Genomic DNA, 115,343 nt, shown 5'->3' on the forward strand with positions numbered 1-115,343 from the left:
TTTCGATACAGGCTAGCTTAGTTTCTACTGAATATGCTTTTTTGACCATAATAAAACACTCCTGTTTCTAGTTTACCAGATTTCAACAGGAGTGTTTTCTTGTGTCTCATTTTATGGGTGCAGTGCCCAAGAAAGAGATGAGTTTTTAAGTTGCACTTTTAGTCAGTCGGACAATTTATTCTTCAATTGCTGGTTGCCAGACCCATTCCGCATTGTAATCCTTCAAGAGGTCAAAGGAAGCTTGAGGTCCCATGGTTCCAGATTTATATTCATGAAGAGGCACTTGATTTTCTGCCCATAATTTCTCAATCCGGTCAATCAAGTTCCAAGATGCTTTTACTTCGTTCCAGTGGCTAAAGTTGGTTGAGTCATTGTTCAAGACATCATAGATCAACTTTTCGTAAGGCTCTGGAGATGCACCGGTTGCGGTAGCTTCTGTTACATAGTCGAAGGAAATGGGAGCAATCTGGAACTGCTCGCCAACTTCTTTTCCGTTGACACTGAGAGAGAAACCTTCATTTGGTTGAATGTAGATGGTGAGCACATTTGGTGCAATTTCCTGACCAAAAATAGAGTCCATTTGTTTGAAGACGACATTGACATGGGTACCCTTCTTGGTCAGACGTTTTCCTGTACGGAAGAAGAAAGGTACTCCACGGAAGCGATTGCTATCCACAAAGAAGGCTCCAGAGGCAAAGGTCTCGGTCATGGATTCAGGGTTGACATTTGGTTCACTACGGTAAGAGATATCCTTTTTCCCTTGAATTTTTCCAGAACGGTATTGACCTCGGATAAATAGTTTCTTTAATTCTTCATCAGATGGGTTGACCAATTGTTCAAAGACTTTCACCTTCTCTTTACGGATGTCTTCCTTGGTGAAGGAAGCTGGTTTGTCCATAGCTAAGAGAGAAAGCAGTTGAAGGGTATGGTTTTGGACCATGTCGCGGAGTGCACCAGATTCATCATAGTAGCCACCACGTTCTTCGACTCCTAGTCGTTCTGCAAAAGTGATTTGAACATTGTCGATATAGTCACGGTTCCAGATGTTTTCAAAGATTAGGTTGGCAAAGCGGAGGGCAAAGATGGACTGGATCATTTCTTTACCAAGATAATGGTCGATCCGGAAAATTTGCTCTTCCTCAAAGGTTTCTTCCAATTCTTTGTTGAGCTGACTAGCTGTTTCCAAATCCGTTCCAAATGGTTTTTCAACGATCAAACGCTCAAAGCCTTTTCCATCCACAATGCCTTCAGATTTCAAATGTTTGGCAATCGTACCAAAGAATTGAGGTGCCATGGATAGGAAAAAGAGTTTATTATGTTCAGCTTGGTAAGTGTCATTGAGTTGATTTTGGAGTTCACGAAGCTTGATGTAGTGCTCCGTGTCATTGACATCGTGACTTTGATAGTAAAAATGGCTGGCAAATTCTTGCGCCTGTTCAGGACTGTCTGCTAAATCTGAAATGGATTCAACGACAACGGATTCAAAGTATTCTTTGCTCCAAGGTCGACGAGCAGTTCCTATCACTGCAAAATGCTCGGAAAGATTTCCGGCTTTATAGAGTCTAAAAAGGGAAGGGTAGAGTTTGCGTTGAGCTAAATCTCCACTGGCCCCGAAAATGGTTACAATTACTTTTGAGGACATGTTCATACCTATTTTCTAACTTGATAAACCATATTCTACCATAAAATTCAGAAAATTTCTCTTTGAAAGTAAAAGGATTCTGAGTTTCATAGAGAAGGATGAGGGAAGAAACCACGAAAAAAGGTTGGACCGAAAGGTCACAACCGAGTAATGTTTAGTAGCCTTTAGAAGACTCGATAGACATAGGGATTAGTAGGTTTTTCTACTGAGTGAGCTTCCTCTATGTCTAAGACAGGAAGGCTTTGGCCAAGTTGTTTATGGTATTGGATCTTGAGAGTTCCAGTCGCCTGGACCCAGGTGTTATCGTCATAGGTTTGGGAGGCTCCTTTGGTTAACAAACCATAGACTCCTGAATCAGCGATACAGTGGATAATTCCAAAACGGAAGAGGAACTGACTGCCCGGATCCTGGGGATCCTTATAAATGAAGCCGGTTAGGGTAAAGGTTTTTCCAGCAAATTCATCTGGATAGTCGTAGATCACTTCCATGACTTCCATATAGTTTTCTGTCGTGATCTGGATATGATCTTGCTTGAGGTACTTCTTGGCTGCAGCCCTCATCTCAGATTCATAAGCAGACTTGGTAAAATAACTGCTAGTATCTGGCTTGAGGTATTGGTTGGTTGTGCCCTCATCATTTTGAATATCTTTGGAAGAGCCAACCGCGATGGGAAAATGATAGCCCTTGGCTGAAACCGTTTGGGAATCCAAGGTCACTGTCGGGAATCCAATCCCTACAATCAAGGGAATCAGGAGCAGAAGAATACTCATGACTTTGGCTTTTTTACTGGTGAGGTGACTATGAACGGGCAGATTCTTCATCCAAATATAGAGCTGGACGACAGCCAAGAGGAAGGAAAGAATCATAGAGATATAGGCTAAATAGGAATAATGCATATTAATGTATTGGTTGAGCTTACCAGAAAGCTGCAAATACATAGTAATTTCGAAATAGCCTGCTAAAATGAGAAATCGAATCATAGGACCACCCCCACAAACCAAGCATAAACCAAGACAACGAGACTGACGATGCTAATGAATTGGACAATAAAGCGATTGGTCAGATAATTCTTCATCATCAAGAGGTTCTTGACGTCTAACATAGGTCCGATAACCAGAAAGGCTAAAACGGGAGCTAAGCCAAAACTCGAGAGAAGGGAAGAGCCGATAAAAGCGTCCGCCTCACTACACAAGGAGAGGAGGAAGGAGAGAAGCATAAGGAGGAGTATGGCTAGGAGTGGCGTCGCTGAAATAGAAGTTAGCACGCGAGTTGGCACATAAACCTGAACCACACTGGCAAATAAACAACCGAAGACCAGATAGCGTCCAGTGTCGAAAAACTCGTCAATGGCCTGCACAAACACTTGGAAGAAGCGTTGACCGGCAGATAGTTTTGAAAAGTCATGAAGATGGACTTCCTTGCGGTTGGCCCGTTGAATAGAAGCTGTTTGGAAAAAACCTAGGAAAATTCCCAGAACAGTCGCCACCAGGATAGAGCCGATCGCTCGTAAGAGAGCCATTTGAATAGAATTGCCAAAGGCAGAATAAGTGGCAAAGAGGACAATGGGATTAATAACCGGGGCTGTCACTAGGAAGGGCACAGCTGTATAGCTAGGTACCTTCTTCTCTAAAAAGCGATTGATGATGGGGACGATACCACACTCACAGGAAGGGAAAATAAAGCCAATCAAGGTCCCAAATAGAATTCTCCCCCATTTATTTTTGGGAAGGGCTCGGTAGACTTTTTCAGGGGTAATGTAGACATCAATCGCCCCTGAAATGATACTTCCAATTAAAACAAAGGGAAGGGCTTCAATCATAATCGAAAGAAAAATCGCTCCAGCCTGAAGGACACTGGTTGGCAGTTGTTGGAAGAAACTCATTTGTTAGAATCCTTCTGCTCTTTTTCCCCTGCTTTCTCATTCTTCTTGTCATCTGGTAAAGTGACTTGAGGGGGATCTGGGAAGACAGCAAATTCCTCAAAGAGTTTGTCTAAATCGTCTGTTTTTGAAAATTTAATCGCCATGATAGGTCTCCTTTTCTTTTTTTCTCATTATATCAAATTCTCAAAAAAGAGGGGAAAATCAAGTCCAAAAGTAAGATGAAAAAGCAGTATAGAAGGCCTTCTATGGTATAATAGAAGCTATGGAAAAATATGAAAAAATAGCCCAAGAATTGGGCGTCAGTCTCAAACAGATTGATACTGTTTTGACCTTAACAGCAGAGGGATCCACCATCCCCTTTATCGCTCGGTATCGGAAAGATGCTACGGGTAATTTAGATGAAGTAGCCATCAAAGCTATTATCGACATGGACAAGTCTTTAACAGCCTTAGCTGATCGGAAAGAAACTGTTCTCGCTAAGATTGAAGAGCTTGGGAAACTGACCCCAGCCTTAAAAGAAGCGATTGAGCAAGCTGAAAAATTGGCGGATGTGGAAGAATTGTATCTTCCCTACAAGGAAAAACGCCGGACCAAGGCAACCATTGCGCGTGAGGCAGGACTTTTTCCACTTGCTCGGATGATTCTGCAAGATCAAAAGGACTTGGAAACAGCAGCAGAAGAATTCCTATCTGAAGGATTTCCAACTGTAAAGGATGCAATCTCTGGAGCAATCGATATTTTGGTCGAAGCCATTGCAGAAGACCCACAATTGCGCAACCTTACCTACCAGGAGATTCGCAAACACTCTTTGATCACCTCTAGCTTGAAGGATGAAAGCAAAGACGAGAAGCAAGTCTTCCAAATCTATTATGATTTTTCTGAGAAGATTGCAAACATGCAGGGCTACCGAACCCTGGCCTTAAACCGTGGAGAGAAATTAGGGGTATTAAAGGTTGGATTTGAGCATCCTGTAGACCGTTTGATTCGTCACTTTGAAGCCCGATTTAAATCGAAGAATAGCTACATTGAAGAAGTCATTAACCAGGCTCTGAAAAAGAAAATGCTACCAGCTATGGAGCGTCGAATTCGGACAGAACTGACAGAAGTGGCAGAAGATGGAGCCATTCAGCTTTTCTCTGAAAATCTTCGACACCTTTTGCTGATTGCTCCCCTCAAGGGGCGCGTGGTCTTGGGATTTGACCCAGCTTTTCGGACAGGAGCTAAATTAGCTGTTGTCGATCAGACAGGAAAGATGTTGACCACCCAGGTGATTTACCCTGTTGCGCCGGCTAAACCAGCACAAATTGAAGCGGCCAAAGAAGAACTGAAACGGCTGATTCGTCAATACGGCGTGGAAATCATTGCGATTGGGAACGGGACGGCTAGTCGAGAGAGCGAAGCCTTTGTTGCGGAAGTTCTCAAGGAAGTTCCAAATGTCAGCTATGTCATTGTGAACGAGAGCGGGGCATCTGTCTATTCAGCTAGTGAATTGGCTCGCCATGAGTTTCCAGAACTGACAGTTGAAAAGCGCTCAGCCATCTCCATTGCCCGTCGTTTGCAGGATCCACTGGCTGAGTTGGTTAAGATTGATCCAAAATCTATCGGAGTCGGCCAGTACCAGCATGATGTCAGCCAGAAGAAATTATCTGAAAGCCTTGATTTCGTAGTCGATACCGTGGTAAACCAAGTCGGAGTTAATATTAACACTGCTAGTCCAGCCCTCTTGTCTCACGTGGCTGGTCTCAATAAAACCATTTCTGAGAACATCGTGAAGTACCGGGAAGAAGAAGGGTTGATCACTTCTCGGGCACAGATTAAAAAGGTTCCTCGTCTGGGAGCCAAGGCTTTTGAACAAGCAGCTGGTTTCTTACGGATCCCAGAAAGTGAGAATTTCCTCGATCGGACAGGGGTCCATCCAGAAAGTTACCCTGCAGTGAAGAAGCTCTTTACCTTACTAGGCATCAAGGAGATGGATGAAGAGGCCCAAGCCAAGTTGAAACAAATTGACACGGTTTCTATGGCCCAGGAACTTGAAATTGGCCCTGAAACCTTGAAAGATATTGTCGCAGATCTTCTCAAACCAGGTCGCGATTTACGTGATTCTTTTGATGCTCCTGTCCTTCGCCAGGATGTTCTTGATTTGAAAGACTTGAAGATTGGTCAAAAACTAGAAGGAGTTGTCCGCAATGTTGTTGACTTTGGAGCCTTTGTCGATATTGGGATTCATGAAGATGGTTTGATCCACATTTCACAGATGAGTCAGCAATTTATCAAGCATCCAAGTCAAGTTGTTTCAGTTGGCGACCTAGTGACCGTTTGGGTCTACAAGATTGATTTAGAACGGGAAAAAGTGAATCTTTCCCTCTTGGCACCACATGAATCTGACTAAATACGTTCAAGAAGTATCGCTGGAAGATTTTGGTCACCCTTTTCTTCACCAAGCGATCTGGAACCCTCGCTTGCGTTCGACCGGCGGTCGCTTCTTTCCTAAAGATGGTCATCTGGATTTCAATCCTAGAATCCTAGAAAGATTTGGCTGGGAGATTTTTCGAAAGATTGTCCGTCATGAGTTGTGTCACTACCATCTCTACTATATGAAAAAGGGCTATCGCCACCAGGATCAAGATTTCAAGGCCTTACTCAAAAAGGTAGACGGCTTGCGGTATGCCCCTTCAGTTGATAAGGGAAACTATAAGATTTATGTTTGTACGAGCTGTGGGCAAGAATTCAGGAGAAAGCGGCAGATTGATCTGCAAAAGTACCGCTGTGGTCGGTGTCGAGGACTACTTAAGTATCAAGGGACAATTGATCCAGGAAATCGGCCTTGAGTCGGATGACAGTGACTTGATTTCGGGATATACTGTTCTAAAATAATAGGAGGTATGCCCTTGAATCCAACTTTTTATAAATTACGTCGAGGCAGAATCGTTTTCGGAGTATTTGCTGGACTAGCGGATCGATTTGGGCTCGATGCAAACCTATTGCGTTTTCTCTTTGTGCTCTTTAGTATCTTTCATGCTTATGGGCTTGTAGGCTTGGCTATTTATTGCCTATGTGCCTTCTCCTTGCCGTATAAAGAAGATCTTGAAAGAGAAAAGTATGGCCTCGGACCTCGCAAACGGAAGGATGCACAAGTAATCAAAGACGATGATCCATTCTTTTAAAGAATTTTCATGAATCGAATAAGAATGTGAGGCTGGGACAAAAGTCCTAGCCTCTCAATTGTCTTTGGATTATCGAGCAAGACGCAGTGGTTGAGTGAGCTCTACTACGCTGATTTCATCAGCTTTTACAGCCCTACTCAACTGTGCGGAGGTGGGACGACGAAATCGAATTCTAACGAATTACCGATTTCTGTCCCACTCTCATCTTTTTTTTCAAATGAAGAAACGATAGAAATATGGGATAACAAGGATAAAGAGAAACATCAAAGAGTACTGGAATGAGTGTGAGAATAATAGCATCAGTTTTGATACTAAAAAAAGATGCTTGAGCAAGTCTTACCTGGGATAATTTGCTATAATAGTAAGAGAAAACAAAAAGGGAGAAGCCTATGGCAATAACAGTCCGAGATTTAATTGATAAGCTTCGTTTGAAGGTTGTGTACGGCAATGAAAGCCTATTTGAAAAAGAAATCACAACGGCAGATATTTCACGTCCTGGACTTGAAATGACAGGATATTTTGATTACTATACTCCAGAACGAATTCAATTGGTTGGGATGAAAGAGTGGTCTTACCTCATCAAGATGACCTCCCACAATCGTCACCAAGTTTTGAGAAAGATGTTCCAGCCGGAAACACCGGTACTCATCATCGCGCGGGATCTAGAGGTTCCTGAAGAAATGCTCCGTGCTGCAGAGGAAAAGCAAATCGCGATTTTAAGCAGTCGCGTTCCAACTAGTCGCCTATCTGGTGAACTATCAAGCTACCTAGATTCTCTCCTTGCGGAAAGAACTAGTGTCCATGGTGTCTTGATGGATATCTATGGCATGGGGGTTCTGATCCAAGGAGATAGTGGAATCGGGAAGAGTGAGACTGGTTTAGAGCTCGTCAAACGAGGGCATCGTTTGGTAGCAGATGACCGGGTAGATGTCTTCGCCCGTGATGAGATGACCTTGTGGGGTGAGCCTGCTGAAATTCTACGTCATATGCTAGAGATTCGGGGAGTAGGGATCATTGATGTTATGAGTCTCTATGGTGCCAGTGCTGTGAAAGATTCTTCACAGGTTCAAATCGCGGTCTATTTAGAAAACTACACCAAGGAACAAACCTACGATCGTCTTGGCAATAATGCAGAAGAAATTGAGTTCTGTGGAGTGACTATTCCAAGAATTCGCATCCCTGTTAAGACAGGTCGCAATATTTCCGTTGTCATTGAGGCAGCAGCAATGAACTACCGCGCCAAAGAAATGGGATATGATGCTACTAAAACCTTTGAAGATCGATTGACCCAGTTGATTGATCAGAATGAGGTGAAAGTATGAATCCAGTAGCCATTCAACTTGGTCCCTTTAGCATTCGCTGGTATGCGATTTGTATCGTCCTCGGTCTCCTTTTGGCGGTTATCCTGTCTATGAAAGAAGCCCCTCGTAAAGGGATAGAGTCAGACGATATTATTGATTTCATTCTGATTGCTTTTCCAGTAGCGATCATAGGGGCCCGTCTTTACTATGTTATTTTTCAATGGTCTTATTACAGGGAACACCCAGGAGAGATTTTTGCCGTATGGAACGGTGGGATTGCTATCTATGGTGGACTCCTGGCAGGGGCTCTAGTCCTCTACCTATTTTCACGCAGTCGTTTGATTGACCCAGTTGATTTTTTAGATATCGCTGCACCGAGTGTCATGATTGCTCAAAGTATTGGCCGTTGGGGCAATTTTGTTAACCAAGAAGCCTACGGAGCCATTGTTAAGAATTTAGATTATTTACCTTCTTTCATTCGGAATCAGATGTTTATTGATGGACATTACCGTCAACCGACCTTCTTATATGAATCTTGTTGGAACTTGCTTGGTTTTGTGCTGATTCTTTACTTGCGTCGTCGTCCGAAACTTTTGAGAAAGGGCGAAATTACTGCTTTCTATCTGATCTGGTATGGCTTTGGTCGAATGATTATTGAAGGAATGCGGACAGATAGCTTGATGTTTTTGGGAATTCGAGTATCACAATGGCTTTCCCTGATCCTCATCCTACTTGGTATCAGCATCATGATCTATCAACGAAAAAAGAATGCACCATTTTATAGAACGGAAATAGATTAAGGAGAAAAGAAATGTTTATTGAAATTGCCTATGGGCTTTTAGGGTTAGCTTTAGTAGTTTTGGTCATCTACTTGATTATCTTGTTTTCAAAGATTGGAAAAGTTGTAGATGAGACTCAGGTAACGATTAAGACCTTGACATCAGATGTGAATGTAACCTTACACCAAACCAATGAGTTGTTAGCAAAAGTGAATGTTTTGACAGAAGATTTGAATCAAAAAGTTGCAACCATTGATCCACTCTTCACAGCAGTAGCAGATTTATCTGTATCTGTGTCAGATCTGAATGATCAAGCACGTCAGATTAGCAAAAAAGCTGTCGTTGTTGGTGGAAAGACCGTTAAAACATCTGTCGGATTAAAAGCAGCTCGCATGGCTATGAAATTATTTAAATAAGAAAAGAGGTACCTTATGGGACGTTTATCATCATTATTAATTGGAACGATCACTGGCGCATCCGCAGCCTACTTCCTGACAACCAAAAAAGGGAAAGAGTTGACTGGCAAAGTGAAAGGTTTTGTAAAAGAATACCAAGAGAATCCACAAGAAGTTCATGATTCTGTGAAACAATCTGCAATGGAACTATCCAAGCAAGCATCAGACGCTATTCAGCAAACCAAGGAAAAAGTTGAAAGTGGCGAGATCAACAAAGACACTGTTATCGAGACAGTGAAAGATAAGACACAGGATGTGGTAGAATTTTCACAAGATGCTATCCAAACGATTAAGGAAAAAATCCAGCAAAAGACCGGCAATCAAGCAAGTCCTTTCCAGCCTAAACAGGAAAAAGAAAGTGAAGAGATTGTCCTTGAATTAGAAGAAACAGCTATTCCAGAAGTGGAAGAAGAGATCAAAGAAACAGCTGTAGAAGAAGAATAAAATAATCCCTCACCAATGGTGAGGGATTTCTTTTATGAAATGACAAACGAGGATGGGAAATGCCAAAAAGCCTCCCGAAGGAGGCTAAAAATGTAATCTTAGTCCTTTTTCCGTTTCAACTGGAAAATGCGGAAAGCTTGGATACTTCCCAAACTACAAGCAATTGCTGAGGCAAAAGCAAAGAAGGTATTCATCTTCATTGATAAAAAGACGAAACTAAATAAAACAGTTAAGACACAAAACACAGCAATATTAAGGAAAAATAGTAGCTCACTTAATTGCGGAGCTGGTTCAGTATCAAGGTTAAAATCATAATTAGTTGTTGTATTCTCTTGTTGAAGAGGGATTTCGACATAGTCGTATTCTTCAACAACTCTAAGTTTTCTTGCGGGCATATTTCTCTCTCCTAACAGTACTCTATTATTTTAACACGTTTTCAAGCATAGAAATGTTACAAAACTGTTACAATTTTTACAAAATTAAGAAATTCAGAGAGCAAAATGACTTTTTTGGTATAATAGTTTTCATGAAAAAGATAATTATTACAGCTACAGCTGAAAGTATTGAACAGGTTCAAGCCCTTCTGGAAGTAGGTGTGGACCGTATTTATGTCGGAGAAAAGGAATTTGGATTACGACTTCCTCACACTTTCTCGTATGACGAATTAAGTCGAATTTCTGATCTAGTCCATGCGGCAGGTAAGGAAATGACAGTGGCTGTCAATGCCTTGATGCACCAAGACATGATGGATCGTATCAAACCATTTTTAGATTTCCTTGCTTCGATTAACGTCGATTATATCACGGTAGGAGATGCAGGCGTCTTTTATGTATTGAAGCGGGATGGCTACAGCTTTAAAACCATTTATGATGCTTCAACTATGGTGACAAGTAGCCGTCAGATTAATTTCTGGGGACAAAAGGCTGGTGCTTCAGAAGCTGTTCTTGCTCGAGAAATCCCATCTGCAGAGCTTTTCAAGATGCCAGAAATCATAGAGATTCCTGCTGAAGTATTGGTTTATGGGGCCAGTGTGATTCACCATTCCAAACGCCCTCTTTTGCAGAATTACTACAATTTTACGCACATCGATGACGAAAAGACGAGAGAGCGCGATCTCTTTTTGGCAGAACCAGGAGATCCAGAAAGCCACTATTCTATCTTTGAGGACAAGCATGGAACTCATATTTTTGCCAATAATGACCTGGATTTGATGACCAAACTCTCTGAGTTAGTCGAACATGGTTTTACCCACTGGAAGTTAGAGGGGATTTATACACCTGGTCAAAACTTTGTGGAAATTGCCAAGTGTTTTGTGAAAGCACGAGAGCTTCTAGAAGCTGGGACCTTCACATCTGATCAAGCCTTCTTATTGGATGAGCAGATTCACCAATTGCATCCTAAGAATCGTTTCCTTGACACTGGATTTTATGATTACGATCCAGACATGGTTAAATAAAGGAGAAAAGCCTGCCAGGAGTACGGGCCTTCCTTTTTGGTGATGGTAAAGAATGAGAATTGTCAAAACAATTCCCAAACCATTGCCTTTCAACTGAATTTGCTATAAAATAGACAAGATTGATAATCTAACTAATATACTTGTAATATACTAGGAGATATGATGACTAAACAATTGAAACGTCCTGAGGTTCTATCACCTGCGGGAACACTTGAAAAACTAAAGGTTGCTGTGCGCTATGGTGCGGATGCAGTCTTCATCGGTGGTCAGGCCTATGGTCTTCGTAGCCGTGCAGGGAACTTCACTTTCGAGCAAATGGAAGAAGGTGTCCAATTTGCGGCTAAGTATGGTGCCAAGGTCTATGTTGCAGCCAATATGGTCATGCATGAAGGAAATGAAGTTGGAGCTGGTGAATGGTTCCGTCGCTTACGGGATATCGGAATCGCAGCGGTCATTGTTTCAGACCCTGCATTGATTACCATTGCAGCGACAGAAGCACCTGGCTTGGAAATTCACCTCTCTACTCAAGCTAGTGCCACCAACTATGAAACCCTCGAGTTTTGGAAAGACTTGGGCTTGACACGGGTCGTTTTGGCTCGGGAAGTTTCGATGGAAGAACTAGCGGAAATTCGTAAGCGGACGGACGTTGAGATTGAAGCCTTTGTTCACGGAGCAATGTGTATCTCCTACTCTGGCCGTTGTACTTTGTCTAATCATATGAGTATGCGGGATGCCAACCGTGGCGGATGTTCCCAATCTTGTCGTTGGAAGTATGATCTCTATGATATGCCATTTGGCCAAGAACGTAAGAGTCTCAAAGGGGAAATCCCTGAAGAATTCTCGATGTCAGCTGTGGATATGTCGATGATTGACCATATCCCTGATATGATTGAAAATGGAGTGGACAGCCTCAAGATTGAAGGTCGGATGAAGTCCATTCACTATGTCTCTACTGTAACGAACTGCTACAAGGCAGCTGTTGATGCTTATTTGGAAAGTCCTGAAAAGTTTGAAGCGATTAAGCAAGACTTGATTGATGAAATGTGGAAGGTTGCCCAACGTGAGTTGGCTACAGGATTCTATTACGGAACACCGTCTGAAAATGAGCAACTGTTTGGGGCTCGTCGGAAGATTCCAGAGTACAAGTTTGTCGGAGAAGTGGTAGCCTATGATGCGGACAAGCAAATTGCGACCATTCGACAACGGAATGTTATCAATGAAGGAGACCAAGTGGAATTTTACGGGCCTGGGTTCCGTCATTTTGAAACAGTCATTGAAGATTTGCATGATGCCAAGGGCAATAAAATTGATCGGGCTCCAAATCCGATGGAGTTATTGACCATTCATATGTCAACTCCAGTTGAACCAGGTGATATGATCCGTGCTCTTAAAGAAGGCTTGATCAACCTCTATAAAGAGGATGGAACCAGCCAAACAGTTCGTGCATAAAACGTAAAAAAAAAACACCGCATGCTTCCCGAGCTTGGAAGTTTACGGTGTTTTTTGTTGTGCGATTCGAATCGTATGTGGAACGAGACTAATCTTTTGAATGTCAGAAATTCGAATGATGGTTGACATACTCTTTTTAAAATTCTTGACAATAAGTTGTTTTCGTTCCTGATCATATTTAACGATATCGCCTGTAAAACTCTTATTTTGGAAGATGACATGGACTCCTTGTTTTTTTCGAAGGGCCAGTTCAATAATCTGAATCGTTTTACCATCCTCTAAAGGAGCTGGTAGAGAGGTTTTATCGTTGAAAAATTCATTGGCTCGGTCCTTGAGAAGCTCAAGAAATCTTTTCATAGCATAATTCTCCATAAGTTGATACAATATATTATAGAAAATTTCATTCATTTTGTAAAATTTTTTACGAATTATTAAGGTGAAAGACATTGAAAGGAGTATTAAATGGCAGATTTTAGTTTTGAAATTGAAGAACAACTCTTGGTCTTATCTGAAAATGAAAAAGGATGGACCAAGGAGTTAAACCGGGTTAGCTTTAATGGAGCACCTGCCAAGTATGATATCCGAACTTGGAGCCCTGACCATACGAAGATGGGCAAGGGGATCACTTTGACCAACGAAGAATTCCAAGTTTTGCTAGATGCATTTAAACAGTAACAGGCTGAGTAAGAAAGAGAGTGGGACAGAAATCGGTAATTTGTTAGAATTCGATGTCGTCGTTCCACCTCCGCACAGTTGAGTAGGGCTGTAAAAGCTGATGAAATCAGCGTGGTAGAGCCCACTTAACCACTGCGTCTTGCTCGATAATCCAAAGACAATTGAGAGGCTAGGACTTTTGTCCCATCCTCTTTTTTGATGCTTTCTATAATTATAGTTTGAAACTATATCCCTTTCAAGAAAACAAGATTAACGCAAATCATTGTGGATGATGGGATGGACTGTTATAATAACCTTATTCGTTTATCTCATGTAGCATTTATAGGAAAGGAATCCATATGTCAGATTTACTAAGTATTTATAAAGAATTGCAAGCTAAAAAATGGGTAGACTTGAGTCACCAAATCAATGCAGAAAGTCCACACTTCCCAGCCCTTCCTGCTTTGCAACAAGAAGACCTTTTCACATTAAAAGATGGCTTCCATGTCCAAAAATTTACAGTGGTTGGTCAATACGGAACGCATATTGATGCACCAATTCACTTTGTAGAAGGTGGTCGTTGGTTGGATGAGATTGATCTCAAAGATCTCCTCTTGCCACTCTATGTTATCGACAAGTCTAAAGAAGTAGCCGCGAATCCAAACTTTATCTTGAGCAAACAAGATATCTTAGATTTTGAAGCTGAACATGGACCAATTGCAGAAGGTGCTTTTGTTGCCTTTCGTAGTGATTGGTCAAAACGCTGGCCAGATCAAGAGGCTATGCGTAACCTCGATGAAAATGGGGTTCAACAAAGTCCTGGATGGAGCCGTGAAGCCTTGGAATTTTTGATTCATGAACGCCATGTCAAGGCTGTGGGTCATGAAACCTTCGATACAGATGCTGGTATTCCAGCAGCAGAACACGGCTTGGTCAATGAATACTACCTTTTGGAGCAAAATATCTACCAAGTAGAAGTCTTGAACCACTTGGATCAAGTGCCAGCCATAGGTGCCTTGATTTCAATTGCCTTCCCTCACTGGGACAAGGCAACTGGTTCACCTGTCCGTGCCATTGCTATCTTGCCTTAAATAAACAGAGCCTGAAGCGTATCTTCGGGCTCTTTTATATGGATGTTGAAATCTATTTTTGAATCTGATGGTTATCTTATCAAACCTTCTTATCTTACAAAAATGTAAGGAAAGAAAGTTAAAATGAAAGATTAGACTATGGTAGCTCCAATGATGATCCATTAAAATAAAAACAGAAGAAAAAGGCTTGTCAAACAAACCTTTTCTGATATTAGCGCATGGTAACGAATTCTTCGGATCCAGTTGGATGAATAGCGACAGTTGCATCGAAATCGGCTTTTGTAGCTCCCATCTTGATAGCAACAGCAAATCCTTGGATCATTTCGTCCACCCCATACCCAAGACCATGGAGACCGACAACGGTTTCTTCCGGTCCTACAGTGATGAGTTTAAATTTAGCCAACTGACGATGCTGGGTCACTGCTGAATACATAGAGGCGAAACTTGAAGTATAGACCTTGATAGCGTCTTTTCCATATTGTTTTTCGGCTTCTTCTTGAGTGAGACCGACTGTACCAATCGCTGGATGAGAAAAGACAACGGTCGGAATGGTTGCGTAGTCCATTTTAGCATCGGTTTTTCCATTAAAGAGACGTTCGGATAGGGTACGCCCTGCCTTGATAGCGACAGGAGTTAATTCTTTTTCGCCCGTGACATCTCCAAGAGCATAGATGCCAGGAACAACCGTATTCTGGTATTCATCTACTGCAATGAATCCTTTTTCATTTAAGGTGACGCCTGCAGCTTCTAGATTGAGGTCTTGGACGTTTGGTTTGCGCCCAGTCGCCCAGATGACATGATCAGCAACAAAAGATGTTTGGTCTTCAAAATAAACTCGGATTTGACCATTTTCTTCCTTCGTGAGTCGGACAGGAACCTTGTGAGGATGGAGAGGCAATCCTTGTTTATCCATCTCCTCCATTAAGCCATCGACAATGTAAGAATCAAACTTTCTTAAGGGACGATCACCTCGAACGAAGAGGTCTGTCTTAACACCAAGGGCATGGAGGACACCGGCTAGTTCTACCGCAATGTAGCCAGCGCCAATAATGGCAACTGATTTTGGTAGTTCTTCCCAAGCAAAGACATCGTCAGAGGTTTCTCCTAGTTCTGCTCCAACTAGATCTGGGATGTAAGCATGAGCCCCTGTAGCGATCACAATGTGTTTAGCCTTGATGGTTTCCCCGTTGACTTCAACTGTATGGGCGTCGACAAAGCGTGCGCGACCTTGGATATACTCCACACCATTTCGTTTAAAACTACCATCATAAGAAGAACGAGCCCGATCAATATAGGCTTCGCGATTTTTTCTTAAGGTCGCAAAATCAAAATGGGTCTGTTCAGAAGTAAACCCATAATCTGGACCGTAATCACGAATGGCTTCAGCAATTTGGGCGCCATACCACATAATTTTTTTAGGGACACATCCTTTGTTAACGCAGGTTCCACCTAGCTGCTTTTCTTCAATAACAGCAGCGCGGGCTCCATGTTCTCCAGCTCGGTTCATGGTAGCAATCCCTCCGCTACCTCCACCAATGGAGATAATATCAAATTCTTTCATGGTCAGTACTCCTTTGTTGATTTACACTTTCATTGTAACAACAAAGGTTACAAAAATCAAGAAATTACCATCGTTGAATAGGAGGAGAAAACAAGATAGCAAAAAAAACGTGCAAAACAGATGATTCTGAATTGAAAAATGAGGAAATATGATATACTAAACTTATAAATTGAAACGCTTTCGAATACTGGAGGAAAGAAATGAAGAAATTTAAAAAATGGCAAATTATTACAGCGACAGGTGCTGCAATAGCAGTTGTAGGAATGGGGAGCTGGCTTGCTTTTGGAAAATCAGGTAGTGGCCCTGAAGAAATGGTCGATATGACACCTATGGTACAAACCGTGAAAGAAGGTTCGATTGCTTCCTCTGTTCTATTGACAGGTAAGGTCACAGCCAATCAAGAACAATATATTTACTTTGACGGAACCAAAGGAGATTTGCAATCCATCCTAGTGAATGTCGGGGATCAAGTAACCGCTGGCCAAGCTATTGTTCAATATAGTAGTACAGAAGCGCAATCTGCCTATGACGCGGCGGTACGTGCGGTCAATAAGGCAGATCGTCAATTGAACGATCTCTTGACCAATGGAGTGACAATTGATACAACAGGGGATGAGGAAGCAGATAGTAGTTCGGCCTCTCAAGCCCAACGCTCCTTGGATACACAAGTGGGTGATTTGCGCGATGCTCGTGCAGATGCAGTAGCCAATATGGAAAAAGCCAAGGCCTTGTTGGATGCTACAACCGTAAAAAGTAGTACAGATGGAACGGTTGTAGAAGTCAATAAAGATGTCTCCAAATCAACAACCGGAACCAATCAAACCCTGGTTCATATCGTCAGCAATGGAAACCTTCAAGTAAAAGGTGAGTTGTCTGAGTACAATCTAGCCAACATTTCAGTTGGTCAGGAAGTGACCTTAACCTCTAAGGTCTATCCTGGGAAAAAATGGACTGGAAAGATTAGCTACGTTGCCAACTATCCGACAGATGCTGGTCAGGCTGGTGCAAATGCCGCAGGTTCTGGACAAGGAACAGGGGGAGCTAAATATCCGTTTACGGTCGATATTACCAGTGAGATTGGTGATTTGAAACAAGGTTTCTCTGTCAATATTGAAGTAAAAAGTTCAACCATCCATCCTTTAGTTCCTGTGACAAGTGTCTTATCAGACGGCGATCAAAGCTATGTTTGGACGATTGAAGCTGGCAAGGCTAAAAAAGTCAATGTTACCTTAGGAAATGCAGATGCAGAAAATCAAGAAGTCTTATCTGGTTTGAAGAAAGATGCGCAAGTGATCATCAACCCTTCTGGAGATTTGGAAGATGGGAAAGAGGTCGGAAAATATGACAAAATTGATTGAGCTGAAAAACATCAATAAAAGTTATCAAAATGGCGATCAAACCCTACAGGTATTAAAGGATATCCATTTAGATGTGGAAGAAGGGGAATTTCTAGCTATTATGGGACCTTCCGGTTCTGGGAAATCTACCCTAATGAATATCATTGGTCTTCTGGATCGTCCGACCAGCGGTGAGTACAGGCTAGAGGGGGAAGAGGTAGGAAATCTTAGTGAGAAGAAATTAGCCCAGGTTCGCAATGAGCAAATAGGCTTTGTCTTCCAACAATTCTTTCTCCTATCGAAACTCAATGCCTTTCAAAATGTCGAGCTTCCCTTGATTTATGCAGGAGTAAATCCTTCTAAAAGAAAAGAATTAGCTGAACAATTTTTAAAGAAAGTTGAGCTAGATACGCGGATGCACCACCTTCCTTCGGAATTGTCTGGAGGGCAAAAACAACGGGTGGCCATCGCGCGTGCTTTGGTCAATCATCCTTCTATTATCTTAGCGGATGAACCAACAGGAGCTCTTGACTCCAAGACCGGCGATCAGATTATGGAGCTTTTGACAGCCCTCAATCAAGAAGGAAAAACCGTTATCATGGTGACCCATGAAACGGAGATTGCTGCCTATGCCAAACGTCAGATTGTCATTCGAGATGGAGTGATTTCTTCGGATAGCCGCAACGAAAGGAGGGCCTGATGCAGAACTGGAAATTCGCCATTAGTTCCATTATGGGACATAAAATGAGATCGTTCTTAACCATGGTAGGGATTATCATCGGGGTTGCCTCAGTCGTTGTCATCATGGCTCTCGGAGATGGGATGAAAGCGGGAGTGACTAAGACCTTTACCAAGGATCAACAATATGTTCAGATTTCCTATTCCGCCCGAAAGAGTGGCTACATGACTGGTTTTAATCTTGGCCCGGAACCTGTCTCAGAAGAAGGAGGCGCAGAAGGTGGTGGCGAAGGCGGTGTTGCCAGTGAAGAAGACCAAGGAATGTCACCGCCAGCTGGCTATGGAGAGGAAAGTAGCGAGGACGTTGACAACCCAATACTTGAAACACCACCCGTCGTTCAAGAAGAATGGGTCAAGGAATTGACCAAGATTCCTGGCATTGATGGCTACTATGTTGGTAATACGGCCAATGCCACTATCTCCTATCAGAAGAAAAAATCTGAAGGGGTCAATATCATGGGAGTCAATGATACTTATTTCTCAGTAAGAAAATTTGAATTGGTTTCAGGAAGAAAACTGAATCCTTCAGATTATCAGAGTTTCTCACGGGTCATCATGTTGGATGAAGGCTTAGCTTCGACCTTATTTGAGACGGAAAGTGCCCTCAACCAAGTGGTTGCTGTCGGAGACAACAACTATCGGGTGGTAGGGATCTTCAAGGATCCAAATGCTGGATCTGCATTATACGGGGTTTCTTCTGGAGGAAGTGCCTTGATGGCCAATACCCAAGTAGCTTCAGAATTTGGAACAGAAGAAATTTCTACTATTGTGGTGCATATCCCGGATGTCAAACAGATTAAACCAACTGGGATCGAAGCGGCGAAAAAATTAACCGAGTTATCGGGAGTTCGCCAAGGAGAGTTCCAAATCTTTAACATGGATAGTATCTTGGAGCAGACCAATCAAATGCTCAGTATTATGACAACAGTCATCGGAGCGATTGCAGGAATCTCCCTTCTCGTTGGTGGGATTGGGGTCATGAATATCATGTTGGTATCTGTGACTGAGCGGACACGTGAAATCGGTCTGAGAAAAGCTCTTGGAGCTACTCGTGGAAAAATCTTGATTCAATTCCTCATCGAATCCATGGTCTTGACCATGATGGGAGGAATTCTCGGTCTGGGATTGGCCTATGGTGTCAATGCCCTCATCGCCACAGCTGCCGCAGGTGCTCTAGAAGGACCACCAGTCGTCTCCATGTCAGTGGCTATCGGAAGTATCATCTTTTCAGCTTGTGTCGGAATTGTCTTTGGTATCTTACCAGCAAGCAAGGCATCAAAACTCGATCCGATTGAAGCTCTTCGCTATGAATAAGGATGAATGACCTATATAGTTGACTCGGATGAAGTAAAATTTGATTATGAATGAATGGAATGTGATGGAAAAGGGAGAAGGAACCCTTTCCTTCCATTCCTTTTTTCATTTTTCCTGCTCAAGAATAGTGTATTTCCCCATCAAATATGATAAAATAGGGGAGAATAACTTAGGAGGTTCCAAATGACTACTGAACATATGGAAGAATTAAATGACCAGCAGATTGTCCGTCGTGAAAAGATGGCGGCCCTTCGTGAACAAGGAATCGACCCATTTGGAAAGCGATTCGAACGAACTGCAGATTCTGGTCAATTGAAAGAAAAATATTCAGAATTAGATAAAGAACAACTTCATGACTTGAACGAAACAGCCATTATTGCAGGCCGTCTTGTGACCAAACGTGGGAAAGGGAAGGTTGGTTTTGCCCACCTTCAAGACCGTGAAGGTCAGATCCAAATTTACGTTCGGAAAGACGCAGTTGGTGAAGAAAATTATGAAATTTTCAAAAAGGCTGACCTTGGAGATTTCCTTGGGGTAGAAGGAGAAGTGATGCGGACTGACATGGGTGAGCTTTCCATCAAAGCTACTCACATCACACACTTGTCTAAAGCCCTTCGTCCCTTGCCTGAAAAATTCCATGGCTTGTCTGATGTGGAAACCATCTACCGCAAACGCTACTTGGATTTGATTTCTAACCGTGAAAGCTTTAACCGCTTTGTAACCCGTTCGAAAATCATCTCAGAAATCCGTCGTTACTTGGATGGTCAAGGCTTCCTTGAAGTAGAAACGCCTGTCCTTCACAATGAAGCTGGTGGAGCATCTGCCCGTCCGTTTATCACTCACCACAATGCCCAAAACATTGACATGGTACTTCGGATTGCGACCGAACTTCACTTGAAACGCTTGATTGTTGGTGGAATGGAGCGCGTTTATGAGATTGGCCGTATCTTCCGTAACGAAGGAATGGATGCTACTCATAACCCTGAATTCACCTCCATCGAAGTCTACCAAGCCTATGCTGACTACCAAGATATTATGGACTTGACGGAAGGGATTATCCAACACGCTGCGAAAGCTATTCATGGGGATGGTCCTGTTAACTACCAAGGAACTGAAATCAAGATCAATGAACCATTCAAGCGTGTCCACATGGTGGATGCGATCAAGGAAATTGCTGGCGTTGATTTCTGGAAGGAAATGAGCTTTGAAGAAGCAGTAGCCCTTGCCAAAGAAAAACATGTGCCAGTTGAAAAACACTACACTGAAGTAGGTCACATCATCAATGCCTTCTTCGAAGAATATGTGGAAGAAACCTTGACACAACCAACCTTTGTCTATGGACACCCTGTAGCTGTATCTCCATTGGCCAAGAAGAATGATGAAGATCCTCGTTTCACGGATCGTTTTGAGCTCTTCATCATGACCAAGGAATATGCCAATGCCTTTACAGAATTGAACGACCCAATCGACCAATTGGAACGCTTCAAAGCGCAGGCACGCGCCAAAGAATTGGGAGACGATGAAGCGACTGGTATTGACTACGACTATATTGAAGCTCTTGAATATGGTATGCCACCAACAGGAGGACTCGGAATCGGTATCGACCGTCTCTGCATGCTCCTTACTGATACGACTACTATCCGTGACGTATTGCTCTTCCCAACTATGAAATAAGCTAAAAGAAAACACTGATCACAAGATCAGTGTTTTTGAATGTATACAGACTATTGTTTTACATAAGACAACTAGATGATTTTCAAAAAATATCTTTTATTTTTTTGTTATTTAAGAAGATTAAAAACTTTCCGCAGTGAGAAAAGTTCCTGAAACTAAATTGTTTCAGGAACTCGGGAGTTTTGGAACCTTAGGTCCAAAACTAAGTCATGGAACTTCTTCGAAGTTCGCTGACGTCCGCATTCACCTAAGGAAAGTTTCTAAGTGAACTTTGCCTCTATTCTAAAACAATTATCTTGCAATCAGTGTTTTTAAGTCTCCAAATAAGAGGTATCATTCCAAGTTTCTAAGTAAAAGTGCTCAAAATCATCTGTTGTCAAAATGGTCACACTAGCATTGTTGAGGCCACCGTTTTTACGGAGTTCCTCTGCTTTATAGCCAAGTAGGGTCCGAATGGAAGCTGTTAAATTCGCCCCATGTCCAACGATAAGAACGGTATCGAACTCTTTTCCTTTCAGGCTTTTCACAAAATCACAGGTACGCTTGGTTGTTTCAGAAACGGATTCTGCCTCAAATAGGTCGTGATGGAATTGTGATAGATCGTGTCGGAAAGCCTTCATTTCCTCAGGATAGAGAGCTTTCAACTCCACAATTTTTCCACCTTCTAGCCTACCAAGCTGCCATTCCCGTAGAGCAGGAGTCTCTTGGAGGGAGGTAGGATGCTGATTTTGCTTGAGGAGGATTTGAGCAGTATGGACGGCTCTAGGCAAATCGCTTGAATAAGCCGCATCAAAGCGTGTTTGAGATAGATGCCGACCCAAGGCTTCTAACTGCTGTATGGAAGATTCTAAAAGCGGGGAGTCGCCGTTTGCCCCTTGGATACGGCCCTCCTCGTTCCACTCAGTGCGTCCATGACGGACAAAATATAGTTTCATAGTAGTTTTATCCTTTACTCGACCAAGTCCTCGAAGCTAGCCTTGACCAAATCAGCTAAATCTTGCGCCTTGATTTGAATACTGTGACCAACTTCACCTGCAGAGACAATCATCTGATCAAGTTGCAAGGCAGATTGGTCAATGAAAATGGGGTAGTTGTGTTTTTGTCGAATGCCAACAGGATTATTGGCCCCGTGAACATAGCCTGTTGTTTTTTCTAAATCTTTCTGTGGAATCATACTGACTTTTTTATTGCCAGATAGTTTGGCCAATTTTTTCTCTGACAAGTGCGCAGAGATGGGAACAATTCCGATAACAGGACCAGTTTTATCACCTGTAAGGGCCAGTGTCTTATAAATTTGCTCAGTCCTAATCCCTTCTGGAATCATTCCCTTAAGGGCATTAATTTGTAGTCCTGTATGGGGGATTTTTGCTTTTTGTAAGATTTGTTCAACCAATGTTTTTTTTACTTTTTGTTTTTTTGCCATCTTACTGTTGTCTTTCTCTAAATTTTCTAATATTATATCATACTCTTTGAGTTGCAGTTTAAGAGAAAAAGAGGCGTCTGCCTCTTTTAATTCTTTTCTACTGTAAATAGTTTTCGGTAGATTTTTTCTTGATCTTGTGTAGGTGCAATCTGGTTTAAGTCCAAGTAGTGGGTGAAGCCATTCAATTGCCCCTGAGAGGTGTACTGGTGAAGATCATACTCATCATCAGTAGATGGAGCTGCATTGTAATAGCCATCATCATACCCATAAGTTGGAATCCAGAGGGCGGTAAATTTATCAGTGGAGATACTATGTTCTTCCATGAAATAGGTCCCAATATAGATTCCGATATTTTTGGCTCCCAATGATGCTAGCTTGGCACGGAAGGCTTCCACTCCAGCGTTCATATCACCCATGGTTTTTTCTTCTACATCCAGCCAATAATAGGTTGGTTTGTATTTTTTGGATGCCTGATAGAACTCTTCTGCTTCCTTTTCCATTTCTTTCTTGTCCTTGGCAGCTACGTAAGCATATACCGCAACTGGAATATCTCGTTTTTGAAACTCTTTAATATGAGTTTCGTATGATTTGTCTATTCCATTTAAATAAGTCGCAGCATTTTCTTTTTTAGCTTGAGCGCCACTATGAACGCGAACAATGACTCCAGAAACATTCTGTGCTAAGAGATCATAATCAATCTCGCTTGGCAATTGCCAACCAGAGATGTCAATAATTGGTCGATTCAAAAATTCTTGATCTAGTTCTTCTACTGAGTCAGAAGAAGAACTAGATGGGAGTTTTGATTGATTGGTTTTCTTTGCCTCTTGTGTAGTCTTGCTTCTAGCAAGTTGATTCCTTTGAATATCTGCTACTGTTTTAGAAATGAGCAGAAAGGAAAAGATGCTTAGGAAAAAGACGAAGAGGACAATTGGTTTAATCCTTTTTCTCATACAGAATCATTTTACCGCAAAAGATGGAAAAAGGCAAAACAAAGGGTCTGAAAGCGCAAAAACAAACGATTGTCGTAAAAATGCGGATTACTTTTTTGGACTAAGCTAGTAGGAGGAAAAAAAAGGGCTAGACTGATCTGATTAATCCTCTATGACAGGTGAAAACCGAATCTTATTTGGTATTTCCTTTTTTTTACTATTGAAAGGTGATATAATGAAGACTGAAAATTAGAAGTATGGGTGTTACATGAAATTAGAAAAACGTCATTTTTTAAACTATTCAATCCTGATTCCGTACCTCCTTTTGTCAATATTAGGATTGATTATTGTCTACTCGACAACGAGTGCATTAGCCATCCAAAAAGGAGTTAGTCCTTTTGGGATGATCAAAAGCCAGGGAATCTTTTTTGTTCTGAGTTTGGTTACCATTCTCTTTATCTATAAGGTAAAATTGAATAACCTTAAGAAAAAGGCTTTCATTGGGATTGTTATCATTGCGGAGACGATCCTTCTCTTGCTATCGCGTTTTATCACAGACACGGTGAATGGGGCGCATGGGTGGTTGAATTTTGGAGGTTTCTCTATTCAGCCAGCTGAGTACTTGAAAATTATCCTAGTTTGGTATTTGGCCTTAGTTTTCTCTAAAAAGCAAGAAGAGATTCAGCAATATGATTACCAGGCACTTACCCATAATCAATGGATTCCTCGTGATTTGGCAGATTGGCGTTGGATGGTGCTCTTCTTGATCGCTATTGTAGTCATCATGCCAGACTTAGGAAATGCGACCATTCTCGCACTAACAACTTTAATCATGATTAGTGCAAGTGGGATAGCCTACCGCTGGTTCTCAAGCTTATTAGCTATGCTAGTGGGGGGATCGACTGTTCTCCTTTATTCCATTCAGTTAATTGGGGTTGAGAGATTTTCTAAAATCCCTGTTTTTGGATATGTAGCGAAACGTTTCAGTGCTTTTTATAACCCCTTTAATGATTTATCAGATTCTGGACACCAATTGGCCAATTCCTATTACGCCATGAGTAATGGGGGCTGGTTTGGCTTAGGTCTTGGAAATTCGATTGAAAAGCAAGGGTATTTGCCAGAAGCACATACAGACTTTGTCTTTTCGATCGTCATTGAAGAACTTGGTTTTGTGGGAGCTAGTCTCATCTTAGCCTTGTTGTTCTTCTTAATTTTGCGTATTATTCTTGTGGGGATACGGGCTAGAGATCCATTTAATTCGATGATGGCCATCGGTATAGGAGGGATGCTTCTGACTCAAACCTTTATTAATATTGGTGGGATTTCTGGGTTGATTCCTTCGACAGGGGTGACCTTCCCCTTCCTATCACAAGGAGGAAATAGTTTGTGGGTCTTATCTATTGCGATTGCCCTTGTCTTGAATATTGATGCGAGTGAAAAGCGCGCCCGGGCTATTCAAGAGGCCCCTTCTTACGAGAAGCCTCAGAAAATCCAAAGCTATTACTAAACCGGAGTGAGTAAAGAAAGGAGTTATCATGACTTTACAAAAACTAGAGAGCTATACCAACAAAGAGATTATCAAAGAAGAAGTTGAGATTTTAACCACTATTTTAGAAGACATTGCTAAAAATTTGGTGAGTCCAGAAACCTTTGATAAGATTCTTGAATTGAAAAAACTATCTGTCTCAAAAGACTATTTAAAATTGGATCAAATTGTTAGAGAGCTATCAAATGAAGAGATGATCGTGATTTCTCGATACTTTGCCATTCTCCCCTTATTGATTAATATCTCTGAAGATGTCGATTTGGCTTTTGAAATCAATCATCAGAATAATGTGGGACAGGACTATCTAGGGAAACTATCGTCAACCATCCGCCAGGTGGCTGAGACTGAAAATGCTCAGGAAATTTTGGAACGCCTCAACGTGGTACCAGTATTGACAGCTCATCCGACCCAAGTGCAACGGAAAACCATGTTGGACCTAACCACTCAGATTCACAGCCTTTTGCGCCAACACCGGGATGTAAAAGCAGGCTTGATGAACGAGACCAAATGGTACAATAATTTGCGTCGAAATATTGAAATTATGATGCAAACCGATATGATCCGTGAAAAGAAACTCAAGGTAACAAATGAGATTACCAATGTCATGGAATACTATAATAGTTCCTTCCTTCAGGCTGTTCCTAACTTAATGTTGGAATACAAACGTCTTGCCAAGGAGCAAGGGATCGAGTTACAGCAACCTAAACCGATTACGATGGGAATGTGGATTGGTGGAGACCGGGATGGGAATCCTTTTGTAACTGCTGAGACCTTGAAGCGATCAGCTACCATTCAAAGTGAAGTTATTCTAAACTACTATATTCAGAAAATATCTAGCCTATATCGGAATTTCTCCCTTTCTACCAATCTTTCAAAAACCAGTCAAGCGGTTGAAGAGATGGCGGCCCGTTCGAGTGATACCTCTGTCTTTAGAGAGAAGGAACCCTACCGTCGAGCCTTCCATTATATTCAATCCAAATTGGTCCAAACCTTATTGAATATTAAGGAATGGTCAGTAGTTGGCTCAACAGTAGATGAGCGCCATCCGATTGAACGTCTTCTCGGTGCTCACACCCATCAACAAGGAGTGGTTTCCGATTATATTGGTACCCGTATCAGTGGTGCTATCCAAGAGTTGGCAGAAGATCGTCCTCCTTATTACGAAACAGTTGAAGAATTTAAACAGGATTTGACCCTGATTCAAGAATCATTGATTGAAAATAAGGCAGAGGCTTTAATCTCAGGTGAGTTTGCTGAGTTATTAGAAGCAGTAGAAGTCTTTGGATTCTTCTTGGCTTCGATTGATATGCGTCAAGATTCGAGTGTCCATGAAGCCTGTGTTGCAGAACTATTAAAGGAAGCAGGGATTAATGATCACTACAGTGATTTATCAGAAGACGAAAAGTGCGAGTTGTTGTTACAAGAGTTGTTAGAAGATCCTCGGATTTTATCTGCTACCCATGCAGAAAAATCAGAATTGCTTGAGAAAGAATTAGCTATTTTCCAAACAGCGCGTGAATTAAAAGACCGCTTAGGAGAAGATGTCATTCGTCAAACCATTATTTCTCACGCGACCAGTGTATCTGATATGCTTGAGTTGGCCATCATGTTGAAAGAAGTGGGACTGATTGATAAGGAAAGCGCACGTGTGCAAATTGTTCCCCTCTTTGAGACGATCGAAGACTTAGATCAGTCTGAGGATACGATGAGAAAGTATCTTTCACTTCCAATAGCTAAACGCTGGATTGCTTCTAAGAATAACTACCAAGAAATTATGCTTGGTTATTCAGATAGTAACAAAGACGGTGGTTATCTATCTTCTTGTTGGACTCTTTATAAGGCCCAACAACAATTAACAGCGATTGGCGACGAATTTGGTGTCAAGATCACCTTCTTCCATGGCCGTGGTGGAACGGTTGGTCGTGGTGGTGGCCCAACCTATGAAGCTATCACCTCACAACCATTAAGATCCATTAATGACCGAATTCGTTTGACTGAGCAAGGTGAGGTCATTGGCAACAAATATGGGAATAAGGATGCAGCTTATTACAACTTAGAAATGTTGGTCTCTGCAACAATTAACCGGATGATTGCTAAGATGAAGAGTGAAAAGAGCATGTCCGATCAGTACAATGAGATTATGGATCAGATTGTCAATCGTAGCTATGATATTTATCGTGAACTGGTTTTTGGCAATGAACATTTCTATGATTACTTCTTCGAATCCAGTCCGATTAAGGCCATTTCTAGTTTCAATATTGGTTCCCGTCCAGCAGCCCGTAAGACCATCAAAGAAATCGGTGGTTTGCGTGCCATTCCATGGGTCTTCTCATGGTCACAGAGCCGCGTGATGTTCCCTGGCTGGTACGGTGTAGGATCCAGTTTTAAAGAATTTATTGATGCAGATCCTGAAAACATTGAAACCTTGCGTTATATGTACAAAAAATGGCCATTCTTCAAGTCCCTTCTTTCAAACGTAGACATGGTGCTCTCAAAAGCCAATATGAACATTGCATTTGAATATGCCAAGCTATGTGAAGAAGAGGAAGTTCGTGACATCTTCAATATTATCCTGGACGAGTGGCAATTGACTAAGGATGTTATTTTACAGATTGAAGGTCATGATGAACTCTTAGCTGAGAACCCTTATCTAAAAGATAGTTTAGATTATCGTATGCCATACTTTAATGTTCTAAACTATATTCAATTAGAATTAATTAAACGCCAGAGACGCGGCGAATTGCCTGCTGATCAGGACAAGTTGATTCATATCACGATTAATGGTGTCGCAACAGGATTGCGTAATTCTGGTTAATCGTGAGCCCTTACAACCAATCCCGATTAAAGGGATTGGTTTTTTACTGGAATAAAGTGAAAATGATTGTGAAAAAACGCGAAAATTGGTCGCAAAGAATAAAATATCTAGCTGTTTATTTCAAAAAAGAAGTGGAAATGAGATTTCACAAACTTTCATTTGGATAAATTCCTTTAAGAAAAAAGAAATAAGAAAAAAAGCTAGTAAAACACTTGCAATTTAGACGAAATTTGATAAAATAGTAAGGAAAGTTAGACTGTATTGCCTACTGTCTATCTATAAAATATATTTTATTGGAGGCTTTTACTCAAATGGCAAAAGAAAAATACGATCGTAGTAAACCACACGTTAACATTGGTACTATCGGACACGTTGACCACGGTAAAACTACCCTAACTGCAGCTATCACAACTGTTTTGGCACGTCGCTTGCCTTCATCAGTTAACCAACCTAAAGACTATGCGTCTATCGATGCTGCTCCAGAAGAACGCGAACGCGGTATCACTATCAACACTGCGCACGTTGAGTACGAAACTGAAAAACGTCACTACGCTCACATCGACGCTCCAGGACACGCGGACTACGTTAAAAACATGATCACTGGTGCCGCTCAAATGGACGGAGCTATCCTTGTAGTAGCTTCAACTGACGGACCAATGCCACAAACTCGTGAGCACATCCTTCTTTCACGTCAGGTTGGTGTTAAACACTTGATCGTCTTCATGAACAAAGTTGACTTGGTTGACGATGAAGAATTGCTTGAATTGGTTGAAATGGAAATCCGTGACCTTCTTTCAGAATACGATTTCCCAGGTGATGACCTTCCAGTTATCCAAGGTTCAGCTCTTAAAGCTCTTGAAGGTGATGCTAAATACGAAGACATCATCATGGACTTGATGAACACTGTTGATGAGTACATCCCAGAACCAGAACGCGATACTGACAAACCATTGCTTCTTCCAGTCGAAGACGTATTCTCAATCACTGGACGTGGTACTGTAGCATCAGGACGTATCGACCGTGGTATCGTTAAAGTCAACGACGAAATCGAAATCGTTGGTATTAAAGAAGAAATCCAAAAAGCGGTTGTTACTGGTGTTGAAATGTTCCGTAAACAACTTGACGAAGGTCTTGCAGGGGACAACGTTGGTGTGCTTCTTCGTGGTATCCAACGTGATGAAATCGAACGTGGACAAGTTATCGCTAAACCAGGTTCAATCAACCCACACACTAAATTCAAAGGTGAAGTTTACATCCTTACTAAAGAAGAAGGTGGACGTCATACTCCATTCTTCAACAACTACCGTCCACAGTTCTACTTCCGTACAACTGACGTAACTGGATCTATCGAACTTCCAGCTGGAACTGAAATGGTAATGCCTGGTGATAACGTGACTATCGACGTTGAGTTGATCCACCCAATCGCCGTTGAACAAGGTACTACATTCTCAATCCGTGAAGGTGGACGTACTGTTGGTTCAGGTATGGTTACTGAAATCGAAGCTTAATTCGATCTAGTTCCCAGATTAACAATTATATAGACAGACAGAAAACCCCGTGAAGACGGGGTTTTTATTGTTTTATAAAGTAAAAGAGTTTGTGCAACCTTTCATTATCACGAAAATTATGGTAAAATAGTTAGTATAAAATTAGAAAAACGAGGTATGTGAAATGTCACGTAAACCATTTATTGCTGGTAACTGGAAAATGAACAAAAACCCAGAAGAAGCTAAAGCATTCGTTGAAGCAGTAGCATCAAAACTTCCTTCATCTGATCTTGTTGAAGCTGGGATTGCTGCACCTGCTCTTGACTTGACAACTGTTCTTGCTGCTGCTAAAGGTTCAAACCTTAAAGTTGCTGCTCAAAACTGCTACTTTGAAAACGCTGGTGCCTTCACTGGTGAAACTAGCCCACAAGTTTTGAAAGAAATCGGTACGGACTATGTTGTGATCGGTCACTCAGAACGTCGTGATTACTTCCACGAAACAGACGAAGACATCAACAAAAAAGCAAAAGCAATCTTTGCTAATGGTTTGCTTCCAATCATCTGTTGTGGTGAAAGTCTTGAAACTTACGAAGCTGGTAAAGCGGCTGAATTCGTAGGTGCTCAAGTATCTGCTGCTTTGGCTGGTTTGACTCCTGAGCAAGTAGCTGCATCTGTTATCGCTTATGAGCCAATCTGGGCGATCGGTACTGGTAAATCTGCATCACAAGACGATGCACAAAAAATGTGTAAAGTGGTTCGTGACGTTGTAGCTGCTGACTTCGGTCAAGAAGTAGCTGACAAAGTACGTGTCCAATACGGTGGTTCAGTGAAACCTGAAAACGTTGCTGAGTACATGGCTTGTCCAGACGTTGATGGAGCTCTTGTTGGTGGTGCATCACTTGATCCAGAAAGCTTCTTGGCATTGTTGAACTTCGTAAACTAATCGAAAATATATAAGACGAGAGATTTCTCGTCTTTTTTTATCTTAAAAAAACCAGCTAGTAAGCTGGCTTTTGTTTTTTTATGAGCGTCCTAAGATTCGTTTGATCAAGGACAAGGCTTTAAATTTCAGAGGATTTGGGTAATAACGGAAGGTTCCCATCTTACGAACGATATAGCCATTGAAGTTTTGTTTAAAACGAAGAACGCCGTCTGAACCGTCGAAGATCCCTTGAATACCAAGGAAATTGTATAAGGTGATTCCTTTTTCTAGTGCACGCTTCATGGCATGGTATTGAATCAAGAAGGCTGCAGAGAATTTCTGATATTTGGTATACGAACCACCAAACAAATAGGTCACTTCTGATGGATTATAGATGATCAGGGCGCAGGCTAAGGGTACTGTTTCAACCGTTTCGTCCGCCAAGGTCTCCCGGACAATTGTCTTTTGTTTCTCTAATTTTTGCAATTGTTGCTCATATTGTTTGGATGAAGGATTGAGCAAGGAAATCTTCTGGTCTAAGTAAGCGATTGCATCTGCTGTATTGATTTCAGCAATGAGAAATTCTGCCTTGTCTCCAAAGGTATCATAGAGATCGTAGTAGTAGTCCAGGCTCTTGTCTTCAAAGCCTTGACGTTTTCCAGTTTCCTCAATAATTTGTTTAAACTGAGGGATTTCCTCTCTCCTAATATTTCGAATGGAAATATCATAGTTGAGGGCAGTCGTAATATTCCGGCTACAGTTCTTGTTGAAGGATTTTAGGAGAGATTTGGCATCAAAATCGGTGAGGTCCTTCAGATAATGCCAAACAGGCTCTCCTCCAGGATAGCCCACTTGTAATCCATCAAATTGATAGCCAAGATCCAGTAATGATTGGAGAAGCTGTTTTTGCTCTTCTTCAGTCGGATTGCCATTGCTATCGAAAACTTGATAGTGGTCATAGGGTTTTAAAATGAATTCGATACCACCATTTTCTTTTACATAAGCCTGCACTGCTTTGTAAAAATCTGGTAGGTAACGAGTATCCGTAACGATTGGCCCGCTATTGATTTCGTAATGCAGGCCTCCCGTCATAGGTAGGCTGTATAAAATGGCAGAGATAGCTAATGTTCCTTGCTCTTCCCATCCAATATAGTGAATGGTTGCGCCTCTTTTATGAAGCAAATCAGCCATTTCAATACTCTGTAAAAAAGAGTGATTGGAAGTAGTAAGAGAGTGTTGGTAAAAATCTTCCCTACCAATAATCTTGAATGTCATAGGTCACCTTACTGTTTATTTCTTAGTTTTTTTCGTAACTGATAGGCCTTGTTAACAAGGGGATAAAGCATGCTAGTTGGGAGGTTGAATTCGCCAACAAATTCTTCGATCATTGGATTAAATTTTGACTTGAAGTGGTAGAGTCCTCCATCTAACTGGTTCTCAACTCCTCCCATATTTTGCCAAGTAGCTCCACGGTCAAAGGCATGCTGGGCTGTTTCATACCAAGTCAAAATAGCTGGTTGATAGCGGCGGAAGTTCTCATCCATTCCTGCATAGACATTCTCTGAAGTGCCTCCAAATTCAAGAGTTAAGGTTCCAGAAAGAGAAACAATCTCTTGGCCTGCTTTTAGCTCTTGAAGGAGAAATTGGATTTCTTCTTCCAAGCGTTCTTTTTCTTGTCGGTTATTATCGATCTTGCCTGGTTTTGTTTTTTCGTTAAAACGACTAGCTTCGGCTTGGTTTTTTTCCAGCTGTTCCTTGAGTGAAGCAAGACGTTGAGCTAAGTTAATTCTTGAGAGAGTGATATAAGATTGTCCTGCATAGGTTGTTAGCAGTTTCTCATAATAGTCTCTTCCACGAAGATGGATGCCTTTTCGTGCTTCTGTCTTTTTCATCAGAGCTGCAAATTCGTCTAAGAGTTCAGTGCCTCCAAAGATGACTTCAACTCCTTTATTTCGAGCAGTCCGAATGGCTTGCTTGGTGGATTTGGACAGTTGATCCTCAGTGAAGTATTCCTTATAGATATTGGCCTGGAAACGTGGTTGAATGGTTTCTCCCATGTCTTCTGTCCGTCCAACCCATTCCACTCCACATTCTTTTAAGGATTGGATAATCGCCAAAGTAGCCTCTTGATCACTTGTTTCTTGGCCGATTAATCCTTTTCTTAGGAAAAGAGAGGGATCAAACTTGGCGAAGACAGCACGCTTGCTTTTAGCATATGTTTTGATGGATTGGAGCATGAAGGCTACTAATTCGCTGTTTTGGTAATCCATAATAGGTCCACGTGGGATATAGAGCATGGTAAAACCAAGTGGAAGTGGCTGGATTAAAATACTTGCGACAGCGACTAGTTTGTGATCTTGGTAAACGCCAAGGCGCTCATTGCCCCAGTTGTCTTTGATCTTTGCCCAATCGGAGCTCTGAAGCAAATTGGTTTGGGGGCTAGTTTTAACGAATTCATCATGTTCCTCGGCAGTAATGCCGATTTTGTAAGTATACATTAATGGAGTACCCACTTTCTAAGGGCGTAAGCAACACCCGACTCATCGTTGGATCGCGTAACAACTTTCGCAATCTTTTTTAATTCAGGACTAGCATTGTCCATCGCGACTGGGAGACCAGCAACCTCTAGCATGGCCTGATCGTTTTCTTGATCGCCGACCGCCATCACCTGGTCTGGACTTAGGTTTAACTTGGACGCTAAGTGTAAGAGGGCCTGACCCTTATCAACTGTTTTAGGCAAAATCTCAAGGTAAAAAGGTGCAGAACGAACAATCGTAAAACGATCGTAAAAACTATCTGGAATAGAGGAGATGATTCTTTCTAAGACTTCCGGTTCATCGACATACATACATTTGAGCACTGTATGATGCTCCATTTCTTTAGGAGTGCGGTAGAAAAGATCCGAGTGGACCAGTTTGGCTTCATGGACAGTGTAGGTACCAATGTTACGATTAGCTGTATAAATGCCAGACTTGGTACTAGCGTGCATAGAAACCGCTAATTTGCGAGCTAGCGCTTCAATATCTAAATAGTCATTGTAGGAGAGGTGTTCTTCATAGAGCGTTTCGCCAGTATGGGCGTCTTGAATCAGTCCTCCATTGAAGGTGATGACCAGGTCACCTGGTTGATCCAAATGAAGTTCTTCTAACAATCGAAGGACACCAGAACGAGGACGACCAGTTGCTAAGACAACATGGACCCCTTGAGCTTTGGCATCTTGGATGGCTTGAAAAACTTCGGGGGTTATTTGGCCGTCAGATGTTAAAAGAGTCCCATCGATATCAAGTGCAACAAGTTTAATGTTCATCTTTTTCTCCTGTGAAGGTATCGTTAACAATATAGGACTGGAATAATTGTAGTTGAGGTGTAAATAAGCTATTTTCAAGCAACATTTCTTTTGGGAAATAGAAGCGGTTATCCCCTTGTCTGCTACCGGCTAAGGAAGCAACGATAGGAGAGAGAAGGGATAGCTCAGCTAAATTTCCATCCTTCTGGATGATCTCAATTTGAGTACGAGGTTTTTCTGAATCAGGTCGGTAAACGTCGTAAGGAAGGTCAAAGTTTCGATGAATAGCCGTATAATAGGTTGGATCAAAACCGACCTCTTGAATCAATTGTTTGAGAGCAGCTAATTGTTCTTCATCCTTATCTTGAAAGAGAATGGATTTGAAAACCTTGCGATTGATAAAACGCTGGGCCAAATCAGAGAGTACGGAGTCAGGACTCTCCATCCAAGATTGAAAGTAGGTATTCATAACGCCGTCGTCCAAAGCCAAGTAATCGGCTAGGCTAACTTGGTGTTCAAAAAATGGAATCAGTCGAGGAGAAGTCGCTCGAAAGAACTCTTTATGCGCAAGGTAGAGATGACGTGCCCGCTTGAGCAGGTTCTGCAATAGGACTTCCATTGCTCTGGTGGCTGGATGAAAGTAGACCTGCATATACATTTGATAGCGAGAAACAACATAATCTTCAACCGCATGCATCCCATTGACCTGAAAAGCAATTCCGTTTTCTACTGGGCGAATGACACGCAATATACGAGTTAAATCAAAATTTCCGTAAGAAGCACCAGTGAAGTAGGCGTCTCGTAGAAGGTAATCCATGCGATCGACATCAATCTGACTAGAGATTAACTGCACCACCTGTTTATTAGGGTAGGTGTGGTCGATAACACTGGCTACCTTTTGAGGGAAGTCTGGTGCTACTTGAATTAATACCTGGTAGATTTCTGTTTCAGGACAGGTAATAATTTCCTGGGTCATTTTTTCATGATCTGTATCAAATAGCCCTTCAAAGGTATGCGAATAAGCACCGTGTCCGATATCATGGAGCAAGGCGGCAACCATGGTGAGAAGGGATTCGCTTGAGTCCCATTGGTCGGTGTATTTCTCATCAAAGATTGATAGGATGCGCCGAGCAATTTCATAGGCTCCTAGACAGTGCGAAAAACGACTATGCTCGCCCCCATGAAAGGTAAACCCAGAGGTTCCTAACTGTTTGATGCGACGTAGTCGTTGAAATTCTTTTGTATTAATGAGCTTGTAAATGACTGGGTGATCCACGTGAATATAGTTGTGCACAGGATCCCGAAATACTTTTTCATTCATGCCTCTATTATAGCAGAAAACGGCCTAAATTGGTATCGAGAGATGGTTGCAATAGCAAAAAGAAAGAAGTTTTTGGTAAAATAAAGGAAAGAGGGAAAGGATGGGAACTTTTGAAGATTAGAATACAAAATCAGATTCAATTTGATGATCAAGTGGAAGTGATGGACCAATATTACGAAGGGGAATGGAAGGAAAGAGGCGGCTATCACTATCTGCTTTACGTTAACGAAGAAGGCGAAAAAGTCGCTTTGAAATTTCATGATCAAGAATTGACCATGACGCGCTTTTCAACGCCAAAATCCATCATGAAATTTATAGCTTCAGAGAAAGGTCATGCGCTCATTCCAACTCCCCTAGGCATGCAGCAGTTTGTGATTGATACTCAGGAATATAGATTGGAGCAAAATAGGCTTGGTTTGTCCTATCAGTTGTTAACGGCAGACGGAAGTCAACAGTTTGCGACCTATCGATTAGAAGTGACATGGGAAGACTAGTTTATCAGTAGTTTTTCTTGATTTTTTTACGAGTTGTGGTATAATGAAACCACTCAAGGGAGTAGCTGGCGGTTAACCGCGATAGTGTCGTCATTACGAATTATTTCCGGCACTATATTAAACAGCGAGACTTTTTTTTTAAAAAAACAGGTCTCTTTTTTTGTAAAAAGAGGCCAAAAAGGAGGAGACTGTTTTGTCAAAAGAACAAAATAAAGACTTGTTTTACACACAGACCTCAGAAGAAGTCCTAAAGAACTTGGACTCATCCGTTGAAGGTTTGTCAACTGCCCAGGCTCAAGAACGCTTAGTGACTTATGGTCGCAATGAGTTGGAAGAGGGCGAAAAACGGAGCCTACTAGCTAAATTCCTTGATCAATTTAAGGATTTGATGATTATCATCTTGCTTGCGGCAGCGGCACTTTCTGTGATTACAGAAGGAATGGACGGTCTAACGGATGCCATTATCATCTTGGCCGTTGTTGTCTTGAATGCTGCCTTTGGGGTTTACCAAGAAGGGCAAGCAGAAGCAGCCATTGAAGCTCTGAAAAATATGTCTAGCCCGATGGCCCGTGTTCGTCGTGATGGTCATGTGATTGAGATTGACTCAAAAGAATTGGTACCTGGAGATATCGTCTTGCTTGAAGCGGGAGATGTCGTGCCTGCAGATATGCGTTTGTTTGAAGCAGCTTCTCTTAAAATAGAAGAAGCAGCACTTACAGGGGAGTCTGTCCCAGTTGAAAAAGATGTGACAGGACTTGTTGAAGCAGATGCTGGTATCGGGGATCGTGTTAACATGGGTTACCAAAACTCAAACGTAACTTACGGTCGTGGTATTGGTGTTGTGACTAACACTGGTATGTATACAGAAGTTGGTAAGATTGCAGATATGTTGGCTAATGCCGACGAGACAGAGACACCATTGAAGCAAAGCCTGGAACAATTATCTAAGGCCTTGACTTACTTAATCATTGTGATTGCAGTGATTACCTTCTTGGTTGGAGTCTTTGTTCGTGGTGAACATCCATTAGAAGGCTTGATGGTGGCGGTTGCCCTTGCAGTAGCGGCTATTCCAGAAGGGCTTCCTGCCATTGTAACTATCGTTCTATCTTTGGGAACTACAACCCTTGCAAAACGTAATTCGATTGTCCGCAAATTGCCAGCGGTTGAAACTCTTGGTTCAACAGAAATCATCGCATCTGATAAAACAGGTACCTTGACTATGAACCAAATGACGGTTGAAAAAGTTTATACCAATGGTCAATTGCAAAGTTCGGCAGCTGAAATTGCTGCTAACAATAATACCCTCCGTATCATGAACTTTGCCAATGATACCAAGGTGGATCCATCTGGCAAATTGATCGGTGACCCTACTGAAACTGCTCTTGTACAGTTTGGTTTGGACCACAACTTTGATGTTCGTGAAGTCTTGAAGGATGAGCCACGTGTTGCTGAATTACCATTTGACTCAGACCGTAAGCTTATGTCGACTATCCATAAGGAAGCTGATGGTTCATACTTTATCGCTGTCAAGGGTGCGCCTGACCAATTGCTCAAGCGTGTGACACGTATTGAAGTAAATGGGGAAGTTCGCCCTATCACAGAAGAAGACAAGAAAGCTATCCTTGCAATCAACAAAGACTTGGCCAAACAAGCCCTTCGTGTCTTGATGATGGCTTATAAGACAAGCAAGGAAATCCCAACCTTGGAATCTGAAATTGTTGAGTCTGACCTCATCTTCTCTGGTTTGGTCGGCATGATTGACCCTGAGCGTCCAGAAGCTGCCGAAGCTGTACGTGTCGCTAAGGAAGCAGGTATCCGCCCAATCATGATCACAGGTGACCACCAAGATACAGCGGAAGCCATTGCCAAACGTCTTGGAATCATCGATCCAAATGATACAGAAGACCACGTCTTTACAGGAGCTGAGTTGAATGAACTCTCTGATGAAGAATTCCAAAAGGTCTTCAAGCAATACTCTGTTTACGCTCGTGTATCACCTGAGCACAAGGTTCGTATCGTGAAAGCATGGCAAAAAGAAGGTAAGGTTGTTGCTATGACAGGTGACGGGGTTAACGATGCGCCTTCACTTAAGACAGCTGACATCGGTATCGGTATGGGGATTACAGGTACAGAAGTTTCTAAGGGAGCTTCTGATATGGTCCTTGCTGATGATAACTTTGCAACCATTATCGTAGCGGTAGAAGAAGGACGTAAGGTCTTCTCCAATATCCAAAAATCTATCCAATACCTCTTGTCTGCCAATATGGCTGAAGTCTTCACCATCTTCTTTGCAACCCTCTTTGGTTGGGATGTGTTGCAACCAGTACATCTTCTCTGGATCAACTTGATAACCGACACGCTTCCAGCCATCGCTCTTGGTGTGGAACCAGCTGAGCCAGGTGTCATGACCCACAAACCTCGTGGCCGCAAATCTAATTTCTTTGACGGTGGGGTTTTCGGCGCTATCCTCTATCAAGGGATCTTCCAAACTATCTTGGTACTTGGTGTTTACGGTTGGGCTTTGATTTTTCCTGAACACTCTACCCGAGCAGAAATCCATGCAGATGCTTTGACCATGGCCTTTGCGACTCTTGGATTGATCCAATTACTCCATGCCTTTAACGTCAAGTCTGTTTACCAATCTATCTTTAAAGTGGGACTCTTCAAGAACAAGACCTTTAACTGGTCCATCCCAGTTGCCTTTATTCTCTTAATGGCGACGATTATGGTACCTGGATTCAATAAACTCTTCCACGTGTCTCATTTGAGCTTGACGCAATGGTTAGTTGTTGCTGTAGGTGCCCTTATGATTGTTGTTTTGGTTGAGATTGTCAAAGCCGTTCAACGTGCACTTGGTAAGGATAAAAACGCCATTTAAACGCGTATCAAAAGTCATCTTCGGATGGCTTTTTTGTGTGCAGAGATGTCTGGGCATATTTCTTGAGGCAAGACTGGATTTTTGATAAACTAGACAACAGTTTGAAGAAAGGAAACTTATATTATGAAAAAGTTTTTTGCTGAAGTAATCGGCACATATATGCTTGTCTTTATCGGGACTGGCGCAGTTGTTTTTGGAAATGGGACAGAAGGTCTTGGGCATTTAGGAATTGCCTTGGCATTTGGTTTGTCCATTGTTGCAGCTGCATACTCTATTGGGACTGTTTCTGGTGCTCACTTGAATCCTGCTGTTTCGATTGCTATGTTTGTCAACAAACGCTTGTCATCTAAAGACTTAGTCAACTACATTGTAGCGCAAGTAGTAGGAGCTTTCCTTGCGACTGCTTCTGTCTTCTTCCTTTTGTCTAATTCAGGGATGTCAACAGCTAGTCTTGGTGAAAATGCCTTGGCTAAAGGAGTAACTCCATTTGGCGGTTTCTTGTTTGAAGTGATTGCATCCTTTATCTTTATCTTGGTCATCATGACAGTGACATCAGCTTCTAAAGGAAACGGGAAGATTGCTGGTCTTGTCATCGGTTTGAGCTTGACCTTGATCATTCTTGTAGGTTTGAACATTACAGGTCTTTCTGTAAACCCAGCTCGTAGCTTGGCTCCTGCACTCTTTGTAGGTGGTGCAGCCCTCCAACAAATTTGGATCTTTATCCTTGCTCCAATCGTTGGTGGTGTCTTGGCAGCGCTTGTTGCAAAGAATCTCCTTGAAACTGAAGCTTAAGCTATTTTAACGAAAAAAAGATTTCGATTCCCTGTGGGGTCGAAATCTTTTTCTTTTTAGCAGTCAAGGATGGTTAAAGCCTGACGAAATTCGCTTGCTAACTGCTGTCTTTTGTATTGATGAAATTCAGGTAAGTCTTTCACAGCGTTGTAGCGTTTATGAAGACGATACATGTGAGGGATCTTGTACTGTGGATAGGCCTTGAAAAAGTCTTCTGTCAGTTGCCATTCTCGAATATAGCCAAGAGGCCGCATGTGATAATGGACGTTATCGATGGCTCTGGAAGGATGGCGATGATGCAAGTGTCCGAAGACGACATCAGCTACCTCGTGCTTTACAAAGAGATCGTGAAAAGCTTGACTACCTAAGAAGGCGTTGAATTTCTGAAAGTAGGGGTGACTAACGAGGAAGTCCTTGTGGGGGACAAAGTGAAGAGCGACGATGATTCTACCATCTAAAGAAGCGAGGACCTGATCCAATCGGAAGAGATCTTCTTGCGTGATGGTTGGATCATCTAAAGGACGTTCCAATCTTCGATCAAACCAGAAAGTATTCTTGGTACGCAGGTGGGCTTCCTTGCTCTTTTCAGGAACAAAGCTATAATCGTACCATCCAGCAAGAGATACTAAATGGCTGTCTCCAAAGGTCTGGACCTGAAAATCATACTGCTTGATTTCTTCTTCTGAAAGAGATAGCATATCGTGATTGCCCAGGTTAAAGGAGACAGGAAGCTGTCTTTGGAGGTCCTGAATGAAGGGAAGGCTTATCTGTTTAAAGTCATTAGAGATGTCTCCAGCTAGATGAAGATGATCAATCTGTTCTTCTTGTAGGACCTGCAGGAGTTGCATGCGTTCGGCCTCGCCAAACTGATTGGAATCCAGGTGCAGGTCACTCATAAAACCAATACGTGTCATATCACTAGTGTATCATAAGTTGATGAGAAAGAGAAAGGTAACCAACATGTAACAAATCTAACAATTATGTAACAAGGGAGGTGACAACGACCTGGTTTTATGCGATTTTTGTAGGGTAAACTATTCTTACTATCTCTTACTATGTGCAAATGACGGGGTTTGTGGTATAATAGACTGATACTTAGAAAGAGGTACTTATGGATATTTCAGAAATCCGTCAGAAAATTGACGCGAATCGTGAAAAATTAGCTTCTTTCAGGGGGTCTCTTTGACTTAGAGGGTCTGGAAGAAGAAATTGCCATTTTGGAAAACAAAATGACAGAACCTGATTTTTGGGATGATAATATTGCGGCGCAAAAGACATCCCAGGAATTAAATGAGTTGAAACAAACCTATGAGAATTTCCATCAAATGACAGACTTGTTTGATGAATCCGAAATCCTTCTTGAGTTTCTCTCAGAAGATGAATCCGTTCACGAAGAGCTAGAAGAGAAGTTGACAGAGTTGGATAAGATGATGACCAGTTATGAGATGACGCTTCTCTTATCAGAACCCTATGATAATAATAATGCAATCTTGGAAATCCATCCGGGATCTGGTGGTACTGAGGCTCAGGACTGGGGAGATATGCTTCTTCGGATGTATACCCGCTTCGGAAATGCTCATGGCTTCAAGGTGGAAGTCTTGGACTATCAGGCAGGAGACGAGGCTGGGATTAAATCTGTTACCTTGTCTTTTGAAGGACCGCATGCCTATGGCTTGTTGAAATCTGAAATGGGCGTTCACCGTTTGGTACGGATCTCGCCATTCGACTCAGCTAAACGTCGCCATACATCCTTCACATCAGTTGAAGTCATGCCAGAATTGGATGATACCATTGAAGTGGAAGTCCGAGATGATGATATCAAGATGGATACCTTCCGTTCGGGTGGAGCTGGTGGACAAAATGTCAACAAGGTTTCTACAGGTGTTCGTTTGACTCACATCCCAACAGGGATTGTAGTTGCTTCGACGGTTGACCGGACTCAGTACGGAAACCGTGACCGTGCAATGAAAATGTTGCAGGCGAAACTTTATCAATTGGAGCAAGAAAAGAAGGCAGCTGAAGTAGATTCCTTAAAAGGTGATAAAAAAGAAATCACCTGGGGAAGTCAGATTCGCTCCTACGTCTTTACACCATATACCATGGTGAAGGATCACCGTACAAGCTATGAAGTAGCCCAAGTTGATAAAGTAATGGACGGAGATATTGATGGCTTTATTGATGCCTATTTAAAATGGCGTCTCAATTAAAGTCCTCCTTCTATATAAAATGTGGAAAGGAATTTTCAATACATGTCAATGATTGAAATGAAAGATGTTGTCAAAAAGTATGACAACGGAACGACAGCTCTTCGAGGAGTGACCGTTCATATTGAACCAGGAGAATTTGCCTATATTGTAGGACCTTCTGGTGCAGGTAAATCAACCTTTATTCGCTTGCTTTACCGTGAGGTGAAGCATGATAAAGGTAGCTTGAAAGTTGCTGGTTTTGATTTAGATAAAATCAAAAAACGCGATATTCCGATGTTGCGTCGGAACGTTGGGGTAGTCTTCCAAGACTACAAATTGCTTCCTAAAAAGACCGTTTATGAAAATATTGCCTACGCAATGGAAGTAATCGGAGAGCGTCGTCGCAACATTAAAAAACGCGTTATGGAAGTTTTAGACCTTGTTGGTTTAAAACACAAGGTTCGTTCCTTCCCAAATGAGCTTTCAGGTGGTGAGCAACAACGGATCGCTATCGCGCGTGCCATCGTCAACAATCCTAAAGTATTGATTGCGGACGAACCAACAGGGAACTTGGACCCAGATAACTCTTGGGAAATTATGAACCTCTTAGAGCGAATTAATTTGCAAGGTACCACTGTTTTGATGGCGACTCATAATAGCCAAATTGTAAATACACTTCGTCACCGTGTTATCGCCATTGAAAATGGCCGTGTTGTACGGGATGAAGCGGAAGGAGAGTACGGATACGATGATTAGAAGATTTTTCCGCCATCTCATTGAATCATTTAAAAGTTTAAAACGGAATGGCTGGATGACCATTGCTGCGGTTAGTTCGGTGATGATTACACTTGGACTTGTAGCGATTTTTGCCTCAGTTATTGCGAATACGATCAAGCTATCAGATGATATTCAAAATAGTGTACGGATTGTTGTCTATATGCGTAAGGATATCCAAGATCAAAGCCAGCAGATCGAAAAAGAAGGCCAGATGGTTGATAATGAGGACTACAAAAAAGTCTACAATGCGTTGACAGCCATGAAGAATGTTGATAAAGTTGAGTTCTCCAGCAAGGAAGAACAATATGAAAACTTGATCAAGACTGCCGGTAACAACTGGAAAATTTTTGACGGAGATGCCAATCCACTCTATGACGCCTATTTTGTAGAGACAACGGCTCCTAAGTATGTGAAAGAAGTCTCTAAAGCCGCTAAGAAAATCGAAGGGGTATCTGAAGTAAAAGACGGGGGAGTTGATACTCAACGTCTCTTTGCTCTAGGGAACTTCATCCGTATTTGGGGCTTGATTGGTGCCGCTTTACTAATCTTTATCGCAGTCTTCTTGATTTCTAATACGATTCGGATTACCATTATTTCACGAAGTCGAGAAATCAAGATTATGCGTCTGGTAGGGGCTAAAAGTGGCTATATTCGTGCGCCATTCCTTCTGGAAGGTGCCTGGATTGGCTTGATTGGTGCAATTCCACCAGCTCTCTTGCTTTATTATGTCTATAATATTGTCTACAAGTCCATGTACAATACCCTACAAGATCAGAAATTGTTCTTATATAGTCCAAACCTTCTTGTTCCGATTATGGTCGGAGGACTGTTTGGTCTCGGTATTTTAATTGGAGCACTTGGCTCATCTATTTCAATGAGACGTTTCTTGAAGATTTAAGATTATACAAAAAAGGAAGTTCAAAAGAACTTCCTTTTTTAATGCAAATAAACTGTTATTTTAAATAAATTAGCTAGATGATTTTCAAAAAACAACTTATAATATTTTAGTCAATTAAGAAGATTAAAAACTTTCCGCTGTGAGAAAAGTGACTGTAAAAATTCGATTTCAGGCACTCGGGAGTTTTGAAACCTTAGGTTCAAAACTAAGTTATGGAACTTCGGAGAAGTTCGCTAACGTCCGTGCTCACCTAAGGAAAGTTTTTTAGAGGACTTTATTTTTAAATTGAAAGGAAGTTCTTTTGAACTTCCTTTTTTATCGATTTCGAAAGAAGGGATTAAACATTTTTTCATGACCGATAGTGGTATCATTCCCATGTCCTGGGTATACTGCATAAGAGGATGGAAGAGTGAGCAATTGTGTCTCAATACTTTCAAGGAGTTGGGGACCGCTTCCTGTTGGCAAATCGGTCCGTCCAATGGTTTCTCGGAAAAGAGCATCTCCTGTCAAGACAAGGTGGTCATCAGGAAAGACCAAGGAGACCCCTCCGATGGAATGTCCTGGTGTGTGAAGAACATAAAAATGGAAGTTCTTCAAATGATAATCTGTTCGGTATTCAAAATGCTCTTCGGCTGGCTGGCAGACCACATCCGTTAAATCAGAATGGCGGTCTAAACCAGAAAGATTGTCCACAGGACTTTGAAGCCAGGCTGCTTCATGAGCATCTACATAAACAGGTGGATGGCCATAAGTTTCCCGCACCTTCTCTAAACTCATGATATGGTCGTAGTGGGTATGGGTGAGGAGAATAGCAGCAATTGGTTTTGCGAGTTGATCGATGCGGCTGCGAATTTGTTCCCAAGCACTCCCAGGATCAACGACCAGAAGATAGTCCTCGTTTTCAAGCAAGTAGGTGTTTTCATAAGCGATGGGATTGACAATGCGGTGGATTTTCATAAGAGCTCCTTTCTCTATTAGTCTATCAAAAATATTGTAAAATAGCTGACTAAAACGCCTCTAGAAACCGAAGAATCGTCGCTTGGCTGGATTTGGTCCTTTCAATGTCATAAAATACCAAGCAAAGCGAGTCGGAAAATGATATAATTTTAAGTGCTATGACGACGAATGTTAAAAGAAAATATGCTGTCGTGGACCTAGAAGCGACCAGTGCAAGCAGCAATGCAAAAATTATTCAAATCGGGATTGTCATCATTCAAGATGGGCAGATTGTAGAGACCTATGAGACTGATGTCAATCCGCATGAGGAACTAGACGAACATATTCGTCAACTGACTGGGATTACCAATCAGCAACTCAGGAAGGCCCCTGACTTTTCACAGGTGGCCAGACAAGTATACGAACTGATTGAAGATGCTGTCTTTGTGGCTCATAATGTCAAATTTGATGCCAATCTCTTGGCAGAATCATTGTTTTGGGAAGGCTTTGAGCTCATAACCCCCCGGATCGATACGGTTGAATTGGCCCAAGTCTTTTTCCCAACATTAGAAAGATACAATTTAAGTAGCCTGTGTGAAGAATTGGCGATTCCTCTAGACCATGCTCACTCAGCTATTTCTGATGCGCAAGCAACCGCCCAGCTATTTCTTAAGCTTCGTGAAACGATTGCTTCCTTACCAAGGGAATTGGTGGAAACCTTGCTATCATTTTCTGATAATCTGATTTACGAGTCGAGACTCTTGATAGAGGATGCATTCGAGGATGCGGGAGCTTTTCATAAAGAGGACTTGACATCTCACCATGGGATTTTTCTTCGTAAGCCTCTGATCAAAAGAGATGCCAAGAATTTTTCTGATCAGTTTGATATTAATATCCAGTTAATGGGCATGGAACCCCGTCCCTTGCAACAAGAGTTTGCCCAGTCAATTGAAGAAAGTCTTCAGTCTTCAAGAGAAGTAGCAACCTTTATCGAGGGACCTACTGGGATTGGAAAAACCTATGGCTACCTCCTTCCCTTACTAGCGCATACAAAGGACCAGATTGTTGTCAGTGTTCCAACCAAGGTCTTACAAGACCAAATCATGCAACAGGAAGCTAAGATGATTGAGGACGTTTTTCAGACTTCTTTTCATAGCCTAAAGAGTCCTCAAAATTATCTAAAACTGGATGAGTTCTTTCGAATCTTGCATGAACCAGAGGAAAATCGCCTCTGGAATCGGTTCAAAATGCAATTGCTAGTCTGGCTGACCCAAACAAGGACGGGTGATCTAAACGAAGTGGGACAGCTCCATCGTTACGGGAATTTTGTTCAACGAATCCGTCATGACGGAAAGCTATCAAAAAAATCTTTATTTTACACAGAAGATTTTTGGCATCTCGGTCAAGAAAAAGCCAAAATGAGTCGGGTCTTGCTCACCAATCATGCCTATTTATTGACTCGATTAGAAGATGATCCTTCTCTAGTAGAAAATCGGACTCTAGTGGTGGATGAAGCACAAAAACTTTATTTTTCATTGGAGCAGTTTTCAAGGGCTTCCTTATCATTATCAGATTTCATGCTAGATCTGCAACGGGAGATAGAAATAGAAAAATCCTTGCTGAAACGACGGATCCTTGAGAGTCTCCAATTTGAATTGAATGCTCTACTCAAACATCTTGAATCGGGTAGCAGAAAGGTCGAACTAACACCGGAACAGGTGAAAAAAATTCGCCAGGATTTATCTGAACTAGATAGTCCAGTCTTGGCTGCATTAAAAACGGTCTTTGATCCTCGTTTTCAAATTTTTTGGATTGATCGTACACAAGAGAATCAGCATCCGATAATTCGCTTGCAGTCTGGAAGAGAGGGCTTGGTTTCCCTTCAAGACTTTATTCCAACAACTACCAGACTTCTCTTGGTCTCAGCTACCTTATCCATTAGTAAAAAGGTCAATCTAGCCTCGATTTTAGGAATTGAGAATTACCAATTCATTGGGAAAGAACTGTCCTATCATCAAGGGCAAACCATCTTCATCGATCGAGAATTTCCTGATTTGACCAATTTGACGCAAGAGGAATTAGCTAGCTCTTTAGCAAGTTATTTGGATGATCTAACAGCTACTGGCTTGCCTCTCTTTGCCTTGTTCACTTCCAAGGACTTGCTTTTAGCAACTTCTCAGCTGATGACAGTGGGGCATCTGGCTCAGTATAAGAATGGAGAAGCAGCAACTATTAAACGCCGATTTGATAGAGGGGAAGCTTCCGTCCTTTTAGGATCCGGTAGTTTTTGGGAAGGGGTCGATTTTGCCCAGCAAGCAAAAATCATTCAAGTCATTCCTCGCATTCCTTTTGATAATCCAAGTGATTTCTTTGTACAAAAGCTGCATGAAACCTTGCGCCTAGAAGGGAAAAATCCTTTCTATGATTATAGTTTGCCACTAGCTATCTTACGCTTGAAGCAGGCTCTTGGACGCTCGAGTCGTTCGAGCGAGCAAGAATCTCTGGTCATTTTATTAGATCAACGCTTATTAAATCGTCAATATGGTTCGCAGATTCAAGCTAGTTTAGAGAAAATAGCTCCTCTTGTCATTGCTAAGACAGGAGAAGTAAAAGAAGTTGTTGAACAATTTAGGAGTTAACATGAATCAAAAACCCAATGGAACTCAGTATGTTCCCGGTGTCTTGCTAGCCGCTCTCACAGCAGGACTATCTATGGTGTTAGGAAAAGCAGTACCTATCCTTGGCTCTAGTCTCTTTGCTATCCTATGTGGGATCCTCTTGAATGCTAGTCAACTCTTGCCTCAAAATAGCAGGCCGGGACTAGCCTATTCAGGGAAAAAACTCTTGCAATATTCCATTATCTTGATGGGCTTTACCATGTCCTTTCAAAAGGTGACCCAATTGGGCCTGTCTTCTTTGGTCATTAGTTTACCGACTATCAGTATTGCCTTTCTCTCTGCTTTTGCAATGGGCTACCTCTTAAAAGCTCCAAAGATCTTAACAGCCTTGGTTGGAATGGGGACAGCTATTTGTGGAGGTTCTGCAATCGCGGCAGCCTCTCCCGTTCTAGAAGCTGATGAAAATGACATCGCTCTGTCCATGTCGACAATCTTTTTCTTCAATATTCTAGCGGTTTTCCTCTTTCCTTTCTTTGGTCACCTCCTTGCTATGACGGATCGGCAATTTGGTTTTTGGGCAGGAACGGCCATTAATGATACCTCATCTGTTGTAGCGGCCGCATTTTCCTATAGTAAAGTAGCTGGTGAAGTGGCTACGGTTGTAAAGTTGACCCGAGCTCTGATGATTATTCCAATCTGTTTTGGGATGTTGGGACTAAAACTACTAGGACGGTCGAAACAGGATCGAGAAGGCAAGCAAGTGGCATTGAGTAAAATTGTTCCTTGGTTTATTTTTTACTTCCTTTTGGCTTCTTTAGTGACGTCCTTTGGCTGGTTTCCAAGTTCTTGGATTCCCTTCTGTAAATGGTTGTCACAATATTTGATGGCCATGGCCTTGGTTGGCATTGGAAGTCAAGTGTCTATTCAGGCCTTCCGTAAGCAGGGGGGTGCTCCTCTCCTCATCGGCCTTGTGGCCTGGCTAGCTGTATCCATTTCTAGTTTGCTACTTCAACACATTTTAGGAATCTAAATGAAAGGGAGATGAAATGAAGAGACGTCAGTCTTTCAAACTTAGAGGAGATTTCTCCTTGATCACCACTGTTTTGTTATTATTAGCATTTGGTGTGGTGGCAGTCTACATTGCAGTTTCGAATGATTATCCTGACTTGGTTTGGTCTATTTTAGGCCAACAGGTTGCCTGGATTGTTTTAGGATGTATGATTAGTTTTGTCGTTATGCTCTTTAATACAGAATTTTTATGGAAAGTAACGCCCTATTTGTATGTCTTTGGCTTGGTCTTAATGGTCTCGCCCCTTTATTTTTACAACCCAAACCTGGTTGCTTCGACCGGTTCTAAAAACTGGGTGGCCTACAAGGGGATCAGCCTTTTTCAGCCATCAGAGTTTATGAAAATTTCTTATATCTTGATGGTCTCTCGTGCGATTGTTCATTTTTTACGAAACAATAGGGAAGAAGATCGGACGCTAAAAAAAGACTTTTTTCTCATTCTCCAAATTGCTGCCTATACCATACCGGTCCTAGGGCTTCTAGCCTTTCAACATGATTTTGGAACCTCCTTGGTATTTATGGCTATCTTCTCTGGAGTAGTCCTTATTTCAGGGGTCTCTTGGAAAATCATTTTACCAGTCTTTTTGACCCTCGCAGGTGGAATTGCTCTCTTTTTGGCTGTCTTTCTATCCGACGGTGGGCGGGCCTTTCTCCATCAAACTCTGGGGATGCCCACCTATCAGATGAATCGCATTTTAGCCTGGTTGAATCCTTTTGATTATGCACAAACCATGACCTTCCAACAGGCTCAGGGACAGCTGGCCATTGCCAGCGGTGGTCTATTGGGGCAAGGTTTTAATGTATCTAATCTGTTAATCCCGGTCAGGGAGAGTGATATGATTTTTACTGTCATCGCGGAAGATTTTGGATTTGTAGGAGGACTGTGCCTCCTTCTCTTATACATGTTTCTAGTTTATAAGATGTTGCGCATTACCCTGAAATCCAATAATCAATTTTACACCTATATCTCAACTGGTTTCATCATGATGTTGGTCTTCCACATATTTGAGAATATTGGGGCTGTAACTGGGATCTTGCCTCTCACTGGAATTCCCTTGCCTTTTATCTCACAAGGAGGATCCGCTATTGTGAGTAACCTTATTGGGATTGGCTTATTGTTATCCATGAGCCATCAAAATAGAGTGAGTGAAGAACGGAAAAAAGAAAGTCGACTATTGAGACAGAAACAATTGAGTCGACTACACGAGAAAGGAATAATTTGATATGACAAAAGTAGCAGTGATGTTAGCAAATGGTTTCGAGGAAATCGAAGCCTTGACCGTTGTCGATGTCTTGCGAAGAGCAGCAATCGAGTGTTTGATGGTTGGATTTGATCCAGAAGTGACAGGTTCCCATGGGATCACAGTGAAGGTTGATGAGGTCTGGTCCGGTTCGTTGGATCATTTTGATGGCATTGTCCTTCCAGGAGGGATGCCGGGAGCAGTAAATCTACGCGACCATGAGGGCTTGATTCAGTCTTTAAAAGAAGCCCATGAACAAGGAAAAAGTCTAGCAGCTATTTGTGCAGCTCCGATTGTGTTGGATCGAGCTGGACTACTTGATGAAAAACGCTATACCTGCTATGATGGCTTCGAAAAAGAAATTGGAAGAGAGCATTATGTGAAGGAAGCAGTGGTTCAGGATGGTCACATCTTGACCAGTCGGGGTCCTGCGACAGCACTTGCTTTTTCCTATGCCCTGGTCAACCATTTTGGGGGAGATGCCACAGCATTGAGAGAAGGGATGCTCTATCAAGATGTTTTTGGAACATCGGCCCCTTAGTTGTTGAGAAGAAAAATGAAGGTAGGAAAATTCCTGTCTTCATTTTTTTATAGGCTAGTTTTGTCGAAATATAAATGCTTTTGAATGAAAGTAAAACAGGTGGGAGATGACTGTAAAAAAACCTTGAAAACATTGACTTTACAAGCAATTTTTTGAAAATTATGGTATAATTGTAGCTATGGATTATCATGATTTTATATGGGATCTTGGTGGGACTTTATTGGACAATTATGAGACCTCTACAAAAGCTTTTGTAGCGACCTTACAGTATTTCCAAAGGGAGGCTGATCATGATTCCGTTTATGCAGCTTTAAAGATTTCCACGGATTATGCTGTTCAGCAGTTTGCCTCAGACCTTCCAGACTTTTTGGGAGAGTATAAACAGCGAGAGAAAGAAGCTCTTGAAATCCCCTGCTTATTCGAGGGGACTGAGGAGTTATTGCATCGTCTGACAGCACTCGGAGCCCGTCATTTTTTGGTTTCTCACCGTGACCATCACGTAGAGACCATCCTAGAAAAAACAGGGATTCGTCATTACTTTACAGAAGTTGTGACAGCTGATGATGGTTTTCCACGTAAACCAGATCCTACGTCCATGTTGTATCTAAAAGACAAGTATGCGATTGAGTCTGGCTTGGTGATTGGAGATCGCCCGATCGATATCGAAGCTGGTCAGAGAGCTGGCATGGCGACCTATTTGTTTGACTCAATGGATCAATTAAGTGCCTATATTTTTAATTAGAAAAGGGAAAGAATGACAGAAGAATTGAAGCAAGAAACGACTGGTCAAGAATATGATGCCAGTCAGATTCAGGTTTTGGAAGGTTTAGAAGCAGTTCGGATGCGTCCGGGGATGTATATCGGATCCACTTCTAAAGAAGGTCTTCACCATTTGGTCTGGGAAATCGTCGATAACTCAATCGATGAGGCCCTTGCAGGATTTGCTAGCCATATCGAAGTCTTTATCGAAGCGGACAATTCGATTACAGTCGTCGATGATGGACGGGGGATTCCGGTTGACATTCAAGAAAAAACGGGTCGTCCAGCGGTTGAGACTGTCTTTACCGTTCTCCATGCGGGAGGAAAATTTGGCGGTGGTGGGTACAAGGTGTCTGGTGGACTCCACGGAGTTGGATCATCCGTCGTAAATGCCTTGTCGACTCAGTTAGATGTTCACGTCCATAAGAATGGCCAAATTCATTACCAAGAATACAAACGCGGACAAGTCGTTGCAGATCTTGAAGTGATCGGTGAAACTGATCGAACTGGTACAACCGTTCACTTTACTCCAGACCCAGAGATCTTCACAGAAACCACTGAATTTGACTTTGACAAGTTGAATAAACGGATTCAAGAATTAGCCTTCTTGAACCGTGGCTTACGGATCTCGATCACGGACAAGCGTGCAGGGCAGGAGCAAACGAAAGATTACCACTATGAGGGTGGGATTGCTAGTTATGTAGAATACATCAATGAAAACAAGGACGTCATCTTCGAAACTCCGATTTATACCGATGGAGAATTGGATGATATCACGGTTGAAGTAGCTATGCAGTACACGACTGGTTATCACGAAACCGTTATGAGTTTTGCCAATAACATCCATACCCATGAAGGGGGGACTCATGAACAAGGTTTCCGTACAGCTTTGACCCGTGTTATCAACGACTATGCGCGTAAGAATAAACTTCTCAAAGACAATGAAGAAAATCTAACAGGAGAAGATGTCCGGGAAGGGTTGACGGCAGTGATTTCTGTCAAACACCCAAATCCACAGTTTGAAGGACAAACCAAGACCAAACTTGGAAACTCTGAAGTGGTGAAGATTACCAACCGCTTGTTCAGCGATGCCTTCTCTGATTTCTTGTTGGAAAATCCGCAGATTGCCAAGAAAATTGTCGAAAAGGGAATTTTGGCTGCCAAAGCGCGTGTTGCTGCTAAGCGCGCCCGTGAAGTCACCCGTAAGAAATCTGGTTTAGAAATCTCAAACCTTCCAGGTAAATTAGCAGACTGTTCATCTAACAATCCAGCTGAGACAGAACTCTTCATCGTCGAAGGAGACTCTGCTGGAGGATCTGCTAAATCAGGTCGAAACCGGGAGTTCCAGGCGATTCTCCCTATCCGTGGGAAAATCCTCAACGTGGAAAAAGCCAGCATGGACAAGATTTTAGCCAACGAAGAAATTCGTAGTCTTTTCACAGCTATGGGAACCGGTTTTGGTGCAGAATTTGACGTATCGAAAGCACGTTATCAAAAATTAGTCATCATGACAGATGCCGATGTCGATGGAGCTCATATTCGAACCCTCCTCTTAACCTTGATCTATCGCTATATGAAACCAGTTTTGGAGGCAGGCTATGTTTATATCGCCCAACCACCAATCTATGGTGTAAAAGTCGGTAGTGAAATCAAAGAATACATCCAACCAGGAGCCAACCAAGAAGCAGAATTGGCTGAAGCCTTGGAGCGCTATTCTGAAGGTCGTTCCAAACCAACGATTCAACGATACAAAGGTTTGGGTGAGATGGATGATCATCAGCTCTGGGAAACAACGATGAACCCAGAACATCGCCTCATGGCGCGTGTGACAGTTGATGATGCAGCAGAAGCAGATAAAATCTTTGATATGCTCATGGGGGATCGAGTAGAACCTCGTCGTGAATTTATCGAGGAAAATGCCGAATATAGTACACTTGATGTATAAAATTCTGCGATATTTGCCAATTATTCGAATATTTATGATATAATAACTACGATTACTTTCAAGTAATTTAATGAAGGAGTTTTTATATGTCTAGTGGACTAATTATTCTCATTATTGTCATTGGGGTCCTCTTGGTTTTAGGATATGTAGTGGCAGTCTTATTGAGAAAGCGTAACGAAGCCTTACTGGCATCTCTGGAAGAACGAAAAGAACAGTTGTATAACCTTCCGGTAAATGATGAAGTAGAAGAAGTGAAGAATATGCATTTGATTGGTCAAAGTCAAGTTGCATTTCGTGAATGGAATCAAAAATGGGTGGACCTATCCCTCAATTCTTTTGCTGATATCGAGAACAACCTCTTTGAAGCAGAAGGCTACAACAATTCTTTCCGCTTTTTAAAAGCCAAGCAAGCAATTGGAAATATTGAGAGTCAGGTTCAATTAATTGATGAAGACATCAAGGCCATCCGTCAAGCTTTATCTGAATTAAAAGAAAAAGAAGAAAAGAATAGCGGTCGGGTTGTTCATGCCTTGGATATGTTTGAAAACTTGCAAAAACAAGTAGCTTCTGATCCAGACGCATACGGCCCAGCACTTCCCGAAATCGAGAAGCAAGCTGAAAATATTCAAGTTGAGTTTTCAAAATTTGTAACCTTGAATTCATCAGGTGACCCTGTTGAAGCTGCAGAAATTTTGGATACAGCTGAAAACCACATTGTAGCCTTGACGCATATTGTTGAAAAAGTTCCTGCAATTGTGAAGGATGTACAAACAACTCTTCCTGATCAATTGGAAGATTTGGAAGCTGGTCATCGCAAACTATTGGAGTCTGGTTATCATTTTACAGAGACCGATTTGGAAGCACGTTTCCAACAATTGCATGCAGCTTTGAAAGCCAACCTACAAAATGTTGCTGCTCTTGAATTAGATAATGCGCTCTATGAAAATGAGCAGATTCAAGAAGAAATCAACGCCTTGTATGATATTTTCACTCGTGAAATTGAATCATACAAAGTTGTTGAAAAATTGGTCAAAGCCTTACCAGGTTACCTTGCCCATGCGAAGGAAAATAACAAGCGTTTAGCAGAAGAAGTTGAACGTCTCAGCAAAACATTTGAAAGCAAAGAACTTAAGGAAAATCATTTGAAGGAGTTAGAAGCTGAATTAACAGCTCAAGAGCTCGTTGTAGAAGATGCCTTGAAGGATACATCTGAAACTCAAAAAGCCTACTCTATCCTTCAAGAAGAGTTAGAAGCGATTGAAGAACGTCTGAAAGAGATTGAAGATGATCAAATTGCTTTGAGCGAAACCTTGTCTAAGATTGAGAAAGACGACACAAATGCTCGTCAAAAGGTAAATATCTACGCCAACCGTTTACATGCCATTAAGCGTTACATGGATAAGCGTAACTTACCTGGAATCCCTCAATCCTTCCTTACTATCTTCTTCACTGCAAGTGATAACACAGAAGCTCTCTTGGCTGAGTTAGAAGGTCGTCGTGTCAATATCGAAAACGCCAACCGTCTCCTGGATATTTTGACCAACGATATGACAGAGTTAGAGGAAGAAACATACAAATTAGTACAATATGCTACTCTAACAGAGCAGTTGCTTCAATACTCAAATCGCTATCGTTCATTCGACGATCATGTCCAAGCAGCGTTTGATGAAGCCTTGTACATCTTTGAAAAAGAGTATGACTATCCTGCTTCATTCAAAGTCATTTCAGAAGCATTGGAAACAGTTGAACCAGGAGTAACAGAGAGATTTGTTACCTCATTTGAAAAAACAAGAGAATCCATCCGATTCTAATCTAAAACATCCAGGAGAATATTCCTGGATGTTTTTTTATGGAAATGAAGCTGTGATGGGAAAGGGAAGGATAGAAAAAGGAGATGAGTCCATGAAAGTTTTAATTGCTCCAGATTCATTCAAAGAAAGCTTACCTGCGAAAGATGTAGCGGAAATTATTGCAGAAGGCTTGCGTCAGTCTCTCCTCCATGTAGAACCGGTCACCTGTCCTGTTGGAGATGGTGGGGAAGGGACAGTGGATGCCATCAGCTACTCATTGGGATTGAAGGAAACTTTTACCCTTGTCACAGGTCCATTTGGAGAGCCGGTAGAAATGCGGTATGTGGAGAAGGAAACTATGGCTCTCTTTGAAGTAGCCGACTTGATCGGCTTAGGAAAAATTCCAGTTGATCAACGTCATCCACTTGACATAGAGACCCGAGGAATTGGAGAACTGATCTGTTATTTGATCAATAAAGGAAAAAAGGATATTTATATCGGGGTTGGAGGAACAGCCACCAATGATGGTGGGCTTGGTCTTGCAGTAGGTCTAGGCTATCAATTGTATGATAGAGAAGGAAAGCAATTGAAGGCCTGTGGACAAAGTCTTTTAAAGTGTGATTCCATCCGTAAAGAGAAAGCGATAAAGATTCCAGAGGATGTCCAGATACATATCTTAGCAGACGTGTCGAACCCTCTATGTGGACTAGATGGAGCAACCTATATTTTTGGAAAACAAAAGGGGCTTAGCCCCACTATGTTTGATAAAGTGGATCAAGCTATTTACAGCTTTTATGAAAAGAACTGTCCTAGTGTGTTGACCCAAGCAGGGATGGGAGCTGGTGGTGGCCTTGCGGCAGGTCTCTGTGCCTTCGCGCATGCAAGGATTGTTTCAGGAATTGAAACTTGTTTAGAGCTAATCGACTTTGACTCCAAGGTAGCAAATGCAGACTTGGTCATTGTCGGTGAGGGGCGACTGGACCATCAAAGTCTATCAGGAAAAGCTCCGATAGGAGTTGCGAGACGAACCCCAAAGGGAATCCCTGTCATAGCTATTTGTGGAAGTCTTGCAGATGATTTACCAAGTCTCCCATTTGAAAATATAGTCGGAGCTTTTTCCATAACGAAACACCCTGATAGTTTAGACCAACTTCTGAAGAACGCAAGGGAAAATCTTCTCTTTACAGCTAGAAATATTGGAAATCTATTAAGCATAGAAAAAAGCGGTTAAACCGCTTTTTTCTATGTAATCTTTTGCTATTGATATAAATGCCTAGGGGACAGTCATGATCAACCAAACCATTTCTTCCAAAGAGAAGGTTTGCTCGGTTTCTTTTCTTCCTCCCAGAGATCCGAAAAAGCAGTTCGGAGGTCCTTGTCAGTAGTGGTCACTGGTGCATCTGTATGAATCACGAGCCCAAAAGGAGAGGAGTCGTGTTCCTCCGAAACAATTGTAGCCTGGCAACCAAATTCTTTTGCTTGTTTTAGATAGCTCAACTGGACGCTAGAATCAACATTTGGAGAGATCTTTACAAAGAGAGGGTTAGCTTGTTCATTCAAGCTTTTCAGCACCTTCAAAAAGCCCTTCTGAAGCTGAGGACTATTGCTTGTTTTTAAATCGGCATATCCTAGAACGCGCTCTTCAAATGTACCTAGAAAGCGACGCTGTTCATCAGGATTTAATTTTAGGCCACCGTTAGCCTTTTCCATAATTTCTTTAGATAGATCAGTCATAAGAATAGTATATCATACTTTAGGTTGAAAATGCCAAACGAATAAAGGCTGTTCCAAACAAAAAGAAAGCGATTTCTTGATAAAGTTAAGGAAAATCTGCACAAAGATAACGTTTTTTCTTGAAAAAAGCGTATTTTTAAGGTATCATAGAGGTGTAAAAAATTTAAACTCAAAGGAGAGTAAGAAATGTCAATTATTACTGATGTTTACGCTCGCGAAGTCCTAGACTCACGCGGTAACCCAACACTTGAAGTAGAAGTTTATACTGAATCAGGTGCTTTCGGACGTGGTATGGTTCCATCTGGAGCTTCTACTGGTGAACACGAAGCAGTTGAACTTCGCGACGGTGACAAATCTCGTTACGGTGGTCTTGGAACTCAAAAAGCTGTTGACAATGTAAACAACATCATTGCTGAAGCAATCATCGGTTACGATGTTCGTGATCAACAAGCTATTGACCGTGCAATGATCGCTCTTGACGGTACTCCTAACAAAGGTAAATTGGGTGCGAACGCAATCCTTGGTGTGTCTATCGCTGTAGCTCGTGCTGCTGCTGACTACCTTGAAATCCCACTTTACAGCTACCTTGGTGGATTCAACACTAAAGTTCTTCCAACTCCAATGATGAACATCATCAACGGTGGTTCTCACTCAGATGCTCCAATCGCTTTCCAAGAGTTTATGATCTTGCCAGTTGGTGCACCTACATTTAAAGAAGCTCTTCGTTACGGTGCTGAAATCTTCCACGCTCTTAAGAAAATCCTTAAATCACGTGGTTTGGAAACTGCCGTAGGTGACGAAGGTGGATTCGCTCCTCGTTTCGAAGGAACTGAAGATGGTGTTGAAACTATCCTTGCTGCGATCGAAGCTGCTGGATATGTACCAGGTAAAGACGTATTCATCGGGTTTGACTGTGCATCATCAGAATTCTACGATAAAGAACGTAAAGTCTACGACTACACTAAATTCGAAGGTGAAGGCGCTGCTGTACGTACTGCTGCAGAACAAATCGACTACCTTGAAGAATTGGTTAACAAATACCCAATCATCACTATCGAAGATGGTATGGATGAAAATGACTGGGACGGATGGAAAGCTCTTACTGAACGTCTTGGTGGAAAAGTTCAATTGGTTGGTGACGACTTCTTCGTAACAAACACTTCATACCTTGAAAAGGGTATCGCAGAAGGAGCAGCTAACTCAATCCTTATCAAAGTTAACCAAATCGGTACTCTTACTGAAACATTCGATGCTATCGAAATGGCTAAAGAAGCTGGTTACACTGCCGTTGTATCACACCGTTCAGGTGAAACTGAAGATTCAACAATCGCTGACATCGCAGTTGCAACAAACGCAGGACAAATCAAGACTGGTTCACTTTCACGTACAGACCGTATCGCTAAATACAATCAATTGCTTCGTATCGAAGATCAACTTGGTGAAGTAGCTGAATACCGTGGATTGAAATCATTCTACAACTTGAAAAAATAAGCTAGTTTACTAGACTAAAAAGATCCTTGAGTTTTCTCAAGGATTTTTTTTGCTATCGAGCTAAACAAAAAATCCTCAACCAAGTAGTTGAGAATTTTAGGGATTAGAATAAGCCTTTGATTTTATCAACAGCACCGCTCACTAGATCGTTTCCAGCAACAAGAGCTTTTGCTTGTTCTAAGTAGTCACCAAGGTTATCCTTGTTGTCATCGATAAATTTTTTAGCAGCATCGAAATCTTTCTTTTCGATCATTTCTTTGACTTGGTTAAATAAATCCATTGGGTTCATGAGTTTTCTCCTATAACCTATTTATTATTATCACTATTTAATCACTTTTTAACCAAACTAGCAAGCGTTTTGATTGTTAGTTGAAGAGGACACAAACCGCCTCTGGTACGTGGAAATCATGGCTTAATTCAGTCAATCTACCACTCGCCTTGTCGCGTTTAAAAACAGTGGCATTGTCCGAATCTTGATGAACTGCAATGAGGTGTTTTTGGTCTGGACTAAGAATGAAATCACGCGGATTGAGACCGTTGGTTGGAACGATTTCTAGAAGCACTAGGCTACCATCTGCCAAGATTTCGTAGACTGCAATGGAGTTATGAGATCGATTTGAGGCATAGAGGAATTTCCCATCCTCGGAGAGGCGAATAGCAGCGGCCCATTTTTGACCTTCATACTCTTTAGGTAGGGTTGAGATGGTTTGGAAATGTTCAAAGTAGCCAAGTCCGTCATAGAAAAGGACATCGATGGTAGCGTTTAATTCGTTAATGAGGTAGGCGGTCTTGTAATGAGAGTGGAAAATGATATGACGTGGACCAGCACCTGGAGCTGTTTGATAGGTTTGAGTCTTCGTTAGTTTACCAAGATCATCGACTTGATAGACCACTACTTGATCGGTACCCAAATCACAAGTGATGAGTAGCTTATCGGGAGTGAGATCTGCATAATGTACATGGGGACTCGCTTGGTTTTCGTGAGGTCCAGAACCCTGATGAGTCGCTTGGTCGACAAAGGTTAAATGACCATCTTCATGGATGCGATATGAGAGGACTTGTCCCTTGTGGTAGTTAGCTCCATAGACCAAGCCACGCGCCTCATCAACAGAGACATAACAGAGGGGCGCCCCTTCCTCGACCACATGATTGATTAACTGGTGATCAGGACTAAAGCTTGCAATGCCGCCAAGACCTTGCTCCGCACCCACACTGTATAAGAAACCAGCTTTTGAAAAAGCGAGATAGGTTGGGTTTGGCTCTTGAGCAACTAGTTGTAAGTCGCTAAGTTGACCAGTTCTTTCATCGAAGGAAGCCTTATAAATTCCTTTAGAGTCTCGTTTGGTATAGGTTCCGAAATAAATATCTTGCATCACATGCACCTCGACTTTGTTGATAGCTCCATTATATCAGAAAAGAAGGGGATGGAAAACGATTAGGTGAAGGATTGACAAGCTAAGCATTAAAAAAAAGCTCACATTTCAGCTATATCGTGAAATTATGGACTAAAAATGCTAAAATAAAGACAGATTGAAAACGAAGGAGATTCCCGTGGAACATAAAGAAAAAGATTTTAGTTTATCCTGGTTTTTTAAATGGTTTGTAGATAATAAAGCCATTACTGTTTTTCTAGTAACCTTACTGATGGGATTGAATATTTTAGTTCTCAGCAAGATTAGTTTTATTTTTACACCCCTGTTAGAGTTTGGAGCAGCAGTCATGCTACCAGTCATTATTTCAGGGCTCCTCTATTATTTGTTAAATCCAATCGTGGACTTTTTGGAAAGGCACCGAGTCAAACGGATCATTGCAATTTCCATCGTCTTCATCTTGATTGCCCTTCTCATTTTATGGGGCTTGGCCGTCGCTATTCCAGCCATTCAGCGTCAGGTGCTCAGTTTTATGAAGAATCTGCCAGATTACTTGGAAAAGGCCAATATGACCATTGATGATTTCTTAGACAACAAAGTGTCGCCAGAAATCAAGCCTCAACTGGATGAATGGACCAGCCAGTTGTCAGAGAATATTACCAGTTGGACGAGTTCCTTCTCTGCCCGTGCAGTCAACTGGGTCAGCAATCTGATTGCGGTCGCCTCTCAGGTCATTATCGCTTTAATTATCATGCCGTTCATCGTCTTCTATCTTTTGATAGATGGAAAGAACTTAAAAGGGCAAATCATCCGTTTCTTGCCAACCAAGATTCGTAAATCTGCAGACAAAGTACTGTCTGATGTCAATACACAATTGGCTAATTATGTCAGAGGTCAGATTACTGTTGCTATCATCGTAGCTTTAATGTTTATTCTTCTGCTTAAGATCATTGGGCTTCGTTACGCTGTGACACTCGGTGTAACCGCTGGTTTTTTGAACTTGATACCATACTTGGGCAGCTTCTTGGCCATGCTCCCAGCCTTAGTCTTGGGGTTGGTGGCAGGACCAGAGATGTTTGTCAAAGTCGTCATTGTCTTTATTGTTGAGCAAACAATCGAGGGACGTTTCGTTTCCCCACTTGTCTTGGGGAGTCAGCTCAATATCCACCCAATCACGATTCTGTTTGTATTGATTACTTCTGGCTCTATGTTTGGAATCTGGGGAGTCTTCTTAGGAATCCCGGTTTATGCTTCGGCTAAAGTAGTCATCAGTGCTCTATTTGAATGGTATAAAGAGGTCAGTGGTTTGTACGAAAAGGACGAAGTTGAGGAAATTCAAAGTGAAGAATAGTCAAAAAATTCTAGAAGCAATTGAGAAACAAGAGCTAGATCGTCTGCCAGCTTATTTGGATAAGGCTTTGCTAGAAGATGATCCAGCTACCTTGTTAGAATTGGGACAATATTTTGAAAGTATTGGTTTTTACCCAGAAGCCAAGCAAACCTACTTGCATCTGAGAGATGATTATCCAGAGGTCTATCTGAGTCTAGCCACTATCGTAGCGGAAGATGGACTAATGGAAGAAGCCTTTGCTTATTTGGAAGAAATCCCGGAAAGTTCGGAATGGTATCTAGCCAGTCTCTTAGTCAAGGCAGACCTCTACCAAAGTGAGGGCTTGGCAGATGTGGCTCGAGAAAAACTGATGGAAGCAGCGACTCTTTCAGATGACCCTATTATTCAACTAGGCTTGGCAGAGATTGATTTAGAACTTGAAAATTACCAAGAAGCCATTCAAGAGTATGCTCAGTTAGACAACCGTCTCATTTTAGAAGAAACGGGCATTTCCACATACCAGCGGATTGGCTATGCTTATGCGAATCTGGGTCGGTTTGAGTCTGCTATTGAGTTTTTAGAAAAGGCCTTGGAAATTGAGTTTGATGACCAGATTGCCTATGAATTGGCAACCCTTCTCTCTGACCGAGAAGAGTATCAACGTTCTCTGATCTACTTCAAGCAGATTGATACACTGTCGCCAGACTTTGAAGGGTATGAATACGGCTATGCCTTGGCTCTTCAAGCTGAAAATGACCGAGAAACAGCGTTAGCAATAGCAGAGCAAGGAATCCAAAAGAATCCTTTTGACGCTTATCTCCTCCTTCTAGCCTCCCAATTGGCCTACGAGTTGCACCAGCCAGAAAAAGCAGAGAAGTATTTGTTAGAAGCCAAAGAAGTTGCTGAGGATCTTGAAGATATCGCCCTTCGTCTGACAACTCTTTATCTGGAACAGGAACGTTATGAAGACGTCCTTGAATGGCAAGAAGTGGAAGTGGAAAATGTCGTCACCCGTTGGAATATCGCTCGTGCCTTGGTAGCACTCGAAGAGGTTGAAAAAGCGGCTCCGATCTATGAAGAGCTCTACCCAGATTTGAAAGAAAATCCAGAGTACTTAGAAAGCTATAGTTACCTCTTGAGAGAGTTGGGACAAATCGCAAAAGCCCGGGAAGTGGCAGAAGGCTATTTGCAGCTAGTCCCAGATGATGGGCAAATGCAAGCTTTCTATGAGAGCCTGTTAGAAGATTAACTACTTGACCCTTGAAGGGCGGGAATCAGAACAAGTTTGTATCATGGTTCGGTCCCGCTCTTTTTTAATCAGTCTTTCTGTTATTGTCCTTGAGAATATGGTATACTGGAAGGGCTAAAAAGAAGACAAGATGAATGAGGGAGAAGATAATGGAACCGGTGAAATTGTTTCAATACAATACCTTGGGGGCTTTGATGGCTGGTCTCTATGGAGGATCCTTTACGGTTAAAGAATTACTAGAGCATGGAGATTTAGGAATTGGGACCCTGGACTCAATCGATGGCGAATTGATTGTCTTAGATGGTAAGGCTTATCAAGCTAAGGGTTCAGGAGAGGAACCAGAGATTGTGGAAGTATCTTCAGATGCGACTGTCCCCTATGCAGCCATTGTTCCCCACCAGGCCGAAGTGATTTTTCGACAACGCTTTGAAATGACAGATGAGGAGTTAGAGGCTCGCATTGAATCTTATTACGATGGCGAAAATTTGTTTCGTTCCATCAAGATTCACGGTGATTTCGCCAAAATGCATGTGCGCATGATTCCCAAATCAACTTCGGAGACCAAGTTTGCAGATGTAGCAACCCATCAGCCAGAATTTACACGAGAAAATGTTACAGGAACCATTGTTGGTTTTTGGACGCCAGAGATGTTTCATGGGGTCAGTGTAGCAGGCTATCACCTTCACTTTATCTCAGATGACCATACCTTTGGAGGACATGTTATGGATTTTGTCATCAAAGAGGGCATCGTCGAAGTTGGAGCCATTGATCAATTGGACCAACGCTTTCCTGTCCAGGACCGCCAGTATCTCTTTGCCAAGTTCAACGTTGACCAGGTCAAAGAGGATATCCACAAATCAGAATAAAACAAAAGGGCTGAGATGATTCTCAGCCCTTTTTATTACTCATTGATGCGCATAGATTTGATCTTTTCTTCTTCAGGGGTGACCCGTAGGGTTTTCTGACCGGTATAGGTTACAAATCCAGGTTTTCCTCCGGTCGGTTTGTTGAGTTTTTTTGTTTCAATCATGTCGACTTGGACCAGATTGGACAGGCGTCCCTTAGAGAAATAGGCTGCAAGCTCAGCTGCATCGGTTTTGACCTCATCTGAAGGGTTGAGGTTACCTGTAATGACCACGTGACTACCTGGAATATCCTTAGCGTGGAACCAGAGTTCGTCCTTTTTAGCCATTTTGAAGGTCAATTCTTCGTTTTGAAGATTGTTCCGGCCGACCAGAATAATGGTCTTGCCATCTGATGCTAAGTACTTCTCTGGTTTTTTCCGTTTGTGGATCTTTTCTCGGTTGCGTCGTTTGATAAAGCCTGTTTGGATCAGCTCTTCGCGAATCTCGGCTACTTCAGAAAGGCTGGCTTGGGCCAGAGCGGTCTCGACCGTCTCTAGGTAGGAGATAGTTTCCTTGGTTTCCTGGATGAGAGAGGTCAAATGTTTGACGGCTTCTTTTAGCTTCTGGTAACGCTTGAAGTAGCGTTGAGCATTTTGACTGGGGGTCAAGGCCTTATCCAAAGCAATGGTAATAGGCTGGTTGGTATAGTAGTTGTCCAAGGTGACCTGGTCTTGATCATTTGGGACTTGATGGAGGAAGGTAGTGAGTAGTTCGCCTTTTTGACGGAATTCTTCGGCATTTTCTGTCGCTGCTAGTTCGGCTTCCTGTTTGGCCAATTTTTTCCGGTTCTTTTCTAGCTCATTATCCACCTTGCGGATTAGTTCCCCAGCTTGTTGTTGGACCCGGTCGCGCTCAGCCTTGTCCAAGTAGTAGTGGTCGAGTAGATCTGATAAGGTTTCAAAGGTCTCCTCCTGGCTATCTGCATAAGCGAGAGCAGCAAAAGATTTTTTCGTTAGACGGGGATCTGTTGGAGCTTCAAAGAATGCTCGGAAGGTTTTTAATTTTTCTCCGCTTTCTAATCGACTGGCCAATTCTTGAGCAGTATCTCGACCAAGACCCTGGAAATGGGTTTGAAGGTTTTTAGGTGTCAACTCTTCTCGGTGAAGAAAGGCGAATAAGGCTTCGTCTTTAATGGTAAAGGGGTTGACCGCTTCGGTTTTTGGAGGAGCTACATAGGTTGATCCAGGGAGAATGGTCCGGTAGCTATTTTGTGAGAAGCCCACATGCTTGATTGCTTCGATGATTTTTCCAGTTGCCTTGTCCAGAAGAATGATATTGCTGTGCTTACCCATGATTTCAATAATCAGGGTTACAGATATATCATCCCCAATCTCATTTTTATTGGAGACGGCAATTTCTAAAATACGGTCATTCTCCAGTTGCTGGATCTGCTCAATGACTGCCCCTTGGAGATACTTGCGCATGACCATGATAAAGGTATTAGGGAAGGCAGGATTCTCAAAATTGGTCTGAGTCCGTTGGATCCGACCAAAAACAGAGTGGGAAGACAGCAAGAGTTTTTGATTCTTGCGATTGCTACGAATTTGTAAAACCAACTCTTGTTCAAAGGGTTGGTTAATTTTTTGGATGCGACCATATAGGAGTTCGCTTTGTAATTCATTCACCATATGGTGTAAAAAAAATCCATCAAAAGACATGGGGTTCCTCAACATTCTAGACTAATTCTAGTAAATTATATCAAAAAAGTGCCTGAAAACCCAGTAAGAAGGCGGTTTTCAATCCTTGTAAAAGCATCCGTTAGAAAATGAATTTCAGGAAATGACGAACGTTTTCAAAAAAAACATAAAAAAGTATTGACAAGGCTTACGGAAACATTTACAATGGATTCAATTAGAAAAGTAATAAATGAAAATTTAATAGAGAGCTCACGGTTGGTGGAAGTGGGTAGTGGACATTTATGAAATTGGACTAATGATGAGATGAATTTGAAACAATAAAAATTCGGTCGGCACACCTTATCGTGCAACTTGTTGCTAGACAAGACAGAGACATGGGAGGAGTATATCCATTTTCCCATAAGTGAGGTGGCACCGCGATGACACGTCCTCACATAGCTATAGCTATGTGTGGGCGTGTTTTTGTTTCAAAAAGAAGGGAGAAAAGAAGATGAAGAAACGATGGCGACTCAGTCTTTAACAAAGATGCGAAAAAACGAAAAAATAAATAATTGAGGTAAAGAAAATGAAAAACAAACGTGTATTGGGAATGATTGGTGCTTTGCTAGCTATTATTTTAGTAGCAGTAGTCTATCCAATGTTAAACAATAAAAATGAAGCTAATAAAGCAGATGGAACTAAAAAGGTAAAAGTCGGTGCCTTGCAGTTGGTCAGCCACCCATCGCTAGACGAAATCTACAAGGGGATTCAAGATGGCTTGGCTGAAGAAGGCTATGACAAGGACAAGATTGAGATTGAATTCCTCAATGCAGAAGGGGACCAAAACAAGGTTGCTACCATGAGTAAGCAATTGGTCCAAAACAACAACGACGTTTTGATCGGAATCGCAACCCCATCTGCTCAAGGTTTGGCTAGTGCAACCAAGGACAAACCAATCGTCATGGGTGCTATCACAGACCCAGTCGGCGCTAACTTGGTCAAAGATTTGAAAAAACCAGGTGGCAATATCACAGGAGTATCTGACCACAACCCAACGGAACAACAGTTGAAATTGATCAAAGAGTTGACTCCAAACGTGAAAACAATCGGTGTCCTTTACTCAACCAGTGAAGATAATTCTAAAACGCAAGTAGAAGAATTTACAAAATTGGCTGAAAAAGCAGGCTACAAGGTGGTTCCTTATTCAGTCCCTTCTACAAATGAAATTGCTTCAACGGTTTCTGTCATGACTGGGAAAGTCGATGCTATCTGGGTTCCAATCGATAACACAATTGCATCAGCCTTCTCAACGGTAGTCGAAGCAAACAAAACAGCTAAAAAACCAATCTTCCCAAGTGCGACAGCCATGGTCGAAGCTGGTGGTTTAGGTTCAGTCGTTGTCGACCAACACGATCTTGGAGTGGCAACTGGTAAAATGGCTGCGAAAATCTTGAAAGGTCAAAAACCAGCGGATACACCAGTCGAAATCTTTACAGATGGTAAATCTGTCATCAACAAAAAAGTGGCAGAAGAATTAGGCATTACCATTCCAGAATCTGTCTTGAAAGAAGCTGGACAAGTCATCGAATAAAAACAAACGGATAACAAGAACGGCAGAGGAATTTGGCTTTGGCAGGTCTTTAAATCCTGACCTTTAAAAATGTTCACCAGTGCCCAGGACCAGCTTATTTTACTCTTGGTAGAGGAGAAAGAATTGAAAATCAAAATAACAGATCTTCATCCGACCCAACTATATTTATCAGAAAAGAAGTTACATGATATCCAGATGCTTGATCAATCGGCGGAAATCATCAATGTGGATCCAATTAGTATTCTTGCGTTTGGAAATTGCTTCTTGATTACAAACGGGCATCACAGGGCTTATCAGTCTTTATTGGCAGGTCGGGATACGATTTCTGCTGAGTTTGATAAAGATGGTGGTGATGAAATTTATCATCTCTATGCGCAAGCTTGTGAGGAAAGAAAGATATCCTCTGTTTTGGATTTAAAACATCGTATCTTACCTCAAGATGAGTATGAAGCAAAATGGTATAACTGGTGTGATGGTTTTAACCAAGCAGCAACTCTTCTATTGAAAAGGAAAGCAGATGAAACAGACAAGGCAAATAAATAATGCCCTGGGTCTTGTTTCTTTGTCTATTGAAATTAGTCTCATCTAACTTGTTTTTTAACTAAAAATCTGCTAAACTAGATAGTAATTGAATAGAAATCTGCAAGACTAGTACCTCAAGGGAAGTGCAACAGGGAGAAGAGCCGTGACTGAAAGCTCTTTGCATGAAAGCTGAGTGAATTCACTTGCGCAAGGATTTAGAAATTAAGGTCTGAGTTTCAGATAAAAAACGGATGGTACCGCGTGTCAACGCTCCGAATATGGATGTGGCGCGTGGTTTTTTCTATGTCTGAGTGAGGACCATGATGGAGGAAATATGTTAACGATTGAAGAACAACTAAAAGCGCTTCGAGAAGAAACGCTGGCAGCCTTGAAGCAGATCTCTGCTGAAAATAAAAAAGAGATGCAAGAGCTACGCGTCTCTGTCCTTGGGAAGAAAGGCTCTCTAACCGAGATCCTCAAAGGGATGAAAGATGTCTCTGCTGAGATGCGTCCGGTCATCGGGAAACACGTTAATGAAGCCCGTGATGTTTTGACGGCTGCCTTTGAAGAAACAGCTAAGCTCTTGGAAGAAAAGAAAGTCCAAGCCAAATTAGCTAGTGAGAGTATCGATGTGACCCTTCCGGGACGTCCAGTCGCAGTTGGTCATCGCCATGTCTTGACCCAAACCAGTGAAGAAATCGAAGATATCTTTATCGGGATGGGCTACCAAGTTGTAGATGGCTTTGAAGTCGAAAAAGACTACTACAACTTTGAACGCATGAACTTGCCAAAGGATCACCCAGCTCGTGATATGCAGGATACCTTCTATATCACAGAAGAAATCTTGCTTCGGACCCACACATCACCAGTTCAGGCGCGTGCAATGGATGCGCATGACTTTAGCAAGGGACCTTTGAAAATGATTTCTCCAGGCCGTGTTTTCCGTCGGGATACAGATGATGCGACCCACAGCCACCAGTTCCATCAGATCGAAGGCTTGGTTGTTGGGAAGAACATTTCTATGGCGGACCTTCAAGGAACGCTTCAGTTGATCGTGCAAAAGATGTTTGGTGCAGAACGTCAAATCCGTCTGCGTCCTTCTTACTTCCCATTCACCGAGCCATCCGTTGAGGTCGATGTATCTTGCTTCAAATGTGGTGGAGCGGGATGTAATGTATGTAAGAAGACAGGTTGGATCGAAATCATGGGGGCCGGTATGGTTCACCCACGCGTGCTCGAGATGAGTGGCATTGATTCGACAGTCTATTCAGGATTCGCCTTTGGACTTGGTCAGGAGCGTGTAGCCATGCTTCGTTATGGAATCAATGATATCCGTGGCTTTTATCAAGGAGATGTTCGCTTCTCAGAACAGTTTAAATAATCATGTTAGTTAGAGTAAAAATCGATCAATTACAGACCTTACGTGACCTAGAGGTGGAAACCTATCGGGAGACCTTTGGTCCCTATATTGTTGAGGAAGACTTGGAAGAGTACTTCTCTACCGTGCTCTCTTTGGAGCAAATCGAGAAGGATCTGCTAGATCCAGAATCTGAAATCTATTTTGTCCTCAATGAAGAACAAGAAATCTGTGGTTTTCTCAAGATCAATTGGGGGCAAGCACAGACGGAGCCAGTAGAGATGGACAAGTCCTTTGAGATCCAACGGATCTATGTCAAAAAGGAATTTCATGGGGCTGGTTTTGGCAAGGAAATGTTTATCTTTGCGCTGGATCAAGCCAAGAGCCGGGGCTTTGAGTGGGCCTGGCTAGGTGTCTGGGAACGCAACTTTAAGGCGCAAGATTTTTACTATCGCTTTGGTTTTGAACGATTTAGTGAACACCAGTATGTTACCGGAGATACCGTGGATACAGACTGGTTGTTGAGAAAGAAATTGATCTAGAATGGACAAGAAGTCTCAGAATTGGAAGCTTCCATTCTAGAGAAGGGGAGGTTATTAGACCTTCCTAAGCTAGCCTCGAGCTGGAAAACACAAAATGAAAGGATCAAAACGAGGGTGGATGGAGATCTAGGAAAGATATCTAGATTTCTGCTTAGCCCTTGGTATCTTACATATGTTAGTTAGTTATAAATGGTTAAAAGAATTGGTGGACATTGATGTGCCATCACAAGAGTTGGCTGAAAAAATGTCAACCACAGGGATTGAAGTAGAAGGTGTCGAATCACCAGCTGCTGGCCTCTCAAAAATTGTCGTCGGAGAAGTCTTGTCTTGCGAAGATGTGCCAGAAACTCATCTTCATGTTTGCCAAGTCAATGTGGGCGAAGAAGAAGCTCGTCAAATCGTCTGTGGAGCACCAAATGTGCGTGCAGGAATCAAGGTTATGGTGGCTCTTCCAGGTGCTCGCATCGCGGATAACTACAAGATTAAAAAAGGGAAAATCCGTGGCTTAGAGTCACTAGGGATGATCTGTTCACTTGGTGAATTGGGCATTTCTGATTCCGTTGTACCTAAGGAATTTGCAGATGGCATCCAAATCTTGCCGGATGATGCAGTACCAGGTGAGGAAGTATTCTCTTACCTAGACTTGGATGATGAAATCATCGAACTTTCCATCACGCCTAACCGTGCAGACGCTCTTTCTATGCGTGGGGTAGCGCACGAAGTAGCAGCGATTTATGACAAGGCAGTCAATTTCAAAGACTTTGCTTTGACTGAAACAGACCAAGCTGCAGCAGACGCTCTTTCTGTCAGCATTGACACAGACAAGGCGCCATACTATGCTGCTCGTATCTTGGACAATGTGACCATCGCACCAAGTCCACAATGGTTGCAAAACCTCCTCATGAATGAAGGTATTCGTCCGATCAACAATGTCGTTGACGTGACCAACTATATCCTACTCTACTTTGGTCAGCCTATGCATGCCTTTGACTTGGATACCTTTGAAGGAAACGAGATCCGTGTCCGTGAAGCGCGTGCGGGTGAAAAATTGGTGACCTTGGACGGGGAAGAGCGTGAGTTGGAGACGAATGACCTAGTCATTACTGTGGCTGACAAGCCAGTAGCCCTTGCCGGTGTTATGGGTGGTCAGGCTACAGAAATTTCTGAAAAGTCTAGTCGTGTCGTCCTTGAAGCCGCTGTCTTCAATGGCAAATCTATCCGCAAGACCAGCGGTCGTCTCAACCTTCGTTCTGAATCATCTTCTCGTTTTGAAAAAGGCATCAACGTGGCAACTGTCAATGAAGCCCTTGATGCGGCAGCAAGCATGATAGCAGAGCTTGCAGGTGCAACCGTGCGTAAGGGCATCGTTTCAGCAGGTGAATTGGATACTTCAGATGTAGAAGTATCTTCCACTCTTGCTGACGTCAACCGTGTCCTTGGTACAGAGCTTTCCTACGCAGATATTGAAGATGTCTTCCGTCGCCTTGGTTTTGGCCTTTCTGGAAATGCTGATTCCTTTACTGTGAGTGTTCCACGTCGCCGTTGGGACATCACTATTGAAGCTGATCTTTTTGAAGAAATCGCACGTATCTATGGTTATGACCGCTTGCCAACCAGTCTTCCAAAAGACGATGGGACAGCAGGTGAGTTGACTGCGACTCAAAAATTGCGTCGTCAGGTTCGGACGATTGCTGAAGGGGCAGGCTTGACTGAAATCATTACCTACGCTCTGACAACTCCTGAAAAAGCCGTTGAATTTACGACTGCACCAAGCAACCTAACAGAACTTATGTGGCCAATGACTGTGGACCGTTCAGTTCTCCGTCAAAATATGGTTTCTGGTATCCTTGATACAGTTGCCTACAACGTAGCGCGTAAGAACAAAGACTTGGCTCTTTATGAGATTGGAAAAGTCTTCGAGCAAACAGGTAATCCAAAAGAAGACTTGCCAAATGAAATCAACAGCTTTGCCTTTGCTTTGACTGGCTTAGTTGCTGAAAAAGACTTCCAGACTCCAGCTGTTCCAGTTGATTTCTTCTATGCTAAGGGAATCTTGGAAGCCCTCTTTGCTCGCTTGGGTCTTGAAGTGACTTATACAGCAACCTCTGAAATCGCTAGCCTCCATCCAGGACGTACAGCCTTGATTTCACTCGGGGATCAAGTTCTTGGTTTCCTCGGTCAAGTACACCCTGTGACGGCTAAGGCTTATGATATTCCAGAAACTTATGTAGCCGAGCTTAACCTTTCAGCTATCGAAGCAGCCCTTCAACCAGCTGCTCCATTTGTGGAAATTACGAAGTTCCCAGCAGTCAGCCGTGATATCGCCCTTCTCCTCAAAGAAGAAGTGACTCACCAAGAAGTGGTCGATGCCATCCAAGCTGCAGGCGTGAAACGTTTGACAGACATCAAACTCTTTGACGTTTTCTCAGGTGAAAAACTGGGTATCGGAATGAAATCTATGGCATACAGCTTGACCTTCCAAAATCCAGAAGATAGCTTGACCGACGAAGAAGTCGCTCGCTATATGGAAAAAATCCAAGCATCACTCGAAGAAAAAGTAGACGCAGAAGTGCGATAAATCGTAAAAACATGAAACAGTTGAGAAATTCTCAACTGTTTTTTTTCTTACAGGATTTGCAAGTTATAGGCCTTGAAACCCTATAAAAATAAAGAAATTCCTTTAAGTACTCAAAATATCCATGTCAACCATCCTTCTATTTTTGACAAATATTTTTATTTTTTTGACAAATACACTTGTCAAAAAGAAAAAGAAGTGTTACAATGATTTTAGTTGAAAGAAGGGGAGGTTTCTTATGGGAGCCATATGGATTCTTTTTATCCCTTTTCTGATTATGGTTTATGCGAGCTCAGAAAAGAAGAATAAAAGGTTGAACAAACGCATTAGACGATTAGAAAAACAAGTGAAAGGAAATCAAGACATGTCTAGAATTTTAGAAGAATTGAAAGGCCAAACGGCCACTGTTTTAGTGAGTGGTGTTGGATTCGAGTATGAAATTTTGGATATCGACGAAGATTGGGTCAAACTGACTCGTGTGAATCATAAACAACAGAGGGAAACCAAATTAGTCCGCATCGAAGATATTCAAGGTATTCAACTATAAGGGGGCGAAAGCCATGATCTTAAAAAATCGACTGAAAGAGCTGAGGGCGCGTGATGGCCTCAACCAATCCGAGCTAGCCAAGCTAGCAGGAGTCACGCGCCAGTCCATCAGTCTCTTGGAGCGGGGGGAATACACCCCCTCGGTTATTATTGCCATCACCATCGCCCAGATTTTCAAGGAACCGGTGGAGAATGTCTTTAGTCTAGTAGAGGGAGAGGAATAAAAGTGAAAAAGAAGTTAAAAGAAAGGTCAGCCCGTTTTCGTTTTTGGAGAAACATGGCCATGGTCCTATCAGGATTAATCATTGGTTTTTTGACAGGTTATTTTGGTTCAGACCATCCTATTGAATTCCAAAAGCTATTTGATCGAGATATGATCTATATAGGGTCAATCATTTTATATCTGGTGGTTTTCGGGATTGCGTCTACCTACCTCATCTCATCGCGCCAGTCTTATCAGATGATGGAGGAGGCAGAAGATGAAGACGAAGCCTACCGTTATGAAAGCCAAACGAGAAGAATCTATGACTTGGCTACGATGTTCAAAGGCGTCATGATTGTTCCCTATCTATTAGTGATTTTCTTCTCTTGCCAAAAACTAGTCTATGAAGAAAAACTAACAGGTGCTTTTGGGAAATACACCATCCCGCTTATTTTTCTTGCTTTGTTCCTTCTTACTTTTGGGCTAGAACATCAGTTTCGAAAAACCTTCAAACAGATTTATGGAAAAGCAATCCCACGCAATGCTAGTGGGGCAGAAGTCCGTGAACTAATAATGAGCATGATAGATGAGGCAGAGAAACAAATTTGCTACGAGGAGAATTACGATATTGTCTTCAAGTTAAGCAATTATGTCTTACCGATTTCCTTAATGGCGATATTCTTAGTTGGCATTGCTTTCCAGGCAGATATCTTGTTAGCATTAGTAGTTGTATCACTAATTTATGTCTATATCTTGGTCTCTCAATACAAGATTACCAAACGTTATTATAAAGAGTAAAGGAGTCATTCATGTTAGAAATTAGAAATTTAGAAAAGAGTTTTGGCAAGAAGCAAGTCTTGTTCGGCATTGACTTGACTGCGAAAAAAGGATCCATCTTAGGTTTGATCGGGAAGAACGGAGCTGGGAAGACCACTATCTTTCATAGTATCCTCCGCTTCCTTGACTACAGCGGTGATATCCAATTGGATGGCCAAGCAATCAGTCAAGAAACCTATAAGGAAATTGGCTACCTGCCAGAAGAGCGAAGCCTTATGCCTAAGTTAACCATCTATGAGCAAGTCCGTTACCTTGCTAATCTCAAAGGAATGTCAACTGCTGAGGTCAAGGAGAAACTTCCAATCTGGATGGAAAAGCTCCAAGTAAAAGGAAAATTAACCGATAAGATCAAGAGCCTCTCAAAAGGGAATCAGCAAAAGGTTCAATTGATCATTACCATGATCCATGAGCCAAAATTGATCATCCTGGATGAGCCTTTTAGCGGACTGGATCCTGTCAATACAGAAGTGCTTAAGCAGGTCATTTTTGAAGAAAAAGAACGCGGTGCCACCATTATCTTCTCTGACCACGTCATGACCAATGTGGAAGAACTCTGTGATGAGTTGGTTATGATTCGTGATGGATCTGTGATTCTTTCAGGTCCCGTACAAGAAGTTCGCAATAGCTTCGGGAAGACTCGTCTCTTCGTATCCAATGACTTCAGTAAAGAGGAGTTGGAAGTGCTGCCTCACGTGACCAAGGTGACCATGACCAAGCAAGGCCTGTGGAAGTTGGTATTGGATGATGAAACAGCAGGTCCGGACCTCTTTGATCAGTTGACCAAGGGTCGCTATCTAGCAACCTTTGACCAACAAGCCCCAACCATTGATGAAATCTTTAAACTAGAATCAGGAGTAGAAGTATGAAACAGATGCTGATTGTTATCAAAGAAACTTATTTACGCCAAGTGAAATCATGGAGCTTTTTACTGATGGTGCTTACTCCCTTTCTCTTCTTCGGATTGACGATTGGAGTGAACTATTTCGTCGGATCTTCTACATCTGCGAAAAGCAACATCGCCTTGATTACAGATCAAGCTCCTGTCAAGGAAGTCTTGAAAGGGACCGATGGCTTGACCTTTGACTATAAGGACGAAGCAGCAGCTAAAAAGGCCATGAAAGAGGAAGAAATCAAGGGAATCCTCACAGTTGAAGAAAAGGATGGCCAGCTAGAGGCTCGCTACCAGAGTGAGGATGCCATGAAGCCAGGTTTCAAAGCAATCCTTATGGCTAAATTGAGTCAGGTCCAACAAATGCTCAATGTTTCTAAAGCGGATTTAAGCCAAGAGCAGTTAGCAGCCCTTTCGCAACAGGTCTCATTGATTGAAAAAATTGATGAGAAGAAAGAAGGGCTGAAAATGGTGCAGACCGTGGTAGCTGGAGGAATCGGTTTTCTTATCTACATGATTCTGATGTTTTATTCAGGTATCACTGCTCAAGAGGTAGCCAGTGAAAAAGGGACCAAGATTATGGAAGTGGTCTTCTCAAGCATTCGCGCAACTCACTATTTCTATGCTCGCATGATTGGTCTTTTCGGAGTCATTTGTACTCATATTGGTATCTATGCAGTCGGATTGGGAGGCGTTTGGATTTTTAGAGACTCCATTCCTCTTGTGAAAGATATCTTATCTCCAGACTCTCCTATCACCCAACATATTGGACAATCCATTTCCTTGAATACCTTATTCTTGATCATTCTTGGAATCTTCATGTACGTGGTTCTTTCAGCTTTCCTAGGTTCAACAGTTGCTCGTCCAGAAGATACAGGAAAAGCGATTTCGCCACTGATGATGTTAGTGTTCTTTAGCTTCTTTGGAGTAACTACCTTAGGTAGCGCAGGTGATGTCCTTCTGTTGAAGATTGGATCATACATTCCATTCATTTCAACCTTCTTCATGCCATTCCGTACCATCAATGGCTATGCAAGTGGACTTGAATCATGGGGATCATTCGGAATTGCCTTGGCCTTCACGCTCCTCGGCACCATGATCATTGGAAAAATCTATTCAAGCCTTATCTTACAAACAGATGACCTAGGTTTAGTCAAGACTGTTAAAAAAGCCTTGAGCTATCGTTAAAAGAGACACCTTCAGTGGATACTGGAGGTGTTTTACTTTGTGAAATCATTGCTGTTTGATCTTCTTTACATTATAATGAAAGAAGAATGAAAAGGAGGCGGACATGAACTATATTGAGTTTGCTGAAAATGAGCGTCTGTCCACGATTGTCCTTGGGATGATGAGGATCAGTCAGATGAGTGAAGATGAGGTGGAGGCCTTGGTGGAGGCAGCTTTGTCGATTGGGATCAACACCTTTGATCTGGCGGATATCTATGGCGATGGCCAGTGTGAGATCCTGCTGGGTAAGGTTCTCAAGCGTCGTCCGGATCTTCGGGACCAGATGTGGATCCAGTCCAAGTGTGGGATTCGCAAAGACGGCTTTACCTATTTTGATTTTTCCAAGGACTATATTTTGGACTCCATCAATGGCATTCTCGAGCGTTTGCAGATCGAGCGCTTAGATAGTCTCCTCCTTCACCGACCGGATGCCCTCATGGAGCCGGAAGAAGTGGCGGCAGCTTTTGATCACTTGGAGCAAGCGGGCAAGGTCCGCCATTTTGGGGTGTCCAATCAAAACCCTATGATGATGGAATTGCTCAAAACGGCTGTCCAACAGCCTCTCAAGATCAACCAGTTGCAGTTGAGTGCTGCCTTTACACCGAGCTTTGAAGCTGGTTTTCATGTCAACATGGAAGGGCCTAAAGCAGCCGTGCGAGATGGCAGTGTCTTTGAGTATTGTCGCTTAACTGATACGGTGATTCAGGCCTGGTCTGTTCTCCAGCATGGCTATTTCAAGGGGAATTTTGTCGGTAAAGAAGAGTTTGCGGCTCTCAATCACGTCCTCAATGATTTGGCGAAAAAATACCAGGTCACACCGACAGCTATCGCCCTTGCCTGGGTCCTCCGCTATCCGGGTAAGATGCAGTCCGTCATCGGAACGACCAAGCCCCAGCATGTCCTTGAAGCAGGAAAAGCAGCAACAGTCACCCTAACTCGCAAGGAATGGTATCAAATCTACTTGGCGGCGGGAAATGATTTGCCTTAGAATCTTGTTAGTAAACCAGATTCCACTCTTATCGGTGGTCTGGTTTTTTTGTGGTTTTCAGTTTTTTCTTGACAAGTCTTTCTTTTTTATGGTAATCTTTATGCAACAAGTGTTGCGCAACGAATGTTGCGCGAAAGGAGTCTTATGCCACCCAAGGTTAAATTTAGTAAAGAGGCTATCATTGGGACAGCTTTACAATTGGTGAGAGAAGAGGGAATGGCTAGTTTAACTGCTCGAGCATTAGCGGAGAAACTGGGAGCCACACCGAGAGTCATTTTTGGGCAATTTGCTAATATGGCTGAGTTACAAGCAGAGGTTATTGGTGCTGCGGAGATGGTCGTGGTGGAGTATATTCGCAAGGCCTTAGAAGATGAGAAACCTTTCCGATCTGTCGGGGTTGCTTATATCCTTTTCGCCTCAAAAGAACCCCAACTCTTTCAATTGCTTTTCCAAAATCCTAGCAAAGATCCGATTCGTCGCTTTCAAGATTTTCTTCCCATGAAGGATCATAGTTACCAATTGGTTCTGGATTCGATTGTCGCAGACTATCCTTTGACTGTAGAGGAGGCTAGTCGCTTGTACCAGCATCTATTTATCTACTCACACGGGATGGCCTCTATGGTTGCTTCTGGTATTTACCAGTTCGGCATGGAAGAAGTGATTGGATTACTGACAGAGGTTTGTCAATCTCTCATCAAAGAAATGGTAGGAAAGAAATGATTCAACTAGAAAATGTGCACAAAAGTTACGGCCAAACCAAGGTTTTAAAGGAGATTGATTTGCAGATTCAAGACCAGGATGATGTGGTTATCCTCGGCCCTTCTGGATCGGGGAAATCAACTCTCTTAAATGTGTTATCAGGCTTAGAAAAGGTAGACGAAGGGCATATCCTCATTCAAGGACAAGATTTATCACAACTCACAGATGCTCAATTGACAGCCTTTAGACGGGAGAAGATTGCCTTTATTTTCCAGCAGTATTATCTATTGCCGAATCTGACGGTCAGACAAAATGTAAAGATGGGAGCTGACCTGGCAAACAATCATGATTTTTTGCAGATCATAGAAGATTTGGGGCTTGGCGATAAGCTAGACAAGTATCCGAGTGAATTGTCGGGTGGGGAACAGCAGAGAGTGTCCATTGCTCGGGCCTTGGCCAAAAAGCCAGAGATTCTCTTCTTAGATGAGCCGACGGGAGCCCTGGATGAAGAAACAGGGCGCAAGATTCTCGACTATATCTGGAAACTGAAGGAAAAGCTGGGCTTTACCTTGATCATGGTGACGCACAACCAAAATATTGCGGATATGGCCAGAACCATCATTCGTGTCAATAGTGGTAAGATTACCGAAGTTGTGATCAATGATCAGCCTCAGACTGCCTTTGAGATTGGATGGTAAGCCATGTTTTCAGTAAAAGATATTCGAAAATTAGTTGTCGTCAGTATCATTGGGGCTTGTGCGGTCTTTGTGGCCAATCTCTTCTTAAATTTTTACTTGGACATCGAGCAATTAGAGATTTCGAAAACCAATCCCATGATTCAGACCTACTATGATGCCCAGGTTTCGCTTTCTTGGATGGTGGCCATGGTCAGTGGGGTCGTCTTGTCCTTGACATCGATTCTTCTCATGTGTTTTTATATCAAACAATTTGTCGATGACCACAAGGAACAATTAGGAATTTTAAAGGCTTTGGGATACAGCAATGGCCAGTTGGCTAAACGGTTTTGGGCCTTTGGGCTGAGTTTTGGAGCTGGAGCGCTTCTTGGCTATCTCGCTTCATTTCTCATGATGGGACATTTTTATGACTTTCGTAATGAGAAGGGGATCCTGCCAGAAATCACCATTCATTTTCATTGGCAGCTCTTGCTTGCTTTGGTGATCCTGCCAACGACATTTTTTATGCTTCTCGCGATTGGCTATGCTAGAAGACAATTACACACGCCGGCACTTCGCTTATTGAAAAAGTCTCCAAGTCCGATCAAGGTCAAAAGGAGAAAGAGGGTTCCCAAGAAAGAGAAGGACTTCCTAAAAGAACTGTCCTCATCGCTGATTTGGGGGAGAAAATCGATCTTGTTTTTTGTGGTCTTTGGCTCTATGTGTTTTGCGGCCATGGTTCAATTGTCCTTTGGCCTCAGGGATTACACAGATGATATCATCCAAACCATGATGATCATGATTGGATTGATCCTTTCTTTCTCGATTCTCTTTTTGTCATTGGGGATTGTCGTCTCAGAAAGTCGCGAAACCTTGGCTCTTATGAAGGCTTTTGGCTTCACCGATCGTGAATGCCAAAGTCATATTCTGACTCCCTATCGTTTCTGGGCCTATTTAGGATTTGTTCTTGGGACAGCTTATCAATATGGCATCATGGAAATCTTGATTGGTGTGATCAAAGATACGGTTCCTGAAAAGATTGAGCATCACTTTGATGGGAATGTGTGCTTTTGGACCTTGATAGGTTTTGCTGTAGTTTACGAAAGCCTCTTTTATCTATCCAAAAGAAAACTCCAAAAACAAACCATCAAAGAAGTGCTCTTAGCTGAATAAATAGAAAAGAGAGTGGGACAGAAATTGGTAATTCGTTAGAATTTGATTTCGTCGTCCCACCTCCGCATAGTTGAGTAGGGCTGTAAAAGCTGATGAAATCAGCGTAGTAGAGCCCACTCAACCACTGCGTCTTGCTCGACAATCTAAAGACAATTGAGAGGCCAGGACTTTTGTCCCAGCCTTTTTCTTGTAGAATCATTGACAGGGAGAGGCTTTTCCGCTATTCTAGGGGAATAAAAGAAAGGAAAGAGAGACAGCATGAAACGGAGTTATTGGCAGGACCTGAAGGGGGCCTTTTACTTAATCTGGCGCAATAAATGGTCCTTTATCTCTGTGGGGATACTTTTGCAGTTTGTGGTTGGTATAGGAGCTGCGGCCTTGAGTTGGGTGTCCCTCAGTACGAGTGAATAGGAATACGGTTTAAATAGAAATCTGGCTTACTAGGTTTCAAGATGGCCAAATTGGAATATTCTTTAGTGATGTTACCTAAATGTTTGATTTTTCTTCCATATTCCTCTATACTAAATAGTATGAATAACGAAAGTCGTCCCTACAGTAACGCTGTCAGGGCGCTTTCTCTTTCTATAGCTTTCTTTTACAGGTGCAATCCTTTCAGACCGAGGAACTGTTTCTTTGTTCGGAAATGGACGTCTTGCTAAAGAAAACTTTACTAACTAGTATTTTAGGAGGTATCTATGCTTCAGTCATTGATTGCTGAAATCAAGGAATACAAGAAACCCTCAATTTTAGCCTCACTCTATATGGTCTTTGAGGTCATGTTTGAGATTTCTATTCCATTCATTATGGCGACGCTTCTGGACAAGGGGGTTCAGAAGGGGGATATGACCACTGTTCTTACCTATGGTCTCCTCATGTTGGTCTTTGCCTTTCTCTCTCTTTTCTGTGGGATGCAGTCGGCTCGCTACGGGGCTTTTGCATCAGCAGGTTTTGCCAAGAATCTACGGAAGGCAATCTTCAAGAAAATCCAAACCTTCTCCTTCGAAAACATCGATAGTTTCTCTTCAGGTGGTCTGGTAACCCGGATGATGACGGATGTGACCAATGTGCAGAACTCCTATCAGATGGTGATCCGGATCTGTGTGCGGGCACCTCTCAATCTGATCTTTGCCATTGTTGCCAGCTACTTGATCAATCCGCAAATGGCTAGTATCTTTATAGGGATTACTATCTTCTTGGGTCTGGTCTTGGGTGTGATCACTAAGATCGTCTATCCACTCTTTACCAAGGTCTTTGATGCCTATGATAACTTGAACAATAGCATTCAGGAAAACATCACCAACATGCGCGTGGTCAAGTCCTATGTCAAGGAAGAAGAAGAGACGGTCAAGTTTAAGAAAGCTTCTCGCTTGATCTACAACATGTTCATGAAGGCTATTCGCATCGTGATTTTGAGTAGTCCAGCCATGATGCTCTCCTTGTATGCTTCCTTTATCTTGATTTCTTGGATTGGGGCACATCTCATCGTGGGTGGAAGCTTTACCACTGGTGAGCTGACTTCTATGTTTGCCTATGTCATGACCATCCTTATGTCCCTCATGATGTTTATGATGATCTTCGTGATGCTCTCGATCTCTATGGCATCTGTAGAGCGGATCAATGAAGTCCTTGGAACAGAGTCAACCATCGTCTCTCCGGAGAATGGTCTGACAGAAGTAGCAGATGGATCCATTACCTTCGACCATGTAGACTTCGCCTACACGGACGAAAATGGCGACAAGGCCCATGTCTTGTCCGATATCAACCTCAGCATTCGCTCGGGAGAAGTGATCGGAATCCTTGGAGGGACTGGTTCTGGTAAGTCTAGTCTGGTCCAGCTCATCCCTCGTCTCTATGATGTGGAGTCTGGTAGCGTCAAGGTCGCTGGTCAGGATGTGCGAAACTATGATCTAGACCATTTGCGCAAGCAAGTTGCCATGGTGCTTCAGACCAATGTCCTTTTCTCTGGTACCATCAAGGAAAACATGCGCTGGGGGAATAAGAACGCGACGGATGAAGAAATCATAGAAGCTTGTAAGATCGCTCAAGCGGATGAATTTATCCAGAACTTTAAGGATGGCTATGATACCATGATTGAACGTGGTGGTGCCAATGTCTCAGGTGGTCAGCGCCAACGCCTCTGTATCGCCCGCGCTCTCTTGATGAATCCAAAAATCTTGATCTTGGATGATTCGACCTCAGCTGTCGATACCAAAACGGATAGTCTGATCCGTCAAGGTCTAGCGACTAGTCTCAAGGACACCACCAAAATCATCATTGGCCAACGGATATCTTCTATCCAAGATGCAGATCGAATCGTGGTCATGAATGATGGGAAGATCGATGCGATTGGTAGTCACCAAGAACTGATCGAGAGCAATGCCATCTACCGTGAAGTCTATGACATGCAAACCCAAGGGAAAGGAGGACAAGCAGATGAAGAATAAGAAAAAAGCTAGCTGGGGCTCTCTGGTACGCTTGCTAGACTATATGTGGAAGCAATATAAGTTTGTTCTTCTCCTAGCAGCTGCCCTCATCGTGACAGCCTCCCTCTCTACGGTCTATATTACGTCCTCTATCCGAGCCTTGGTAGACCAATACATCCAACCCATGTTGGATTCAGGAAGCAAGGATTTTGGACCCCTCTTAACTTTCTTATCAACACTGGCTGTGATTGGAGTGGTGGGAGTTTTGGCCAACTATGGCTTCTCCCTCATTATGGCGACAGTGTCTCAGGATGTCCTGCGCTCTCTACGGAATCAGCTCTTTGCTCGTATGCAGAAGCTCCCTGTCAAGTACTTTGATACCCACCAGCACGGGGATATCATGTCGATCTATACCAATGATATTGACGCTCTTCGCCAAGCAATCGAGCAGTCCATCCCGCAGCTCCTGCAGTCTGCCATCACCATCATCGGTGTAGCCGTCAGCATGATCATGATCAGCCCTCTCCTTTTCCTTCTCGTTCTTTCGATGGTCGGAGTCATGGCCTATGTCATCAAGGAGATCTCTGGAAAGTCTGGTCGCTATTTCGCTGACCAACAAAAGAACTTAGGGATTGAAAATGGCTTTATCGAAGAGATGATGTCAGGTCAAAAGGTAGTCAAAGCCTTTGTCCACGAAGAGGAAAGCATCGAAGCCTTTGAGCGGATCAATGACCAACTCTTTGAATCATCTTATCAAGCCAACCGCTATGCCAATGTCTTGATGCCTGTCTTGGGGAACCTGGGAAATGTCTCCTTCGTCTTGACTTCATTGGTCGGAGGGATCTTCGCCTTGAATGGTATCAGTGGCCTCACCATTGGTGGGCTCATGGCCTTCCTCCAGCTCAACCGTTCCTTCAACGGACCAATCACCCAAGTATCGCAACAGTTGAACTTTGTCCTCATGGCTCTTGCTGGGGGAGATCGGATCTTTGATCTCTTGGATGAAGAAGTCGAAGTGGATGAAGGGAAAGTCACCTTGGTCAACTATGAAGAGGTCGATGGTCGCATGGTCATCACTGATAAGAAGACCAATCTCTGGGCTTGGAAACACCCTCGGGAAAACGGCGACTACGAACTGGTCAAACTGGTCGGAAATGTCGTCTTTACAAATGTAGACTTCTCCTACAATGATAAGAACCAAATCCTCTACGATATTAACCTCTACGCGGACAAGGGGCAAAAGGTGGCCTTTGTCGGCGCGACAGGAGCAGGGAAGACTACCATTACCAACTTGATCAATCGTTTCTACGATATCCAATCAGGATCTATCACCTATGATGGGATCGATGTGAAGCTGATCGAGAAAGATTCGCTCCGTCGTTCGCTAGGGATTGTCTTGCAGGATACCCACCTCTTTACTGGAACTATCGCAGAAAATATCGCCTATGGTCGATCAGATGCGACCCGGGAGGAGATCCTGGAAGCAGCCCGCATTGCCAATGTGGATTCCTTCGTCAAACATTTGGACCAAGGATACGATACCGTCTTGAACGATGATGGAGCTGGTCTCTCTAACGGTCAACGTCAGCTGATCGCTATTGCGCGTGCAGCCTTGGCTAATGCGCCAGTCTTAATCCTTGATGAAGCAACTTCCTCAATCGACTCACGGACAGAGAAGATGGTCCAAGAGGGGATGGATCGCCTGATGGCAGGACGGACTGTCTTTGTCATCGCCCACCGTCTCTCAACCATCGTCAACTCGGATGTGATCATGGTCATGGACAAGGGACGCATCATCGAGCGAGGCAACCACGCTTCCTTGATGGCAGAACGTGGGACTTATTACCGCCTCTACACCGGTGGCCTTGAAATTGATTAATACAAAAAAGTCTGAGCTTTTCTCAGACTTTTTACTTATGGATAATGTTGTCTTTGAAACTTTCCTTAGGTGAGATCGGACGTCAGCGAACTTCGAAGAAGTTCCATGCCTTAGTTTTGAACCTAAAGTTTCAAAACTCCCGTGTGATGCTGGGACAAAAGTCCTAGCCTCTCAATTGTCTTTGGATTATCGAGCAAGACGCAGTGGTTGAGTGGGCTCTACCACGCTGATTTCATCAGCTTTTACAGCCCTACTCAACTGTGCGGAGGTGGGACGACGAAATCGAATTCTAACGAATTACCGATTTCTGTCCCACTCTCACTTTTCTCACGGCGGAAAGTTTCAGCTTCTACTTGAATCACTTTTAAACTAATACAATTTTTGTAAAATCGATGATTGTTTTATGAAAAATAGTCTGTTTATATTTAATGTCTGAGCGTTGGCTCAGACTTTTTTTCGTGGGAGTATATCTTTTTATGAATGATATAAGTGAAGGAGGAGTTGGTTCTCTCTCATTAACGATGTAAAAGGAGGAAAACATGCGCAAACGTCATCCCCATATTTCACCCACTTTGGACCTGATTGCGAAGAAAATTTTTAGTATTCCAGATGTCACTGCAAAATTTATCCAAGAGGTCCTAGACTTACCCATCCGCTCGGTAGAAATCCTAGAAGGCAATCAAATTCATGAACAAGGCTTTCTAGGTGATTACCCATTTGAGACTTCTGTAGATGTAAGGGCCAAATTAGATTCGGGCCTAGAAGTCATTATTGAGATTCAAGTCATGAAGCAGGAGTATTTTGTCAATCGCTTTTATTATTATTTGGCCAATCAGTTGATTGAAAATGTCCGGAAGAAACGGAAGAAAGGCCAGACTCATCAGATGTACGAGGATCTAGTTCCAGTTTATGGGATTGCGATTTTGGAGAAAAGTATTTTCCCTGATGAGGCTTCTCCTGTAAATGTGTATGAAGTGCGTCATGCTATCCATGGTGGACCCCTACTGGCGAATAGCAAGGGGAATCAGAGTCATAATCTATTGCGACTTGCCTTTTTAGAATTGGACAAGTATAATGAAAGGAGAAGGACGCAAGTGAGTGATCCATTGCAACAGTGGCTAGAATTCTTCGGGAATCATCCTTTTAGCCATCAACCTGATCAGGTGATCGAACAAGCAGAGTCACTCTTAATCCCATCCAATTGGACCAAGGAGGAAAAAGACATGATAGATGAACGCATCCGCCTCAGAGAAAACTGGAATATGTGTATGGAAACCTTGCTCAAAGAAACCAAGGAAGAAGCTGGCAAGATTGCATTAGAACAAGGTTTAGAACAAGGAAGAATGCAGGGGTTAGAACAAGGACGGGAAGAAGCTACCCTTCGTATCGCCCAAGAGCTCTTGGCCAATGGCTTTAGCACCGAAGATGTCCAACGGTATACCGATTTAAGTGAAGAGCAGATAGAACAGTTAAAAGCCTCCCTTTGATAAATAAAGCAGAGAGAAAAACGGGCCGAGTAGGTCCGCTTTTTTTATGACTTAACTTATTTCCATGGTATAATGGGAGGACTATTGATAGAGAAGATCAAAAGGAGACACGAGTGGATCAAAAACATCACTGCCAAGTCCTATGGGCGAGAAATAAATACCTGGTGCTGAGTCATTCCAGCAACATTTACAAGGAGATCCGGGAATACCTCAAGCAAGACCAGGTGGAGGTCAGTCACGTTGAGGACCTGATCCAGCAAGCGCTGGCCTTGCCGGAAAATCGTGGCCAGGTCTCCAATGCCTTCCAGCATATCTGGGGCTATTTCAAAAAGCAGGCGACTCCTGAGGAAAAGGCGGACTTTATGTTGCTACTTGAGAAGTACCAGCATGGCCAAGCCCAGCAAGAGGATCTGATCAAGGGGATTCAGATCCTGCTTGAGCGCTACCCGAATCGCTACTTACAAGACTCGACGCTACTAGGAGGTCAATAAATGAGACTCTGGCACCAAGACTTGATTCCCAAACTCCCTCGTCCTCAGCTCCTAGGCCAACACCGGGAGTGCTGTGCCCTGAGAGGCAATGGCTGGGGTAAAAAGCACGCGACTGTCAACTATGTCTTTGACTACTCGCCCTATCGCCTCTATGCCTATCACCGCCTGATCATGGAGGAGATGACCGCTCGTGGCTACAAGGTCAGCCCAGAGTGGTGGGAGTCGACCTACCGAGGCAAGACCTGTCCAGCTTATCAAGAGCTGGAAGAGGAAACTTTGAGCACACCTATCTATCCCGAGCACCAGGATACTTACCTGCAAGAATGCCTGGAGAACCTAGCAGAAAAAGGGATTCAATTAGACTAAGAAAAACGGACCAGATCAGGTTCGTTTTTTGCGCGAAAAACCAAGAAAATGCTTTGAAAGCATTAATTTCTTTCCCAAAAATGCTATAATAATAGGAGATTATGTACAGGAAAAGGATAGACGGATGAAGGCAGTAGCAACTCCAGAACTTGAGATTGAAAGACAGTTGATCCAGCAGTTGACATCAGGAGAAAGTCAGTGGACTTATCGCGAGGATCTCAAGAATGAAGACCAGTTATGGGAAAATTTCTTTGACAAGCTCGCGCAAAATAATGTCGCCTTGCTGGCAGACCACCCCTTGACCGACCAGGAAAAGCGCCAGATCAAGAACCAGCTTAACTTTGTCAGCTACTATGAAGCGGCCAAGTGGCTAGCGGGTGAAAATGGGATCGCCAAAGTAGAAGTCCAGCGAGAAGATGCCAGTCTAGGAACCATCCGTCTGGCGGTCATCTGGCGGGACAATATCGCAGCTGGGAAGTCGAGCTATGAAGTGGTCAACCAAGTCGAACGCGACAAGGCCTATCCACTAGACCAGGATCGACGGCTCGATACGACCCTTTTGATCAATGGCCTACCCCTCATCCATATCGAACTCAAGAGTCCCCGAGTGGCCTTTCTAGATGCCTTTCATCAGATCAAAAAGTACGACCGTGAAGGCAAGTTCCGGGGCATTTACTCCAGCTTGCAGATGTTTGTCGTGACCAATAAAGTCGACACTCGCTACATCGCTGCAGCCCGTGAAAGCAAGCTAAATAAGCAATTCCTAACCAAGTGGGTGGACAAGGATAACCAGCCCATGATCGATATCAACAGCTTTGCTCATGAGGTCCTCTCCATCCCCAGGGCCCACCAGATGGTCATGCAGTACTCAGTCATCGACGATAGCAAGAAAGCCCTCATCCTCCTGCGTCCCTACCAGATCCATGCCATCGAGGCTGTGCAGGAAGCCTCTCGCCGTCAAGAGTCGGGCTATATCTGGCATACGACCGGATCAGGCAAGACCCTGACTTCTTACAAGGTAGCACGCAATCTCTTGCAGATTCCAGCCATTCAAAAGACCATCTTTGTCGTCGACCGCAGAGACCTGGACCAGCAGACGACTTCGTCCTTTCTCTCTTATGCGGCCAATGATGTCATCGACATCGACGAGACGGACAATACCCATGAGCTAGTTAAGCGCCTAGGGGGCAATGACAAGCGCGTGGTCGTCACGACCATTCAGAAAATCACGACCATGATGCGTAAGTTCGAAGAAGGGAAGTACCAGCGGGATGCTGGGAAGATCAAGGACCTCCGCGTGGCCTTTGTCGTGGATGAGTGCCACCGGGCGGTCACCCCTCAGACACAAAAAGAGATCAAGTCCTACTTCAAGAACTCTCTCTGGTATGGCTTTACAGGAACCCCTATCTTTAAGGAAAACAAACGCAAACAAGTGGGAGATCTGGCTCAGACCACCCACCAACAGTATGGCGACCGCCTACATGAATACACGGTCAAGGAAGCCATCCATGATGGAGCGGTTCTAGGCTTTAAGGTCGACTACCGCAATACCATCATCTCAGATCTCCTAGAAGAAGATATCCCTGACCAGGCCTATGAGGACAAGGAGCACATGCTAGAAGTCCTAGATGCCATCCTCAATAAGAGCCAGCAACAGCTCAATATCCCTAAAGGGGTCGGAAAGAGCTATGAGGCGATCTTGACAGTCAAGTCCATCCCACGAGCACAGGCTTATTATAATCTGCTCAAGAGTATCCTCGCTGGCAAGGAGCGCGTCAAGGTCTCCGAGCGTGTCAAGAGCTATTTGCCAGATTTTCCAAAGTTTACCATCACCTACTCGGTGTCTGAAAATGAGGAAGAATCTATCGGCTACCAAGACCACATGAAGCAGGTCATGGAGGACTACAACCAAGAGTTTGGGACGCATTTTAGCCTAGCGGACCTGCGAGGATTTAATAGTGATGTCAATAATCGCCTGGCTAGAAAGCAGGACAAGTACCTCTACCGAAATGAACAGTTGGATTTGGTCATCGTGGTTGACCGTCTCTTGACGGGCTTTGATGCACCTTGTCTTTCTACACTCTTCATCGATCGCAAGCCAATGCGCCCACAGGACTTGATCCAGGCCTTTAGCCGGACTAATCGGATCTTTGATGACAAGAAGCACTTCGGCCATATCATCACCTTCCAGCGTCCTCAAGCCTTTAAGGAAGCCGTCGACAATGCCCTCAAGCTCTACTCCAATGGAGGAGAAAATGAGGTCCTAGCACCAAGCTGGGAAGAAGAGAAACGCAACTTCTTAAAAGCCTGGGCAGAATTTAAAGGCCAAGTCACGGACTTCGAAGAAGAAGGAGTCGCACTCGAGCAGGCCCCAACAGCTCAGCTCCGCAAGGTCGCTAAAGTCTATCAGGTCTTTGACAAGTACCAAGCCTCGATCCGCGTCTACTCAGAGTACGATAAGGAAGAGATCTATCGGGAAACAGGCCTCAGCGACAGCCAGCTCGAAGCTTATCTAGGCCTCTATCAAAATATTTTGGCGGAGATCAAGAGCAGGGATCCAGAAGTGGACAACGAAGATGAGTTGGACATCCACTATGAGCTGGAGTCTGTCCAAGTCGATGAGATCAACTATTCCTATATCCTGATGCTGATCCAGAGTATGATCCAGCAGGAGGAAAATGACGAGCAGAATCTGAGTGACAAGGATATCGCAACCGTGGACAGCTATATCGAGAGCCTGAACCGGACCAATCCAAGCCTAGCCGTGATCATCCAAAACCTTTGGATCCAAGTCCAAGAAGAGCCCGAACGCTACCGAGGACAGTCCATCACTGGAGTCTTGGACCAGATGATCGAAACCATCATCGATAGCCATATCGTAAGCTTTGCCAAAAACTGGTATATCGGAGCCGATGAACTTCGCTACTATATCCAACACTATCGCAAAGGTGCCAAAAAACAAGCCGGTGAAAGCCAGCTGACCAAGAGCCAACGCTACAAAGACTACAAGGCAGAAGTAGCAGACGCCCTCAACCCACTCAGCTACAAAAAACAAATCAAAGAAGCCTATACCCAACTGATCGAAGAGGTGATTGAACCGTTGAGAGTGGGGAGATAAAGGAGATAACGTGGATAAATTATTAGATAGTTTTGAAGTTGTATTCGGTAAAAGTTTCCGAAAGTATTTTGAAGAACAATCAAATAAACACGGCTATAAAAAATTGAATAGTTATCAAGAAGTAATTCTGGAATTTGTTCGAGATGATTCAAAAGACAGAGATAATTATTATCGTGGGACTCATACATATTTTACGCGATTTTTACTCATCAGCATTGAGAAGTTTAAGAGTAATAATGAAATTGATTTTACAGAATTAGATCATACAGGTAAATTGATTTGGCAGTTGGAACATATCATACCTCAAAGTAAATTTGAACCGGGAGATTCTGACAAGAATAAATTAGGAAATTTAACTTTATTACATAGAGATATAAATTTAAAAATATCAAACGAAAATTTTGTAGAAAAAAAGAAAGTATTACTTGATAAGGATGAGTCGAAGTTTTACATTAACGAAATTTTTAAAAGAGATAATTTTGAGAAATCAGATATTGATAAGAGAACAAGTGATTTAACAAATGATTTAAATGACATTATTGATAATCATTTTGATGCTTATTGTGAAAAAGTATTGAAAATGAAGAATATGGAGTTGAACAATGAGTAATAATAGTGTAAATGGGAAAATCTATCATTATAAAAATAATAAGGATATATTAAAAGGGTTAGATAAAAATCAACAAATCATTAAACTCAAAGAATTCATCAATAAATATTTTGTATCTAAAAATCTTGTCATATTCATAGGTTCTGGTTGTTCATCAGGAGCAATTCCGCTTATGAATAAAACGATGAGTAATATTTTAGAGAGTCATAAAAATGTTTATAAAAAAGTAAAAGAGTTTATAAATGCTAAAGATTTGGATTATCTAACCAAAAGTTTAGAATCATGTAAGAAGTGGCTAACAAAGGATGAAAGTAAAAAGGTTGATGATTTACTTAAGGAAATAAAATCAAGTAATGGTACTATCGCTAATTTTTTAAAGGGCTTGTCTAAAGAATATCAGGATTTAATAGAAGAATATATCTATAAATCTTTTTCAGATATTGAAAGTTTACTCAACTGGTTACAGAGTGGTTTAAGTTTCCAACCAAATAATAAGAACTTAAAAGAAGTGATAAGAACCTTGAAAAGTGAGTTTTTAAAAACTATACCATCTCTGGATGATGATAAATATAAAGATAGTGAAACAATAAATACTTATAATAAATTTTATCAATCTGTTTTTAAATATAGAACTGAGTTGAGTAATAAAATCAACATAGTGACAACGAACTACGATTTGTTTAATGAATATTCATTAGAAAGCAACCGCATTGTTTATTCAACAGGTTTTGAGAATAATTTATATAGAAACTTTAATGTAAATTCATTTAAGCAACGGGTAGTAGACGATACAAATAGATATAAGGATGTATGGCAACCTACTTCTAAAGAAGCTAATTTATTAAAAATACATGGTTCAATTAATTGGACTTCTGATGAAAGTGGGCAATTAATCCAAAAGGATTTTTTTAAACAGAGTGATGAAGAAATTATTATTTATCCAACAATGTTAAAGCATAGACAAACTGCACAAGCTCCATATTCAGAACTGTTTAGAGAGTTTGCAAATGTACTTCAAGTTCCAAATACAGTCCTTATTGTTATGGGATATGGTTTTCCGGACGAGCACATTAATAACATCATTTCGCAAAATCTAAAACATCAAGATTTTACTTTGATTGTTTTTGGTAATAAATCAGAAGACAATATGAAGAAATTTTTTGATGAATTTAAGACTCAAGATGGATTTCATTTAATTGGAGGAGATACGTCTTGTGATGGAGTAAAAGCCCACTACTTTAACTATATTGTTGATGAAATAATAAATCATGCTCCAAAGGTTGAATCAGAACAAGATGGAGAAGGTTTAGATGAATAGTATTGGGCGAGTAGTATCAGTCTCATATGACAGATTGATTTTTGAAGTTAGCGACTTTGAAAAATTAATTTACAATTTTAAAGGGGAAATTTATATCACCCAAGGAGTCATAGATTATGTAACTATAAAAAGTCAATTTGGAGATAAATTTGTTTACCAAGTTGTTAGAGTAGAAGACAAGGAAATTAAAATTGTTAATGATGAAAAATCAAAGTTTGACTATGTAGGGAGATTTGAATGTGTTCCTGTAGGAATATTAGAAAACGATAAAATTAACTTTAATCTAAAGAAATATCCCTTTTTACAAGATAGAGTCTATTTATCAAGTGATGAGGATTTGCAGAAGGTATTTTCTATTGAGAAAAGAGAAGCATCAATTTTATTAGGAACTATCCAAGATAAATATGATGCGCAAATTAATCTAAATAAATTGATTACTCATCATTCTGCTGTTTTAGGAAATACCGGATCAGGTAAATCGACAACAGTTAGAAAAATAATTAAAGAAATAGCAACTAAAGAAACTAGTAATTTATATTTAAATATTTTTGATGTTCATAATGAATACTCACAGATAGACGGTGTAAATAATATTGATGTGTTGAAAGATTTTTCGATAAAAATAGAGTCATTAGAGTTGCAAGATTGGTTGAATTTGATAAAACCATCAGAACTTGTACAGTTGCCTGTAGTTCAAACAGCATTGAAATTGGCTAATTGTCTATCAGAAAACAAATTAGATAGAGAAAAATTAAGCTGTTTTATAGCCTATAACTTATATCATAATCAACAATCTGATGCTGTAGCTAAACGAGCTAAAATCATTGGAATCCTACAGAATACAAGTATTGATACAACAAAGTATGATGCTCGATTTGGTAACTTCAATGGCAGTAATGATGAAACAATATTCAAATCTAATTTAAAGAGTAAAATGTATGTAAGCCATTCAGAAATAACTAAAGAAATTGAGAATGCTAGTTATATAATAAAAAGTTTTGAAGACTTATTTGAAGCTTTGAATTTTGTTTTTCTACTAGAAGAAAGTCAGGGGAATACTCAAGCAAGAGGGTATTCAGCAACCCTTGAAACTAGAATTAAACACATTCAATTCAGATATGGTAACTTGTTTAAATTAAAAAAAGATGATTGTGCTAATGAATCAAAAATTACGGTTTATAATGTTTCGGGTTTAGATGATGATTTATTGTTGTTTTTTACCACTTATATATTAAAAAAAGAGTTCAAAAAGAGTTCTGAAATAGATATAACAAATAGAGATGTCAATTTGTTTATTTTTGAAGAAGCACATAGATATATATCAAGATTAAACGAAAATAGTCTGTTTGGTGAAGTTGAAGTCTTTAAAAAGATAGCTCGTGAGGGTAGGAAATTTGGCTGTTTCTTGATGTTATCTAGCCAGCGTCCGAGCGAGTTATCTTCAACTGTTCTTTCTCAATGCAATAATTATTTAATTCATCGAATTAAAAATAATGTCGACTTAGAATATCTTCTGAAAACTATACCTTATATAAATAAAAATCAGTTAACAAGGTTTTCATATTTACCGACTGGGACAGCATTCATAGTAGGTGAGTTATACCCTATACCTGTTGAAGTGGATGTTGATGGAGAAGGTGAAATAGATATAACAGTTACTCCACAAGTGAAATTTAAGGGTAAATCTTAAGCGTTAAAAGAGTCAGGAAGAAGTGACAATGAAAAATCAGAATAGAAAAAATCCCAAAATTAGATTTAACAGATTTGATAGTGTTTGGGAAGAAGCTAAAATTGAAGATATAGTCAAAATATCTGCTGGTGGTGATGTAGATAAAGAAAGATTGAAGGAAAGTGGGAAATATCCCGTTATTGCAAATGCTTTGACAAACAAAGGAATCGTTGGTTTTTATGACGATTATAAAGTGAAAGCTCCTGCAGTGACTGTTACAGGTCGCGGAGATGTTGGATATGCAGTAGCCCGACATGAAAATTTCACTCCAATTGTTAGACTTCTGACTCTTCAATCGGAAGATATTGATGTTGATTATCTTGAAAATCAGATTAATTCAATGAGAATTTTAAATGAGTCTACGGGAGTTCCTCAACTAACAGCTCCTCAACTTGGGAACTACAAAGTGTATCATCCAGAAATAGACGAACAATCAACCATTGGCTCCCTCTTCCGCACTCTCGACGACCTTCTGGTTAGCTACAAGGACAATCTCGCCAACTACCAATCTCTCAAGGCGACCATGCTCTCCAAGATGTTTCCCAAAGCTGGTCAGACAGTTCCTGAGATTCGTTTGGATGGATTTAAAGGTGAGTGGGAGCTTCTTGAAATTAATTATTTAGCTGATGACTTTCAAAGTGGTGGCACTCCAAAAACAAATGTTCAGGAATATTGGGATGGGGATATTCCTTGGATTCAATCATCTGACTTAGAGACAAATTGTCTATTTGAAATTAAAGTTCAAAAAAGTATTTCTGAGAAAGGTTTAAAAAATTCATCAGCCAAAATAATACCAAAGGATTCAATTGCGGTTGTTACGAGAGTTGGAGTTGGGAAGTTAGCAGTGATACGTCATGAATACGCAACAAGTCAGGATTTTTTATCATTCTCAAATCTTAAATCAAATATAGAATTCACAGCATATTTACTTTATAGATTACTTCAAAAGGAGGTTACTCAACTTCAAGGGACATCAATAAAGGGTATTACTAAAGTGGAATTACTATCGAAAAAAGTACTTATACCATCTCTTCCTGAACAACAAGCCATCGGTGCCTATTTCTCTAACCTCGACAACCTCATCGCTTCTCACCAAGAAAAAATTTCTCAACTGGAAACCCTGAAAAAGAAACTCTTGCAGGATATGTTTATTTAAGGAGGAGTTATGTACAGTTCTAAAACAGATTTAATTGAAAAGTTAGAATCTGAAAGAGAAAGATTTCAAGATAACTTGAGTCAGATAGCTGATCATGAAAAAGATCTATATAGTAGAGTAGATAATTATCTATCTGAACTGATTTCTTTTATAAATGATGAGCTAAATGAAGGAGTTTTCTCTAATGATGTAACGGTAAGGTACAAAACATTACGTGATAATTTGTTAGAAAGCATCTACAATTGTTTTGGTGGTGAAATTTATCTGTATGATTCTATCTTTCCTCAAATTTTGTATAATTTCAAAGTTATTAAACTTTTCTCTTTTATTGCTAAAATAGATTCTACTACTGTTATTATAGGGGCTAATGGAGTAGGGAAAACTAGTCTTATTAATGAATTACGGAAGAATAGTATTGATGAGATGTATGTTTTACCAGCCCAGAAATTGTTATATTTTGTTTCAAATATCCATGATCGTAATGGAATTTCTAGAGAAAGATATATTCAAGATTTAAAAGAAGTCGATCTTAAATATGAAACAATTGATTTGTATCCAACAAAGATTGAAAACGATTTTTCAAATACGTTTACCAAATTAATAACATTGTTGGTAAAAGACTACACAAACATAGTTACTCGTAGATCAAGAAAAGAAAAAAATTTACCTTTAACTTTATTAGACAGAGTGGAACAAATATGGAATCAAATTTTTCCAGAAATAACATTTAATCCTGAACCTGATAATAGAGTTTTAGAAGTTGTAAGAAATGGATCTAAATATAGTATAAATGGGCTTAGTGATGGAGAACGTTGTATATTGTTTTATATTGGGAATGTACTTTTAGCTCCAGAAAATAGCTATATTGTTATTGACGAACCTGAGACTTTCTTAAACGCTGCTGTCTATAATGAATTGTGGGATTTGCTCATATTAGAGAGATCTGATTGCCAATTTGTTTTTGCTTCACATAATATGGACTTTGTTCAATCAAGAACCAATGCTACCTATATGTGGTGCAAGAAATTTGAAGCACCTTATGACCTAGATTATGAACGATTGGAAGATTCTCAAGAGTTTCCTTTATCCTTATTAACAGAAGTTTCTGGTACAAGGAAACCAATACTATTTTGTGAGGGTACTAAAACTAGTATAGATTATAAAATCTATTCTAAATTATTCAGTAAATTTTGCTTTGTAAAACCAGTACAAGGACATAAACAAGTCATCCAGCATACTAAGGCTTATAATAACTTAAACAAAATTCATGGGAATAAAGCCTATGGAATTATTGATTTTGATTGGATGGAAGAGGCGAAAATTGTAAAATATAAAAAGAAAAATATTTTTGTACTTCCTTTTAATGAGATAGAGATGCTTCTAGTGGATGAAGCAATAGTAAAGTCAGTTTTGGCATCTGATGATCTGGATAAAGAGCAAAAGTTAAATAAATTCCAAGAAGCTATTAAAAGTTTGTGTATAGAAAATAAAGAGAAGATAGTAAGTATCGCCTTAAAAAAGAAACTTGATGAATTTATGGAAAGTCATTTTATAGAGAAGAGTAAACCAACTAAACATGATGCTCAAGAATTTTTAGAAGGTTTAGTAACTAGATTTAATGTAACTTCAACAGTTAAAAATATAACTTCTATTGTTGATGAAAGCATATTTTCATCAGATTTTGCATCAATTTTAAAGGTTTGTAACTTAAAAAATGAGATTATCAATCAACTAGGGGATGATCTAATCACTCGCGACTTTAAAAATAAGTCAATAAATAGGATTACAATAAATCCCGAGTTGCAAAAATTATTGAGAAACAAATATTTTGGTGAACTTGTAACTTTGCTTAATAATAATTAAGGGTGTTAGTTTATTATAATCCTCACTTTAAACACTAAAAAACTCTTACAAGATATGTTTATCTAACCTTTAAAATAACCTTATCAGCATCCATAAGCACAGTCTTTTTCGAATAGTATAAGTGAGCCTCTTTGATTCTTTCAAAGGGTGCTCCTTAGTATTTAATAACTTAAAAGTATTTACTTTTAATAACTTTAAAGTTATAATATATTCGAAAAGAGGTTGCTTAGTGCACGAAATTTATTTTTATAAGGACAAACAGGGGAATCAACCGGTCTTGGACTATATGAGGGAGCTAGCTCGCCACGATAGCAAGGACAGCCGGATCAAACTCAACAAGCTCAACGACTATATTGAACTGTTGAGCCAGCAGGGAACCCGTGCTGGCCAACCCTACATCAAGCATCTGGATGCGGAGATTTGGGAGTTGAGACCCTTGCGGGATCGGATTTTATTCGTGGCTTGGCTGGATGGGAGCTTTGTCTTACTGCATCCTTTTGTCAAAAAGACGCAAAAGACACCTAGACGAGAGATTGAGAAAGCCAAGCGGGAGTTGCAAGATTTGAAGGAAAGAGGGCTAAGAGATGAAGAATAGTGCCATCGGCAGCAATTGGAAAGATGTGAGAGCAGAGCTCTTCACCAAGGAAGAAATCCTGGAAAGTGATCTGCGGGTCGCGATTATGACAGAGCTGATCGAAGCTCGGCATGAAAAGGGCATTAGCCAAAAGAAACTAGAAGAACTTAGTGGGGTCAGCCAACCGGTCATTGCTCGGATGGAGACGGGAAAGACCAGTCCTCAATTGGATACGGTCTTGAAAGTCTTAGCCAGTCTGGGCAAGACCCTCGCTGTCGTCCCACTGGAACAAGAAAAGGTCTAAAAGAAATCAGAAAGAACTATTATGGAAACAACACAAACCTCCCAGGCACTCTACCAAGCACTGTGGAACTCAGCGGATGTGCTCCGCTCTAAAATGGATGCCAATGACTATAAGTCTTACCTATTGGGGATGATCTTTTACAAGTACCTCTCAGATAAGTTGCTCTTCTTCGTGGCAGAGACTATGGAGGAGGAGACAGAGAGCTTAGATGAAGCCTTGGCGCTTTACCGATCCTACTATGAGGATCCATACTCTCAAGAGGACTTGATCTCTGTCATTACTGATGAGCTCAACTATGTCATCAAGCCAGACTTGACCTTTACGGCCTTGGTGGACCGGGTCAATGAAGGGACCTTTCAGCTAGAAGATCTAGCTCAGGGCTTCCGAGATATCGAGCAGAGTGACGACCTCTATGAGAATCTCTTTGAGGATATTGATCTCTACTCTAAGAAACTTGGAGCGACACCTCAAAAGCAAAACCAGCTAGTGGCTGCCGTTATGAAAGAATTGGCAGTGCTGGATGTGGCAGGTCATGCGGGTGATATGCTCGGAGATGCCTATGAGTACTTGATTGGTCAGTTTGCGACCGACTCTGGTAAGAAGGCAGGAGAGTTCTATACTCCCCAGCCTGTAGCCAAGCTCATGACCCAGATTGCCTTTTTAGGGCGTGAAGACGAGCAGGGCTTTACCCTCTACGATGCCACCATGGGATCAGGCTCGCTTTTGCTCAATGCCAAGAAGTTTTCTCACCAGCCTCAAACCGTCCAGTACTTTGGTCAGGAGCTCAATACCTCAACCTATAACTTAGCACGGATGAACATGATCCTACACGGGGTCCCGGTGGAAAACCAGTTCTTGCATAATGCGGATACGCTGGACGAAGACTGGCCGACTCAAGAGCCGACCAACTTTGATGGAGTCCTTATGAACCCACCATACTCAGCCAAGTGGTCCGCAAGCTCCGGCTTTCTCCAAGATCCTCGCTTCTCCCCATTTGGCAAGCTCGCGCCTCAGTCCAAGGCAGACTTTGCCTTTCTCTTGCATGGTTATTACCACCTCAAGCAGGACAAGGGAGTCATGGCCATCGTCCTTCCTCATGGAGTCCTTTTCCGTGGCAATGCTGAAGGAACCATTCGCAAGGCCTTGCTGGAAGAAGGGGCCATTGATACGGTGATCGGTCTTCCTGCCAATATCTTCTTCAATACCAGCATCCCAACGACGGTCATCATTCTCAAGAAGAACCGCACCAATCGGGACGTTTACTTTATCGATGCCTCTAAGGAATTTGACAAGGGCAAGAACCAGAATATCATGACGGATGCCCATATCGAGAAGATCCTTAAGGCCTATAAGAGTAGAGAGGACATGGATAAGTTTGCCCATCTAGCTAGCTTTGAGGAGATCGTCGAGAATGACTACAACCTCAATATCCCACGCTATGTGGATACCTTTGAGGAAGAAGAAGTAGAACCACTAACAGAGATCGTGGCTAAGATCAACCAAACCAATGCCACTATCGAGACCCAGACAGCCTCTCTTCTAGATATGCTCAGCCAGCTTCATGGAACGACACCAGAAGCTGATGCCGAACTCAAGAAATTTGTCCAAGAGTTTAAGGGGTAGTTCTTAATACATTTAACAGACAATTCCCTCCTTAGTTTTCTAAGGAGGGTTTTCTGTCGAGTTGTTTTTCTTGCTTCTTTTATAAAAGAGTGTATAATGTTGTAATAAAAAAGGTTACAACAAAAAACGAAACCGAAAAGGAGACACCTATGCCTTACGCATACAATAGCAAGATTTACTTGGCAGAAGCAGTCCTCAATGTGAAGGATCTGGCCCGTCAGACCGCTTTTTACACCCAGATTCTGGGTTTGGAGATTTTGTCTCAGACTGAGGAGGAAGTTCTTCTTGGGGCTGGAGGCAAGCCCTTGGTTCATCTCATCCAAACGGTTCGGACCGAGCCTGTTAAGGCTAGCTACGGTCTCTACCACATGGCCATTCTCCTACCTAGTCGGGAGGACTTGGCGGATGTCTTCAAGCATATGGCTGAGCTGAAGGTTCCCTTTGTCGGGGCTGCTGACCATGGCTACAGCGAAGCTCTCTATCTTGAAGATCCAGAGGGCAACGGTATTGAGCTCTACCGGGATAAGCCAGTTGCGGAGTGGGATATCCGTGAGGATGGTCGTATCATTGGCGTGACGGAGGAGCTCTCTGCCCAAGAGATCTATGAGATGGGCCGCAAGGTGGAGCCCTTCCAGATTGCGTCCGCTACCCGCATGGGTCATATTCACCTCTCTGTGAGAGATAGCCAAGCAGCGTCAGCCTTTTATCAGAAGGTGCTAGACCTGTCGGATAAGTTCACCGTCCCATCAGCCAGCTGGATCGCTTCTGGGGATTACCACCATCACCTGGCAGTCAATGAGTGGGGTGGCAAGCACTTGGCTAAACGTGAAGCACAGCTTCCTGGCCTAGCCTATTACATCGTCCACGTAGAAAAGAAAGAAGACTTGGTTGCCATCGCAGAGCGAGCAAAAGAGCAGGAGGCACCAGTCACCTGGCTGACCTCAAGTGAGCTCGCGTTTACAGATCCGGATGGGATCGTGACTCGAGTTAGAAAGGGTTAGAAAGCTTGATAAATTAGGGTTTTTGAGAGAAAAAACAGAAATAGTAAAAATTAGTGATATTTCAAGATGTAATTCTTGACATTACATCTAGGCCATGTATAATAGTTTTTGTAATAAATAAACTTACAACAGAAGGAGGAAACAACTATGAAAAACATTTTATTTATCGTCGGATCCCTTCGTCAAGGATCTTTTAACCACCAAATGGCTAAGAAAGCAGAAAGCCTTCTTGAAGGAAAAGCAACAGTGACTTACTTGGACTACAAGGACATCCCGATGATGAACCAAGATTTGGAAACTCCAACCTTACCAGCAGTGCAAGCAGCGCGTGATGCGGTCCTTGCGGCAGATGCTATCTGGATCTTCTCACCAGTTTATAACTTTGCTATTCCTGGTGTGGTGAAAAACTTGATCGACTGGTTCAGCCGTGCCCTTGACCTATCAGAAACTCGTGGTCCATCTGCCCTCCAAGACAAGATCGTAACAGTCTCTTCAGTCGCTAATGCAGGACACGAGCCAATGTTTGCGGCTTACCAAGCCCTCTTGCCATTCGTTCGTACACAAGTAGTGGGAGACTTCACAGGAACAACCGTTAACCCAGAAGCTTGGACAACAGGTGAATTGGTCTTGACAGACGAAGCAATCGCAGGATTGGAAAAACAAGCCCAAGCCTTGTTGGAAGCGTAAAAAAGCTGAGACTTCTGTCTCAGCTTTTTTAGATACTAAACAATTGTCCGAAGAGATAGGTAACACCCATAGTCAGTAGTCCGATGACCAAGTTACGGATCATGGCTTGCTTGGTAGGAGCTTTTCCTAGCTTGGCACTGGTGTAGCCAGTAAAGAGAAGGGAAAGGGCGACGATGATCACCGTTGCTGGGATCCGGATTTCTTTTGGCAAGAGGATGATCGACAGCATAGGAGGAAGAGATCCGAGGACAAAGGCAATAAAGCTCGAGATGGCCGCATGCCAAGGATTAGTAAACTCTTCAAACTCCAGGCCATATTTTTCTTCCACCAAGGCTTTGAGAGGGTGTTTGAGAAAGGCCCGCTCGGTCATGATTTGAGCAGCCGTTTCACATTCCCCATTTTGAATATAGGCCACATAGAGGGAGTCGCGTGCAGCCTTTGGATCGCGATCCAGAAGGGTTTGTTCTCTGCTCACAGCAGCTTCTTCTGTATCCTTTTGGGTAGATACAGAGACGTATTCACCACCCGCCATAGAGAAGGCACCAGCTAGAATTGCAGAGAGACCAGAGAGAAAGATGATCCAGAGGTTACTGGTCGCACTGGCAACCCCGATAACAACTCCAGCGATTGAGATAATGCCATCATTGGCACCGAGCACTCCAGCCCGTAAGATATTTAAGCGGTCGTTGAAAGAAGCATCAAGGCCATGTTTTGTTTCAGTCATACTTGTCTCCTGATTCCTTATTTAGAATGATTATAATTAAAGTTAAGTAATATTGCAAGACTTTTGTCCTAAATGATAAAAGTTCGACAATTTAAGAAAGGTCTATAATGGGTAGAAGGTCTATCTCATCTTAAAAATGTACCGTCAGCAGAAGGAGCTAAGATATTATAATGCTTTGACAATCGAAATAATTTTAGATATAATTCTATAAATGAATTATGAATAGGAGTCAACCATGAAAAAATTAGTCGCAAGCGGTATTACCCTTCTCTCGGTCTTGACCTTGGTCGCATGTTCGGGAAATCAAACTGCAAAACCAAAGGCTTCTTCAGAGAAGTCTTCAAGCAAGGTGGAGAAATCTTCTTCTAAGAAGTCTTCCTCATCTAAGAAGAAATCATCTTCATCAAAGAAATTTGAATTGACAGATGATACAAGCAGCTCTTCTAGTCAGTCTACTTCAGGCTCTGGCGCTCAAGCAACAGCTCCAGAAGTTGTTTTGGTAACGGATCAAGAAATTGAAAATGCGAAAACAATCGGGGATATCAAGGGACTTTATGCAAAACTAGCTGAAAATTACAAGAAGCATGCCAATGAATTGGGTGAAAAGTTGCCAAAATCTGAACAAGAATCTTACTTCAAGACCTTGGAACCTGGTATCAAGAAGATGGATGAAGAGTTGGCTTCTGTGAATGAAACTCTTACTCAATTTGGAGATGATACAACGCTTTTCCCAGAAGAGCACCGTGCAGCCTTTATTGAGGCCTTCAAAGCAACCCGTGATACCATGACAAATGCTTTGGTAACTGCTTATAAGTTTGTTGGAGGTTTGAGTAGCTAAGGCCCCTGTCTTCTCTGTGGGGACTCAGTTTCCTCAGCTGTAGATTGGATCTGAAAAGAAATAAAGAAAGAGAGAGTGGGACAGAAATCGGTAATTCGTTAGAGTTCGATTTCGTCGTCCCACCTCCGCACAGTTGAGTAGGGCTGTAAAAGCTGATGAAATCAGCGTAGTAGAGCCCACTCAACCACTGCGTCTTGCTCGACTATCCAAAGACAATTGAGAGGCTAGGACTTTTATCCCAGCCTTTTTTTGCTTTCTATCTGAGCTAGTCTTTTAGGGGCAGTCGTGCTATAATCGTACTAGCAGATTATTGAAGGAGAAATTCATGAATCAAACAGTTGAATATCTAAAAGAACTCACAGCCATCGCATCACCGACAGGCTTTACAGAAGAAGTGGCTACCTATCTAGTCAAGACTTTGACAGACATGGGCTACAGCCCTGTTCGGACAGCTAAGGGAGGCGTAACCGTTGTCCTCAAGGGTGAGAATGACGAGCAACACCGCTACATCACAGCCCATGTGGATACCTTGGGAGCGATTGTCCGTGCTGTGAAACCAGATGGTCGTCTCAAGCTGGATCGCATCGGTGGCTTCCCTTGGAACATGATCGAAGGGGAAAACTGTACCGTCCATGTGGCCAATACAGGAAAGACACATTCGGGTACTATTCTTGTCCACCAAACCTCTTGCCACGTCTACAAGGATGCGGGAACTGTGGAGCGGACTCAGGACAATATGGAAGTGCGCTTGGATGAAAAAGTGACCTCTGAAAAAGAAACCCGTGACTTGGGGATTGAAGTCGGAGACTTTATCAGCTTTGATGCTCGGACCATCGTCACAGATACAGGCTTTATCAAGTCTCGTCACTTGGATGACAAGGTCAGCGCTGCCATCTTGCTTAATCTCCTTCGCGTCTACAAGGAAGAAGGCGTGACCCTACCAGTGACGACTCACTTTGCCTTTTCTGTCTTTGAAGAAGTGGGACATGGGGCTAACTCTAGCATCCCAGCTCAAGCGGTTGAATACTTAGCAGTGGACATGGGGGCGATGGGAGATGACCAGCAGACAGACGAGTACACAGTTTCTATCTGTGTCAAAGATGCTTCGGGTCCTTACCACTATGGTTTCCGCCAACACTTGGTTTCCTTGGCCAAGGAGCAAAATATCTCTTACAAACTGGACATCTATCCTTTCTATGGATCCGACGCCTCCGCAGCCATGAGTGCAGGAGCAGAAGTCAAGCATGGTCTTCTCGGAGCAGGGATCGAGTCTAGCCATTCCTATGAGCGGACCCATGTGGATTCAGTGGTGGCGACAGAGCGCATGGTCGATGCCTATCTAAAGAGTGACTTGGTGAAATAGGGGTCATTTTCAAATTTAAAAAATCGGATGAAATCTGCTTGGACAAGCTGTCTAGGCAGATTTTTTAGGATAAACTGTCAAAAAATTCTTGACAAGCCTAAAAAATGTAGTAAAATATGTAGTAAATCAGAAAGTAACTAGTCTAAGATTTTCAGGGAGCCTGCGGGTATTGTGAGCAGGTAGTCGGAGCTAGTGAACATTGGGCTGATTGTTTAGAGTAGGAGAAGATAACACATATTCTTCTCGGTAGGCACCCCTTATCGTGCAACTCCTTGTTAGAGGAGATAGAGATAATGGTCGTTTTCTACCCTTTTGACCATTAACTGAGGTGGTACCGTGTTAAACCCGATTTAATGCCCTCACAGAGTGTTACTCTGTGAGGTTTTTTGTATTCTTTTGAAGTTGGTCTAGTTGTTAACTTTAAAGAGTATTGGATGTGATTGGATCAGGACTTGCATCGCTTCGTCCCTAGGAAAAGAAAGGAATTCCTATGAAAAAAATTTTACCAGCTGATACCTTAACCCCCATTCTAGCCTACATGCGTGTCCAAGGTGACCATAAGGTCATCCTTGAGTCAATCCCGCGCGAGAAGGAGAACGCCCGCTTTTCTATCGTGGCCTATAATCCAGTATTTGAGGTGGTCTATCAGGATGGGATCCTGTATGAGAATGGCAAGGTGTTGGAGCAAGATCCTTTTGACTATCTACACCAGGTAACGGTCAAGGGGCTGACGTCTGATCTTCCTTTTGCCGGTGGAGCTATCGGCTTTGCAGGCTATGATATGATCGGGGTTTACGAAGAGATTGGACGGATTCCTCAGGATACGATCGGGACACCAGACATGCATTTCTTCATCTACGAGTCCTATGTGATTTTTGACCACAAGAAGGAAAAAGTCTATGTGGTGGAGGACAATATCTACTCTGGTCGGAGCAATGATACAGTCCGTCAATCACTGGGGCAAGTGGTGACCGATCTGCAAACCCAAGCGCCCAATGAGTTCACCCCTCAGGCCTTGCAGGCTCTGCAGTTCAGCAACCACATTGAGAAGGAAGTTTTTATGGAGATGGTGGATCAGGCTAAGAAGCTGATCCGCGAAGGCGATATGTTCCAGTGTGTCCTCAGTCAACGCTTCTCAGCAGACTTCGAGGGAGATCCCTTGGATTATTACCGAAATTTGCGCGTGACCAATCCGTCCAACTATCTTTATTTCTATGACTTTGGAGACTACCAGATCATTGGGGCCAGTCCGGAAAGCCTGGTATCTGTGAAAAAAGGAGAGGTGACGACGAATCCGATCGCCGGAACTCGACCTCGTGGAGCGACGGAAGAAGAGGACCAAGCTCTGGCTCATGAACTCCTCCACGATATCAAGGAGACAGCTGAACACCGCATGCTGGTGGATCTGGGACGCAATGATATCGGGAAAAACGCCCAAAATGGGACGGTCGAAGTGACCAAGTATATGGAGGTCGAGTATTTCCGCTATGTCATGCACCTGACCAGTGTGGTCAAGGGTCAACTCCTTCCTCACCTAACAGCCCTGGATGCCCTTAAGGCTACACTACCAGCGGGAACAGTCTCTGGAGCTCCTAAGATTCGGGCCATGCGTCGGATCTATGAGTTGGAACAGGAAAAACGTGGGGTCTATGCGGGTGCGATCGGCTACCTCTCCGCGACAGGGGACATGGACTTTGCCATTGCTATCCGAACCATGATCCTCAAAAATCAAAAGGCCTATGTCCAAGCAGGAGCAGGGATTGTCTATGACAGTGTTCCGGAGAATGAATTTTACGAGACGATTAACAAAGCAAAATCGATGACAAGAATAGGAGATGTTCAATGATTTTATTAGTGGATAATTATGATTCCTTTACCTATAATTTGGCCCAATACCTGGGAACTTTTACAGAGGTTGAGGTCTTGCGAAATGATGACGAGCGCTTATATGAGCAGGCGGAGGTGGCAGATGCCCTCGTCTTCTCCCCCGGTCCAGGCTGGCCGGCAGATGCTGGGAAAATGGAAGCCATGATCAAGGACTTTGCAGCTAAAAAACCTATGTTAGGGATTTGCTTGGGTCACCAAGCCCTGGCGGAGACTTTTGGCGGTAAGTTGCGCTTGGCTAAGAATGTCATGCATGGCAAACAAAGCCAGATTACCTTTGAAACGCCATCTCCCATTTTCAAAGATATCGAGAATGATGTACCCATCATGCGTTACCATTCTATCGTCGTTGACCAAATGCCAGAAGAATTTGAGGTTACGGCCATTACCACGGACGACCAAGAAATCATGGCCATTCAACACAAGAGCCTGCCCATCTACGGACTTCAGTATCATCCTGAGAGTATCGGCAGTCCAGATGGTCTAAAAATGATCGAAAATTTTGTGAAGCTAGTCCTAGACTAGACCAGCAGTTCCAAGCAGATAAAATTTCTATTGAAACGTGTAGAAAAGACAAGAGGAAACCTTTATGAAAGAATTATTCTTACAAATCTCTAATCGCCAAGACTTGACGCAAGAGCAGGTCCAAGAAGTCTTTGATCAAATCTTGCAGAACCAACTATCAGAAAGTCAAATCGCTGCCTTTTTGATGGGACTCAAAACCAAGGGGGAAACAGCGGATGAAATTACGGGGATCGTTCGCGCCTTAAAGGCCCATGCGACGGTATTTCCAGAGACCTTCTCAGATGCCATGTGTAACTGTGGGACTGGTGGCGATCAATCCTATAGCTTTAACATTTCGACGACTGTTTGCTTCGTTTTGGCTGCTGGTGGGATCCGCATGGCCAAGGCCGGCAATCGCTCTGTTTCTTCTAAGTCGGGCTCTGCAGATGTCCTAGAAGAACTTGGCATCAACGTGGCTGCCTCACCAGAGATCCTTTCGAAAGCTTTGGATGAGGTTGGTTTAGCCTTTATCTTTGCGCAGACCATGCATCCGGCTATGCGCTTCATTGGCCCAGCTCGCCAAGCTATGGGGATTCCAACTATTATGAACCTTGTCGGCCCTCTCGCTAATCCGTTGGATCTAGAAACGCAACTCATGGGTCTCTATCGTGCCGAATTGCAAGAGATTGTCGCACGTGCCATTCAACAGTTGGGACGTAAACGTGCCGTCGTTATCACAGGTCCTGACAATATGGACGAAGCGGCTCTTTATGGAACCAATACCTACACCCTGCTAGAAAATGGCAAGATCAGCCAGCATACCTTTACCTATGAAGATCTGGGTATGGACAAGGTGGAGTTGTCTGAAATTACTGGTGGTGATGCCAAGGAAAATGCTAAGATTCTCCTTAGTGTCTTGAAGAATGAAGCCAGCCCTTATCTGGAAACAACGGTTCTCAACGCAGGTCTTGGTTTCTATGCCAATGGAAAAGTCGCAACCATCAAAGAAGGTGTAGAGTTGGCACGTCAATTGATTGCGGATGGTTCTGCCCTTGCTAAATTGCAACACTTACAAGAGGTTCAAGTATGAGTAAAGCCTTTCTACCGACAATCCTAGAACAAAAAGAAAAAGAAGTGGCGCAAATGGTCATGGAAGATCTCCAGCCTCTCCGTCAGACCTATCGTCTCTATGATTTTCTCAAAAGCCATCAAGAGCACTTGCAGATCATCGCTGAGGTGAAGAAAGCCAGCCCTAGTATGGGGGATATCAATCTGGATGTAGATATTGTCGCCCAAGCCAAGACCTATGAAGAAAATGGGGCAGCCATGATCTCGGTTCTGACGGACCAAGTCTTCTTCAAGGGAGATCTAGACTACCTTCGTGAGATTTCTTCCCAGGTGACGATTCCAACCTTGGCCAAGGATTTTATCATTGATGAGAAACAGATTGTCCGATCTCGTAATGCCGGAGCTACGGTTATTCTCTTGATTGTCGCAACTCTGCCAGAAGCCCGGCTCAAGGAGCTTTATGATTTTGCGACGGGGCTTGGTTTGGAGGTGCTGGTAGAAACCCATAACTTACCTGAGCTCGAAATAGCCCATCGGATCGGGGCTGACATCATCGGAGTAAACAACCGGAACCTGGTCACCTTTGAAACGGATCTGAATGCTAGTCTTGAATTGTCTACACATTTTAAAGACCAGCCGGTTTATATATCGGAGTCCGCTATTTTTAATGGTGCAGATGCGGCTCTAGTCGCTCCCTACTTTAATGGGATCTTGGTAGGGACTGCCCTCATGACAGCAGGGGATGTAGCAGAAAAGGTCAAGGAGTTGCAAATTGACAAAGGTTAAAATATGTGGCCTGTCTACAGTGGAAGCAGTGGAGACGGCTGTCCTAGCAGGTGCAGACTATATCGGTTTTGTTTTCGCTGAGAGCAAGCGACAAGTCAGTCTGGAGCAAGCCCACGAATTAGCAAAACTGGTGACTGGCAAGACCAAAATTGTTGGAGTCTTTGTCTCACCAAGTCTAGAGGAGTTGGAGCAAGCCATTGCTCAGGTTCCCTTAGACATCGTTCAGATTCATGGAATGTTTGATGAAACACTGATTCCAAAGATCTCAGTTCCAGTCATTCGAGCAATCCAGCTCAGTGAGCAGGAAGCTAAAGTAACCAGCCCGGCAGATTTTCTGCTCTTTGATGCTCCCGTAGCTGGGAGTGGGCGAACCTTTGATTGGGACTTGCTGAAAGATCAGAAGATTCAGCAGAATTTCTTTATTGCAGGGGGCTTGACAGTGGACAATGTCCGCCAAGCTCGAGAGACCTTTCAGCCTTATGCCCTGGATGTCTCTTCAGGGGTCGAAACAGACGGACGCAAAGATATAGAAAAGATAAAAGCATTTATAAAAGGAGCGAAAGCATGAACTATCAACTACCGGATGAAAAAGGGTTTTATGGGAAATTTGGGGGCCAGTTTGTCCCAGAAACCCTGATGACAGCCGTGATCGAACTGGATAAGGCTTACCGAGAAGCCAAAGCAGATCCAAGCTTTCAAGCGGAATTGGATGACTTGCTCAAGAATTATGTAGGGCGGGAGACTCCACTTTACCACGCCAAAAGCCTCTCCAAGCACATCGGAGGAGCGCAAATCTACCTGAAACGGGAAGACCTCAACCATACAGGGGCCCACAAGATTAACAATGCCCTTGGTCAGGTCTTGCTGGCTAAACGGATGGGCAAGAAGAAGATTATCGCGGAGACAGGGGCTGGTCAACACGGGGTTGCGACAGCGACGGCAGCGGCACTCTTTGAGATGGAGTGTACCATTTATATGGGGGAAGAAGATGTCAAACGCCAAGCCCTCAATGTCTTTCGGATGGAGCTCTTGGGAGCAAAAGTCCATAGTGTGACAGATGGATCGCGCGTGCTGAAAGATGCGGTCAATGCGGCCCTTCGTGCATGGGTAGCTGGGATTGATGATACCCACTACATCATGGGTTCTGCCCTTGGACCAGCTCCCTTCCCAGAGATTGTTCGAGATTTTCAATCCGTGATTGGTAAGGAAGCCAAACGTCAGTTTGCTGAAGTCTCAGGTGGAAAACTTCCTGATGCGGTCCTAGCCTGTATCGGTGGAGGCTCCAATGCCATTGGCATGTTCTACCCCTTTGTAGAAGACGAATCTGTAGCCATGTACGGAGCAGAGGCATCTGGTCTTGGTTTGGATACGGACAAACACGCAGCCACCTTTGCCAAAGGTCGTCCAGGAATCCTTCACGGAGCCTTGATGGAAGTGCTTCAAGATGCCCATGGACAGATCATGGAGGCTTTCTCTATCTCTGCTGGATTGGATTATCCTGGTGTGGGGCCAGAGCATTGCTATTTTAATGAAATTGGCCGGGCAAGCTATGATTCCATCACGGATGAAGAAGCCCTCGAAGGATTTAAGTTGCTCTCTCGTTTGGAGGGAATCATTCCAGCATTGGAGTCCAGTCATGCTATCGCTCTAGCGCAAAAAGTCGCAGCAAAAATGACTCCGGACCAAACGCTCATCATCTGCCTATCTGGTCGTGGAGACAAGGATGTCATGCAGGTGAAAGAACGGTTTGAAGCAGAAGGGAAGTAGAGATGACCAAAACACTAACACAGCATTTACAAGCCATTAAAGACAGCAAGCGTGGGATCTTCGTCCCTTACATCATGGCGGGGGATCATGAGAAGGGACTAGATGGGCTTTTTGAGACCATTCAGCTCTTGGAAGAAAGTGGAGCATCGGCTATTGAAGTGGGGATTCCTTGGTCGGATCCTGTAGCGGATGGGCCAGTCATCGAGATGGCTGGGCAACGTAGTTTGGCCAAGGGAGTGACCTTAACCGCTATTGTAAAAAAACTCCAAGAACAAGAGACCAAGATTCCTCTGGTCATCATGACCTATATCAATCCAGTCTTCCAATATGGTATAGAGGCTTTTATAAAAGAATTGGCTTCTACCTCCGTCAAAGGCTTGATCATTCCCGACTTGCCAAATGAACATGCGGATATGATAGCACCTTACTTGGAAGGGAGTGATATTGCCCTTGTACCCTTGGTCAGCTTGACCACAGGCATCGAACGCCAAAAGGCCTTGATCCAAGAAGCAGAAGGTTTTATCTATGCGGTAGCCATCAATGGGGTTACTGGAAAGATGGGCAATTACCGGGACGACTTGGATCAGCACTTGGCGACCTTGAGAGACCTGGCCACTATTCCAGTTCTGACAGGATTTGGGGTCTCCACCCAAGAAGATATCCAACGCTTTAATCAGGTATCAGATGGTGTCATCGTGGGGTCAAAAATTGTTCGGGACCTTCATGAGGGCAAAACCAGCGATGTTAAGGACTTTGTAGACTATGGTTCACACTTTAATAAATGCTAAGGATAAGAAAAATTACAAAATTAAATAAATTTTCAGAAAATTACTTCTCTTCTGAAAATCTTTGTGGTATAATCTTAAGACAACCTTAAAAATTTATTAGGAGTAAACAATGAAAAAAAGAAATGTCATTGCTCTTGCAGGAGTAGCTCTTCTTTCAGCAGGTATTCTTGCAGCATGTTCTGGTGGTTCTAAATCATCAAGCTCAAGCTCAAAATCAAGTGAAGCAGGTCAAAAATTCTCTTACGTCTATGAGACAGAACCTGAAAACTTGAACTACATCACATCTGGTAAAGCTGCAACCCACGAAATCACAGGAAACTTGATTGATGGTTTGTTTGAAAACGACAAGTATGGAAATTTGATTCCTTCACTTGCTAAAGATTGGACAGTTTCTCAAGATGGCTTGACTTATACTTACAAACTTCGTGATGATGCCAAATGGTATGATTCAGAAGGGGAAGAGTATGCGGATGTGACAGCAGATGACTTCGTTGCAGGGATCAAGTATGCCGCTGACCACAAGTCTGAAATGCTCTACATCATTCAAAACTCTATCAAGGGCTTGAATGATTATGTTGAAGGTAAGACTTCAGACTTCAAAAATGTAGGCATTAAAGCAGTTGATGATCATACCCTTCAAATCACTTTGAACCAAGCAGAGCCTTTCTGGAATTCTAAGTTGACTCTTGGGATCACTTTCCCAATCAACGAGAAATTCGTTGAATCAAAAGGGGATAAATTTGCCCAAGCAAGTGACACTAGCTCTCTTCTTTACAATGGTCCATACATCTTGAAGAGCTTCACTTCTAAATCATCTATCGAGATGAGCAAGAATGAAAACTACTGGGATAAGGACAATGTTCACATCACAGATGTTAAGCTCGAATACTATGATGGTCAAGACCAAAGTAAATTGGCGAACTCATTTGAGGACAACGCTCTTAGCCTTGCTAAATTGTTCCCAACTGGACCTGGATTTACAGACCAAGCTAAGAAGTTTAAAGATGAAATCATCTACACTCCTCAAGATGCCAGCACCTTCGTTATCGGTGTGAATATCGACCGTCAGTCTTACAAGTACACTGCAAAAACAACAGATGAAGAAAAATCATCTACTAAGAAAGCTCTTTTGAACAAAGACTTCCGTCAATCAATCAGCTTTGCCTTTGACCGTGAAGCCTATGCTGCCCAAGCGAATGGTAAAGATGGAGCAAGCAAACTGATCCGTAACTTGTACATCCCACCTACATTCGTTCAAGCTGATGGTAAGACCTTCGGTGAGATGGTTAAATCTGAGTTGGTGACTTATGGAGACGAGTGGAAAGATGCAAATCTTGACGATGGTCAAAATGGTCTTTACAACGAAAAACAAGCCAAAGAAGAGTTTGCCAAAGCGAAATCTGCACTTGAAGCAGATGGCGTGAAATTCCCAATTCACTTGGATATGCCAGTAGACCAAACGACTCAATCTAAGGTTCAACGTGCTCAATCCTTCAAACAATCGGTTGAAAGTACGCTTGGAAAAGAAAATGTCGTTGTCGATATCCATATGGTATCAAAAGAAGATCTCTTGAACGTGACCCTCTTTGCTGCTAAAGCAGAAGACGAAGATTGGGATATCTCAGATAACGTTGGATGGAGCCCTGACTATCAAGACCCATCAACTTACCTTGATATCTTGAAAGCTTCTTCTGGTGAAAACACTCGTACCTTCCTTGGATTTGACCCAAGCGAAAACAATGAGGCAGCTAAGAAAGTTGGCTTGTACGACTTTGAGAAGATGGTAACAGAAGCAGGAGCTGAAACACAAGACCTTAATAAACGTTATGAGAAATATGCTGCAGCTCAAGCTTGGTTGACAGATAGTGCTTTGGTTATCCCAACCACTTCTAAGACTGGTCGTCCATTCTTGACTCGTGTTGTACCATTCTCAGCACCATTTGGCTGGACCGGTGGTAAAGGGAAAGACAACGTTGTCTACAAAGGTATGGAACTTCAAGACAAGGCTGTAACAACCGAAGACTACAACAAAGCTCTTGAAAAATGGAAGAAAGAGCAAGCAGAGTCTAACCAAAAAGTTCAAGAAGAATTAAAAGATCACGTGAAATAAATATCTTTTGATCGAGGCAAATTTGCCTCGATTTTTTTCTTGTTTAGAATTTGCTATAAAAGCGCTTACATAGTATAATAGCTGTATTGATTACAAAATAGTGAGGTCTCTTTTATGAAAAAGAAAACAGTGGTGTCCATGGTGGCTTCAAGCCTTTTGCTAGCTCCCTTTGTCTTAAATCAAGTGGTAGCAGCAGATGAGAACCTACCAGAGCTTGCTCCAACGAAAGAAGTCGTGACTCAGGTGGCTCCGGAGCCTGTAGCTTCTGAAGGAGCAACTTCCCAGAGTCAGGCAGATCCGTCTGCATCCGCTCCAAATGTGGAACCTAAGAAGGAAGTAGAGGTTTCTGAACCTGCAGGACCGAGTCCAATTGCTGCTGCAGAGGCGGAGAAGGCTGACCAGCCAGTTGGACAAGAAAAGACCGTGGCGGTAACTGAAATAATAAATCTCCCACAGGCACCTCAGGGGGCAGGTGTCCCAGCTAGTCCAGCGGCTTCGACGGGAACATCAACTCCAGCGACAGGACAAGCCTTAACCTCTTACACAGGAAGCTTGGCAAATAGTGAGCTCAAGGATAAGGAATTAACGGTTCAAAATGCTGTTGATGAATTGCTTCAGTGGGCGGCGAAGGATCCTAAGCAGGCTGGTCAATCGGCTGCTGATCGGGAACGCTTTGCTAAGAGTCTAGGGATGATTAGCACTCAAGAGGACTTGAACCGCAAGGTCAGTCAAGAAGAGCTGACCAATATGTATAGCATTGCTAAGAAACTCTATGATGCCTATCGCTCTGAAAAGAAAGCTCCTCTCTTTTTAAATGGGCGGGCTCAACCCATCTTTCCTTATACAAGTGGGGAAAAATCAGATGAAGACTACCACTATGAGGATAGCGAAATCGTCCGCTTCCCAGTCTATGTAGAGACCGATTACGATACAGATGCGGATGGCAAGCGGGACTTAGTCAAGGCCATTGTCCAGTTGCCTAAGGCAGTTGCCAGGGGAGACTTTAAGGCGGCGACCATTCTGGAAGCGCGTCCTTATGTAGCAGGAACCTTGGATGAGAACTATGTGACTCTTGAAAGCTTGGGCTTGCCGACAGATGGCTCCTATGATATGAAGAAGTTGCGGAATCAACCAGCTAAACGACAGGCTGTTGGAAACTCATCAACTGTAGATGCGGCTAAGAAGGCCAAGGCTTCGGATTGGTATTACTACAGTCCCTACGAGTACATCTATGACTACGAAAATCTCAACTGGTACGACTATTTCTTGGTCAGAGGCTATGCCTTTATCTCTAGTGCTGGGCTTGGTACCAAGGGATCAGAAGGATTTAACACCACAGGCTCTGATCTCGAAATCAATGCCTTTAAGAATATTATCGAGTGGGTCAATGGCAAGCGCAAGGCCTACACCGATAAGACTAGCAATGTTGAAATCAAGGCAGACTGGGCCACAGGAAATGTTGCCATGACCGGTCTATCCTGGGCTGGAACCACGACCTTTGGTGTGGCAAGTACAGGAGTCGAAGGCTTGAAGACCATCGTTCCAGCTGCTGGGATCGCTTCTTGGTATGACTATTTCAATAGTCAAGGAACAGCTTATGGGAACCCACCATATAGTGATTTATCTTGGTTGTCCCTCTATGTCGGTACTCGGATCCTAGATGAAAAAGACTGGGCAGGCATTTGGCAAAATTATGCCAACTATATCAACCAGCTCAACAAGGACCAAAATGCGCACGAACGCAATTACAGCGATGTCTGGAAGGAGCGGGATTATACCCTTCATCCTGAAAAATTCAAGACCAGTGCCCTCTTGGTTCACGGCTTGAATGATGACAACGTTAAAACCAAGCATTTTGAACTCATGTACGATGCCCTCAAGAAGGCAGGCCAAAATGTCAAGCTCTATCTCCACCAGGGAGACCACGTCTATCCAGCAGCCATGTCTCGTGGTTATGGTATTCAGGCCAATGGCCAAGATTTCTATGATCTTTTGAATACCTGGCTTAGTCATTACTTGTACGGGGTAGAGAATCAAGTTGACAAATTACCAGCTGTCTTGGCTCAAAACAACTATGACCCAAGCAAGTGGACCACTTATGATAACTGGAAGACTTCACAACGCCTCTTCCTCAATGCCCAGTCGAAACGCTTGGAAGAGACGATTTCAAGTGATTACGCAGGAGCTGGCATAGAGATTGCTAAACGCAACGAAACTGTAAGTCAAGGTTCTTCAAAAGCCAACATGACCTTTGTGTCAGAGGTGACAGAAGATACTACCATCAAAGGGCATATCCCTGTGCACTTCAAGGCAGCCCTGGCTAAGGGGAAAGGCAAAAACTTCCAGATCAATGCCCTTTTAGTCGACGTCTCTGATGAGGAATTTGATGTGGTCGGCAACGGTGGCGTCAAAGCAGATAAAAAAGCAGACGGCTTCTGGATGGGAAGTAACCTTTCTAATCTCTCTGTAGCAGAGTTTGAGACCATTAAGACCAAATACAAGGTCATTGCTAAAGGATGGATCAACCTGGCCAACCCTGAGTCTGGCTATGATTCAGCCAGCTCAAGAAATAGTATCGAGCCAAAAGTTGGAGAATTCCACGACTATACGGTCCATCTCCAACCAAACCTCTATACGGTTAAAAAGGGCCACAAATTAGCCCTAGTCTTCAATACCTATGATCCATCTGACTTAACCGTTGAAAATCCTTACGAAGTCACCTTCAAGACAGATTCTATCCGTGCGACCATTCCGATTGTAGAAGGGACGCGTTCGCAAGTAGCTACTTATCTTCCTAACGCGGCTGATACAGCATATGCTGCCCTTCCAGAGATTCAAGGAGCCAAATTGGTAGAACCAGCAGTTCATTACATCGAAGAATACCATCTGCCAGTCCTTCCAGAGCCTGAAAGATATGGTAGATCAGAGATTCCTGCTGGTACAAATCTTCGTCCACTCGTCAAAACGGCTGAGAAAGAAACTGCAAAACCAGAATCTCTATCTGTTGCTTATGGACAAACATTTGTCTATGAGACGGGTAAAGCAGTAGTTCCAGCGCAAGAAAAAGCAGGTCAGCTTCCTCAAACAGGCACTGAAAAGGAATGGATAGGATTCTATGGGTTAGGTACCCTCCTCTTGTCTAGCCTTCTTTTCTGGAAGAAAAAGAAAGAAGATGTCCAAGGCTGAGAACGTAGCAAATATTTCTAAAAACTAGAATTTTGGTGTAGAATAGAACTATCAATGAGAGATTAGTGGAAAGCACTGATCAAAGGAGGAACTATGGTACACGTACTAACAGATGCAACATTTGAACAAGAAACTAGCCAAAGCTTGGTCTTGGTGGACTTCTGGGCAACTTGGTGTGGTCCTTGCCGGATGCAGGCACCAATCTTGGAACAGTTGGCAGAAGAGATCCATGAAGATGACTTGAAGATCTTTAAGATGGATGTGGATGAAAATCCAAACACTGCTCGTAATTTTGGCATCATGTCTATCCCAACACTCTTGTTCAAGAAAGATGGCCAAGTGGTGAAACAAGTCGCTGGTGTTCACACCAAAGAACAACTCAAAGCAATTGTTGCGGAATTAAGCTAAGATAAAAGAAGCCCTTGGCTTCTTAGCGTATCAAACTCGTTCACTTCCGATGATGGAAGTGGGCGAGTTTTTTTCTTTTTATGAATTTGTTAACAGAATAAGATAAGGAATTGACAGCGCTTTCCTAAGGTGTTAGAATGAACCTGTGGTTTGCCATAAAATATAAGAAAGAGAGTAGGACAGAAATCGGTAATTCGTTAGAATTCGATTTCGTCGTCCCACCTCCGCACAGTTGAGTAGGGCTGTAAAAGCTGATGAAATCAGCGTAGTAGAGCCCACTCAACCACTGCGTCTTGCTCGACAATCCAAAGACAATTGAAAGGCTAGAACTTTTGTCCTAGCCTCTTCAGTCAATTAAATTTTCTAGTTAGTCTGCTAAAATCCATACGCTGACGGAGCGTTCTGAGACTGGGAAATCAGCCCAGCCGTCTTCTTGGATTTGAACGGGTTCCTGGTAATTTCCTAGGGCATCGTAGTAGGTCTGTCCTGCATATGCTTGGCCGATTTCCATGCGTTTGGCAGATGCAGCCGCATTTGAAATGACGCAGGCGATAGGAGAAGACTCTTCCGTTCCAGAGCGAGTCCAACCAATGCAGTTAGGATCGTCAAAGTAGTCCCTTTGTTCACCGTAGGATAAGTCTTTGCGGATACGAAGGAGTTGATCCAGATCCGCTTGGAAATCCTGCTGAGCAAAGTCCCCTGAAATGCCGTAATAGTCTCCATAAAAGACACATGGAAGTCCGGCCTCGCGGAGGAGAATGAGGGCGTAAGCAGCAGGCTTGAACCATTCACCAACAGTGGACTCTAAGGCTTGTCCTCTCTGGGTATCGTGATTATCGACAAAGGTTACAGCACTTTCTGGATGATTGCTTGCGAGCGTACCATTGAAAATAGTGGTTAAATCAAAGTTTTCCCCTTCTTGGCTAGCTCTAAAGAGATTTTGGTGGAGGGCAACGTCGACTAAGTCGAACTGATAGTCAATGCTAGCTAGGTAGTCATTGTTGCTTTGTTCATCCCCGTTCCAAAACTCACCAAATACGTAGAAATCGTCTCCATATTTGTCCGTGATTTGCTGGATGAAGTTCTTCATAAAGAAGGAGTCGATGTGTTTAACCGCATCGAGACGGAAGCCTTCTACCCCAGTTGTTTCAATAAACCATTCAGCCCATTGGTTGAGGTTTTCGACCACTTCTGGGTGTTTGAAGTCGATATCAGCGTACATGAGGTAATCATAGTTGCCGTTTTCGCTGTCGACCAGATCATCCTGTGCCCAACCTTTGTTTTCCCCTTGGATTTGGTAGATGCCACTCTTATTGCGGGAAGCATCGTAGTCGGTACCGGTGAAGTGGTACCAGTGCCAGTGGAAGTCATTGTAGGCTCCATTTCGGCCATCAAAGGTAAATTTGGTCCAGCCCTTGATAGTAAAGGGCTCTGTCAAGACAATGGTCCGATCGTTAGGGTCCACTTCGACCACTTCAAATTTTTCTAAACCATCGGCTGCTGCCTTATGGTTGAGGACTACATCAGCCATAGGCTGGATTCCAGCTTCTTTTAAGGCTTGGATGGCTTGCAAGTAGTCGTCTTTGAATCCATACTTGGTGCGGACAGTCCCTTTTTGGTCAAACTCTCCAAGGTCAAAGAGGTCATAGACGCCATAGCCGACATCATTGGCAGATGTTGCTTTAAAAGCAGGTGGCATCCAGATTTTACGAATGCCCAAATCTGCCAGGTGAGGAGCATCTGCAGCTAAGCGGGACCAGTGTTGGCCATCTGAGGGTAGGTACCATTCAAAATATTGCATTAAGGTTTGATTTTCCATTTTGTTCTCATCTTTCGTGAATAATGCCTTATTTTACCAAAAATGACAGGATAGGGCAAAGGTTTGCACTCTCGAAAACGCTGTCTTTATTGGATTAAGGATAAATGGGCTGGAAACGAGCTCTCGCATGAGAAAAATGGGGAATTTGCCCTCATGAATAGGAACTATTTTTTCGTTTTTGTTCAAGTTGGCTCAATCTGTCTAAAAAGAGACTATATGTCGAAGAAGTGTCTCCATCATTTGATTGACAGGAAGGAATGTCTGTAGGATTTTCCCTGCTGTCAGTTAAGTTGTTATCCTGTTTGAAAGCTAGCTGTATACCAAATGAGAGGAATTCTAGCTTGCGGACAGGAGGAGAT

General features: G+C 42.6%; 102 protein-coding genes and 1 other annotated feature. Of the genes, 79 read left to right on the forward strand and 23 right to left on the reverse strand.

The genetic code is table 11. The features are described from left to right. Positions 1-175: 175 nt before the first annotated feature. The 4 genes from zwf to QM873_RS03745 form a co-directional block, all read right to left on the reverse strand. A complete protein-coding gene (gene zwf, locus QM873_RS03730; protein ID WP_414278836.1) occupies positions 176-1,642 on the reverse strand; it encodes a glucose-6-phosphate dehydrogenase in 1,467 nt (488 codons plus the stop codon). A 164-nt stretch (positions 1,643-1,806) separates the two neighbouring features. Further along, positions 1,807-2,622 carry a TIGR03943 family putative permease subunit gene (locus tag QM873_RS03735; protein WP_414278837.1) on the reverse strand — a complete coding sequence of 272 codons (816 nt, stop codon included), beginning with the start codon at positions 2,620-2,622 and terminating at the stop codon, positions 1,807-1,809. Further along, positions 2,619-3,524, reverse strand: coding sequence for a permease (locus tag QM873_RS03740; RefSeq protein ID WP_023023898.1), 906 nt, complete (start codon positions 3,522-3,524; stop codon positions 2,619-2,621). The genes QM873_RS03735 and QM873_RS03740 overlap by 4 nt, the downstream gene beginning before the upstream one ends. After that, positions 3,521-3,667, reverse strand: a complete 147-nt coding sequence (locus QM873_RS03745; RefSeq protein ID WP_023023895.1) for an SPJ_0845 family protein — start codon at positions 3,665-3,667, stop codon at positions 3,521-3,523. The genes QM873_RS03740 and QM873_RS03745 overlap by 4 nt, the downstream gene beginning before the upstream one ends. Before the next feature lie 119 nt (positions 3,668-3,786). Between QM873_RS03745 and QM873_RS03750 the strand changes: the two genes are divergently transcribed. The 7 genes from QM873_RS03750 (at position 3,787) to QM873_RS03780 (ending at position 9,667) form a co-directional block, all read left to right on the forward strand. After that, complete coding sequence (locus QM873_RS03750) at positions 3,787-5,913, forward strand: Tex family protein (RefSeq protein ID WP_061564200.1); 2,127 nt, start codon at positions 3,787-3,789, stop codon at positions 5,911-5,913. Next, positions 5,900-6,352: a SprT family protein gene (locus QM873_RS03755; RefSeq protein ID WP_061564199.1), complete on the forward strand. Its 453-nt coding sequence runs from the start codon at positions 5,900-5,902 to the stop codon at positions 6,350-6,352. Before QM873_RS03750 ends, QM873_RS03755 begins: the two co-directional genes overlap by 14 nt. Positions 6,353-6,412: 60 nt before the next feature. Then, positions 6,413-6,688, forward strand: a complete 276-nt coding sequence (locus QM873_RS03760; RefSeq protein WP_048689503.1) for a PspC domain-containing protein — start codon at positions 6,413-6,415, stop codon at positions 6,686-6,688. Between the two features lie 389 nt (positions 6,689-7,077). Next, entirely contained in the window at positions 7,078-8,010 is a 933-nt protein-coding gene (hprK, locus tag QM873_RS03765; RefSeq protein ID WP_023027089.1) for an HPr(Ser) kinase/phosphatase, read from the forward strand. After that, a complete protein-coding gene (gene lgt / locus QM873_RS03770) occupies positions 8,007-8,789 on the forward strand; it encodes a prolipoprotein diacylglyceryl transferase (protein WP_048717396.1) in 783 nt (260 codons plus the stop codon). Before hprK ends, lgt begins: the two co-directional genes overlap by 4 nt. 11 nt (positions 8,790-8,800) lie before the next feature. Beyond that, on the forward strand, positions 8,801-9,184 hold the full coding sequence (locus QM873_RS03775) for a DUF948 domain-containing protein (protein ID WP_006595909.1): 384 nt from the start codon (positions 8,801-8,803) through the stop codon (positions 9,182-9,184). Positions 9,185-9,199: 15 nt separating this feature from the next. Next, entirely contained in the window at positions 9,200-9,667 is a 468-nt protein-coding gene (locus QM873_RS03780; protein WP_154853432.1) for a YtxH domain-containing protein, read from the forward strand. A 98-nt stretch (positions 9,668-9,765) separates the two neighbouring features. On the opposite strand, the gene QM873_RS03785 is transcribed toward QM873_RS03780, so the two are convergent. Next, complete coding sequence (locus QM873_RS03785) at positions 9,766-10,062, reverse strand: DUF3270 family protein (RefSeq protein WP_154853429.1); 297 nt, start codon at positions 10,060-10,062, stop codon at positions 9,766-9,768. A 131-nt stretch (positions 10,063-10,193) separates the two neighbouring features. Between QM873_RS03785 and QM873_RS03790 the strand changes: the two genes are divergently transcribed. Beyond that, complete coding sequence (locus QM873_RS03790; RefSeq protein WP_154853426.1) at positions 10,194-11,123, forward strand: peptidase U32 family protein; 930 nt, start codon at positions 10,194-10,196, stop codon at positions 11,121-11,123. Positions 11,124-11,285: 162 nt separating this feature from the next. Beyond that, complete coding sequence (locus tag QM873_RS03795; RefSeq protein ID WP_048717389.1) at positions 11,286-12,572, forward strand: peptidase U32 family protein; 1,287 nt, start codon at positions 11,286-11,288, stop codon at positions 12,570-12,572. Positions 12,573-12,614: 42 nt separating this feature from the next. Here QM873_RS03795 and QM873_RS03800 read toward each other — a convergent pair whose 3' ends face one another. Beyond that, complete coding sequence (locus QM873_RS03800) at positions 12,615-12,944, reverse strand: hypothetical protein (protein ID WP_048717455.1); 330 nt, start codon at positions 12,942-12,944, stop codon at positions 12,615-12,617. A gap of 90 nt (positions 12,945-13,034) precedes the next feature. On the opposite strand from QM873_RS03800, the gene QM873_RS03805 reads away from it, so the two are divergent. Further along, complete coding sequence (locus QM873_RS03805; protein WP_006597402.1) at positions 13,035-13,247, forward strand: YdbC family protein; 213 nt, start codon at positions 13,035-13,037, stop codon at positions 13,245-13,247. Here the strand turns inward: QM873_RS03805 and QM873_RS03810 are convergent. Next, a complete protein-coding gene (locus tag QM873_RS03810) occupies positions 13,227-13,409 on the reverse strand; it encodes a hypothetical protein (protein ID WP_233436506.1) in 183 nt (60 codons plus the stop codon). The genes QM873_RS03805 and QM873_RS03810 overlap by 21 nt on opposite strands. A gap of 176 nt (positions 13,410-13,585) precedes the next feature. Between QM873_RS03810 and QM873_RS03815 the strand changes: the two genes are divergently transcribed. Beyond that, on the forward strand, positions 13,586-14,317 hold the full coding sequence (locus tag QM873_RS03815) for a cyclase family protein (protein ID WP_154853423.1): 732 nt from the start codon (positions 13,586-13,588) through the stop codon (positions 14,315-14,317). Between the two features lie 211 nt (positions 14,318-14,528). Here the strand turns inward: QM873_RS03815 and gorA are convergent, their stop codons facing one another. Further along, positions 14,529-15,878: a glutathione-disulfide reductase gene (gorA, locus tag QM873_RS03820; protein ID WP_414278838.1), complete on the reverse strand. Its 1,350-nt coding sequence runs from the start codon at positions 15,876-15,878 to the stop codon at positions 14,529-14,531. A gap of 200 nt (positions 15,879-16,078) precedes the next feature. On the opposite strand from gorA, the gene QM873_RS03825 reads away from it, so the two are divergent. The 4 genes from QM873_RS03825 (at position 16,079) to lysS (ending at position 20,941) form a co-directional block, all read left to right on the forward strand. Further along, positions 16,079-17,236, forward strand: coding sequence for an efflux RND transporter periplasmic adaptor subunit (locus QM873_RS03825; RefSeq protein ID WP_195323720.1), 1,158 nt, complete (start codon positions 16,079-16,081; stop codon positions 17,234-17,236). Next, entirely contained in the window at positions 17,220-17,915 is a 696-nt protein-coding gene (locus QM873_RS03830) for an ABC transporter ATP-binding protein (protein WP_414278839.1), read from the forward strand. The genes QM873_RS03825 and QM873_RS03830 overlap by 17 nt, the downstream gene beginning before the upstream one ends. Then, complete coding sequence (locus QM873_RS03835) at positions 17,915-19,267, forward strand: ABC transporter permease (RefSeq protein WP_414278840.1); 1,353 nt, start codon at positions 17,915-17,917, stop codon at positions 19,265-19,267. Before QM873_RS03830 ends, QM873_RS03835 begins: the two co-directional genes overlap by 1 nt. A gap of 183 nt (positions 19,268-19,450) precedes the next feature. Beyond that, the gene (gene lysS, locus QM873_RS03840; RefSeq protein WP_023027082.1) at positions 19,451-20,941 is read left to right on the forward strand and encodes a lysine--tRNA ligase; all 1,491 of its coding nucleotides are present in this window, start codon (positions 19,451-19,453) and stop codon (positions 20,939-20,941) included. Between the two features lie 311 nt (positions 20,942-21,252). On the opposite strand, the gene QM873_RS03845 is transcribed toward lysS, so the two are convergent. From QM873_RS03845 to QM873_RS03855, 3 genes are all read right to left on the reverse strand, one after another. Then, positions 21,253-21,876: a histidine phosphatase family protein gene (locus QM873_RS03845; protein ID WP_350018600.1), complete on the reverse strand. Its 624-nt coding sequence runs from the start codon at positions 21,874-21,876 to the stop codon at positions 21,253-21,255. Between the two features lie 14 nt (positions 21,877-21,890). Then, the gene (locus QM873_RS03850) at positions 21,891-22,364 is read right to left on the reverse strand and encodes an aminoacyl-tRNA deacylase (RefSeq protein WP_270308800.1); all 474 of its coding nucleotides are present in this window, start codon (positions 22,362-22,364) and stop codon (positions 21,891-21,893) included. 86 nt (positions 22,365-22,450) lie between these two features. Beyond that, on the reverse strand, positions 22,451-23,314 hold the full coding sequence (locus tag QM873_RS03855; protein ID WP_270285299.1) for a GH25 family lysozyme: 864 nt from the start codon (positions 23,312-23,314) through the stop codon (positions 22,451-22,453). A gap of 247 nt (positions 23,315-23,561) precedes the next feature. Between QM873_RS03855 and ftsW the strand changes: the two genes are divergently transcribed. The 4 genes from ftsW to tpiA all read left to right on the forward strand — a co-directional run bounded on the left by ftsW (position 23,562) and on the right by tpiA (position 30,084). After that, a complete protein-coding gene (gene ftsW, locus QM873_RS03860) occupies positions 23,562-24,800 on the forward strand; it encodes a cell division peptidoglycan polymerase FtsW (protein ID WP_414278841.1) in 1,239 nt (412 codons plus the stop codon). A gap of 28 nt (positions 24,801-24,828) precedes the next feature. Continuing rightward, positions 24,829-27,654: a phosphoenolpyruvate carboxylase gene (ppc, locus tag QM873_RS03865; protein WP_270285301.1), complete on the forward strand. Its 2,826-nt coding sequence runs from the start codon at positions 24,829-24,831 to the stop codon at positions 27,652-27,654. A 311-nt stretch (positions 27,655-27,965) separates the two neighbouring features. Continuing rightward, a complete protein-coding gene (gene tuf / locus QM873_RS03870; RefSeq protein WP_006595927.1) occupies positions 27,966-29,162 on the forward strand; it encodes an elongation factor Tu in 1,197 nt (398 codons plus the stop codon). A 163-nt stretch (positions 29,163-29,325) separates the two neighbouring features. Further along, positions 29,326-30,084, forward strand: a complete 759-nt coding sequence (gene tpiA, locus QM873_RS03875; protein ID WP_006595928.1) for a triose-phosphate isomerase — start codon at positions 29,326-29,328, stop codon at positions 30,082-30,084. A gap of 78 nt (positions 30,085-30,162) precedes the next feature. Here tpiA and QM873_RS03880 read toward each other — a convergent pair whose 3' ends face one another. Genes QM873_RS03880 through QM873_RS03895 form a run of 4 tightly spaced genes read right to left on the reverse strand, consistent with a single transcriptional unit; the run spans position 30,163 to position 34,670 of the window. Then, a complete protein-coding gene (locus QM873_RS03880; protein WP_414278842.1) occupies positions 30,163-31,338 on the reverse strand; it encodes an aminoacyltransferase in 1,176 nt (391 codons plus the stop codon). A gap of 8 nt (positions 31,339-31,346) precedes the next feature. Beyond that, on the reverse strand, positions 31,347-32,561 hold the full coding sequence (locus QM873_RS03885) for an aminoacyltransferase (RefSeq protein ID WP_414278843.1): 1,215 nt from the start codon (positions 32,559-32,561) through the stop codon (positions 31,347-31,349). Further along, positions 32,561-33,370 (reverse strand): sugar-phosphatase, encoded by an 810-nt coding sequence (gene yidA / locus QM873_RS03890; RefSeq protein WP_414278844.1) that lies wholly within the window; start codon positions 33,368-33,370, stop codon positions 32,561-32,563. The genes QM873_RS03885 and yidA overlap by 1 nt, the downstream gene beginning before the upstream one ends. Beyond that, positions 33,360-34,670: an HD domain-containing protein gene (locus QM873_RS03895; RefSeq protein ID WP_129821898.1), complete on the reverse strand. Its 1,311-nt coding sequence runs from the start codon at positions 34,668-34,670 to the stop codon at positions 33,360-33,362. Before QM873_RS03895 ends, yidA begins: the two co-directional genes overlap by 11 nt. A gap of 110 nt (positions 34,671-34,780) precedes the next feature. Between QM873_RS03895 and QM873_RS03900 the strand changes: the two genes are divergently transcribed. The 3 genes from QM873_RS03900 to QM873_RS03910 all read left to right on the forward strand — a co-directional run bounded on the left by QM873_RS03900 (position 34,781) and on the right by QM873_RS03910 (position 38,834). After that, positions 34,781-35,164, forward strand: a complete 384-nt coding sequence (locus tag QM873_RS03900; protein WP_129821899.1) for a YwiB family protein — start codon at positions 34,781-34,783, stop codon at positions 35,162-35,164. A 193-nt stretch (positions 35,165-35,357) separates the two neighbouring features. Next, positions 35,358-38,042 (forward strand): cation-translocating P-type ATPase, encoded by a 2,685-nt coding sequence (locus tag QM873_RS03905; RefSeq protein ID WP_414278845.1) that lies wholly within the window; start codon positions 35,358-35,360, stop codon positions 38,040-38,042. Positions 38,043-38,165: 123 nt separating this feature from the next. After that, on the forward strand, positions 38,166-38,834 hold the full coding sequence (locus tag QM873_RS03910) for an MIP/aquaporin family protein (protein ID WP_129821901.1): 669 nt from the start codon (positions 38,166-38,168) through the stop codon (positions 38,832-38,834). Between the two features lie 56 nt (positions 38,835-38,890). Here QM873_RS03910 and QM873_RS03915 read toward each other — a convergent pair whose 3' ends face one another. Next, entirely contained in the window at positions 38,891-39,748 is an 858-nt protein-coding gene (locus tag QM873_RS03915; protein WP_129821902.1) for a metallophosphoesterase, read from the reverse strand. A 197-nt stretch (positions 39,749-39,945) separates the two neighbouring features. Between QM873_RS03915 and prfB the strand changes: the two genes are divergently transcribed. The 3 genes from prfB (at position 39,946) to ftsX (ending at position 42,695) form a co-directional block, all read left to right on the forward strand. Continuing rightward, positions 39,946-41,041, forward strand: a protein-coding gene (prfB, locus tag QM873_RS03920; RefSeq protein ID WP_129821903.1) for a peptide chain release factor 2 whose coding sequence is annotated in 2 segments (ribosomal slippage) — positions 39,946-40,017 and positions 40,019-41,041 — 1,095 coding nt in all. Because the reading frame shifts where the segments join, the coding sequence is not laid out codon by codon here. 42 nt (positions 41,042-41,083) lie between these two features. After that, complete coding sequence (gene ftsE / locus QM873_RS03925) at positions 41,084-41,776, forward strand: cell division ATP-binding protein FtsE (protein ID WP_006595938.1); 693 nt, start codon at positions 41,084-41,086, stop codon at positions 41,774-41,776. Next, complete coding sequence (ftsX, locus tag QM873_RS03930) at positions 41,769-42,695, forward strand: permease-like cell division protein FtsX (protein ID WP_048714915.1); 927 nt, start codon at positions 41,769-41,771, stop codon at positions 42,693-42,695. Before ftsE ends, ftsX begins: the two co-directional genes overlap by 8 nt. 315 nt (positions 42,696-43,010) lie before the next feature. On the opposite strand, the gene QM873_RS03935 is transcribed toward ftsX, so the two are convergent. Then, complete coding sequence (locus tag QM873_RS03935; RefSeq protein WP_129821904.1) at positions 43,011-43,652, reverse strand: MBL fold metallo-hydrolase; 642 nt, start codon at positions 43,650-43,652, stop codon at positions 43,011-43,013. Between the two features lie 158 nt (positions 43,653-43,810). Between QM873_RS03935 and QM873_RS03940 the strand changes: the two genes are divergently transcribed. The 8 genes from QM873_RS03940 (at position 43,811) to QM873_RS03975 (ending at position 54,824) form a co-directional block, all read left to right on the forward strand. Beyond that, complete coding sequence (locus tag QM873_RS03940; RefSeq protein WP_195348346.1) at positions 43,811-46,270, forward strand: bifunctional DnaQ family exonuclease/ATP-dependent helicase; 2,460 nt, start codon at positions 43,811-43,813, stop codon at positions 46,268-46,270. 1 nt (position 46,271) lies between these two features. Further along, the gene (locus QM873_RS03945) at positions 46,272-47,279 is read left to right on the forward strand and encodes a YeiH family protein (RefSeq protein ID WP_195348345.1); all 1,008 of its coding nucleotides are present in this window, start codon (positions 46,272-46,274) and stop codon (positions 47,277-47,279) included. Between the two features lie 16 nt (positions 47,280-47,295). Continuing rightward, positions 47,296-48,540: an FtsW/RodA/SpoVE family cell cycle protein gene (locus tag QM873_RS03950; protein WP_195348344.1), complete on the forward strand. Its 1,245-nt coding sequence runs from the start codon at positions 47,296-47,298 to the stop codon at positions 48,538-48,540. A gap of 1 nt (position 48,541) precedes the next feature. Beyond that, the gene (locus tag QM873_RS03955) at positions 48,542-49,099 is read left to right on the forward strand and encodes a DJ-1 family glyoxalase III (protein ID WP_195348343.1); all 558 of its coding nucleotides are present in this window, start codon (positions 48,542-48,544) and stop codon (positions 49,097-49,099) included. A 178-nt stretch (positions 49,100-49,277) separates the two neighbouring features. Continuing rightward, on the forward strand, positions 49,278-49,841 hold the full coding sequence (locus QM873_RS03960) for an HAD-IA family hydrolase (RefSeq protein ID WP_229050204.1): 564 nt from the start codon (positions 49,278-49,280) through the stop codon (positions 49,839-49,841). A gap of 12 nt (positions 49,842-49,853) precedes the next feature. Further along, on the forward strand, positions 49,854-51,803 hold the full coding sequence (gene gyrB / locus QM873_RS03965) for a DNA topoisomerase (ATP-hydrolyzing) subunit B (protein ID WP_195348342.1): 1,950 nt from the start codon (positions 49,854-49,856) through the stop codon (positions 51,801-51,803). 86 nt (positions 51,804-51,889) lie between these two features. Next, the gene (ezrA, locus tag QM873_RS03970; RefSeq protein WP_342991964.1) at positions 51,890-53,614 is read left to right on the forward strand and encodes a septation ring formation regulator EzrA; all 1,725 of its coding nucleotides are present in this window, start codon (positions 51,890-51,892) and stop codon (positions 53,612-53,614) included. Between the two features lie 91 nt (positions 53,615-53,705). Next, positions 53,706-54,824: a glycerate kinase gene (locus QM873_RS03975; protein WP_414278846.1), complete on the forward strand. Its 1,119-nt coding sequence runs from the start codon at positions 53,706-53,708 to the stop codon at positions 54,822-54,824. Between the two features lie 59 nt (positions 54,825-54,883). Here the strand turns inward: QM873_RS03975 and QM873_RS03980 are convergent, their stop codons facing one another. Next, positions 54,884-55,327 (reverse strand): DUF1694 domain-containing protein, encoded by a 444-nt coding sequence (locus QM873_RS03980; RefSeq protein ID WP_154853371.1) that lies wholly within the window; start codon positions 55,325-55,327, stop codon positions 54,884-54,886. 186 nt (positions 55,328-55,513) lie between these two features. On the opposite strand from QM873_RS03980, the gene eno reads away from it, so the two are divergent. Further along, positions 55,514-56,818 (forward strand): surface-displayed alpha-enolase, encoded by a 1,305-nt coding sequence (gene eno / locus QM873_RS03985; RefSeq protein ID WP_048691017.1) that lies wholly within the window; start codon positions 55,514-55,516, stop codon positions 56,816-56,818. 103 nt (positions 56,819-56,921) lie between these two features. Here eno and QM873_RS03990 read toward each other — a convergent pair whose 3' ends face one another. After that, entirely contained in the window at positions 56,922-57,107 is a 186-nt protein-coding gene (locus QM873_RS03990) for a hypothetical protein (protein WP_023023803.1), read from the reverse strand. 76 nt (positions 57,108-57,183) lie between these two features. Further along, on the reverse strand, positions 57,184-58,194 hold the full coding sequence (locus QM873_RS03995) for a lactonase family protein (protein WP_462217793.1): 1,011 nt from the start codon (positions 58,192-58,194) through the stop codon (positions 57,184-57,186). Between the two features lie 175 nt (positions 58,195-58,369). On the opposite strand from QM873_RS03995, the gene QM873_RS04000 reads away from it, so the two are divergent. From QM873_RS04000 to budA, 3 genes are all read left to right on the forward strand, one after another. After that, positions 58,370-59,539 (forward strand): AI-2E family transporter, encoded by a 1,170-nt coding sequence (locus QM873_RS04000; RefSeq protein WP_414278848.1) that lies wholly within the window; start codon positions 58,370-58,372, stop codon positions 59,537-59,539. Then, positions 59,529-60,767 carry a tetratricopeptide repeat protein gene (locus tag QM873_RS04005; RefSeq protein WP_023027056.1) on the forward strand — a complete coding sequence of 413 codons (1,239 nt, stop codon included), beginning with the start codon at positions 59,529-59,531 and terminating at the stop codon, positions 60,765-60,767. Before QM873_RS04000 ends, QM873_RS04005 begins: the two co-directional genes overlap by 11 nt. A gap of 149 nt (positions 60,768-60,916) precedes the next feature. Next, positions 60,917-61,633 carry an acetolactate decarboxylase gene (gene budA, locus QM873_RS04010; RefSeq protein WP_048714898.1) on the forward strand — a complete coding sequence of 239 codons (717 nt, stop codon included), beginning with the start codon at positions 60,917-60,919 and terminating at the stop codon, positions 61,631-61,633. Positions 61,634-61,668: 35 nt separating this feature from the next. On the opposite strand, the gene QM873_RS04015 is transcribed toward budA, so the two are convergent. Continuing rightward, positions 61,669-63,330 (reverse strand): Rqc2 family fibronectin-binding protein, encoded by a 1,662-nt coding sequence (locus QM873_RS04015; protein WP_048714896.1) that lies wholly within the window; start codon positions 63,328-63,330, stop codon positions 61,669-61,671. A 179-nt stretch (positions 63,331-63,509) separates the two neighbouring features. Then, positions 63,510-63,744, forward strand: a binding site (T-box leader). Positions 63,745-63,898: 154 nt separating this feature from the next. On the opposite strand from QM873_RS04015, the gene trpX reads away from it, so the two are divergent. From trpX to QM873_RS04165, 30 genes are all read left to right on the forward strand, one after another. Continuing rightward, the gene (trpX, locus tag QM873_RS04020) at positions 63,899-64,879 is read left to right on the forward strand and encodes a tryptophan ABC transporter substrate-binding protein (RefSeq protein WP_414278908.1); all 981 of its coding nucleotides are present in this window, start codon (positions 63,899-63,901) and stop codon (positions 64,877-64,879) included. A gap of 123 nt (positions 64,880-65,002) precedes the next feature. Then, positions 65,003-65,422, forward strand: coding sequence for a hypothetical protein (locus QM873_RS04025; protein WP_048714892.1), 420 nt, complete (start codon positions 65,003-65,005; stop codon positions 65,420-65,422). Positions 65,423-65,735: 313 nt separating this feature from the next. Then, positions 65,736-66,782, forward strand: a complete 1,047-nt coding sequence (gene pheS / locus QM873_RS04030; RefSeq protein WP_414278849.1) for a phenylalanine--tRNA ligase subunit alpha — start codon at positions 65,736-65,738, stop codon at positions 66,780-66,782. Between the two features lie 2 nt (positions 66,783-66,784). After that, complete coding sequence (locus QM873_RS04035) at positions 66,785-67,300, forward strand: GNAT family N-acetyltransferase (protein ID WP_048691034.1); 516 nt, start codon at positions 66,785-66,787, stop codon at positions 67,298-67,300. 172 nt (positions 67,301-67,472) lie between these two features. Further along, entirely contained in the window at positions 67,473-69,878 is a 2,406-nt protein-coding gene (gene pheT / locus QM873_RS04040; RefSeq protein ID WP_048691036.1) for a phenylalanine--tRNA ligase subunit beta, read from the forward strand. A gap of 235 nt (positions 69,879-70,113) precedes the next feature. Next, on the forward strand, positions 70,114-70,422 hold the full coding sequence (locus QM873_RS04045; protein WP_048691039.1) for a hypothetical protein: 309 nt from the start codon (positions 70,114-70,116) through the stop codon (positions 70,420-70,422). Positions 70,423-70,435: 13 nt separating this feature from the next. Next, positions 70,436-70,645 carry a helix-turn-helix transcriptional regulator gene (locus QM873_RS04050; RefSeq protein ID WP_414278850.1) on the forward strand — a complete coding sequence of 70 codons (210 nt, stop codon included), beginning with the start codon at positions 70,436-70,438 and terminating at the stop codon, positions 70,643-70,645. A 2-nt stretch (positions 70,646-70,647) separates the two neighbouring features. Beyond that, positions 70,648-71,421: a DUF3169 family protein gene (locus QM873_RS04055; protein ID WP_048691042.1), complete on the forward strand. Its 774-nt coding sequence runs from the start codon at positions 70,648-70,650 to the stop codon at positions 71,419-71,421. Positions 71,422-71,432: 11 nt separating this feature from the next. Then, entirely contained in the window at positions 71,433-72,326 is an 894-nt protein-coding gene (locus QM873_RS04060; protein ID WP_013903836.1) for an ABC transporter ATP-binding protein, read from the forward strand. Continuing rightward, a complete protein-coding gene (locus QM873_RS04065; RefSeq protein WP_048691046.1) occupies positions 72,323-73,537 on the forward strand; it encodes an ABC transporter permease in 1,215 nt (404 codons plus the stop codon). Before QM873_RS04060 ends, QM873_RS04065 begins: the two co-directional genes overlap by 4 nt. Before the next feature lie 103 nt (positions 73,538-73,640). Continuing rightward, positions 73,641-74,564 (forward strand): aldo/keto reductase, encoded by a 924-nt coding sequence (locus tag QM873_RS04070; protein WP_048714886.1) that lies wholly within the window; start codon positions 73,641-73,643, stop codon positions 74,562-74,564. A 144-nt stretch (positions 74,565-74,708) separates the two neighbouring features. Then, entirely contained in the window at positions 74,709-75,284 is a 576-nt protein-coding gene (locus QM873_RS04075) for a TetR/AcrR family transcriptional regulator (RefSeq protein ID WP_003002793.1), read from the forward strand. After that, on the forward strand, positions 75,281-75,961 hold the full coding sequence (locus tag QM873_RS04080; protein WP_342992058.1) for an ABC transporter ATP-binding protein: 681 nt from the start codon (positions 75,281-75,283) through the stop codon (positions 75,959-75,961). The genes QM873_RS04075 and QM873_RS04080 overlap by 4 nt, the downstream gene beginning before the upstream one ends. Before the next feature lie 3 nt (positions 75,962-75,964). Beyond that, positions 75,965-77,110 (forward strand): FtsX-like permease family protein, encoded by a 1,146-nt coding sequence (locus tag QM873_RS04085; protein WP_414278851.1) that lies wholly within the window; start codon positions 75,965-75,967, stop codon positions 77,108-77,110. Between the two features lie 695 nt (positions 77,111-77,805). Then, a complete protein-coding gene (locus tag QM873_RS04090) occupies positions 77,806-79,554 on the forward strand; it encodes an ABC transporter ATP-binding protein (protein ID WP_195348330.1) in 1,749 nt (582 codons plus the stop codon). Further along, entirely contained in the window at positions 79,544-81,412 is a 1,869-nt protein-coding gene (locus tag QM873_RS04095; RefSeq protein WP_195348329.1) for an ABC transporter ATP-binding protein, read from the forward strand. Before QM873_RS04090 ends, QM873_RS04095 begins: the two co-directional genes overlap by 11 nt. Positions 81,413-81,951: 539 nt before the next feature. After that, positions 81,952-82,899, forward strand: a complete 948-nt coding sequence (locus tag QM873_RS04100) for an Rpn family recombination-promoting nuclease/putative transposase (protein ID WP_414278852.1) — start codon at positions 81,952-81,954, stop codon at positions 82,897-82,899. Positions 82,900-83,012: 113 nt separating this feature from the next. Further along, a complete protein-coding gene (locus tag QM873_RS04105; protein WP_414278853.1) occupies positions 83,013-83,390 on the forward strand; it encodes a YbgA family protein in 378 nt (125 codons plus the stop codon). Next, the gene (locus tag QM873_RS04110; RefSeq protein WP_414278854.1) at positions 83,391-83,756 is read left to right on the forward strand and encodes a TIGR02328 family protein; all 366 of its coding nucleotides are present in this window, start codon (positions 83,391-83,393) and stop codon (positions 83,754-83,756) included. It begins immediately after the preceding gene. 124 nt (positions 83,757-83,880) lie between these two features. Continuing rightward, the gene (locus QM873_RS04115) at positions 83,881-86,874 is read left to right on the forward strand and encodes a type I restriction endonuclease subunit R (protein ID WP_414278855.1); all 2,994 of its coding nucleotides are present in this window, start codon (positions 83,881-83,883) and stop codon (positions 86,872-86,874) included. A gap of 10 nt (positions 86,875-86,884) precedes the next feature. Further along, the gene (locus tag QM873_RS04120) at positions 86,885-87,484 is read left to right on the forward strand and encodes an HNH endonuclease family protein (RefSeq protein ID WP_414278856.1); all 600 of its coding nucleotides are present in this window, start codon (positions 86,885-86,887) and stop codon (positions 87,482-87,484) included. Then, complete coding sequence (locus tag QM873_RS04125; protein ID WP_414278857.1) at positions 87,477-88,802, forward strand: SIR2 family protein; 1,326 nt, start codon at positions 87,477-87,479, stop codon at positions 88,800-88,802. Before QM873_RS04120 ends, QM873_RS04125 begins: the two co-directional genes overlap by 8 nt. Next, the gene (locus tag QM873_RS04130; protein ID WP_414278858.1) at positions 88,795-90,492 is read left to right on the forward strand and encodes an ATP-binding protein; all 1,698 of its coding nucleotides are present in this window, start codon (positions 88,795-88,797) and stop codon (positions 90,490-90,492) included. The genes QM873_RS04125 and QM873_RS04130 overlap by 8 nt, the downstream gene beginning before the upstream one ends. A 28-nt stretch (positions 90,493-90,520) precedes the next feature. Further along, complete coding sequence (locus tag QM873_RS04135; RefSeq protein ID WP_414278859.1) at positions 90,521-91,687, forward strand: restriction endonuclease subunit S; 1,167 nt, start codon at positions 90,521-90,523, stop codon at positions 91,685-91,687. 9 nt (positions 91,688-91,696) lie between these two features. After that, positions 91,697-93,550, forward strand: coding sequence for a DUF4435 domain-containing protein (locus QM873_RS04140; RefSeq protein WP_414278860.1), 1,854 nt, complete (start codon positions 91,697-91,699; stop codon positions 93,548-93,550). A gap of 229 nt (positions 93,551-93,779) precedes the next feature. Then, positions 93,780-94,145 carry a type II toxin-antitoxin system RelE/ParE family toxin gene (locus tag QM873_RS04145; protein ID WP_414278861.1) on the forward strand — a complete coding sequence of 122 codons (366 nt, stop codon included), beginning with the start codon at positions 93,780-93,782 and terminating at the stop codon, positions 94,143-94,145. Then, positions 94,135-94,428, forward strand: a complete 294-nt coding sequence (locus QM873_RS04150; protein WP_021144391.1) for a helix-turn-helix domain-containing protein — start codon at positions 94,135-94,137, stop codon at positions 94,426-94,428. Before QM873_RS04145 ends, QM873_RS04150 begins: the two co-directional genes overlap by 11 nt. 21 nt (positions 94,429-94,449) lie before the next feature. Then, positions 94,450-96,051, forward strand: coding sequence for a type I restriction-modification system subunit M (locus tag QM873_RS04155; protein WP_219074432.1), 1,602 nt, complete (start codon positions 94,450-94,452; stop codon positions 96,049-96,051). 149 nt (positions 96,052-96,200) lie between these two features. Next, a complete protein-coding gene (locus tag QM873_RS04160; protein ID WP_120701790.1) occupies positions 96,201-97,052 on the forward strand; it encodes a VOC family protein in 852 nt (283 codons plus the stop codon). 147 nt (positions 97,053-97,199) lie between these two features. Beyond that, entirely contained in the window at positions 97,200-97,739 is a 540-nt protein-coding gene (locus tag QM873_RS04165; RefSeq protein ID WP_123160439.1) for an NADPH-dependent FMN reductase, read from the forward strand. A 28-nt stretch (positions 97,740-97,767) separates the two neighbouring features. On the opposite strand, the gene QM873_RS04170 is transcribed toward QM873_RS04165, so the two are convergent. Next, complete coding sequence (locus QM873_RS04170; protein WP_120701792.1) at positions 97,768-98,463, reverse strand: VIT1/CCC1 transporter family protein; 696 nt, start codon at positions 98,461-98,463, stop codon at positions 97,768-97,770. Positions 98,464-98,698: 235 nt separating this feature from the next. On the opposite strand from QM873_RS04170, the gene QM873_RS04175 reads away from it, so the two are divergent. From QM873_RS04175 to trxA, 12 genes are all read left to right on the forward strand, one after another. Beyond that, positions 98,699-99,301, forward strand: a complete 603-nt coding sequence (locus QM873_RS04175) for a hypothetical protein (protein ID WP_120701793.1) — start codon at positions 98,699-98,701, stop codon at positions 99,299-99,301. A gap of 325 nt (positions 99,302-99,626) precedes the next feature. Next, positions 99,627-100,664, forward strand: a complete 1,038-nt coding sequence (locus QM873_RS04180) for a M42 family metallopeptidase (protein WP_414278862.1) — start codon at positions 99,627-99,629, stop codon at positions 100,662-100,664. A 490-nt stretch (positions 100,665-101,154) separates the two neighbouring features. Then, positions 101,155-102,510, forward strand: coding sequence for an anthranilate synthase component I (gene trpE, locus QM873_RS04185; protein WP_414278863.1), 1,356 nt, complete (start codon positions 101,155-101,157; stop codon positions 102,508-102,510). Next, complete coding sequence (locus QM873_RS04190) at positions 102,507-103,073, forward strand: aminodeoxychorismate/anthranilate synthase component II (protein WP_129821930.1); 567 nt, start codon at positions 102,507-102,509, stop codon at positions 103,071-103,073. Before trpE ends, QM873_RS04190 begins: the two co-directional genes overlap by 4 nt. Before the next feature lie 64 nt (positions 103,074-103,137). Beyond that, positions 103,138-104,142, forward strand: coding sequence for an anthranilate phosphoribosyltransferase (trpD, locus tag QM873_RS04195; protein WP_414278864.1), 1,005 nt, complete (start codon positions 103,138-103,140; stop codon positions 104,140-104,142). After that, positions 104,139-104,906 (forward strand): indole-3-glycerol phosphate synthase TrpC, encoded by a 768-nt coding sequence (gene trpC, locus QM873_RS04200; RefSeq protein ID WP_414278865.1) that lies wholly within the window; start codon positions 104,139-104,141, stop codon positions 104,904-104,906. The genes trpD and trpC overlap by 4 nt, the downstream gene beginning before the upstream one ends. Next, complete coding sequence (locus QM873_RS04205) at positions 104,893-105,474, forward strand: phosphoribosylanthranilate isomerase (protein ID WP_414278866.1); 582 nt, start codon at positions 104,893-104,895, stop codon at positions 105,472-105,474. The genes trpC and QM873_RS04205 overlap by 14 nt, the downstream gene beginning before the upstream one ends. Then, complete coding sequence (gene trpB, locus QM873_RS04210; RefSeq protein WP_343093746.1) at positions 105,471-106,673, forward strand: tryptophan synthase subunit beta; 1,203 nt, start codon at positions 105,471-105,473, stop codon at positions 106,671-106,673. The genes QM873_RS04205 and trpB overlap by 4 nt, the downstream gene beginning before the upstream one ends. Positions 106,674-106,675: 2 nt before the next feature. Further along, positions 106,676-107,461 (forward strand): tryptophan synthase subunit alpha, encoded by a 786-nt coding sequence (gene trpA / locus QM873_RS04215; RefSeq protein WP_343093745.1) that lies wholly within the window; start codon positions 106,676-106,678, stop codon positions 107,459-107,461. Positions 107,462-107,570: 109 nt separating this feature from the next. Further along, positions 107,571-109,571: a peptide ABC transporter substrate-binding protein gene (locus QM873_RS04220; RefSeq protein ID WP_414278867.1), complete on the forward strand. Its 2,001-nt coding sequence runs from the start codon at positions 107,571-107,573 to the stop codon at positions 109,569-109,571. A gap of 114 nt (positions 109,572-109,685) precedes the next feature. Next, on the forward strand, positions 109,686-112,757 hold the full coding sequence (locus tag QM873_RS04225) for a CocE/NonD family hydrolase (protein ID WP_414278868.1): 3,072 nt from the start codon (positions 109,686-109,688) through the stop codon (positions 112,755-112,757). A 93-nt stretch (positions 112,758-112,850) separates the two neighbouring features. After that, positions 112,851-113,165, forward strand: coding sequence for a thioredoxin (gene trxA, locus QM873_RS04230; protein ID WP_414278869.1), 315 nt, complete (start codon positions 112,851-112,853; stop codon positions 113,163-113,165). 367 nt (positions 113,166-113,532) lie between these two features. Here the strand turns inward: trxA and QM873_RS04235 are convergent, their stop codons facing one another. Beyond that, complete coding sequence (locus QM873_RS04235) at positions 113,533-114,984, reverse strand: alpha-amylase (RefSeq protein ID WP_195323777.1); 1,452 nt, start codon at positions 114,982-114,984, stop codon at positions 113,533-113,535. Positions 114,985-115,343: the final 359 nt, after the last annotated feature.

Origin of the sequence: Streptococcus australis, assembly GCF_047463015.1 — a bacterium.
GTDB lineage: Bacteria > Bacillota > Bacilli > Lactobacillales > Streptococcaceae > Streptococcus > Streptococcus australis_F.

Bases quoted from the DNA above. Each gene is read 5' to 3' on its own strand.
- QM873_RS04035 (WP_048691034.1), top strand. From the start codon at position 66,785: ATGTTAGTTAGAGTAAAAATCGATCAATTACAGACCTTACGTGACCTA.
- QM873_RS03740 (WP_023023898.1), bottom strand. From the start codon at position 3,524: ATGAGTTTCTTCCAACAACTGCCAACCAGTGTCCTTCAGGCTGGAGCG.
- QM873_RS03975 (WP_414278846.1), top strand. From the start codon at position 53,706: ATGAAAGTTTTAATTGCTCCAGATTCATTCAAAGAAAGCTTACCTGCG.
- QM873_RS04175 (WP_120701793.1), top strand. From the start codon at position 98,699: ATGAAAAAATTAGTCGCAAGCGGTATTACCCTTCTCTCGGTCTTGACC.
- QM873_RS04065 (WP_048691046.1), top strand. From the start codon at position 72,323: ATGAAACAGATGCTGATTGTTATCAAAGAAACTTATTTACGCCAAGTG.
- QM873_RS04060 (WP_013903836.1), top strand. From the start codon at position 71,433: ATGTTAGAAATTAGAAATTTAGAAAAGAGTTTTGGCAAGAAGCAAGTC.
- QM873_RS04015 (WP_048714896.1), bottom strand. From the start codon at position 63,330: ATGTCTTTTGATGGATTTTTTTTACACCATATGGTGAATGAATTACAA.
- QM873_RS03855 (WP_270285299.1), bottom strand. From the start codon at position 23,314: ATGAGAAAAAGGATTAAACCAATTGTCCTCTTCGTCTTTTTCCTAAGC.
- QM873_RS04190 (WP_129821930.1), top strand. From the start codon at position 102,507: ATGATTTTATTAGTGGATAATTATGATTCCTTTACCTATAATTTGGCC.
- QM873_RS03880 (WP_414278842.1), bottom strand. From the start codon at position 31,338: ATGACATTCAAGATTATTGGTAGGGAAGATTTTTACCAACACTCTCTT.
- QM873_RS03785 (WP_154853429.1), bottom strand. From the start codon at position 10,062: ATGCCCGCAAGAAAACTTAGAGTTGTTGAAGAATACGACTATGTCGAA.
- QM873_RS03940 (WP_195348346.1), top strand. From the start codon at position 43,811: ATGACGACGAATGTTAAAAGAAAATATGCTGTCGTGGACCTAGAAGCG.
- QM873_RS03935 (WP_129821904.1), bottom strand. From the start codon at position 43,652: ATGAAAATCCACCGCATTGTCAATCCCATCGCTTATGAAAACACCTAC.
- QM873_RS04170 (WP_120701792.1), bottom strand. From the start codon at position 98,463: ATGACTGAAACAAAACATGGCCTTGATGCTTCTTTCAACGACCGCTTA.
- QM873_RS04155 (WP_219074432.1), top strand. From the start codon at position 94,450: ATGGAAACAACACAAACCTCCCAGGCACTCTACCAAGCACTGTGGAAC.
- QM873_RS03750 (WP_061564200.1), top strand. From the start codon at position 3,787: ATGGAAAAATATGAAAAAATAGCCCAAGAATTGGGCGTCAGTCTCAAA.
- QM873_RS03915 (WP_129821902.1), bottom strand. From the start codon at position 39,748: ATGACACGTATTGGTTTTATGAGTGACCTGCACCTGGATTCCAATCAG.
- trxA (WP_414278869.1), top strand. From the start codon at position 112,851: ATGGTACACGTACTAACAGATGCAACATTTGAACAAGAAACTAGCCAA.
- QM873_RS03990 (WP_023023803.1), bottom strand. From the start codon at position 57,107: ATGAACCCAATGGATTTATTTAACCAAGTCAAAGAAATGATCGAAAAG.
- QM873_RS04045 (WP_048691039.1), top strand. From the start codon at position 70,114: ATGGGAGCCATATGGATTCTTTTTATCCCTTTTCTGATTATGGTTTAT.
- QM873_RS03850 (WP_270308800.1), bottom strand. From the start codon at position 22,364: ATGGCAAAAAAACAAAAAGTAAAAAAAACATTGGTTGAACAAATCTTA.
- tpiA (WP_006595928.1), top strand. From the start codon at position 29,326: ATGTCACGTAAACCATTTATTGCTGGTAACTGGAAAATGAACAAAAAC.
- QM873_RS04140 (WP_414278860.1), top strand. From the start codon at position 91,697: ATGTACAGTTCTAAAACAGATTTAATTGAAAAGTTAGAATCTGAAAGA.
- QM873_RS03745 (WP_023023895.1), bottom strand. From the start codon at position 3,667: ATGGCGATTAAATTTTCAAAAACAGACGATTTAGACAAACTCTTTGAG.
- pheS (WP_414278849.1), top strand. From the start codon at position 65,736: ATGTTAACGATTGAAGAACAACTAAAAGCGCTTCGAGAAGAAACGCTG.
- QM873_RS03805 (WP_006597402.1), top strand. From the start codon at position 13,035: ATGGCAGATTTTAGTTTTGAAATTGAAGAACAACTCTTGGTCTTATCT.
- QM873_RS03800 (WP_048717455.1), bottom strand. From the start codon at position 12,944: ATGGAGAATTATGCTATGAAAAGATTTCTTGAGCTTCTCAAGGACCGA.
- QM873_RS04235 (WP_195323777.1), bottom strand. From the start codon at position 114,984: ATGGAAAATCAAACCTTAATGCAATATTTTGAATGGTACCTACCCTCA.
- QM873_RS04085 (WP_414278851.1), top strand. From the start codon at position 75,965: ATGTTTTCAGTAAAAGATATTCGAAAATTAGTTGTCGTCAGTATCATT.
- QM873_RS03950 (WP_195348344.1), top strand. From the start codon at position 47,296: ATGAAGAGACGTCAGTCTTTCAAACTTAGAGGAGATTTCTCCTTGATC.
- QM873_RS03960 (WP_229050204.1), top strand. From the start codon at position 49,278: ATGGATTATCATGATTTTATATGGGATCTTGGTGGGACTTTATTGGAC.
- pheT (WP_048691036.1), top strand. From the start codon at position 67,473: ATGTTAGTTAGTTATAAATGGTTAAAAGAATTGGTGGACATTGATGTG.
- ezrA (WP_342991964.1), top strand. From the start codon at position 51,890: ATGTCTAGTGGACTAATTATTCTCATTATTGTCATTGGGGTCCTCTTG.
- QM873_RS03895 (WP_129821898.1), bottom strand. From the start codon at position 34,670: ATGAATGAAAAAGTATTTCGGGATCCTGTGCACAACTATATTCACGTG.
- QM873_RS04070 (WP_048714886.1), top strand. From the start codon at position 73,641: ATGAACTATATTGAGTTTGCTGAAAATGAGCGTCTGTCCACGATTGTC.
- trpE (WP_414278863.1), top strand. From the start codon at position 101,155: ATGAAAAAAATTTTACCAGCTGATACCTTAACCCCCATTCTAGCCTAC.
- QM873_RS04090 (WP_195348330.1), top strand. From the start codon at position 77,806: ATGCTTCAGTCATTGATTGCTGAAATCAAGGAATACAAGAAACCCTCA.
- ftsX (WP_048714915.1), top strand. From the start codon at position 41,769: ATGATTAGAAGATTTTTCCGCCATCTCATTGAATCATTTAAAAGTTTA.
- trpX (WP_414278908.1), top strand. From the start codon at position 63,899: ATGATTGGTGCTTTGCTAGCTATTATTTTAGTAGCAGTAGTCTATCCA.
- QM873_RS03735 (WP_414278837.1), bottom strand. From the start codon at position 2,622: ATGATTCGATTTCTCATTTTAGCAGGCTATTTCGAAATTACTATGTAT.
- QM873_RS04220 (WP_414278867.1), top strand. From the start codon at position 107,571: ATGAAAAAAAGAAATGTCATTGCTCTTGCAGGAGTAGCTCTTCTTTCA.
- eno (WP_048691017.1), top strand. From the start codon at position 55,514: ATGTCAATTATTACTGATGTTTACGCTCGCGAAGTCCTAGACTCACGC.
- QM873_RS04130 (WP_414278858.1), top strand. From the start codon at position 88,795: ATGAATAGTATTGGGCGAGTAGTATCAGTCTCATATGACAGATTGATT.
- QM873_RS03775 (WP_006595909.1), top strand. From the start codon at position 8,801: ATGTTTATTGAAATTGCCTATGGGCTTTTAGGGTTAGCTTTAGTAGTT.
- trpA (WP_343093745.1), top strand. From the start codon at position 106,676: ATGACCAAAACACTAACACAGCATTTACAAGCCATTAAAGACAGCAAG.
- QM873_RS04150 (WP_021144391.1), top strand. From the start codon at position 94,135: ATGAAGAATAGTGCCATCGGCAGCAATTGGAAAGATGTGAGAGCAGAG.
- QM873_RS03790 (WP_154853426.1), top strand. From the start codon at position 10,194: ATGAAAAAGATAATTATTACAGCTACAGCTGAAAGTATTGAACAGGTT.
- trpD (WP_414278864.1), top strand. From the start codon at position 103,138: ATGAAAGAATTATTCTTACAAATCTCTAATCGCCAAGACTTGACGCAA.
- ppc (WP_270285301.1), top strand. From the start codon at position 24,829: ATGACTTTACAAAAACTAGAGAGCTATACCAACAAAGAGATTATCAAA.
- QM873_RS03980 (WP_154853371.1), bottom strand. From the start codon at position 55,327: ATGACTGATCTATCTAAAGAAATTATGGAAAAGGCTAACGGTGGCCTA.
- budA (WP_048714898.1), top strand. From the start codon at position 60,917: ATGGAACCGGTGAAATTGTTTCAATACAATACCTTGGGGGCTTTGATG.
- QM873_RS04095 (WP_195348329.1), top strand. From the start codon at position 79,544: ATGAAGAATAAGAAAAAAGCTAGCTGGGGCTCTCTGGTACGCTTGCTA.
- QM873_RS04165 (WP_123160439.1), top strand. From the start codon at position 97,200: ATGAAAAACATTTTATTTATCGTCGGATCCCTTCGTCAAGGATCTTTT.
- QM873_RS03815 (WP_154853423.1), top strand. From the start codon at position 13,586: ATGTCAGATTTACTAAGTATTTATAAAGAATTGCAAGCTAAAAAATGG.
- trpC (WP_414278865.1), top strand. From the start codon at position 104,139: ATGAGTAAAGCCTTTCTACCGACAATCCTAGAACAAAAAGAAAAAGAA.
- lgt (WP_048717396.1), top strand. From the start codon at position 8,007: ATGAATCCAGTAGCCATTCAACTTGGTCCCTTTAGCATTCGCTGGTAT.
- QM873_RS04135 (WP_414278859.1), top strand. From the start codon at position 90,521: ATGAAAAATCAGAATAGAAAAAATCCCAAAATTAGATTTAACAGATTT.
- QM873_RS03830 (WP_414278839.1), top strand. From the start codon at position 17,220: ATGACAAAATTGATTGAGCTGAAAAACATCAATAAAAGTTATCAAAAT.
- QM873_RS04050 (WP_414278850.1), top strand. From the start codon at position 70,436: ATGATCTTAAAAAATCGACTGAAAGAGCTGAGGGCGCGTGATGGCCTC.
- QM873_RS04180 (WP_414278862.1), top strand. From the start codon at position 99,627: ATGAATCAAACAGTTGAATATCTAAAAGAACTCACAGCCATCGCATCA.
- QM873_RS04100 (WP_414278852.1), top strand. From the start codon at position 81,952: ATGCGCAAACGTCATCCCCATATTTCACCCACTTTGGACCTGATTGCG.
- QM873_RS03835 (WP_414278840.1), top strand. From the start codon at position 17,915: ATGCAGAACTGGAAATTCGCCATTAGTTCCATTATGGGACATAAAATG.
- QM873_RS04075 (WP_003002793.1), top strand. From the start codon at position 74,709: ATGCCACCCAAGGTTAAATTTAGTAAAGAGGCTATCATTGGGACAGCT.
- gorA (WP_414278838.1), bottom strand. From the start codon at position 15,878: ATGAAAGAATTTGATATTATCTCCATTGGTGGAGGTAGCGGAGGGATT.
- QM873_RS03795 (WP_048717389.1), top strand. From the start codon at position 11,286: ATGACTAAACAATTGAAACGTCCTGAGGTTCTATCACCTGCGGGAACA.
- QM873_RS03845 (WP_350018600.1), bottom strand. From the start codon at position 21,876: ATGAAACTATATTTTGTCCGTCATGGACGCACTGAGTGGAACGAGGAG.
- QM873_RS03955 (WP_195348343.1), top strand. From the start codon at position 48,542: ATGACAAAAGTAGCAGTGATGTTAGCAAATGGTTTCGAGGAAATCGAA.
- QM873_RS03825 (WP_195323720.1), top strand. From the start codon at position 16,079: ATGAAGAAATTTAAAAAATGGCAAATTATTACAGCGACAGGTGCTGCA.
- ftsE (WP_006595938.1), top strand. From the start codon at position 41,084: ATGTCAATGATTGAAATGAAAGATGTTGTCAAAAAGTATGACAACGGA.
- zwf (WP_414278836.1), bottom strand. From the start codon at position 1,642: ATGTCCTCAAAAGTAATTGTAACCATTTTCGGGGCCAGTGGAGATTTA.
- yidA (WP_414278844.1), bottom strand. From the start codon at position 33,370: ATGAACATTAAACTTGTTGCACTTGATATCGATGGGACTCTTTTAACA.
- QM873_RS03945 (WP_195348345.1), top strand. From the start codon at position 46,272: ATGAATCAAAAACCCAATGGAACTCAGTATGTTCCCGGTGTCTTGCTA.
- gyrB (WP_195348342.1), top strand. From the start codon at position 49,854: ATGACAGAAGAATTGAAGCAAGAAACGACTGGTCAAGAATATGATGCC.
- trpB (WP_343093746.1), top strand. From the start codon at position 105,471: ATGAACTATCAACTACCGGATGAAAAAGGGTTTTATGGGAAATTTGGG.
- QM873_RS03885 (WP_414278843.1), bottom strand. From the start codon at position 32,561: ATGTATACTTACAAAATCGGCATTACTGCCGAGGAACATGATGAATTC.
- QM873_RS04160 (WP_120701790.1), top strand. From the start codon at position 96,201: ATGCCTTACGCATACAATAGCAAGATTTACTTGGCAGAAGCAGTCCTC.
- tuf (WP_006595927.1), top strand. From the start codon at position 27,966: ATGGCAAAAGAAAAATACGATCGTAGTAAACCACACGTTAACATTGGT.
- QM873_RS03755 (WP_061564199.1), top strand. From the start codon at position 5,900: ATGAATCTGACTAAATACGTTCAAGAAGTATCGCTGGAAGATTTTGGT.
- lysS (WP_023027082.1), top strand. From the start codon at position 19,451: ATGACTACTGAACATATGGAAGAATTAAATGACCAGCAGATTGTCCGT.
- QM873_RS04080 (WP_342992058.1), top strand. From the start codon at position 75,281: ATGATTCAACTAGAAAATGTGCACAAAAGTTACGGCCAAACCAAGGTT.
- QM873_RS03910 (WP_129821901.1), top strand. From the start codon at position 38,166: ATGAAAAAGTTTTTTGCTGAAGTAATCGGCACATATATGCTTGTCTTT.
- QM873_RS04225 (WP_414278868.1), top strand. From the start codon at position 109,686: ATGAAAAAGAAAACAGTGGTGTCCATGGTGGCTTCAAGCCTTTTGCTA.
- QM873_RS04110 (WP_414278854.1), top strand. From the start codon at position 83,391: ATGAGACTCTGGCACCAAGACTTGATTCCCAAACTCCCTCGTCCTCAG.
- QM873_RS03780 (WP_154853432.1), top strand. From the start codon at position 9,200: ATGGGACGTTTATCATCATTATTAATTGGAACGATCACTGGCGCATCC.
- QM873_RS04115 (WP_414278855.1), top strand. From the start codon at position 83,881: ATGAAGGCAGTAGCAACTCCAGAACTTGAGATTGAAAGACAGTTGATC.
- ftsW (WP_414278841.1), top strand. From the start codon at position 23,562: ATGAAATTAGAAAAACGTCATTTTTTAAACTATTCAATCCTGATTCCG.
- hprK (WP_023027089.1), top strand. From the start codon at position 7,078: ATGGCAATAACAGTCCGAGATTTAATTGATAAGCTTCGTTTGAAGGTT.
- QM873_RS04125 (WP_414278857.1), top strand. From the start codon at position 87,477: ATGAGTAATAATAGTGTAAATGGGAAAATCTATCATTATAAAAATAAT.